This window comes from Lysobacter sp. CCNWLW3 (assembly GCF_036697405.1).
In the GTDB taxonomy this organism is placed as follows: Bacteria; Pseudomonadota; Gammaproteobacteria; order Xanthomonadales; family Xanthomonadaceae; genus Lysobacter.
The window spans coordinates 57,062-146,886 of sequence record NZ_JBAHWA010000009.1; the positions used below are offsets into that span (position 1 = coordinate 57,062).

The window sequence follows — 89,825 nt, forward strand, 5'->3', positions numbered from 1 at the left end:
CGCTTGAGCGCGCCGCGCTCGGCCATGCGCCGATCGATCGCGTCCAGGCCCAGGTCCGAGACGGTCTTGAGCGTACAGAACACCAGCAGCGCGGCGGTGCCTTGGCCGCCGGCGCCGAACAGAATGGTCAGGTGCATCGGCAGCACGCGCAGGTAGGGCGTGAACATCAGCGCGCCCAGGTTGGGCCGACCGCGCAGGTCGGCGGCGTGCTGGACTTGGTAGGTCTTGCGCTGCGACAGCGCGAAGGAAACCCCGCAGGCGACCAGCACCAGCCAGTCGAAGGCGCCGGCCACCCGATGCTGGGCGAACAGGAACACCAGATAGCCCAGATGGAAGAAGCCGTAGTGGAGGACGAAGAAGCGCGCGGTCGAACGCTTGCCGGCCTCGTCTTCCGGCACGCGCTGACCGCCGGAAGTGAAGCCCTCGGTGCTGAATTCGCGCAGCGACAGCATGCGCTCGCGCGCGTAGTAGCCGACGATCACGCTCTGGATCCAATACGCCCACAGCAACCAGCCCACGCTCCAGCCTAGCGCCAAGGCCGCCACCAGGGTCGCGGCATTGGACAGCAGCAGGTTGCGTGCAGAAGGCTGCATGCGGCCGGCTCAGGACGCGCTCAGGGCAGGCTCGCCAGCCACTCGTCGTCGGAGCCTTCGTTGACGCCCTCGAACAGGATGGTGCTGAGATAGCGTTCGCCGGTATCGGGCAGCATGGCCAGGATCACCGAGCCCGGCGCCGCGCCCTGCGCGACTTCCAGCGCGGCGGCCGCGGTGGCGCCGGCGGAGATGCCGACGAACACGCCTTCCTCGGCCGCGAGCCGGCGCGCGGTGTCGCGTGCGAGCAGATCGTCGACCGGCAGGATCGCGTCGGCGGCCTGCGGGTTGAGCACTTCGGGGATGAAGTCCGGGGTCCAGCCTTGGATCTTGTGCGGCTGCCATTCCTTGCCGCTGAGCAGGGACGCGCCGGCCGGTTCGGACACGGTCACGCGCACCTCGGACCGCGCCAGTTTCAGCATCTCGCCGACGCCGGTCAGGGTGCCGCCGGTGCCCCAGCCGGTGACGAAGTGATCGAGGCGGCGGCCGGCGAAGTCCTGCAGGATTTCGGCCGCGGTGGTCTGGCGGTGATACGCCGGATTGGCCGGGTTCTGGAACTGGCGGGCCAGGAACCAGCCGTGCCGCTTGGCCAGTTCCTCGGCGCGCCGGACCATGCCGCTGCCGCGCTCGGCGGCCGGGGTCAGGATCACCTTGGCGCCGTAGGCGCGCATCAGCTTGCGGCGCTCGACCGAGAAGGTTTCCGACATCGTCGCCACGAATTTGTAACCGCGCGCCGCGCACACCATCGCCAGCGCCACGCCGGTGTTGCCCGAGGTCGCCTCGACCACGGTGTCGCCGGGCTTGAGCAGGCCGCGCGCCTCGGCGTCGAGGATGATCGCGATCGCCAGGCGGTCCTTGACCGAGCCGCCGGGATTGAAGGACTCGACCTTGGCGTACAGGGTCACGTGCGGCGGGGCGATGCGATGCAGGCGCACGATCGGGGTGCGGCCGATCGTGTCGAGGATGCTGTCGTGGATCATGGCGGGCTCCTGGGCGGGGGAACGGGAGGGGGAGGCGGGGCGAACGGGGCGGGCGCCGGCCCGCGGCGCGGTCGCGGGGCGACCCGCCACATTCGGCAAACCTTACACGCGCTGGGCGGCGCAGGCCGGCCAAGCGGGCCTGGCGACGTCAACCAATGGCCCACGCGAACGTTAACGCAGGGCCGCTAGAATCGCCCGGCTGGGCTGCGCGCGCCCCGTCGCGGATGCGCGCCCAGCCCCCTCAGTACCCCGTTCAGAGAACCGCATGCGCCTTGCCCCCGGATTCCGTGCAGCTTGCACCCGCGCCAGCTGCGCGCTCGTCGTCATCGCCGCGGTGGCGGCCTGCAGCAAGGACGAGCAAGCCAAGCAAGGAGGCGGCGGCGACCGGCCGACGCCGGTGACCATCCAGGCCGCCGCGTTGCGGCCCTGGAACGACACCGTGCAGGCGCTGGGCAACGTCAAGGCGCGTGAATCGGTGACCGTGACCGCCAAGGTCAGCGAGACCGTGCAGCGCGTGCATTTCGACAGCGGCGACGTGGTCGCCGCGGGCGCGCCGCTGATCACCCTGACCGGGCAAGCGCAGCAGGCCGCGCTGGAGCAGGCCCAGGCCACCGCCAAGGAAGCCGACAGTCTGTACCAGCGCCAGACCGAACTGGCCGCGCAGCAGTTGATCGCGCGCTCGGCGCTGGACACCCAGCGCGCGACCCGCGACGCGGCGCGTGCGCGCGTGGCGCAGATGGCCGCCGACCTCGACAACCGCGTCATTCGCGCGCCCTTCGGCGGCGTGCTCGGCATCCGCCAGGTCAGCCCCGGGTCCCTGGTCACGCCCGGCACGCCGATCGCGACGCTGGACGACACCGCCCGCGTCTACGTCGATTTCCCGGTGCCGGAAACCCTGCTCGCCGACATCGCGGCCGGTCAGCGCGTCAGCGGCACCAGCGCCGCCTATCCCGGCCGCGTCTTCGACGGCCAGGTCAGCACGGTCGACGCGCGCGTCGACCCGACCACGCGCGCGATCACCGTGCGCGGCGACTTCGCCAACGCCGATCGCGTGCTGCGCCCGGGCATGCTGGTCCAGATCACGCTCGAGCGCCCGCGACGCGAGGCCCTGCTGATTCCGGAGATCGCGGTGGTCCAGGTCGGCAACGACTCCTTCGTCTACCGGGTCAAGCCCGACGGCACGGTCGAACGCGCCGACGTCAAGATCGGCACCCGCCGCGAAGGCCTGGCCGAGATCGTCGAAGGCCTCAAGGCCGGCGAGCGCGTCGTGGTCGACGGCACCGGCAAGCTGCGCCCGGGCGCCAAGGTGGTCGAGGGCGGCGCAAAGCCGGCGCCGGCGGCGGCGAAGGGCGCCGGCAATGGTTGAGCGCCTGCGCATGCCGTACACCGCCAGCGCGCCGCGGAGCTGAGCGACGATGAATATTTCCGATCTCTCGATCCGCCGTCCGGTGTTCGCCACCGTGATGAGCCTGCTGTTGATCACCCTGGGCGTGATGGCGTTCTCGCGCCTGACCCTGCGCGAACTGCCGGCGATCGATCCGCCCATCGTCTCGGTCGACGTCACCTATCCCGGCGCCTCGGCGGCGGTGGTCGAAACCCGCATCACCCAGGTGCTGGAAGACGCGCTGGCCGGCATCGAGGGCATCGAGACCATCGAGTCGCGCAGCGTCAACGGCCGCGCCTCGATCAGCATCGAGTTCACTCTGCAGCGCGAGATCGAGGCCGCCGCCAACGACGTGCGCGACGCGGTCAGCCGGGTCAGCAACCGCCTGCCCGAGGAGGCCGATCCGCCGCAGATCGAGAAGGTCGAGAGCGACGCCGACCCGATCCTGTGGCTCAACATGAGCTCCAAGCAGATGGACACGCTGCAGCTGTCCGACTACGCGGAGCGCTACGTGGTCGACCGCCTGTCCTCGGTCGACGGCGTGGCCCAGGTCCGCATCGGCGGCCAGCAGCGCTACGCGATGCGGATCTGGCTGGACCGCGATGCCCTGGCCGCGCGCGACATCACCGTCAACGAGGTCGAGGCCGCGCTGCGCGCCGAGAACGTCGAACTGCCGGCGGGCCGGATCGAATCCGAAAGCCGCGACTTCACCCTGCGGGTGGCGCGCAGCTACCAAAAGCCCGAGGACTTCGCCCAGATTCCGTTGCGCAAGGGCGCCGACGGCTACGTGGTGCGCCTGGGCGACGTGGCCAAGATCCAGCTCGATTCGGCCGAGCGCCGCGCCTACTACCGCAGCAACGGCGAGCCCAACATCGGCCTGGGCATCGTCAAGACCTCGACCGCCAACAGCCTCGACGTGGCGCTGGCGGTGCGCAAGGCCGCCGACACCATCCGGCCCTCGCTGCCGCAGGGCACCGACATCTTCGTCGCCTTCGACACCACGGTGTTCATCGAATCGGCGGTGGAGCGCGTCTACCACACCCTGGCCGAAGCGATCGTGCTGGTGCTGATCGTGATCTGGCTGTTCCTGGGCAGCTTCCGCGCCGCCCTGATTCCGGCGGTGACGGTGCCGGTGTGCCTGATCGCCGCCTTCATTCCGCTGTACCTGTTCGGCTTCTCGATCAACCTGCTGACCCTGCTGGCGCTGGTGCTGTGCATCGGCCTGGTGGTCGACGACGCGATCGTGGTGCTGGAGAACATCCAGCGCCGCGCCGACCTGGGCGAACCCAAGCTGGTCGCGGCCGCGCGCGGCACCAAGCAGGTCGCGTTCGCGGTGATCGCGACCACCGCGGTGCTGGTGGCGGTGTTTCTGCCGGTGGGCTTCATGGAAGGCAATACCGGCCGCTTGTTCCGCGAACTGTCGGTGGCCCTGGCCGGCGCGGTCGCGATCTCGGCCTTCGTGGCGCTGACCCTGACGCCGATGATGTCGTCCAAGCTGGTGCGTCCGCACAGCGAAGAGAAATCCAACCCGATCAACCGCTGGGTCAACGCGCGCCTGGACGGCGTCAGCCGCCGCTACCGGCGCTGGCTCGACCGCAGCGTCGAGCGGCCGTGGTTGTTCGGCATCTTGATGCTGGCCGCGATCGCGCTCAGCTACGGCCTGTTCCGCTACGTGCCCTCGGAACTGGCGCCGCCGGAAGACCGCGGTTCGTTCCAGATATCCATCCTCGGCCCGGAAGGCGCCGGCTTCGACTACACGGTCAAGCAGGTCCAGCAGGTCGAGAAGATCGTCGCCGCGCATGTCGGCCCGGACAAGACCATCCAGCGCTACAACCCGCGCGTGCCCGGCGGTTTCGGCGCCAGCGAGGAAATGCACACCGGCCGCATCGCGGTGTTCCTGCAGGATTGGGACAAGCGCGACGTCAGCACCGCCGACGTCGCCGACAGCCTGCGCGCCGAACTCGGCCAGCTCACCGGCGTGCGCGCGCTGCCGCAGGTCAGCGGCGGCCTGGTGCGCACGCGCGGCCAGCCGATCCAGATCGTGCTCGGCGGCCCCGAGTACGCCGAGCTCGCGCAATGGCGCGACAAGCTGCTCGCGCGCATGGAGCGCAATCCGGGCTTCTTCTCCGCCGACTCGGACTACAAGGAAACCCGGCCGCAGATGCGGGTCGAGATCGATCGCCAGCGCGCCGCCGACCTGGGCGTCAGCGTGACCGACATCGGCCATGCCCTGGAGACCATGATGGGCTCGCGCCGGGTCACCACCTTCGTCCAGAACGGCGAGGAGTACGACGTGGTGGTGCAGTCCGACCGCGCCCTGCGCGCCTCGCCGGCCGACCTGGCCGCGATCCAGGTGCGCGCGCGCGGCGGTGGCCTGGTGCCGCTGTCCAACCTGGTCACCCTGCAGGAACTGGCCGAACCCGGCAGCCTCAACCGCTTCAATCGCCTGCGCTCGATCACGATCAGCGCCGGCCTGGCGCCGGGCTACCGCATGGGCGATGCGATCACCTGGCTCAACCAGGCCGTGCGCGAGGAACTGCCGGAGCAGGCCCAGATCGACTGGAAGGGCGAATCGCGCGAGTACCAGGCCGCGGGCGGCGCGGTGCTGCTGACCTTCGCCCTGGCCCTGCTGGTGGTGTACCTGGTGCTGGCCGCGCAGTTCGAGAGCTTCATCCACCCGTTCGTGATCATGCTGACCGTGCCGTTGGGCGTGCTCGGCGCGCTGATCGGCCTGGCGCTCACCGGCGGCACGCTGAATCTGTTCAGTCAGATCGGCATCGTCATGCTGGTCGGCCTGGCGGCCAAGAACGGCATCCTGATCGTCGAGTTCGCCAACCAGCTGCGCGACGAGGGCCGCGCCATCCACGAGGCGATCGTGGAGTCGGCGGCGGTGCGCCTGCGTCCGATCCTGATGACCTCGATCGCCACCGTGGTCGGCGCGCTGCCGCTGGTCCTGGCCGGCGGCCCGGGCTCGGCCAGCCGCGCGACCATCGGCATCGTGGTGATCTTCGGCGTGTCGTTCTCGACCCTGCTGTCGCTGTTCATCGTGCCCGCGTTCTACGTGCTGCTGGCCAAGTACACCAAGTCGCCGGAAGCGGTGGCGCACGAGCTGGAGAAGCTGGAACGCGAGACCCCGCAGGCCGGTGGCCACGCCTGAAGCCGGCGCGGGCAGGCGCGGCGGAGGCCGCTCCTGCCGCGGCCGGCGCGCATTTCGATTTGCGCCGGAGCGCGGGCGTATTAGGCTAGCCGCATGAACCGCGCCTCCCACCATCCTGGCCCGCCGCCGTCGGGCCAGGGCTACGTCCTGCGTCCGTGGCGCGGCGACGACCTCGACAGCCTGCTCGCGCACGCCGACGACGCGCAGGTCGCGCGCGGCGTCAGCGACCGGTTTCCGCACCCGTACACGCGCGCCGACGGCGAGCGTTTCCTGGCCGGCGAGGTGGTGAGCTTCGCCGACCCGGTCTATGCGATCGAAGTCGACGGCCGGGCCTGCGGCGGGATCGGCGTGCGGCCGGGACAGGGCGAACGCGGCCATGGCGCCGAACTGGGCTACTGGCTGGGCCGCGCGCACTGGAACGGCGGACTGATGACGCGCGTGGTCGGCGCGTTCGCGCCCTGGGTGATGGACGAGCTGCGTCTGCACCGCCTGTTCGCGACGGTGCTGGACAGCAATCCGGCCTCGGCGCGGGTGTTGCTGAAGAACGGTTTCATCGAAGAAGGCGCGCAACGCTGCGCCGTGGTCAAGTACGGCGAACTGCACGATCTGCGCGTGTTCGCCAAGGTGAGAAGGAGTCTGCAAGATGCGCCGTGATCCTCCCCGTGGTCCGCGCCCGCCCGGCGGCGGCGATCCCTGGCGACGCGAAGGCGCCGGCGGCGAACGCAAGCCCGGGCGCGGGCGTTCCGACGAGCGCGCCACGCCGGAGCGCGCGCCGCGCGAACCGGGCGGCGCCGGGCCCTGGGCCGGCCGCGGCGGCGGCGAACGCGGCCGCAGCGACGAGCGCGGCCCGCGCCAGGACGATCGCAACCGCGGCGGCGAGCCCGCGCGCGGGCGCGACACGCCCTGGCGCGAGCGCGCGCCGCAGGCGCCGCGCGGCGGCGAGCGCAGCGGTGCCGTGCATCCGCGCGGCGAACATCCGCGCAGCGAGCATGCGCGGCCCTCGCGTCCGCCGCGCGACGATGCCCAGGGCTATCGGATCGGCGAACGCCTGGACGAAGCGCAGCTGCAGGAGGAGGCCGCGCCGCGGCGCGCGCGCGACCTGGAGCTGCGTCTGTACGGCCTCAACGCGGTGCGCGCGGCCTTCGCGCGCCGGCCGCAGGCGCTGCGCAAGCTGTATCTGAGCGAGGCGCGCATTCCGGCCCTGCAGCCCTTGCTGGCCTGGTGCGTGGCCCAGCGCGTCGGCTACCGCGTCGTCGAGGAGGGAGATCTGGACAAGCTCGCCGCCAGCAGCCACCACGAAGGCGTGGTCGCCGACCTGCTGCGCGAGGACAACGTTTCGGTGTCGACCTGGCTGCGCGATCTGCCGGCCGGCCCGCAGGCCGCGCTGTGGCTGGACGGCGTCGGCAATCCGCACAACCTGGGCGCGATCCTGCGCGCGGCCGCGCACTTCGGCGTGTCGGCGGTGCTGCTGCCCAAGCATTCCGGTCTGGCCCTGTCCGGCGCGGCCGCACGCGTGGCCGAGGGCGGCGCCGAGGCCGTGCCGATGGTGCGCCTGGGTCGCGGCGACAACGCCATCGCGCAGCTGCACGGTGCCGGTTTCGTGCTGGCCGCGACCCTGGTCAAGGGCGGCGCGAACCTGTTCGCGACCGCGCTGCCCGAGCGCGTGGTCTACGTGATCGGCGCCGAGGGCGAGGGCATGGACCGCGAACTGGCCGCGGCCTGCGATCTGCGCCTGTCGATTCCCGGCAGCGGCGCGGTCGAAAGCCTCAACGTGGCTGCGGCGACGGCGGTGTTCCTGGCGGCTTGGGCTTCGCGGCCGGGCGCTTAAAAGCAAATCCCCCCTAACCCCCCTTTTCCAAAGGGGGGAATGCTTGCGCGGCGGTTTGGCTTGCTCGGGATGGTTGGAGCCGCCAGGCATTTGTTTGCCCCCTTTGAAAAGGGGCGAACGACGTCCGCGCAGCGGGCGTGGGGATTCGCTCTTGCCCGCGCAGCGCTGAGATCGCCGCGCATTTTGCTTGCCCCCTTTGGAAAGGGGGCGAACGTCCGCGCAGCGGGCGTGGGGGATTCGCTCTTGCCCGCGCAGCGCTGAGATCGCCGGGCATTTTGCTTGCCCCCTTTGGAAAAGGGGGCGAACGCCCGCGCAGCGGACGTGGGGATTTGCTCTTGCCCTTGCTTGGCCAGCGGCCAACCGGCGCCGCATCGAAAGCGGCCGGCCAGCCGCAGCCGCGCGGCTCAGCTCAAGCGCCGGATCGTATCCAGCACGCTGGCGTAAGCGTCGGCCTTGTCGGGGTCGGCGATCATCGCGCGTAGGCAACTCGCGGTCGCGGCCAGCTTCACCACGTCCAGCGCATCGTGATGGGAGTTCTTGCTCATGTCGTCCAGCGCGGCCTGCATGGCCTGGGCCGCGCAGCGCGCCGCGTAGGAGAAGTCGCCGGCGCTGTCGAGCACGCTGTGCAGGTTCAGTTTCACCGCGTCCACGATCTGCGAACTGACGCCGCTCGCGGCCGCATTCTTGAGACCGGCCGCGCTTTGTTCGGCCGTGGCCTGCAGTTGTTCCGGGCCGGCCGCCGCCATCGTGTCGATGCTGTAGATCTGGATCGCGCCTTGGGCGGCCGCCGATTGCAGCAGGATGTTCATCTGCTGCTGCTGCATGACCGCGTTCTCGAACAGGATGCCGGTCGAATGGGCGAAGCTTTGGTAGATCGATCCCATCGCGATCGCCGGCGCTTCGCCGATGACTTTGACATTGCTCTGGGTAACGGAGTCGGTGATCTGGTCGTTGACGGTGGTCGGGAAGGACATGGCGGCGTTCCTGGTCGGTGAGTGGGCGTTCCTTGCGCGGCCCAGTCTACGGCGGGGCAACGTCGCCGGGGGACGGCCGTGAACCGATGCGACGAATGGAGCGGAGGCGGGCGACGAACGGTCGCGGCCCGCTCAGTCGGCCAGGGCGCGCTGCGGCGAGTAGCCGGTCAGGTGCAGGGTCCGGTCTTCGATGCCGTCGACGAAACGGCCGTGCTCGGCGCCGGTGCGCTGCTTGATCGCGGCCCATTCGGGATCGGCCATGAAAGCGTCCCAGGCGCGCTTCATCGCGGCCGCGTCCGGCCATTGCAGCAGGTAGACGAATTCGTCGTGGCCTTCGCTCTGCGACTGCCAGGTCGCGATCACGTCGAAACCGTGGCGGTCCATGATGCGCAGGGCGTGGTCGCGGAAGCGTTCGTGGAAGGCGGTTTCGTTGCCTTCGTGGACGCGGTAAATGCGCAGCTGATGCAGCGGCGCGGGCGCGGCGGCAGGCTCGACTTCGGCCCGGGCCGCATGCAGCGGCGCGAGGCCGGCCAGCAGCAGGGCGAAAGCGAGGAGGCAGCGGTACGGCGATCGGGCGACGTGCATGGCGACCTCGGCAAGAGGGCGCCGGCTGCGGCCGGCACCCCGTGGTTGGACTTGCGCGTTGCGGCTTACTCGTTGGGAACCGCGGCGGCCTTGGGCTGGCTGCCGAAATCGCCGTCGGCGGACGCGGCCAGGTAGGCGAACACCGCATAGGCCGCGACGTTCTGCGCCAACGCCTTCGGGTCGATCTTGTCGAAGGTGTCGTCGGGGGTGTGGTGCAGGTCGAAGTAGTCGCTGCCGTCCTGGGCCAGTCGCGCCCAGGCCATGCCGCGTTCGGCGATCGGGCCGATGTCCGGGCCCGGGCCGCCTGTGCCCGGCGCGTACTCGATGCCCAGCGGCGCCAGCGCTTCGGCGATCTGCTTGTCGGCGGCCTGCGCATGCGCGGGCGCCGAGCTGGAGTAGGCATAGATGCGGCCGGCGCCGAAGTCGCTCTCGGCGCCGATCTGGTGCTTGGCCACGGCGTCGGCGTGCGCGGCCGCGTAGGCCTTGCCGCCGTACAGGCCCTGCTCCTCGTTGGCGTAGGCGATCACGCGGATGCTGCGCGCGGGGCGCTGCTTCATCTGGCCGATCAGCTTGCCGGCGGCCATGGTCAGGCCGACGCCGGCGCCGTCGTCGATCGCGCCGGTGCCCAGGTCCCAGGAATCCAGATGCCCGCCGATCACCACGACCTCGTCGGGCTTCTTGCTGCCGCGGATTTCGCCGATGACGTTGTGCGAGGTCGCCTGGCCGTTCCAGCCGCAGTCCAGGGCCACGCGGACCTTGACCGGGCCCTGGGCGACCAGGCGCGCGAGCTGGTCGGCGTCGGGCGCGGCCAGCGCGGCCGAGGGAATCGGGGTCAGGCCTTCGTCGAAGCGGGTGATGCCGGTGTGCGGGGCGCGGTGCGAGTCGGTGCCGGCCGAGCGCATCAGCATCGCCGCCGCGCCGGCGCGGATCGCCGCCGAGGGCGCCCGGCTGCGCACGCGCGAGCCCGGGCCGTAGCCGGCGCCGTCGCGTGCGCGCTGCATGCGGTAGTCGACGAAGGCGATCTTGCCGGCCAGCGAGCCGGCCGGCGCCGCTTCCAGCGCGGCCAGGTCGGCGAAGCGCACCACCTCGGCTTCGACCGTGCCGCCCGGGCTGCCGCCCAGCGCGGTCAGGGTCAGCGGCTGACGGTGCGCGCCCAGCACTTCGGCGTGTTCGCTGCGGCGCTCCCACTTCGGAAAGCTCACCGGCTCCAGCCAGACTTTGTCGAAGCCCAGTTCGCGAAACTTGGCCTGCGCCCAGGCGACCGCGCGCGCATCGGCCTCGCTGCCGGCCAGGCGCGGCCCGACCTCGGTGGTCAGCGATTCGGTGATCCGATAACCCAGGTCGCTGGCCAGCGCGGTTTCGCGCAGTTGCGCGGCGTTGGCGATCGCGGCCTCGGGAATGCGGGTCTCGCGCTCGGCGGCGCGCAAGGGACCGGCCAGCGACGAAACGGACAGGACGACGGCCATGGCCGCCCACAACGGTGCACGCATTCCCAACTCCCCGGCTGCAAAAGACGAAGCGAGGAGCTTAGCAACCCGCGGCGCGCGGCTTGCATGCCTCAAGTCACGCCGGACTTGAGCGTTATTTGTCGCTGGCTATCGCCGCGCTTGAGGCTGGCGCGAAAGTTTGCCGAAGCGGCGCTTTCGCTTCGGCGCCGACCGCGCTTCCTGCCGTGGTCATGGCGCGTCGGGGTAGGAGCGGCGCAAGCCGCGACCACGCATCGGCCGCAGATTACGTAATCGCGGCCCATGCCGCTCCCACATGAAGCGACGCGGCTCCTTGTGGGAGCGGCGCAAGCCGCGGTTGCGCAGTGGCCGGAGCTTCGATCGCGGCTTATGACCGTAGGAAATCCCTGTGGGACGCCGCTGCTACCCCAAAGCAGAGCCGGACAGCGCAACGGCCGCACTGGGCGGCCGTTGCGGGTGCGGCATGCGCTGGCGTGCGCTTACTTCTTCAGCGAATCGCGGATCTCGCGCAGCAGCAGCACGTCTTCCGGCGTGGCCGGGGCTTCGGCCGGCTTGCGCACCTTGTTGTAGGCCTTGAGCAGCAGGAAGATCACCAGCGCGATCAGCAGGAAATCGATCGCGGTCTGCAGGAACAGGCCGTACTTGATCGCGACTTCCGCCGCGACTTCCTTGCCCGCCGCGTCCAGCTGTGAGGGCTTGAGCACGTACTTCCAGTCGCTGACGCTGACGCCGCCGCTGAAGAAGCCGATCGTGGGCATCACGATGCCGTCGACCAAGGCGGTGACGATCTTGCCGAACGCGGCGCCTATCACCACGCCGACCGCGAGGTCGACGACGTTGCCGCGCGAAACAAATTCCTTGAACTCGCTGATCATGCCCATGGCGGGTCTCCCTGGATTGAACGGCACGGGGGTGCCTTGCGGCGACTATACCGTCGCGGGCGCGATCTGGCCGTGCAGTTCGGCCACGCCTTCGAGCACGGCGTGGTAGCGATCGCCTGGCTGCAGCGCGGCCACGCCGGCCGGCGTGCCCATGAACACCAGGTCGCCCGCGCGCAATGCGTACAGGCGCGAAAGCTCGTGCAGGATTTCGGGCACGTTCCAGACCAGGTCGTCCAGCGAACCGCGCTGGCGCAACTGGCCGTTGACCTCGAGGCTGAGCGCGCGCGCGCCGAGTTCGCCGGCCTCGGCCACCGGCACGATCGCGCTGATCGGCGCGGAATGATCGAAGGCCTTGCCGGTGTCCCAGGGCAGGCCCTTGGCCTTGGCCGCGGTCTGCAGGTCGCGGCGGGTCAGGTCCAGGCCGACCGCATAACCGAAGATCAGCGGCGCGGCGTCGGCCGGGTCGAGTTCGCCGGCGGGCGCGTCGCGGCCCAGCGCCACCACCAGTTCGACCTCGTGGTGCAGGTCCTGGGTGCCGCGCGGGTAGGGCACGGCCTCGTCGATGACGATCGCGTCGGCGGGCTTGAGGAAGAACACCGGACGGCCGCGGTCGGCGGCCGAGGTGGGGACGGCGGCGCCCATTTCGCGCGCGTGTTCGGCGAAATTGCGACCGACGCAGTAGATGCGGCGGACCGGGAACTGTCCGCCGCCGCGGACCGGAATACGGGGCTGCGGCGGTGCCGCGATCACATCGGTCATTGCGGGCCTTACAGGGGTCGGGTGGTATCGCCGCGTTCGATGCGCGTGGCATCGACGACGCGGTATTCGCCTTCGACGATGCGCGGATCGCGCGCCGCCATCGGCTTGCCGCGGCGCTTCCACAGTTTGTAGACGATGCCGGCGGCGATCATGGCCGTGCCGATCACCACGCTGAACATGACCAGCAGCGCCAGCAGGCCCAGGCCGACCACGCCGACGGCGAAGCGCAACAGCCGGTGGCGCGGCTTGCGCGGCTCGAAGGCGTTGCGCATGCGCTGCTGGAATTGGTGGTGGTCGAAGCGGAAGCTGTGGGCGAACATTTCTTGCGTCGTGACACAATGCGGCAACAAGGCCGGACAGGCGAGTATCGGACCAGCGATGGACGAGGGTGTGAGAACTTCGTTAAACCATGCCGAAGCCGGCGCCTCGGCGGCGCAGCCCTTGATTTCATTGGAGCGCATCGCCGTCGGCGGCTTCGCCGAGGCCGAGGCCAGCATCGACGGCGACGCCGAATCCCTGCTGCTGTACCGCGACGAGGCCGGCGTGCGCGCCTGGCTGAACATCTGCCCGCATGCCGGCCGCCGCCTGGACTGGGCGCCCGGCCAGTTCCTCAAGAGCAAGGACGGCCTGCTGGTATGCGCCGCGCACGGCGCCAGCTTCGAGCTTGGCGGCGGCGAGTGCGTGGCCGGCCCCTGCCGCGGCGAAGCGCTGCGCGCGATCGCGGTGGCGGTACGCGACGGGGCGGTCTGGTTGGCTTAGGGGGCGGGTAAGAGCAAATCCCCCCTAGCCCCCCTTTTTCAAAGGGGGGAACCGATTCGCGGCGAAACTGAAAGTGCGTTCGAGCAGCGGCTCTTTATTCCCCCTTTGAAAAAGGGGGCTAGGGGGATTTGCTTTTGCTTTGCCCGCGCAGCCGCTCACTTGCCCCAAAACAGCAAATTCACCATCAGCACGGTGATCAGCGTATAGACCAGCGACAGCGGCGCGCCGATCTTCCACAGCTCCTTGCCGGTGTAGCCGGCCGGGCCGGTGATCATCGAGATCACCGGGTTCGACGCGGTCATGAAATTGTTCGAGGCCGACAGCGCCACGATCAGCGCGAACGCGGTCGGGTTGCCGCCCGCGGCCAGGGCCAGGTTCACCGCCAGCGGCACCACCACGATGGTCGCGCCGACGTGGCTGATCACCAGCGAGAACAGGGTGGTGAGCAGGCCGATCAGCAGCTCCAGCAGCCACACCGGCGTGCCGGTGGGCAAGCGCTCGATGGTATGGCCGGCGATCCAGGCCGCCGCGCCGCTGGAGTCCATGGCCCAGCCCAGGGGGATCAGGCAGGCCATCAGGAACACGGTCTTCCAGTTGATCGCCGCGTAGGCCTCGTCGATGTTGATCACGCCGGCGATCAGCATGCCGGCCACGCCGGTCATCAGCGCGATCGACACCGGCAGCCGCGACGACAGCGCCAGCAGCATGGCCACCGCGAAGATGGTCAGCGCCAGCTTGAGCTTGTGCGGCCGCTGCTCGCCCTTGGGGTAATCGGTGACCACCACCAGGTCCTTGCTGGCGGCGACGTCGGCCAGATCGGTCCAGATGCTGTGCAGCACCAGCATGTCGCCGGCGCGCAGCGGCACGTTGCGCACGTTCTCGCGCAGCACCTGCTTGTCGCGGTTGACCGCGAGCAGGCTCAGGCCGGCCTGCTTGCGCAGGTGCAGGTCGCCGGCGGTCTTGCCGATATAGCCGGAGGTGGCCGGGATCACCGCCTCGGAGATGCCGGCGCGGCTGGGGTTGAACAGGTCGCCGAAGGTGCGCAGGCGCGAGGACAGGCGCAGGAAATGGTTCTGGGCGAAGTCGCTGACGTGCTGTTTGGATCCCATCGCGCCGAGCACGCTGCCGACCCAGATGCGGGTGTCGGCCGGCGGCGACAGTCGCGACTCGTTGTCGCTCTTGAGCGCCAGCAGCAGCGGCGCGCCGCGCAGCGCCTCGGCCTCGCCCAGCGACATGCCCACCAGCGGGCTGTCGGCGGTGACGGTGAGTTCGTAGACGTCGCCCTCGATGCCGTAGGCCTTGGCGAAGTAGCTCTGGGTGCGCGCCGGGGTCGCGCCCTTGTCGCTGTCGTCCTTGAGCAGCTTGTCGCCGAAGAAGTGGAAGTAGGCCAGCGAGGCGGCCAGCAGGGCCAGGCCGATCGGCAGCGGCGCGAACATCTTCAGCGGTTCGATCGTGGCCGCGCCCGAGGGCAGGTTGCTGTTGGCATTGAGCAGCAGGTCGTTGAGCAGGATCAGCGGCGAGTTGCCGACCATGGTCAGGGCGCCGCCCATCACGATCGCCGCCGCGATCGGCAGCAGCAGGCGCGGCAGCGACAGGCCGGTGCGCGAGGACAGGCGCGAGGCGACCGGCATGTACAGCGCCATCACCGACGGGTTCTGCATGAACGAGGAGTTGAGGCCGGCGACCGCGGTGGTCAGCAGCAGCAGGCGCTGCTCGACGCCGTGCGCGCGCCGCAGCAGCCAGCCGGCCAGGCGGTTGAGCGCGCCGGTGCGGTCCAGGCCGGCGCCCAGGATCATGGTGGCGATGATGCTGATCACCGCGTTGCCGGAGAAACCGTTGAACAGCTCGTCGGGTTCGACCAGGCCGGACAGGCCCAGCAGCACCAGCACCACCAGCGCGACCACGTCGGCGCGGATGCGCTCGAACAGGAACATCGCCATCGTGAAGCCCACCAGCCCGAGTACGAGCTTCATGTCGGTGGTGAGCGTCAGCGCGGTATCCATCAGGGCCGGGAATCGGGAATCGGGAATCGGGAATCGCTGAAACAGGCAGTACCCATGGCCGGCGATTCGGGTCCGGTCGGATGCTGCGGATGTTTGACTGTCGCTTCCACCCCAGTCTCCACCCTATTCCCGATTCCCTGTTCCCGATTCCCGGCTCTTGTCGTAGAGCAGATCCCAGACGCCGTGGCCGAGTTTCTGGCCGCGGGTCTCGAAATGCGTTTGCGGGCGCCAATCCGGACGGGGCACCGCGCCGCGCGCGCCGGCGCGGTTGGTCAGGCCCTGGGTCGCGTCCAGAACGTCCCACATCTGTTCGGCATAGTCCTGCCAATCGGTGGCGAGGTGCAAGCGGCCGTCGCCGGCGAGCTTGCGCACCAGCAACTGCGCGAACTCCGGCTGGACCAGGCGGCGCTTGTTGTGGCGCTTCTTGTGCCAGGGGTCCGGGAAGTAGATCCGGATCTCGTCCAGCGAGCCGTCGGCGACCTCGTTGTTGAGCACTTCGACCGCGTCGTGGTGGTACAGGCGCACGTGGTCGCTGGCGTCCTCGGCCAGCGCGTTCAACAGACGGCCGACGCCGGGGGCGTGGACCTCGATGCCGATCAGGTCGCGGTCGCGGTCGTGCCGGGCCGCGTAGCGCAGCGCCTCGCCGTTGCCGAAACCGATTTCCATCACGCGCTTGGCGCTGCGCCCGAAGATCGCGTCGTAGTCGCGCGGCGCGCCTTGGTAGTCGATGCCGAAACGCGGCCACAGCTCGTCGAAGGCGCGCTGCTGGGCCGGGGTGAAGCGGCCCTGACGCAGCACGAAGCTGCGCACCTGGCGCCGGCCTTGCTCGACCGTGAACGGCTTGGGCGGGGTCTTGGCGCCGTCGCTGGAGAACGGATCGGTCATCTCAGCCGATCAGCCCGTCGACCGGCGAGGAAGCGCTGGCGTAGCGCTTGCGCGGGATGCGGCCGGCCTTGAACGCGGCGCGTCCGGCTTCGACCGCCAGCTTCATCGCATGCGCCATCAGGATCGGCTCGCGGGCGCCGGCGATGGCGGTGTTCATCAGCACGCCGTCGCAGCCCAGCTCCATCGCGATGGCCGCGTCCGAGGCGGTGCCTACGCCGGCGTCGACGATGATCGGCACCTTGGCGTTCTCGACGATCTCCAGCAGGTTGTACTTGTTCTGCACGCCCAGGCCGGAGCCGATCGGCGCGGCCAGCGGCATCACCGCGACGCAGCCGATCTCCTCCAGGCGCTTGGCCAGGATCGGGTCGTCGGAGGTGTAGACCATCACGTCGAAACCGTCGCGCACCAGTATCTCGGCCGCGGCCAGGGTCTGGACCACGTCGGGGAACAGGGTGCGCTGGTCGCCCAGCACCTCCAGCTTGACCAGCTTGTGGCCGTCGAGCAGCTCGCGCGCCAGCCGGCAGGTGCGCACCGCGTCGTCGACGTTGTAGCAGCCGGCGGTGTTGGGCAGCAGGGTGTAGCGGTCCGGCGGCAGCACGTCCAGCAGGTTGGGCTCGCCCGGGTTCTGGCCGATGTTGGTGCGGCGGATCGCGACGGTGACGATCTGCGCGGCGGCGGCCTCGGTGGCCAGGCGGGTTTCGGTCAGGTCTTTGAACTTGCCGGTGCCGGTCAGCAGCCGGGAACGGTAGGACTTGCCGGCGATGACCAGCGGGTCTGCAGCGGTGGGGGTCGTCATGTGCGGAATTATGAACGATAGCCCGGGGCGCAGGGGGATGGAGAGGACGCTGCGTCAGCGGTTTTTCAGGCCCGGAGCTGGCGCTGAGGCGTGTTGTGGGGCCGGGGCTGGCTGCGATCCAGCGATCCGACGGGCGAGGCGCGCCGTCCGGCTTTCTGTGGGGGCGGCGTGAGCCGCGACGGGGCGCAGTCGCCGCGGCCTGTGGGAGCGGCGTGAGCCGCGATGAGAGTGGGCGGCCGGCGGGGCTGGGTTGGCGGTGTCGCTGGTTGCGGAGGAGGGCTGCTTCCGACGTCGCGTCGGGGGTAGTGCGTTGCCGTCCTTGGCGCTAGTGGCCGGGCTTCGGATGGTCCGGCCCGGCTGTCGGTAAGCGGTGCCCTTTGGCCATGCGCGGCTTTGGGGTAGGAGCGGCGTGAGCCGCGAAGGGAGTGAGCGGCCGGTGGGGTTGGGTTGATGGCGTCGCTTGTGGCGGAGGAGGGCTGCTTCCGACGTCGCGTCGGGGGTGGTGCGTTGCCGTCCTTGGCGCTAGTGGCCGGGCTTCGGATGGTCCGGCCCGGCCATCCTTGGCCGGGCGTTCGCCCAAACTGCGCGGCATGCCGCGCAGAGCGCGTTTGGGCTCACCCACCCCCCAACGCATGCACGATTTCGACTTTGTCCCCCGCGCCCAGCGCATGCGCGGCATGCGCGCCGCGCGGGACGATTTCGCCGTTGACCTCGACCGCGACCCGGCGCTCGCCCAGGCCCTCGTCCAACAGGAGTTGCGCGACCGTGGTCGCGGCCGCGATCGCGCGCGGTTCGCCATTGAGAGTGATGTCCATGCCGGCCATTGTCCCGCGCCGCCGGGCGCGCGGCCAGCACGGGTCGGAAGCTGTGCCCAAGTGTGGCCGTCGGCTGAGGGTTTTTGCCGCACTGCGCCTTGTATGTCGCAGCGCCGCATGGTTCGATGCCGAGCCATCCGCGGGCGTACTGTCGCAGCGCGGCATTCGTCAAGACCCCAAACTCATCGATCTCGCAGGGAATCCCATGATCAAACCCGTTCGCACCGTGCTCGCCGCCGCCCTGGCGCTGGCGACCGCGCCGGCCTTCGCCCAGACCTATTCGCAGACGGTCTTCTTCGGCGACAGCCTGACCGACTCCGGCCATTTCCGCCCCGCGCTGGTCCAGGCGGTGGGTCCGAACGGCGCCCTGCTCGGTCGCTTCACCACCAACCCGGGCCTGGTCTGGTCGGAGTACCTGGCCGACTACTACGGCACCAACGCGGTCAGCGCCAATCAGGGCGGTACCAACTACGCCGTCGGCGGCGCGCGCACCGGCACCAACACCAGCGGCGCGCTGGGCCCGATTCCGTCGCTGACCACCCAGGCCACCAACTACCTCGCCGCCAACGGCGGCCGCGCCGACTCGCGCGCGCTGTACACCGTCTGGGGCGGCGCCAACGACCTGTTCGCGGTCGCCGGCGGCGCTCCGGCCAGCACCATCGGCACCGCCGTTGCCTCGCAGATCGGCGTGGTCGGCGCGCTCACCAACGCCGGCGCCAAGTACATCCTAGTGCCGACCATCCCCGATCTGGGCCTGACCCCGCAGTTCCGCGCCGGCGGCGCCGCCAACCAGGCCGCGGGCACCCAGCTGTCGAGCACCTACAACAACGCCCTGTTCGGCGGCCTGGCCACGGCCGGCTACCGGGTGATCCCGCTGGACACCTTCAACCTGCTGCGCGAGATCACCGCCAACCCGGCGCCGTACGGCATCACCAACGTCACCGGCACCGCCTGCAACCCGCAGATCACCGCCTCCTCGCTGACCTGCAGCCCGCTCAACTACGCCAACCCGAACGCGCCGGACACCTACGCCTTCGCCGACGGCGTGCACCCGTCCTCGCGCGCGCACAAGATCCTCGGCGACTACGCCGTGTCGATCCTGGAAGCGCCGCGTCAGATCGCGCTGCTGCCGAACTCCGAAGCCATGGTCGGCCGCTCGCGCGCCGATCGCGTCGCCAACCATCTGGGCAGCAAGCCCGAGGGCGACGGCATGCGCTGGTGGGCCGACGCGCGCGGCGACTTCCAGCGCTACGGCAAGGGCGACACCTACGACGGCAGCGGCCCCGGCCTCAGCGGCGGCGTCGACTGGACCCGCGGCGACTGGGTGTTCGGCGCCTTCGCCGGCTACAGCAAGCAGAGCCTGGACTTCGGCCGCAACGCCGGCGAGTTCGACCAGAGCGACGCCACCCTGGGCGGCTTCGCGGCCTGGTACGGCGCCAACGCCTGGGTCAACGGCCAGCTGAGCTGGACCAAGGTCGACTACGACATCGACCGCCGCGTCGTGCTGGGCCCGACCAGCCGCGTGCACAGCGGTTCCACCGACGGCAAGAACCTGACCGCCGCGATCAGCGCCGGCTGGGAATTCGGCGAAGGCGCGCTGCGCCACGGCCCGGTGATCGGCGTGGTCGCCCAGCGCATCGACGTCGACGGCTTCAGCGAAAGCGATCCGGCCCTGGCCACCTCGCTGGCCTACAGCGATCAGAACTACGACTCGCTGATCGGCAGCGCCGGCTGGCAGGTGAGCTACGCGATCAACGATCACCTCAAGCCCTATGCGCGCCTGACCTACGACCACGAGTTCGAGGACGCCGACAAGGAAGTGTTCGCGCGCCTGCAGTCGATGCCGAGCACCGCGCCGTACGCGGTCCCCGGCCACGACTTCGACCAGAGCTACGGCAGCCTGCTGATCGGCGCGCGCACCCAGCTGTTCGGGCTGGACGCCAACCTCGGCACCAGCGTCACCGTGGGCCAGGCCGGCGGCAACCACGCCACCGTGTTCGCGACCATCGGCGCCGGCTTCTAAGCGCCGCGACCGCGCGGGCCCGCCCGGGTCCGCGCGGTTTGCCAACCCGCGGGGCCGCGCATAGACTTCGCCGCATGCGGGTGTAGTTCAATGGTAGAACTGCAGCTTCCCAAGCTGCTAGCGTGGGTTCGATTCCCATCACCCGCTCGACTTCATTTGCCCTGCAAATCACTGAATTGCAAGGGTTTTCGTTGCAGTGTCCATACCTGCAGCCGCGCAGTTCTCCCCATGCCGAGACCTGGTCCCGGAGCGAATATCCACCGTTTCCACTGAGCTAGCGCGCCGAGGCGCGCAGGCGGGCGGCATAGGACTGGGTTTGCGCAGATTGACTGACGCGGTTCAAGCCGGCTCGGTAAGAAGGCGTCGGACTGGAGGCGGATCAGAGAACCGCCAATGGAGTTGACCGCTGGGTCCCGGGATCGGCGATATCAAGGAATATAGGACGGTTCGCAGCGCTGCGAACGAGCCGGGTTCTACAAGGAGATGGACATGAGTGCTGGTTGGCGCAGCAGTCGCCGCTTCGGAGTTCTGCCCGCCCTGACGGCGGTGCTGGTCGCCGGCTGCGTAGCTCAGGCGGAGGTCGTTCGTACCGATCAGGCGACGCATGCGGCGCCGGGGCAAGGACAAGGCATCGTGCCGGATGCGCTCCGGGGCGTCTGGTATGCCGACGATGCGGAGGGACAGGCGGCGTGTCGGACTTATCTCAGCATCGATGCTGCCACGGTGGAGCGGACGGGTTCGGATCCGCTAGTGGGCGCAGTGGTCGTAACCCGGCAGATGGTTCACCGCTATTCGGAATACGGAGAAGGGAATTTCTTCCGCATAGGCCGGGCTCGCAAAGACCCTGGCGGCGCATGGGTGCTAAGCGGGCAGATGTTCATAGATGTCTTTCCAGGCAACGACGCGGAGGGGATCGATCATGTGGAGCGTTTCGAGCTGACGCAGAACGGGCGGTCTTTCTCGTCGTCCGACGCGGCCGGCCGATCGTTCTTCAAATGCGGAGAGGTGAGAAGCGATTTGTACTCGGCGCAGTGACGCCTTCCGAGGGAGCGCCAAGACAACAAGGACGAAGTCATGCCTGAAACGCCAAGGATGTATATCGTCAAGCAACTGGTTTCCGATCACCGCGGCATTCGGAACGCGGAAGCGGAAACGCTCGAAGACCTGGTGACGCACCATCCGCACGGCAATCGCAATATCCGGATGCAGGAAGGGCAGGTCGTCCAGGCGGAGGACATGCTTCCCGGTTATGGCGGTGGCAATCGGTCCTATGCGTTCATCGGCGGCGAGTTTCAGGAAGTCATCGATGCGCAGTCGGATCGTTATCGCAATCTGGGGCCCGATCAGGTTCTGATTTCCAAGGATTTCATCCTCGAGGACCCGCAGCCGGCCGTCGGGCGATCGGCGCGGGCCGTCGACGTACCGTCTCCGCTCGGTGGCTACGTTAACGCGGTCAATCGAAATGCCGGCTTCGTCGAGATCATGGATCGGCAGGAAGGCGAGGTTATCGCACGGGTCCGGCACATGTCCGACGTGACGGTCGAGCCCGGAGACACGGTGGTCTATGGGCAGTCCTTGGGCACGCAAAACAATTCCGGCTTGAACCTTCCGGCGGGGCGATCCATCCATGTGCACCTCGATATGGATACCCGGTATTACCAGCAGTATCAGAACTACGTACGCGACTTGTCGGAGGGGCGCCTGCCCGTACAGGCGGAATTTCGAAGCGACGTCGTGGCCAGGCCGATTGAGGACGATGGAATCGCGCGCCTGGGGGAAACCAGCGAGCGCGTCCGCGATGTGCAAATGGCCTTGGCAGCGGATGCCTATCGAGCCGTCGGAGGGGAGCCGATCGAAGCCGATGGTGTGTATCGCCCCAGCCTCCAAGGGGCGGTCATCGCATTCCAGCAGGACCATGGTTTGCTCCAAACCGGTGACATCGATCTGGCGACCTGGCAGCAGGCGACCCATATCAATCGGCGTGCGCAAGGCGCCAGACCCGAAGCCGCACTGATCGGGGAGGGGGTGCTTGGGGTGATGCCGGCCGGGCCGGGCGAGCCGTTTGCTCCCGGAGATCCCCGATACGGTCTGCGCCCGCCGTCCGACCCCTCGCGCTCGGGAAGGGCTCCGCAGTGGGAGGAGCATGCAGGGCACATGCGAGAACACGGTGCAGATGGGCCGGCTCCCCTACTGCGGCAGCCAGGCCTCCCGTTCTTGCCTGGCGAAGATCATCGGCCGCAACCAGGGGAGGGCGACGGTCCGGACCAGCGGCCGGGCATGCAGGGCCCGCCTGTCCCGCACGGCATCCTCATGCTCGACGACCCCATCCATCGGAACCACGACATGTTCGTCGCCGCCTTGCAGGCGGTGAGCGAACGGGATGCCCAGATGGGGCGGCAGCCCGACGAACTCAGCCGGCAGTTGGCCGGCGGCCTGGTGGAGAAAGCGCGCGAGCGTGGCCTGGAGACGATCGGCGCAATTCGGTTTACCGTGGACGGGACCAAGGTCGGGATGACGGACACTGACGACTTGTCGGCCCCATGGGCGAAGAAGGCGGTGGGAGATGTAGGCCTGTTGACGGGGCAGAGCCTGGCACAAAGCAGCGAGAACGTGGCCGCCATCAATCAACGCCAGACGCAGGAAACGGACCTCAAGCCAGTGGCTCAGACACAAGCGCCGCCGCGGCCGGAAGACCCGGCGCAGAAGGCGCCCAGAGTGGTTTGAGCGTGGCGGGCATCGGTTGATGCTGACGTTCGGTGTGCGCTAAGGTGGCGGCCCTTCGAAGATCGACCATGAAGCCACGGACCGCAGTCCCCGCAATGCATTAATGACTGAACGAAATGGCGGCGGATGGATATCCAGCCGCGCTCCAAACGCGGCCCGGAGCCCATCGGTTCCGATGCCAGCACTAACGGCGGCGCCCCCGGACGGCGGCCGCTTTTTTTCTTGAGGGCGACCTCGACGCAGCGGAGACGCGATGGCAGCCCGTATCGTGCTCGGTTGGCGGGAATGGGTGGCGATGCCCGGGCTGGGCGTGGCCGCCCTGCGCGCGAAGATCGACAGCGGCGCGCGCAGCTCGGCGTTGCACGTGGACGCGCAATGGCGCTTCAGCGAAGGCGGCGCGCCCTGGGTCGGCTTTCGCCTCAGCCCCGGCGCGGTCGGGGCGGGGGCGGTGGAATGCCTGGTCCCCATTCACGACGAACGCGTCGTCACCGACTCCGGCGGCCACCGCGGTTCGCGCGTGTTCGTGCGCACCGGCCTGCGTCTGGCCGGGGTCGAACGCGAAATTGAAATAAACCTCGCGGATCGTCGCGGCATGCGTTTCCCCATGCTGCTCGGCCGTACCGCGATGGCGCGGGTGTTCACGGTCGACCCGGCCCGCTCGTTCCTGCACGGCAAGGCGGCGCCGAATCCGGCCGCCACTCATTCGGACTATCCCCCATGAAGCTCGCGATCCTGTCGCGCAACACCAAGCTCTACTCGACCCGGCGCCTGGTCGAGGCCGCGCGCCAGCACGGCCACAGCGTGCGCGTGCTCGATCCGCTGCGCTGCTACATGCGCATCGACTCGGATGGCTTCGAGATGCACTACAAGGGCCGCGAGATCGCCGGCTATCACGCCGTGATCCCGCGCGTGGGCGCCTCGATCACGCGCTACGGCTCGGCGGTGCTGCGCCAGTTCGAGCTGATGGGCACCTACAGCCCGAATTCCTCCGACGCGATCCTGCGCGCGCGCGACAAGCTGCGCAGCCACCAGCTGCTGGCCGCCGAGCACATCGGCCTGCCGGCGACGGTGTTCGGCGACAATCCCGACGACACCGCCGACCTGCTGTCGATGCTCGGGCCGCCGCCGCACGTGATCAAGCTCAACGAGGGCACCCAGGGCGCCGGGGTGATGCTGACCGAGAAGTTGTCGGCCTCGCGCGGCGTGATCGAGGCGCTGCGCGGCCTGTACGCCAACTTCCTGGTGCAGGAGTTCATCGCCGAGGCCAAGGGCGCCGACCTGCGCTGCTTCGTGGTCGGCGGCAAGGTGGTGGCGACGATGAAGCGGCAGGCGCCCAAGGGCGACTTCCGCTCCAACCTGCACCGCGGCGGCACCGCCAAGGGCGTCAAGGCCAGCGCGGCCGAGCAGGACGTGGCGATCCGCGCCGCGCGCGTGCTCGGCCTGGGCGTGGCCGGCGTCGATCTGATCCGCTCCGATCGCGGCCCGCTGGTGCTGGAGGTCAACGCCTCGCCGGGCCTGGAGGGCATCGAGGAGGCCAGCGGGGTGGACGTGGCCGGCGAGGTCATCGCCTACGTCGCCAGCCGCCTGAAGCGGCGTTCGGCCCGACGGGCGGCAACCAAGAAATAGTGACGGGTTGCCCATTTTTGTGTTTTGCCGCGATCTGCCGCGAACGACCGGTAACCGTCTGATTCGTCGGCCATCGGCCCCTGCCGGACGTCCTGGGCTTTGCCAGCCGCGCCCGCATGGACCTGAACGAATAGCCATTTCCAGTTGTGTTTAATAAAAATTTAATATTCGTTTTAACAGCTGTTTAATCGATTTCCGCGTAGCGTGTCCGGACCGCAGCACTGCCGCTCTTCCAAGTCAGCGATCTGGTCGAAGCAGGTTACGGTAATCGGGGCAATACCCTTTTGGCCCAGGCGCGGTGGCCCCGCGCTTGGGCCTTTGTTTGCCGGTGCGGCCCGTCATGAGCGAGTGAGAAGCGCACAGCGCGGGCTCTGGCAGAATCGTGAGCCTCGCCGCCTCGTCTCATGTTCGGCTGGCGCAGGTCGCCGCCGCTGAGTTCAGGAACCTTGCCGCGGCCGCCGGGTCGAAGGCTCAAACAGGAAGGTCCAATGCGCATCCTCGTAATCGAAGACAACCAGGACATCGCCGCCAATCTCGGCGATTTTCTCGAAGACCGCGGCCACACCGTGGATTTCGCCGCCGACGGCATCACCGGACTGCACCTGGCGGTGGTGCACGACTTCGACGCGATCGTGCTCGATCTGAATCTGCCCGGCCTGGACGGCCTGGAGGTCTGCCGCAAGCTGCGCAACGAAGCGCGCAAGCAGACTCCGGTGCTGATGCTGACCGCGCGCGACAGCCTCGACAACAAGCTCGCCGGCTTCGACTCCGGCGCCGACGACTACCTGATCAAGCCCTTCGCCCTGCAGGAAGTCGAGGTGCGCCTGAACGCGCTCTCGCGCCGCGGTCGCGGCGTGCAGACGCGGGTGCTCAACGCCGCCGATCTGGAATACAACCTGGACACGCTGGAAGTGCGCCGCCAGGGCAAGCTGCTGCAGCTCAACCCGACCGCGCTGAAGATCCTGCAGGCGCTGATGGAGGCCTCGCCGGCGGTGGTCACGCGCCAGGAACTGGAAACCCGGGTCTGGGGCGAGGAACTGCCGGATTCCGACAGCCTGCGCGTGCACATCCACGGCCTGCGCGCGGTGGTCGACAAGCCCTTCGACACGCCGCTGATCCAGACCCGCCACGGCATCGGCTACCGCATCGCGGCGCCCGAGAACGGTTGATCGCGTGGCGACAGGGGAATCGCCCGCGCCGGAGCGGCGCAAGAAACGGGTTCGTTATCGGCGGCGCTTGCGCAGCCGCATCATCCTGTCCTTCGTTCTGCTCGGCTTCGGGCTGACCGCGCTGTTCGCGTTCGCGACCAACTGGACCCGCACCCGGGTCGAGAACGCGCTGGTCGAAGACGTGATGAACCGCAACATCACCCAGTTCGCCCTGCAGTTCGAGAAGGACCCGAAGAACCCGGAGTTCGCGGTCGACCAGATCCGCGCCTTCGTCTACACCCCGGACAAGTTCGATTCGGTGCGGGTCAACCGGCCGGAGTGGTTCGAGCTCAAGGACGGCATCCACGGCCTGCGCGGCCAGGACGAGAACGGCGAGTCCTTCGCCTACAAGCTCGCGGTGCGCAAGACGCCCAACGCCTGGTTCTTCCTCGCCTACGACATGAGCTCGACCACGCGCGGCGAGCAGCAATTCAACCGCGCCATCTACGGCTCGGTGCTGGTGTTCACTCTGCTGTCGCTGCTGGTCGGCTGGTGGGCGGCCTCGCGCGTGATGAGCCCGGTGTCGGAACTGGCGCGGCGCTTGCGCCTGTCCGGCCGCGCCTCGCAGCCCGAAGGCCTGGCCACGCACTTCCCCGACGACGAGGTCGGCGAGCTCGCCAAGGCCTTGGACGACTACGCCGAGCGACTCACCGACGTGGTCCAGCGCGACCGCGAGTTCAACGCCGACGTCAGCCACGAGCTGCGCACGCCGTTGGCGGTGATCAAGGGCGCGGTCGAGCTGCTGCTCACGCGTTCGGACCTGGACGAGAAGACCCGCATCCGCCTGGCCCGCATCCAGCGCGCCGAACAACAGTGCACCGACCTGATCAGCGCGCTGCTGCTACTGTCGCGCAACGAACGCGGCCACGGCGCCACCGACATCGCGCGCCTGTCCGAACAACTGCTGGACGCGCACCGCGCCCAGCTCGCCGGCAAGCCGCTGGACCTGCGCGTGGAAGGCGAGCGCGGCCTGGTCGTGGACGCGCCGGAAGCGGCGGTCGCGGTGGCCCTGGGCAATTTGATCGGCAACGCGGTCAAGTACACCACCCAGGGCGAGGTGATCGTGCGCCTGCATCCGCGCTGGGTGGAAGTGATCGATTCCGGCCCCGGCCTCAGCGCCGAGGACGCGGCCAAGCTGTTCGAGCGCGGTTACCGCGGCACCCACGCCGGCCATTCGCAGGGCGGCGGCATCGGCCTGTCGATCGTGCGCCGGCTGTGCGAACTCTACGGCTGGGACGTGCGGGTCAAGCCGGGCGAGGAGAAGGGCGTGGTGGCGACGCTGAGCTTCGGCGGTTCCACCGCGTTGCTCGGCTGAAACGCCGCGCGCCGTCCTCGCTCAGAACGGCAGCAGCCCTTCGGTGAGCACGCTCAGCGGCACGCCGCCGGCGGCTTGAGTATCCAGTGCGCCGAAACCGCCGCGATGCAGGATGACGTCGCGTAGGTAGTCGAGGAAGTAAGCCTCGCGCGCTTCGTACAACAGCACGAAGTCGAAGCCGTCCTGCGGCAGGGCCACCGCGTAGGACGCGCCGCCGCTGACGTTGTCCTTGTGGTAATCGTCCGGCGACAGCGCCAGGTGGAACAAGCCGTCGTCCTCGCGTTCGGCCTCGTCCGATGCTTCCAGCAGCGCCTCGGCCGGGTAGATCAGCAGAGGGTCGAGCATGTCGGGGAAAGCGGGGTGCGTGCCGGTGAGCGCGATTCCGCCCATCGCTTGCCAGAAGCATTCCAGCGTGACCGGCAACGCGCCGATCCGCGCCTTCAACATGGCCGGCGCTACGGCATCGGCGTCGAGCAAGGGGGCCGAGACGCCGCCGTCGTCGTCCGGGTCGCAATACACCGAATAGGCATAGCCGTGCGCCGTCAGCCGCTGGACTAGCAGCCTGCAGTTGTGCGCCACCCGCGCCATCGCCAGTTCGGCGACCGCGCGCATCTGCATGCGCGCGTCGCCCTCGCGCGGGTCCAGCCGCGTCAGCTCCGCCGTCACCTGACGGTGCTCCCCGTTGCGGTAGCGCTCGCGGTAATCCATCGCCGCCGTGGTCTGGGGATGAGGCTCAGTCGACGCGTTCGAGCCAGCCGTACTTGTCCGGCGTCTTGCCGCTGAACAGGCCGAAGAACAGTTCCTGCATGCGCTGGGTCACCGGACCGGGCTTGCCGCTGCCGACCTGGCGGCCGTCGACCGAACGGATCGGAGTGATCTCGGCGGCGGTGCCGCACATGAACAGCTCGTCGCACAGGTACAGGTATTCGCGCGGCAGATCGCGCTCGACCACGGTGTAACCGGCGTCGCGGGCCAGGGTGATGATGGTGTTGCGGGTGATGCCGTTGAGCAGCGCGGCGCTCACCGGGGTGGTGTGCAGGGCGCCGTCGAAGACCAGGAACAGGTTCTCGCCCGCGCCTTCTGACAACAGGCCGGTCGAGGCCAGGGCGATGCCCTCGCCGAAGCCCAGGCGGCGCGCTTCGCGCGCGACCAGCTGGCCGGACAGATAGTTGCCGCCGGCCTTGGCGCCGGCCGGGATGGTGTTCGGGGCGAAACGTTGCCAGCTCGACACGCAGGCGTCGATGCCCTGTTCGAGCACGCTGGCGCCCAGGTACTGACCCATCTTCCAGGTCGCCACCGCCATGTCGGTCGGGGTGTCGGCGGACAGGCCGAAACCGCCGAGGCCGCGATAGGCGACCGGACGCAGGTAGTCGGTGGTGTAGTCGTTGGCCTTGAGCACGTCGCGGCAGGCCTGGTTGACCTGGTCCAGCGTGTACGGCATCGGCATGTCGTAGATCTTGGCCGAGGCGAACAGGCGCGTGTTGTGCTCGCTCAGGCGGAAGATCATCGGGCCGTTGGGCGTGTCGTAACTGCGGATGCCTTCGAACACCGACGAGCCGTAGTGCAGCGCATGCGACATCACGTGGGTGGTGGCTTCGGCCCAGCGCTTGATCGCGCCGTTGTGCCAGATCCATTCGGGGTATTGCATCGCCGGCTTCCGTGGGGGGGAGAAACCGCTATTGTGCCCTGTCGGCGCGGTCGGGCCCATCCGCACGCACCGGTACGCTCAGGGCGTGCCCGCGCTCAGCCCTTGATCCACCAGCAGCCGAAGTGCCGGATCAGCCCGAATACGGTGTGCGAGGGCGTGCTGCCGTTGGCCAGGGTCTGCTCGACCCGCAGCGCCACCGGCAGGCGGCGGGCCTGGGGCACGTACTCGGGTTCGGGCGCCGGCACGAGTTCGGAGCCGGGCTCGACGTCGGCGGCGGGGTCGACATCGACCAGGCCCAGGTTCTGCATCGGCGGCGGGGCGAGCGGGGGCGCCGCCGCGGTCGGCATGATCGGCACGATGTCGACCAAAGGCCGCCGGGCGATGGTTTCCAGGCGTTCCAGCACCGAATAGCCGGTGCTGCCGGACATGCCGGTCCAATGGTAGACCCCTGCCAGGCGGTTGCCGTCGTGGGCGTCGATCGCGCTGGTCATCTGGAACACCAGGTCCTGCACGCTGCGCGCGCAGCCGCCGCGATAGCCGCCCTTGGCCGCGGCCGCGCCGGCCGGCGCGCGCGGCAGGCTGTCGGCGCTGCCGATGTCCTCGCAGCGGCGGTCGGTGTACACCGCCGCGCCGTCGGCTCCGACGCAACGCCGGATCTGCGCCTGGCTTTCGCGCGGCCACAGCAGGGCCGCGAGCGACAGCAGGACTAGGGCGCAGACACGGACGTACCAGGGCATCGCCGCAGCGTAGCGCCGGCGCGCAGGCGACGACAGTGCGGCGGTCGCAGTCCGTTCACGCTGCAGGCGGCTGCGGGTCGAACGCCGGCCGGCTGCATGCGACCTCGCCGCGTCCGGCCGGGGCTCAGCTCAAGCGCGACAGCACGCTCAGGGTCGGCTTGGACAGATTGAGCGTGTAGAAGTGCAGGCCCGGCGCGCCGCCGTCGATGAGGCGCTGGCACAGCTGCGCGACCACGTCGGCGCCGAACTCGCGCAGGCTGTCGACATCATCGCCGTAGGCGAGCATGCGCTGCTGGATCCAGCGCGGAATTTCCGCGCCGCACAGATCGGAGAAGCGGCGCAGCTGGCTGAAGTTGGCGATCGGCATGATGCCCGGCACGATCGGCACCTCGATGCCGGCCGCGCGCACGTCGTCGACGAAGCGGAAGTAGGCGTCGGCGTTGTAGAAGTATTGGGTGATCGCGCCGTTGGCGCCGGCGCGGACCTTGCGCTTGAAGTTCTCCAGATCGCTGTGCGCGTCGCGCGCCTGCGGATGCATCTCCGGATAGGCGGCGACTTCGATATGGAAGTGGTCGCCGGTCTCGGCGCGGATGAACTCGACCAGCTCGTTGGCGTAGCGCAGGTCGCCGGCGCTGGCCATGCCCGAGGGCAGGTCGCCGCGCAGCGTGACCAGGCGGCGGCAGCCGATCTGGCGGTACTGGCTGAGCAACTGGCGGATCTCGTCGCGGGTGCCGCCCACGCAGGACAAATGCGGCGCCGCGTCCAGCCCATGGCCCTCGCGCAGGCGGCGCACGGTGTCCGGGGTGTAGCTCAGGGTCGAGCCGCCGGCGCCGAAGGTGCAGGACACGTAGTGCGGCTTGCGCGCCTTGAGCTTGGTCGCGGTCTTGTCCAGCTGCGCGCGCTGCTCGTCGGTCTTGGGCGGATAGAACTCGAAACTGATCGGCAGCATGGGCGGGGCGGGCGAGGGAGTGGCGTCCATGGTATCTCTTCATCGCGATGAAATAAAACAATGTATGCCCGGGGCCTTGATCGCCGCCCCGGCCGGCCCAAACCTCGCTCTAGACTCCATAGCGCGCATACGGTGAACACGCATGTCCGAACAGGTGCTCGACAACCCGATCTGGGAATCCCTGGCCAGCCGGCACCGCGCCTTGGCGCTGCGTGCCGGTGCGGCCGCGCGCTATCCGGCCCAGGTGGCGCCGTTCCTGGGCGTGCCCGAGGCGGGCGCCAGCGTCGAGGACGCGCTGCAAGCGCTGGTGCCGGCCGGCGACACGGCGCTGGTGCTGGGGCGCGCGCCGGCGGTGTCCGCGCGCTGGGAGCTGCAGCACCTGGCCGAGCTGGCGCAGATGATCTGCGACCGGCCGCTGGCACCGGTGGACGGCCCGGAGATCGTGGCGCTGGACGAAAACCGGCGCGAGGACGTGCTGGCGCTGACCGCGCTGGTGTACCCGCACTACTTCCGTCCGCGCACGCCCGAGCTGGGGCGTTACTTCGGCATTTACGAGGACGGCCGGCTCGCGGCGATGATAGGCGAGCGCATGGGCATGGACGCCTACACCGAGATCAGCGCGGTGTGCACGCATCCGGACTTCAACGGCCGCGGCTACGCGCGCCGCCTGCTGGTGTTCCTGTCCAACGACAACCACGCGCGCGGGCTCACCCCGTTCCTGCACGTGAGCCAGGAGAATCCGCGCGCGGTCGGCCTGTACCAGCGCAACGGCTATCGGCTGCGGCGCGAGATTCCGTTCTGGTCGTTGCGGCGCGCGTAGGGGTAGGTGCCGCGCGCGTTCGTGACATGGCGACGATGCGGTGCGCCTTCGGCTTACCGCATCCTACGAAGGCGCGGCTGTGAGGTAGGAGCGGCATGAGCCGCGACCGCGCCCCCGCGGCTGCTTGCGTGGTCGCGGCTTGCGCCGCTCCCACAGGGGGCAGCGCGTAGCCTGCGACGCTGTCCCATAGCGCTTGCAAAAGAAAACGGGCGCCGCAGCGCCCGTTTCCGTCTTGCATCGCAACGGCCTGGCGGCCGGCGCCGATCAGTAGCGGTAGTGATCCGGCTTGTACGGACCGTCGGCCGACACGCCCAGGTAGGCGGCCTGCTCGTCGGTCAGGCGGGTCAGCTTCACGCCGATCTTTTCCAGGTGCAGACGCGCGACTTCCTCGTCCAGCTTCTTCGGCAGGATGTAGACCTTGGCCTCGTACTTGTCCTTGTTCGCCCACAGGTCGATCTGGGCCAGGGTCTGGTTGGAGAACGAGTTCGACATCACGAAGCTCGGGTGGCCGGTGGCGCAGCCCAGGTTGACCAGGCGGCCTTCGGCCAGCAGGAAGATCGAGTTGCCGTTGGCGAAGGTGTACTTGTCGACCTGCGGCTTGATGTTGAGCTTGGTCGCGCCCGAGGCGTTCAGCGCATCGACCTGGATCTCGTTGTCGAAGTGGCCGATGTTGCAGACGATGGCCTGATCCTTCATCTGCGACATGTGCGCCAGGGTCAGCACGTCCTTGTTGCCGGTGGTGGTGACGTAGATGTCGCCGCGGCCGAGGGTGCTCTCGACGGTGTTGACCTCGAAGCCTTCCATCGCCGCCTGCAGGGCGTTGATCGGGTCGATCTCGGTGACCACGACGCGGGCGCCGTAGGCGCGCAGCGAGTGGGCCGAGCCCTTGCCGACGTCGCCGTAGCCGCACACCACCGCGACCTTGCCGGCCAGCATCACGTCCATCGCGCGCTTGAGGCCGTCGGCCAGCGACTCGCGGCAGCCGTACAGGTTGTCGAACTTGGACTTGGTGACCGAGTCGTTGACGTTGATCGCCGGGACCAGCAGGGTGCCGGCTTCGGCCAGCTGGTACAGGCGGTGGACGCCGGTGGTGGTCTCTTCGGAGACGCCCTTCCAGTCCTTGACCACGGTGTGCCAGAAGCCCGGACGCTCCTTGGCGACGCGCTTGAGCAGGTTCTTGATGATCTGCTCTTCGTGCGAGGAGGCCGGCTCATCGACCCACTTGGAGCCGTTCTCGAGCTCATAGCCCTTGTGGATCAGCAGGGTCACGTCGCCGCCGTCGTCGACGACCAGCTCCGGGCCCTTGCCGCCCGGGAAGGTCAGCGCGTCGAGCGTGCAATCCCAATACTCTTCCAGGGTTTCGCCCTTCCAGGCGAACACCGGGGTGCCGGTGGCCGCGATCGCGGCGGCGGCGTGGTCCTGGGTCGAGAATATGTTGCACGAGGCCCAGCGCACGTCGGCGCCGAGGTCCTTCAGGGTCTCGATCAGGACCGCGGTCTGGATGGTCATGTGCAGCGAACCGGTCACGCGCACGCCCTTGAGCGACTGCGCGGCGGCGTACTTCTTGCGGATCGACATCAGGCCCGGCATTTCGTGCTCGGCGATATCGAGTTCCTTGCGGCCCCAGTCGGCCAGCGAGATGTCGGCGACCTTGTAATCGCCGTCGGTGGAAAAGGTCTTGGCTACTGCGTTCATGGATGAGCTCCGATTTTTGGGGTCTGCCGTCGCGGCCGGCATGGTGCCGGAATGCGCGGTGGACCGCGGACATCGGGCGCCGTTACGTTTGGAATCCGCCAAGCCTGGCCGCGCTCTTGCGTCGCGGTCGCAGCGCCCCTCGGCGAACCGGCAGAATTGTACCGGTAGTCGCCGCCGGAAGCCGCTATTCTCGACCCGGGGAGGGCCCTGGGCCCGTCCCCGTTCATCGACGCTGCAGCCGCCGGCAGGGGATCCAGGCCGGGGCCGCCGTCTCCGCCATCACCATGCAAGCGGATCGCCCATGAAGAAGCCCTTACGGCCTCGTTGTGTTTCCCTGGCCCTGATCGCCAGCCTCCTGTTCGCACCGGCCGGCGCCGCGCTCGCGGCCGCATCGGCCAAGCCCGCCGCCGGCGCCGACAGCGCTTACCGGCTGCCGCCGCCGGCGCTGCAGGCCCTGGTGGATGCGCCGCGCCCGCCGCAACTGCTGCTGAGCCCGCGCCGCGACCTCGCGGCGATGATGCAGGTGCCCAATCTGCCCGGCATCGACGTGGTCGCGCAGCCCGAGCTCAAGCTCGCCGGCCTGCGCATCAATCCGCGCAGCTACGCCCAAAGCCGGTTCAGCTTCGGCACCGGCCTGTGGCTGCTCGATCTGGCCAGCCGCAAGGACGTGCCCTTGCAGGGCCTGCCGCAGCCGCTGGCCGTGGCCAGCCTGAGCTGGTCGCCGGACCAGAGCCAGCTCGCCTTCAACCATGTCGACGCCAATAGCGGCGCCAACGAGTTGTGGGTGGTCGACGTCGCCACGCGCAGCGCGCGCCGGCTGCTGGGCCAACCGCTCAACACCGTCAGCGGACGCGGCTACAGCTGGATGCCGGACAGCCGGCGCTTGCTGGTGTCGCTGCAGCCCGAGAACCAGGGCGCGCCGCCGGCCTCCGACGGCATCCCCACCGGTCCGGCCACCCAGCAGACCCAGGGCGGCGGCGCGGTGCGCCAGCTGCGCACCTTCCAGGACCTGCTCAGGAACGAGAGCGATGCGCGCCTGTTCGCGCATTACCTGCGCTCGCAGCCGGCCCTGGTCGACCTGCGCGGCCAGGTCGCCAAGGTCGGCCTGCCCGATCTCTACCAATCGCTGGTGCCGTCGCCCGACGGCCAGCTGCTGCTGGCCCAGCGCGTCGAGCGGCCGTTCTCCTACGTGGTGCCCTCGTTCTATTTCCCGCGCCGCATCGAAGTGCTGGCGCTGGACGGCAAGCTGGTCCACGAAGTCGCCAAGCTGCCGCTGGTCGAAGGCCTGCCCACCGGCAACGACGCCGTGCCCACTGGCGTGCGCTACATCGACTGGCGCGCCGACGCCCCGGCCACCCTGGTCTGGGCCGAGGCCCAGGACGGCGGCGATCCGGCCAAGCAGGTCGCGATCCGCGACGCCGTGCTGATGCAGGCCGCGCCGTTCGAGAAACCGCCGGTGACCCTGGCCCAGCTGGGCACGCGCGTGTCCGATATCGAATGGGGCCGCGGCGACCTTGCGCTGATCAGCGAGTCGTGGTGGAAGACGCGCCAGACCAAGACCTGGCGGGTGGCGCCCGACGACGTCGGCCGCGAGCCGCAGCTGGTGTTCGAGGGTTCCCACGAGGACCGCTACAACGATCCCGGCACCGCCGTCACCGAGGCCGACGCGGCCGGCAAGCCGCGCCTGCTGATCGACGGCGACAGCGTGTTCCTGATCGGCGACGGCGCCTCGGCCGAGGGCGACCGTCCGTTCGTGGACAAGCTCGACCTCGCCGACGGCAAGAAGACCCGTTTGTTCCATTCGCAGGCGCCGTACTACGAGTATCCGCGCGCGCTGCTGGACAACACCGGCACGCGCGCGATCACCACCCGCGAGTCGCCGACCGAGCCGGCCAACTACTACCTGCGCGATCTCGCCCAGGCCGAGGCCGCGCCGACCGCGCTGACCCGCTTTCCGCATCCGACGCCGCAGCTCAAGGACGTCAAGAAGGAGCAGATCCGCTACAAGCGCGCCGACGGCGTCGAACTCACCGGCACCCTGTACCTGCCGCCGAAGTACGAGCCCAAGCGCGACGGCCCGCTGCCGCTGCTGATGTGGGCCTATCCGCAGGAGTTCAAATCCGCCAGCGCGGCCAGCCAGGTCACCGATTCGCCGTACCGCTTCAACGCGATCAGCTATTGGGGCCCGCAGGCCTTCCTGGCGATGGGCTATGCGGTGCTCGACGATCCTTCGATGCCGATCGTGGGCGAGGGCGACAAGGAGCCCAACGACACCTATCTGGACCAGCTCACCGCCAGCGCCCAGGCCGCGGTGGACGAGGTGGTGCGGCGCGGCGTCGCCGATCGCGAACGCATCGCGATCGGCGGGCATTCCTACGGCGCCTTCATGACCGCCAACCTGCTCGCGCACACGCGTCTGTTCAAGGCCGGCATCGCGCGCAGCGGCGCCTACAACCGCACCCTGACGCCGTTCGGTTTCCAGGCCGAGGAGCGCAACTACTGGCAGGCCCAGAGCACCTACGAGACCATGTCGCCGTTCAACTTCGCCGACAAGATCAAGGCCCCGATCCTGCTGATCCACGGCGAACAGGACAACAACTCCGGCACCTTCCCGATCCAGAGCGAACGCATGTACGCCGCGATCAAGGGCCTGGGCGGCAACGCCCGCCTGGTGATGCTGCCCAACGAAGCGCACGGCTACCGCGCGCGCGAGTCGATCCTGCACATGCTGGCCGAATCCAACGACTGGCTGGAGCGTTACGTCAAGAACGGCCAGGCGGATGCCAAGGCGGCCGACGCCAGCGGTAAGGGCGGTAAGGCGAAGACCGGGAAGTAAGCTTTGATCATGAAAGGGAGAGGGGCGCTACGGCGCCCCTTTCTTTTTTGACGCGCGGCGGAGCAGCCCGATGACGGCCAGGTCCCTCCCAACCCGTCATTCTCGCGAAGGCGGGAATCCAGAGCGAGGCTAATGCCGCATGGGCTGGTTACGAATGCCGCCGAACATGGATTCCCGCCTTCGCGGGAATGACGAGCACGGTTCGCGGGAGCGACCCAAAAGAACGGAAGCGGCGTGCAAAGAGCAGCGGCGACGTGCGAAGTGCGCCGCTCGCGAGATCCGACGGAGCGCTGCGGCGCCCCGATTTTCGGCCTAGGTCGGCGGCGTGAGAGTGTGGATCGGTATCCGCCGCCGTGCCGGTTTGGCCAGCGCGTACTCCTGCGTCGACAACGACTCGCCCCAGAACGCTTCGACGCTGGGCCCGTTGCGGGTGCGGCCGCCGGCGAAGAAGAACTCGAACAGCTCGCGCAGCCATACGCGCCGGCCCATGCGCACGTACCAGCGCATGCCCTTGAGCACTTCGCGATCCGGATGCAGCAGGCTGCGGTAGAGCGCGCGCGGCCGCAGCTGCACGATCGCCTCGATCGCCTTCACCCACAGCAACACCCGCCACGGCGGCACCCGGCTGGTCGCGAGCACCTGGTGTTTGTAGTCCCATTTGCGCGCGTCGGTCTGGATCACGCGCCGGTCGGCGACGCTGTCGTAGTAGGGCGTCCAGCGGTGCGGCGTCACGTACAGCAACTGGATCTGGTCGGGGTCGTAGCGCAGCAGATGGCGCAACGAGTTCCAGTAGTCGCGATCGCGCTCCTCGTCGAAGCCGACCACGTAGGTCGCCATCGAAATGATGCCGTGCGCGCGCAGCAGGCGGATCGCCTCGCGGTCCTCGCTGGCGCTGGCGCCCTTGCGGATCCTGCTCAGGGTGGCCTCGGAATAGCTCTCGATGCCGAGCAGGAAGCGGATCACGCCGGCGCGTTTGTACAGGTGCAGTATGTCGGCGTCGCGCACGATGTCGCCGGCACGGGTCGAGCCGACCAGGGTCAGGTCGACGTTCTCGGCGATCAGCGCCTCCAGGAACGCCTTCCAGGCCTTGCGCGAGCCGGTCGGCAACTCGTCGGCGAAGTTGATCAGGCGCACGCCGTGTTCGCGATGCAGGCGCGCGAGTTCCTTGGCGAACTTCACCGGGTCGCGATGACGCCAGCGCGACCAGAAGCCGCGCTGCCCGCAATAGCTGCACAGGTAGGGGCAGCCGCGCGAGAACTGCACCACCACCGCCTTCATGCCGCCCCAGTAGGAATAGCGGTCGTGGTCGATCAGCTCCCAGCCGACCCGACACTGGTCCAGGTCCAGGATCATTTCGGCCTGACCGGTCTCGACGATGCGGCCGTCCGGGCGGCGGTAGGCCAGGCCGGGCACGCCGGCCAGGTCCTCGCCGCGCGCCAGCGCCTGCGCCAGCAGCGTGGCGGTGCGCTCGCCTTCGCCGCGCACCACCACGTCCAGCGCCGGCTCGTTTTCCAGCACGTCGCGCCAGTGGTAGGTCGGGTAGACGCCGCCGTAGACGATGCGCAGCTGCGGGCGTTCGCGCTTCAGGCGCGCGGCGATGCGGGCGATGGTCGGGTGCGCCGAGGTCGAGCCGGAATGGCCGACCATCAGCAGGTCGGGCGCACGGGCGAGCACGCGCCTTACGATTTCGTCGATCGACAACGGACCGAATTCGGCGTCCAGCAGTTCGACCGCGAACCCCGCGTCGATCAGCGGCCCGCCGATGCCGAGCAGGCCCAGCGGCGGCAGCTGTTCGCGCGGGATGCGGCTGCCGATCGCGGTGTGCGGCGGATTCAGCAGCAGGATGCGGAAGTCGCAAGGGTTCATGCCGGCCGCTCCTGGCGGGAATCAGCGACGGCGGCGGGAGAGGGCGCGCAGCGCGGCCCGGGCCAGGCCGACCGCGCCGACCACCGCGCCGCTCGCGATCAGCGCGAACCCGATCGGTATCAGCGCGAACGGCTCGTGCAGCAGGCCGTTGCCGTCGATGCTGGCGCCGATCAGGCGGAACGCGATCAGGCACAGGCTGCCCAGGAACAGCAGCGACACGGCGATTTGCGAGGCGAGGGACGGGCTGGACACGGCGATGCTCCTGAGCGGCGATGGCGTCAGGCTGGGCCGTGCGGGTGCGCGCAGGATGAGGCGTCTGTGAAGCGAAGGTGCGGCTGCCGGCCGGACGGCCCCAGCGCTCCGCCGCTCTTCCTTCCCTTTTGAAAAAGGGGGGAGGGGGATTGGCTTCCCACCCCCGCAAACGAAAACGGAGCGCCGAGGCGCTCCGTTCCGGGCGATGCGCGGGCGCGCAGCGCTTACTTCTTCAAGCCGGCGTCCTTGCGCAGATCGTCGGCCTTGTCGGTCTTTTCCCACGAGAACGCGGTCGCGGTGTGCTTCTTGCCGGCGGCGTCGACGTAGCTGACTTCCTTGGGCTTGCGGCCGAAGTGGCCGTAGGCCGCGGTCAGCTGATAGACCGGGTGGATCAGGTCCAGCATCTTGACGATGCCGTACGGGCGCAGGTCGAAGTGCTTGCGGATCAGCTTCTCGATCTTGTCGTCGCTGATCTTGCCGGTGCCGAAGGTGGTGACCGAGATCGAGGTCGGCTCGGCCACGCCGATCGCGTAGGACACCTGCACTTCGCACTTGTCGGCCAGGCCGGCGGCGACGATGTTCTTGGCGACGTAGCGCGCGGCGTACGCGGCCGAACGATCGACCTTGGACGGATCCTTGCCCGAGAACGCGCCGCCGCCGTGACGGGCCATGCCGCCGTAGCTGTCGACGATGATCTTGCGGCCGGTCAGGCCGCAGTCGCCGACCGGGCCGCCGATCACGAAGATGCCGGTCGGGTTGATGTGGACCTTGCTCTTGGGCAGCTTTTCCAGCCAGGCCTTGGGCAGCACCGGCTTGAGGATGTGCTCGTACACGCCCTCGACCAGGTCCTTCTGCTTGATGCCCGGATCGTGCTGGGTCGACAGGACCACGGCGTCGAGGCCGGCGACCTGGTGCTTGTCGTCGTAGCGCAGGGTGACCTGCGACTTGGCGTCCGGACGCAGCCACGGCAGCTTGGAGTTCTTCTGCTTGCGGACCTTGGCCTGCTGCTCGACCAGACGGTGCGAGTAGTAGATCGGCGCCGGCATGAATTCCGGGGCTTCGTTGCAGGCGTAGCCGAACATCAGGCCCTGGTCGCCCGCGCCCTGTTCTTCCGGCTTCTTGCGATCCACGCCGGCGGCGATGTCCGGCGACTGCTTGCCGAGCATGTTGATGATCGCGCAGGTGTGGCCGTCGAAGCCGACGTTGGAATTGTTGTAGCCGATGTCGTTGATCACCTTGCGCGCCAGCGACTCGATGTCGACCCAGGCCGAGGTGGTGACTTCGCCGGCGACGATCGCCGCGCCGGTCTTGACCATGGTCTCGCAGGCCACGCGCGCGCGCTTGTCCTGGGCCAGGATCGCGTCCAGCACCGCATCGGAAATCTGGTCGGCGATCTTGTCCGGATGGCCTTCGGACACGGACTCGGAAGTGAACAGGTAGCTGGACATCGGGCGAATATCCTTCGATTCGGATAAAAAGATGGCCGCCTATGATACAGGCTCGGCCGGTTCGGCGCATTGTGCCCATTTCCGGCGTTGCCGGGTCGTTAAGCGGCTGTCACACGGCTGAAGCGCCAGCGCCATCGGACTGTCTCCGGGCCGGCTCAGGCTGCGCGGCATACCGCCGCCACCGCGACGCCAGCACATGCTGCAACTCGAACGCCGCCTGCAAGAACGCTTCCCGCAGTGGTTCCGGGGCCGCCGCGAGCGGCTGGCCCGGCCGCTGCTGCGCACCATCGGCCGCTGGTCGAAATTCGACGCGGTCGACGGTTTCCTGGCCGAGAACGGCCACCTGCGCGGCTTCGCCTTCGTCAGCGCCGGCCTGGAGTTCCTGCAGGCCCGCTACACCGCCGACCCCGCCGAGAAGCAGCGCATCCCGGCCAGCGGACGCTTGCTGGTGGTCGCCAACCATCCCTCCGGTGCGATCGACGCCCTGGCCCTGCTGGACCTGGTCGGCAGCGTGCGCCGCGACGTGCGCATCGTCGCCAACGACCTGCTGCAGGCCCTGGACGGACTGGACGGGCTGATCCTGCCGGTCAAGATCCTCGGCGGCCGGCCCAGCGCCGAGAGCCTGCAGGCGATCGAGGCGGCGCTGGAGGCCGAGCAGTGCGTGATCGTGTTCCCGGCCGGCGAAGTCGCGCGGCTGGGCCTGCGCGGCGTCACCGACGGGCGCTGGCGCCGCGGCTTCCTGCGTTTCGCGCGCAGGACCGGCGCGCCGGTGCTGCCGGTGCGGATCGAGGCGCGCAATTCGGCGCTGTTCTACGGGGCCTCGGCCCTGTTCAAGCCGGCCGGCACCGCCCTGCTGGCGCGCGAGATGTTCGCGCGCGGCTCGCGCCGGATCGCCCTGCGCATCGGCCGCCCGCTGACCCTGCCGGCCGACGCCGACCCCAACCGCCTGCTGCGCGAAGTGCGGCGTGAGCTGCACGCGATCGGCACCGCGCGCGAACGCCCGGCGCCCGAGGGCCCCGAGCCGCTGATCGACGCGGTCGATCCGCTGGCCCTGCAGATCGAGGTCGCGGCCCTGACTTCGCTGGGCCAGACCTTCGACGGCAAGCAGATCCGGGTCGGCCGACTGCAGGCCGGCTCCAGGCTGCTGCGCGAGATCGGGCGCCTGCGCGAACTGACCTTCCGCGCGGTCGGCGAGGGCACCGGGCGGCGTCTGGACGTGGACCTGTACGACAGCTGGTACGAACACATCGTGCTGTGGGACGCGGCGGCGATGAAGATCGCCGGCGCCTACCGCATCGCGCGCGGCGCCCAGGTGCTGGCCGAGCGCGGCCTGGCCGGGCTCTACACCGCCTCGCTGTTCCGCTACGCCGACGACACCGTGCCGCGCCTGGCCCAGGGCATGGAACTGGGGCGCAGCTTCGTCGCGCCCGATTACTGGGGCAGCCGCAGCATCGATTATCTGTGGCAGGGCATCGGCGCCTATCTCGCCCGCCATCGCAAGGTGCGCTATCTGTACGGCCCGGTCTCGATCAGCGCCGCGCTGCCGCCGGCGGCGCGCGAGCAGATCGTCGCCTACTACGCGCGCTACTACGGCGCCGACGAGGGCGAGGCGGTGTCCCGGCAGCCCTTCGCGTATCGCGCGGCGCCGCCGCAGTTCGACGAACTCGACGCCGGCACCGCGTTCCGGGTGCTGCGCGGCAATCTGGACGCGCTGGGCGCGACCCTGCCCATGCTCTACAAGCAGTACACCGAATTGTGCGAGCCGGGCGGGGCGCGGTTCCTCGCCTTCGGCGTGGACCCGGCCTTCAGCGACGCGGTCGACGGCTTGATCGAAGTCGACCTGGAGCGCGTGCGGCCGAAGAAGCGCGAGCGCTATCTGAGCGTGGTCGATCCGGCGGCCGAAGCGGCCGCGACGCGCCACGACGATGCTTCCGTCGCCAGCGAGAGCCGCGTATGAGCCCGTCGATCACGCAACTGCCGCCACGCCGCCGCGCCGTGTTCCTGTCGGATGTGCACCTGGGGGCCAAGCATTGCCATGCCGCCGAACTGGCGGAGTTCCTGGGCAACCTGCGTTGCGACCGCCTGTACCTGGTCGGCGACATCGTCGATCTGTGGTGGATGGCGCAGCGGCGCATGAGTTGGGGCGCGGCCCAATACCGGGTGATCGAGGCCCTGCACGCGCTGCGCCGCGCCGGTACCGAGCTGATCTACGTGCCCGGCAATCACGACCGCCCGATCCGGCGCTTCTGCGGCCTGGCCCTGCCGCGCATGTCGGTCCGCCGCCGCAGCATCCATGTCACCGCCGACGGCCGTCGCCTGCTGGTCACCCATGGCGACGACTACGACGGCGTCACCCACTTCGGCGGCCTGCAGGAGCAGTTCGGCGACTGGCTGTACTACCGCATCCTCACCGGCAACCAGATGCTCAACCGGGTGCGGCGCCGCTTCGGCCTGCGCTACTGGTCGCTGTCGGAATTCCTCAAGCGCCAGAGCGGCGCCGCCGAACGCTACATCGCGCGCTTCGTCCAGGCCGGCATGGACGACGCGCGCCGGCGTGGGCTGGACGGGGTGATCTGCGGGCATATCCATCGCCCGGGGCTGTTCGAACGCGACGGCTGCGTCTACGCCAACGACGGCGACTGGGTCGAAAGCCTGACCGCGCTGGCCGAGGATCCGGATGGCACCCTGCGGCTGCTGTCGCACCACGGCGATACCCTGGCGATGCTGCCGGCGCGAGCGCCGCGGATGCCGGACGCGCAGTTGCCGCACGCGGCCTGAAGGGCGCTGTTTCGCCTCCCCCTTCGAAGAAATGGGGGCGGGGGCGGATTTGCTCCGCGCGTGGATTCCGCACCCGCATCCACACTCGAACATGTTGCGCGCAGTCGCGACGAACCGATCGGTGTGAACCCGGCCTCGCGCATCCGCCAACCGCCCGCCTGCAATCAGGGGAGGGCGGCAAGCGGTGGCGGATGCGTCGCGGCTACTTGGCGGCGACGTCGCGGTCCTGAAGGCCGCTGAGCGCGACCTGGCGCCCGCCGACCTGGATGGTCTGACCGGCCATCAAGCGCTGGTAGCGCTCGCTGCCGAGCGCACGCTTGAACTGAGCGAGCGAACGGTCGTAGCTGCGGGTGTATTCGGCGAACGCGGTGCGGTTGCCGAGAATCATCTGGACCCTGCGTTCGCTCAGGCCGGTTTCCTGGGACAGCGTGCCTACCACTTCATTGGCGTAGACCGGTGCGGCGGCGGCCATCGCGACGACGAACAGTGCGGTTCTTGCGTTCATGACGTTCTCCGGTCGGGCCTCCTGGCCCTGTGGCTGCGACGTCGCCGCAGGCCGGTGTGGGGGACTCCGGCACTGACATGATTGGCCTGCGCGCGCACATGCACGAGTGCCGGAACACCCCGTGACTGATGTCATGTGCGCGACGAAACCGACGAACGGCAGCAACGCTCCGGTGCGTCGCGGCATCGGAATACGGATACGCAGAACCTGCATGCCGCGGAGCGTGCGCGCATCGTTGCGAACATGTGCCGTCGTTGCGGTTTGCGTCGGCGACGGGTGTGCGCTATCCGCGTCGCGGCCGGCGGAGCCTCTACGATGCCCGCGGTTTCAGGCCGCGGCCGACAATTCCGGCGTCACTCCGGCGATCAACGCATCGAAGTAGTCGCGGGTCAGGCGCAGCTGCGCGTCCGCGCTTTCGGCGCGATTGACCACCGCGCGGAACGCGGCGTTCTCGGGCCGGTCCTTGGCGTACCAGCCCAGGTGCTTGCGCGCGATGCGCACGCCCGAGAGTTCGCCGTAGAAGGCGTGCAGGTGTTCGAGATGGCCGAGCAGCCAGTCGCGGATCTCGCGTAGCGAGGGTTCCGGCAACAGTTCGCCATGCGCGAGGTAGTGGGCGATCTCGCGGAAGATCCACGGCCGCCCCTGCGCGGCGCGGCCGACCATCACCGCGTCGCAGCCGGTGCGCGCCAGCACCGCCGCGGCCTTCTGCGGCGAATCGATATCGCCGTTGGCCAGCACCGGAATGCGCAGCGCGGCTTTGACCGCGGCGATGGTGTCGTACTCGGCCGTGCCGGTGTACTGCTGGTCGCGGGTGCGGCCGTGCACCGCCAGGGCCTGGATGCCGGCCGCCTCGGCGATGCGCGCGATGTTCAGGGCGTTGCGCTGGTCGTGGTCCCAGCCGGTGCGGATCTTGAGCGTGACCGGCACGTCCACCGCCCGCACCACCGCGTCCAGGATGCGCGCGACCAGGGCCTCGTCGCGCATCAGCGCCGAGCCGGCCCAGGCGTTGCAGACCTTCTTGGCCGGACAGCCCATGTTGATGTCGACGATCTGGGCGCCGTGGTCGACGTTATGGCGCGCGGCCTCGGCCATGACCTCGGGCACCGTGCCGGCGATCTGCACGCTGATCGGCGCCGGCTCGCCGCTGTGGTCCATGCGGTGGCGCGACTTGGCGGTGCTCCAGAAGCGCGCGTCGCTGGTGGTCATTTCCGACACGCACAGCCCGGCGCCCAGGCGCTTGCACAGCACCCGGAACGGCTTGTCGGTGACGCCGGCCATCGGCGCCAGCACCACGCGGGGATCGATGTCGTGGGGGCCGATACGCATGCGGCTATTGTATCAAGACGGGGATTTCGGACCGTTTTGGCGCCGGCGATCCGCTCAGGATCGGCTCAAGGCGCGGAGGCGTAGGCGCTGTCGGTCAGCGAGCTCAAGAAGGCCAGCAACTGCCTGCGCTCGGCGACGGTGAGGGAGATCGGGCGACCGTGCTTGAGGCTGCGGTAGTAGATCTCCTGATCGACCGCCGCCTCCAGCGTCGCGACCGAGCCGTCGTGCATGTAGGGAGCGGTGACGGCGACGTTACGCAGCGACGGCGTGCGGAACGCGGCCAGGTCTCTGGGTTTGCGCGTGACTGCGAAGCGGCCGAGGCCGGCGATGTCGGCGCGGGTCAGCACGGCGTCGCCCAGCGCCTGTCCCGGCGGAGGCAGATCGTCGACGAGCTGAGCCACGCGTCCGGCGATCGCCGAGTCGCTGACTCCGAGGTGATGGAAGTCGTCGTCAGAGAAGTTCGCCCGCACGCCATCGACGCGGTGACACTGACTGCATTGGGCTTTGCCGCGGAACAGCGCGAGCCCGGCTTGCTGGTCCGCGCTGAGCGCATCGGCTTCGCCGGCGGCGTGGCGGTCGAAGGCGCTGTCGGCGCCTGGCAGCGAACGTAGGTAGGCGGCCAGGGCGATGCCGACCTGATCGATGCCAGCGCGACCGTTGCTGTCGGGAAACGCCGCCTGCAACTGAGCGGGGTAGTCGGCTTGCCAGATCATGCGTTCGATCACGGTGTCGCCGCGATTCAGGCCCATCTCGACCGGATTGACGAATGGCTGCAGCACCGCGGCTTCGAGCGAACTCTCACGGCCGTCCCAAAAAAAATGGCGCTTGGTCGCATTTTCGAGCAGGGAAGGCGCGTTGCGCGTACCGGACTTGCCGTGCACGCCGAGCGACACGACGCGTCCGTCTGCGAATGCCAACCTCGGGTTGTGACAGCTCGCGCAACTCACTTTGCCGTTGTCGCTCAGGCGCGCGTCGAGGAACACACGTTTTCCCAGGGCGACACGCGCCGCGTTCGTCGCGTCGCGCGCGGCCTGCGAGTCGCCGCGCGGCGCGCAGGCCACCGCCAGCAAAGCCAGGCAGGCGGCAACCACGAGTTGCGATGCGCCGAATCGGTTCATGGAATCAGTCTGGCACGCTTGACGTTGTCATGGATCATCGATCTAAATGATGCGGTAGGACGTGCCGCGGTCGACGCGGCGAGTGCGATGCACATGGAGCGGCGGGAACGCCGTGCTCTTGGGAGAGAGCGTATGGACAAGCTTGGTCGCGGGATCGAGCCTCGCGTGCTTGGAAGCAGCTTCGCGAATCGCATCTCCCGATGCCGCGATAATTTGCGCCTGCGCTCACGCTACCTCATGGCGGCCATCGCACTGTGCGCGGCGTTCACCGGCTCCTGGGCGTTCGCGGCCAAGTACGTTTACGACGGCAGCGGCCGCCTGGTGGTGGTCACCAACGATGCCGGCCAGAGCGCGCGCTACGTCTACGACAAGATCGGCAATCTGCTGCGCATCGAGCGCCTGACCGCCGATCAAGTGGCGGTGTTCGCGTTCGCGCCGGCGCGCGGCGGCGTCGGCTTGCCGATCACGATCCAGGGCCAGGGTTTCAGCGCGACACCGGCGCTGAACACGGTCAGTTTCAACGGCGCCGCGGCGACGGTGACCTCGGCCAGCGCGACCGAGCTGGTGGCGCTGGTGCCGATCGGCGCGACCACGGGTCCGCTGACGGTGACCGTGGGCGCGCAGACCGCGACCGGCCCGGCGGATTTCGTGGTCGACGAGAACGCGTTGCCGCCGAGCATCAACAGCGTCAGCCCGCTGGTTGCGAGCGTGGGCACCGCGATCACGGTCAACGGCGAGCGCCTGCACCCGATGCCGGACCGGACCCGGGTACTGCTCAACGGCCGGCTCGCGATGCCTGGCGCGATCGCCAACCAGCAGCTCAGCTTCCCGGTGCCGGTCGGTACCGGCAGCGGCCGCGTGACCGTGCTAACGCCTTACGGCCGGGCGCTCAGCGACGACATCGTGCTGGTCTCGCCCAACGGCATCAATCCCGCCGACATCGTCGCCTCCGGTCGCTTGCTGGTCGACGGCCCCGCGCAGGCCTTGTCGGCGTCGGCGGCCAACCAGCAGGTCGGCTTGCTGATCGACGGCGAGACCGGGCTGATGAGCAGCCTGCAGTTCGCTGGTCTGAGTGGCACGGTCGCCTACACGCTTTACGGCCCGAACAATGCGGTCGTGCTCAGCGGCAGCGTCGGCGCCACCACGCCCAGCGTGCACCTGCCGCGCCTGAACGCCGCGACCTATCTGCTGCTGATGAAGCCCAGCGCCGTGCCAGCGAGCTGGAACGTCGCGCTGGAGAAGAACAAATTGCTGCGGACAGTGGACGGGCCGCTGAGCGTGCCGACGACGACGGCCTACCAGAGCAAGCGCCTGATCTTCACCGCCGCCGCCGGTCAGAACCTCGGCCTGGGCATCAGCGACTATGTGGTGGGCGGCACCGCCAGCGCCTACAGCACCGCGTACGTGTACCGCCCCGACGGCAGCCAGCTCGCCTACGAAACCTGCTACCAGAGCAACAATGGCTGCGAGATCGATCTGGCCAACCTCGCCGGCGGCACCTACAGCATCACCCTGACCGCGCCCGCCAGCGGCAACGCGACCATGGGCTTCAAGGCGACCTTGTCGCCGGAAATCACCACGACCCTGCAGCCGGACACCAGCTACGCGCTGGACCTGGCGCGCCGCGGTCAGGATGGCCGCCTGACGTTCGCCGGCAGCATCGGGCAGACCCTCGCGCTGCGCATCGCCGGTCAAACCACGTTGCCGGCCAACCAGCCGGTCTACTACACCGTGCGCAAGCCCGACGGCAGCGTGCTGCAAGGTGCGGCGATCACCGGCAACGGCACCTTCAATCTTGCCAACCTGCCGGTCGCCGGCAACTACACGGTCTTCGTCGATCCCTACTACGGCGCCACCGCGACAGCGCAGCTGAGCCTGCTGAGCGGCGTGACCGGCGCGCCGCCGCTGGGCGGCGAACCCAGCGCGCACGCGACCGCGGCGGCCGGGCAGAACGCCTACCTCAGCTTCAGCGCCAGCGCCGGCCAGAACCTCGGCCTGGGCATCAGCGATCTCGTGGTCAACGGCACCACCAGCGGCTACAGCTCGATCTACGTGTACCGCCAGGACGGCAGCCAGCTCACCTCCGAGACCTGCTACCAGAGCAATGGCGGCTGCGAACTCGATCTGCTCAATCTGGCCGCCGGCAACTACAGCGTGACGCTGACCGCGCCTGCCAGCGGCAACGGCACCATGAGCTTCAAGGCCACGCTGTCGGCCGAGGCGACCGCGACGCTGCCCCTGGACGGCGCCTACGCGCTGGAGCTGCCACGCCGCGGTCAGAACGGCCGTTACAGCTTCGCCGGCAACGCCGGTCAGACCCTGGCGCTGCGTATCGCCGGCCAGGTGACGGTGCCGGCGACGCGCGATGTCTACTACACCATCAGCAAGCCCGATGGCACGCTGCTGCAAGGTGCGGCGATCAACGCCAACGGCACCTTCAATCTCGCTAGGCTTCCGGTCAGCGGCACCTACAGCGTCTTCGTCGACCCGTACTACGGCGCCACCGCGACCGCGCAGCTGAACCTGCTGACCGGCGTGACCAGTGCCGCGACCACAGGCGGCGACGCGGTGTCCCTGGCGACCGTGGCGGCCGGTCAGAACGCTTATCTGAGCTTCACCGCCAGCGCCGGCCAGAACCTCGGCATGGGCATCAGCGACCTCGTGGTCAACGGCACCACCAGCGGCTACAGCTCGATCTACGTGTACCGCCCCGACGGCAGCCAGCTGCTCAGCGAAACCTGCTACCAGAGCAACGGCGGCTGCGAACTCGATCTGAACAACCTCGGCGCCGGCACCTACAGCGTCACCCTGACTGCGCCCACCAGCGGCAACGGCAGCATGAGCTTCAAGGCGACGCTGTCGCCGGAAGCCACCGCGCTGCTGCAGCCGGATGCGGCCTACGAAATGAGCCTGGCGCGGCGCGGCCAGAACGGCCGCTACAGCTTCGCCGCCAACGCCGGCCAGACCCTGGCGCTGCGCATCGCCAGCCAGGTCACGGTGCCGGCGGCGCGCGACGTCTACTACACCATCAATAAGCCGGACGGCAGCTTGCTGCAGGGCGCGGCGGTCAACGCCGCGGGTACCTTCAACTTCGCCAACCTGCCCGCGACCGGAATCTACACCGTCTTCGTCGACCCCTACTACGGCGCCACCGCGGCCGCGCAGTTGACCCTGCTGTCGGGCGTGACCGGCGCGCCGCCGGTGGGCGGCGACGCCAGCGCGTTCGCGACTGCGGCCGCCGGCCAGCAGGCCTACTTCACTTTCAGCGCGAGCGCCGGCCAGAACCTCGGTCTGGGCATCAGCGACTATGTCGTGGCCGGCACTACCAGCGGCTACAGCACGGTCTACGTGTATCGCCCAGACGGCAGCCAGTTGCAGACCGAGACCTGCTACCAGAGCAACGGCGGCTGCGAGTTGGATCTGACTAATCTGACGGCGGGCCAGTACAGCGCCACCGTGTCCGCGCCCAGCAGCGGCAACGGCACCATGAGTTTCAAGGCGACGTTGTCGCCGGAAGCGACGGCATCGCTGCAAGCCGATGTGGCCTACGCGCTGGATCTGCCGCGCCGCGGCCAGAACGCGCGCCTGAGTTTCGCCGCCAACGCCGGCCAGACCGTCGCCCTGCGTATCGCCGGCCAGACCACCACGCCGGCGAGTCGCGACCTGTATTACACCGTCAGCAAGCCCGACGGCAGCCTGCTGCAGGGAGCGGCGGTCAACGCCAACGGCAGCTTCAACCTCGCCAACCTGCCGGTCACCGGGACCTACAGCATCTTTGTCGATCCCTATTACGGTGCGACCGCGACCGCGCAACTGACCCTGGCCTCGGGTTCGACCGGCACCACGCCGGTGGACGGCGACCCCAGCGCGTTCGCGACCACTGCGGCCGGTCAGCATGCCTACCTCAGTTTCAACGCCAGCGCGGGCCAGAACCTGGGCCTGGGCATCAGCGACTACGTGGTCGGCGGCACCGCCAGCGGCTACAGCACGGTCTACATCTACCGCCCCGACGGCAGCCAACTGCTCAGCGATACCTGCTACCAGGGCAACGGCGGTTGCGAGTTCGACCTGATCAACCTGGCGCCCGGCAACTACAGCGTGACGGTGATGTCGCCGAACGGCGGCAACGGCCTGATGAGCTTCAAGGCCACGCTGTCGGCCGAAGCGACCGCTACGTTGCAGCCCGACGTCGCCTACGCGCTAGACCTGCCGCGTCGCGGCCAGAACGGCCGACTCAGCTTCGCCGCCAGCGCCGGACAGACCCTGGCGCTGCGCATCGCCGGCCAGGTCACGACGCCGGCGAGCCGCGACGTCTACTACACCGTCAGCAAGCCCGACGGCAGCCTGCTGCAAGGCTCGGCGGTCAACGCCAACGGCACCTACAACTTCGCCAACCTGCCGGTCAGCGGTACCTACAGCGTCTTCATCGATCCGTACTACGGTGCGACCGCGAGCGCGCAGCTGACCCTGGCCGGTGGCATCACCGGTAGCGGCACCGTCGGCGGAGCCACCGACGCCTACGTGACCGCGATCGCCGGCCAGCACGCCTACTTCAGCTTCACCGCCAGCGAGGGCCAGAATCTCGGCCTGGGCATCAGCGACTATGTGGTCAACGGCACCACCAGCGGCTACAGCACGGTCTACGTATACCGCCAGGACGGCAGCCAGCTGACCTACGAAACCTGTTACCAGAGCAACGGCGGCTGCGAACTCGATCTGCCCAGGCTCGGCGCCGGCAGCTACAACGTGGTGGTGCAGGCCCCGGCCGGCGGCAACGGCACCATGAGCTTCAAGACCACACTGTCGCCGGATGTGGTCGCGACGCTGACGGCCGGCACCGCGCAGGCGCTGGATCTGTCGCGCCGCGGTCAGAACGCGCGCCTGAGCTTCAATGCGACGGCCGGGCAGACGGTGAGCCTGCAGGTGGCGAGCCAGGCCACCGTGCCCGCGGGCCGCCAGGTCTACTACACCGTCAGCAAGCCCGATGGCACCGTGCTGCAAAGTAGCGCAGTCGGCGCCAGCGGTACGCTCAATCTGGCTAACCTCGCGGCCAGCGGCACCTACGCGGTGTTCGTCGATCCCTATTACGGCGCGTCCGCGTCGGCGCTGGTGACCCAGCAGGGCGGGAGCGGCGATCCGACGCCGCCGGGACCGAGCGACCCGATCCAGGACGTGGACAGCGCGGCGACGACCTACGCGACCCAGACCGCGGGCCAGAAGATCGCCTTCGACTTCAACGCGAGCACTGGCCAGAACCTGGGCCTGGGCATCGGTCAGCTGACGGTGACCGGCGGCAGCTACGCCACGATCTATGTCTACCGTCCCGACGGCAGTCAGCTCACGGTCGATACCTGCTATGCGAGCAACGGCGGCTGCGACCTCAATTTCTCCAATCTGCCCGGCGGCCGCTATCGCGTGCAGTTGGTGCCCAACGCCGGCACCATGAGCCTGCAGGCGGCGGTCAGCAGCGATCTGACCGCGACGCTGCAGCCCGACACCGCCTATGGCCTGAACCTGGCCCAGTACGGCCGCAACGCGCGCCTGAGCTTTGCCGGCAGCGCCGGCCAGAGCGTGGCGCTGCGCATGGCGGGTACGGTCACCACGCCGGTCAATCGCGACGTGGCCTACATCGTGTACAAGCCCGACGGTACCAGCCTGGCCTCGGGCAACGTGCGCGACGCGGCGACCTTGAACCTGAACCTGCCGACGACCGGCAACTACCGGCTGTGGCTGGATCCGCTCAACGGCGAGAAGGCGAGCGGGCAGGTGACGATGCTGACGGGCGTGACCGGCGTGCCGGTCGTGGGCGGCGATCCCAGCGCTCACGCGACCGTGGCGGCCGGACAGAACGCCACGCTCAGCTTCAGCGCCAGCGCCGGCCAGAACCTCGGCCTGGGCATCAGTGACTACGTGGTCAACGGCACCACCAGCGGCTACAGCACGGTCTACGTCTACCGACCCGACGGCAGCCAGCTGACCTACGAAACCTGCTATCAGAGCTACGGCGGCTGCGAACTAGACCTGAACAACCTGGCCGCCGGCACCTACACCGCAGTGGTGCAGGCGCCGACCGGCGGCAACGGCAGCATGAGCTTCAAGGCGCTGCTGTCGGCCGAAGCCACGACCACGCTGCAGCCGGGCACGGCCTATGCATTGGACCTGTCGCGTCGCGGTCAGAACGCACGTCTGAGCTTCGCGGGTAGCGCTGGTCAGACCTTGGCGCTGCGCATCTCTGGCCAGACCACGGTGCCGGCGGCTCGCGACGTCTACTACACCATCAGCAAGCCCGACGGTAGCCTGTTGCAGGGCGCGGCGGTCAACGCCAACGGCATCTTCAATCTGCACAACCTGCCGGCCAGCGGTAACTACACCGTGTTCGTCGATCCGTACTACGGCGCCACCGCGTCGGCGCAGCTGACCCTGGTGAACGGCGCCACCGGCGTGCAGGCGCTGGACGGCAGTTCGAGCAACTACGCGACCCAGGTCGTCGGTCAGCAAGCCTCGTTCACCTTCAACGCCGGCAGCGGCCAGAACGTGGGCATAGGCATCGACCAGCTCAGCTTCGTCGGCGGTACCTCGGCCACGGTCTATGCCTACCGTCCGGACGGCAGCCAGGCTACGTACGAGACCTGCTACGCGAGCAACGGCGGTTGCGACCTGAATCTGTCCAACCTGGTCGGCGGTACCTACAAGATCGTGGTTGTGCCGGACAACGGCACGATGAGCTTCCGTGCGACGGCATCGACCGACTTGAGCGCGACGCTGCAGCCCGACACCGCCTATGCGATGAGCCTGACCTACCCCGGACGCAACGCGCGCCTGTCGTTCGCCGGCAGCGCCGGCCAGACCGTCGCGCTGCGGATCGTCGGCCAGACCACCGTGCCGGCCAATCGCGATCTCTACTACAGCATCTACAAGCCGGACGGCACGCTGCTGCAGACGGTCACGGTGCGCACCGCGCTGACCATGAACCTGACGCTTCCGGCCAGCGGCGATTACTTCGTCTGGGTCGATCCGTACTACGGCGAAACCGCGAACGCGAGCGTGACCCTGGTTTCGGGCGTGACCGGTCTGCAGCAGATCGACGGCGCGGCGGCCAGCTACGCCACCCAGACCGTCGCGCAGCAGGTGGTGTTCGGATTCGATGCCGACGCCGGCCAAAACGTCGGTCTGGGCCTGTCGCAGTTCGTCATCGCCGGCGGCAGCAACGCCACCGTCTACGTCTACCGTCCCGACGGCAGCCAGCTCGGCTACGACACCTGCTATCCGACCTACGGCGGCTGCGATCTGAACCTGACTAACCTGTCGGGCGGCCGTCATCGCGTGGTGGTGGTGCCCGATGCCGGCACGGTCGGTTTCCAGGCCGCGCTGTCGACCGATCTGGTCGCGACCCTGCAGCCCGACACCGCCTACGCCCTGGACCTGTCGCGCAGCGGCCGCAACGCGCGCCTGAGCTTCGCCGGCAGCGCCGGTCAGACGCTGGCCTTGCGGATCGCCGACCAGACCACGGTCCCAGCCAGTCGCGACGTGCTCTATGCGGTCTACAAGCCCGACGGCACCTTGCTGCAGTCGGCCAACGTGCGCGGCGCGGCGACCTTAAATCTGAACCTGCCTGCGAGCGGCGACTACTTCGTCTGGATCGATCCGACGTACGGCGAAACCGCGCTGGCGACCGTGAGCCTCAGCCCGGGCACGATTAACCTGCTGGAAACCGACGGTGGCTCGATTGCCTATGCGACTCAGACGATCGGCCAGAACCTAGCATTCGATTTCGTCGCCAGCAGCGGGCAGAACCTGGGCCTGGGCCTGAGCGGCTTGAGCATGAGCGGCGCCACCAGCGCCAGCGTCTACGTCTACCGGCCCGACGGCAGCACCTTGCTCTCCGAGAGCTGCTCGGTCAGCACCGGCGGCTGCGATCTCAACCTGGCCAACCTGACGGGCGGAAAGCACCGCGTGGTAGTGGCGCCAGCCCAGGCCACGATCGCGTTCCAGGCCACCTTGAGCAGCGACCTGACCGGAACATTGCAGCCCAACACCGCTTACGCCCTGGACCTGGCGCGCTACGGACGCAACGCGCGTCTGACGTTCGCCGGCAACGCCGGGCAGCCGCTGTCGCTGAAGGTGACCGGCCAGACGACCTCGCCGGCCAGTCGCGACGTGTACTACCAGGTCTACAAGCCCGACGGCACGGTGCTGCAGTCGAACTGGATACGCGACACCTTGACGGTAAATCTCAACCTGCCCGCCGGTGGCGATTACCTGGTCTGGATCGACCCGGGAAACGGTGAAACCACGACCGCGCAACTGACGCTGGTCGTGGCGCCGTAGCGGCAGGCACCCACGGATCGGGATCGAGCAAGCAGCAACAGGGCAACGAGGACTAGCGATGGCACGCATCGGACAAGGACTGCACAAGAGCTGGCGCTGGGGCGTACTCACGCTGGCGTTGGCGAGCATGGTCGGCGGTGCCTCGCTGGGCATCGGCGAGGCCGGCGCGGCCTTGGAGCCGTTGCCGGTGACGCTGTCGCAGCGCTTGTCGGCGGAAGCCACGCAGGCGCGCGCGCAACTGCCCGACGGTCGCTGGCTGAGCCTGAGCCGCGACGGCGGCAGCCTCAGCCTGAGTCGCAGCGAGCCTGCCGGTGATCGCATCCTGCGCAGTTGGAAACTGAGTTCGCCGCGTCGTCTCGCCAGCCTGAGCCTGTTGCCCAGCGGTCGCGTGCTGATCTGGGGCGGTGTCGATGGCAACGGGCGTGTCCACGCCACCGGTTTGTGGTTCGATCCGGCGCCGCAGACCTTGAGCGCGGCCGACCGCGTCGACCTGCTGCCGCGCGCCGCGCATACCGCCACCGTGCTCAGCGATGGTCGCCTGTTGGTCGCGGGCGGCTGGTCCACCGGCAGCGAAGGCATCGCCCAAGCCGAGCTGTGGGACGAGCGCGTGCGCGGCAGCACGCGCGTGGGCAGCGAACTGACCCCGCCGCGACTGGGCCACAGCGCCAGTCTGCAGGCCGATGGCGGCGTGCGCCTGAGCGGCGGTATCGATGCCCGCGCCCGCGGTTTCGCTAGCGACGTGCGCTACGACGCCACCACTTCGCGTTTCACCGCGGTCGCCGCGCCGGTCGTGGCCGCCACCGCCGATCGCGCCGCACCGCGTTTGGCCGGATCGCTGCCGCGCGCCGGCGCGCGCGATGTCGATCCCGACTCGCGTCTGAGCCTGCGTTTCGATCGCGCCCTGCGCGTGAGCGGGCTCAATACCAGCAGCGCGACCCTGTTCGGCCCCGGCGGTCCCACCGCGATCGACGTGGTGCCGGTGGAGCAGGGGCGTTTGTTGTTCGTCACGCCCAAGCAACCGCTGTTCCCAGATGCAGACTACACCCTGATGCTGGAAGGCGCGTACTCGGCCGAGGGTAAACCGTTGCCGCTGGTGGCGGTGGATTTCCATACCGCCGCGCTGACCCGTGCGGGCGATCCCAACGCCGCCGACCACGACGACGGCGCGCTGCATCTGACCACCGGCACCGACGCGTCGGATGCCTGCGCGTCCGGTCCGCGCGGCCTGCCGTGCCGGCGCAGCGACAGCCTGCGCGACGGAGTCTGGACACCGGGCCAGAACAACACCGACAGCCGCTGGCGCGTCTACGGCGAGGGCTTGGACACGGCGCCGAACAAGGACATGGCGCGGATCGCGGCGCTGTACCAGGTCAGCGCGCTGCGCGGCCGTGTGCTGCGCGTCGATCAGACCCCGGTCGCGGACGTGGAAGTCAGCGTCGGCGACCGCAGCGCGCGCACCAACGCCGACGGCTGGTTCCTGCTGTTCGACGCGCCGGCCGGCAGGCAGGAGCTGTACGTCGACGGCACCACCGCCAATCGCGACGGCGTCGAGTACGGCCAGTTCGTGGTCGGCGTGGACGTCGCCAAGGGCCGTCTTACCGAATTGCCCTACCTGATGCACCTGCCGCGCATCAGCGCGCGCGACAAGGTCAAGATTCCCTCGCCGCTCACGCGCGACGTGGTGCTCAGCCACCCGGACATGCCGGGGCTGGAAGTCACCATCCCGGCCGGCGCGGTGATCCGCGACCGTAAGGGCCGCCTGGTCACCGAACTGGCGCTGGTGCCGACGCCGGTCAACCGCGCGCCGTTCCCGGTCGCCGACAACTACCCGATGTACTTCACGGTCGAACCGGGCGGCGCGGTGATCCAAGGCCTGACACCGGAAGCTGCGAAGGGTGTGCGCGTCGCGTACCCGAACTACGACGGCCATAAGCCGGGCACCCAGTCCGATTTCTGGATCTACGATCCCAGCGAGGGCTGGCGCATTTACGGACACGGCCGCGTAGGCCAGGACGGCCGTCAGTTCGTGCCGGAGCAGGGCGTGGCCCTGCAACAGACCATGGGCGGCAGCTACACCGTGCCCAGCGACGATCCGCCGCCGGAGCCGGATCAGCCCAATTGCAACGAAGGCTGCGGCTCCTCGGGCTCGGGAGGTGGCGCGGTCGCGGGCGACCCGATCGATCTGGCCACCGGTTCGTTCCTGCACAGCGCCAGCGACATCACGATCACCGACTCGATCTCGATCGGCCTGGCCCGCAGCTACCGCCAGCACGACGCACGCAAGCGCGCCTTCGGTATCGGCACCGCGTCCAACTACGACTACTCCCTGCACGCGCCGGCCGGCTACAACGAAATGTGGATGGTGCTGCCGAACGGTTCGTTCGTGCGCTTCGACCGCATCTCCGGATCCGGCGGTACCGGCGAATGGCGCCAGAACGGTTCGTCGACCGCGTTCGGCGCTGCTGTGCTGAACCATGCCAACGACACGACTTGGGGCCACGGCTACTGGATGCGCCTGCGCAACGGCTCGCGCATGTTCTTTGGTTCCGGTTTCTACAACGGCGGCCGCTCGCCCTTGCGCGGCATCGAGGATCGCGCCGGCAACCGCATCGACCTGTCGTTCGAGGCCGGCTTGCTGAAGAAGATCACCTCGCCTAGTGGTCGCACCATCACCCTGACCTACGACAGCGGCAACCGCATCGCCACGGCCAAGGACCATACCGGGCGCACCTGGTCCTACCAGTACACCGACGGCATGCTCAGCCGCGTCACCTATCCAGACAACACTTTCGAGGCCTATACATACGACTTGATGTTCGGCGCCGTCGGCACGCCCAGTTCCGGGCAGGTGATCGCACACAACTTCAAGTCGCTGACCAATCGGCGCGGGTATCGCGAGGTACTCAACACCTACACCAACATCGCCAGCGGCCAGCCGGACGTTCTGGGCAAGGTCACCAAGCAGACCCTGGCCGACGGCAACGAGATCTCGATCGATTACCTGCACGACGATGGCACCAACACCGGCGTGCTGGTCACCCAGCCCGATGGCCGCAAGCGTCGGCTGGTGTTCGGACCGGGTCGCTATCCGGTCAGCGACACGGTCGGCTACGGTACCGCGCAGGCGCAGACCGTGCGGTTCGAGCGCGCGGCGGGATCGGAGAAGATCAGCGCGCGCGTCGACGCCCAGGGGCGCCGCACCGAGTTCCAGTACAACGCGCTTGGCCTGACCACGCAGGTGAAGTATCTGGCGGGCACGCCCGACGCAAAGACGGTCAATATCACCTACACCGCCGACGGCGATCTGGCCAGCGTCACCGATCCGTTCAACCGAACCACCACGCTGAACTACGTCGATCGTTGCCTGAATCGCGTCACCGACCCGCTCAATCGCGTCATCCAGATCAGCTGCAACGGCAACGGTCAGCCCTTGAGCGTGACCGATCCGGCGGGCAACACCACGTACTACCACTACGACGGCTTCGAGCTGACCGCGGTGGTGGATCCGTTGGGTCGCGCTACCGGCTTCGCTTACGACGCGCTCGGGCGGCTGGTGGTCGTGCGCGGCCAGGATGGCAAGATCCTGCGCCGCGAGTACGACGTCAGCGGACGCATCAAGAAGATCGTCGACGCCGATGGCAACGCCACCGACATGGCGTACGACAACAACGGCAACCTCGCCGCTGTGCTGTTGCCGCACGGAAATGGCGTGACCTACGGCTACGACAATCGCGACCGCATGACCGAGCGGCGCGATGCTCTCAACCAGGCCGAGGCCTGGTCCTACGACGCCATCGGCCGCGTGTCCGCCTACACCGATCGCAAGCAGCAGACCACGTCGTTCGTCTACGACGCGCTCGGCCGCCCATCCACCACGACCTACGCCGATGGCAGCACCCAGACGGCTACCTACGATGCCGCCGACCGTCTACTGCAGCTGGAGGACAGCGTTTCCGGAACCCTGAGCTGGCAGTACGACGTTTACGATCGCGTGCTGCAGGCCGCCAGTCCCGAAGGCACGGTCACCTACGAGTACGACGGTCTCGGTCGCCGCACCGGCATGACCGCCGGCAGCCAGGCCAAGGTCGAATATCAGTACAACGCCGCCGACCAGCTCACCCGTATCCTGCAGGGCAGCGAAGTGGTGGATATTCAGTACGACGCGCTCGGCCGGCGTTCGCAGCTGACCCTGCCCAACGGCGTGAAGGCCGGCTATGCCTACGACGCGGCGAGTCAGGTGACCGGCATCGCCTACCTCAAGCCGAATGGAAGCCCGCTCGGTGATCTGGGTTACGCCTACAACCAGGTCGGACAGCGAGTCGCTCAGACCGGCAGCCTGTCCGGCAACTTGTTGCCCGCGGCGAGCACCGGCAACGTCTTCGACGACAACAACCGCCAAACCCAGTACCACGGCGCGGCGCTCAGCTACGACGCCAACGGCAACCTGATCGACGACGGCCAGCGTACCTACGAATGGGACGCGCGCGATCAGCTGGCGGCAATTCGACAGGGCACGCAGTTGGTCGCCAGCTTCACGTACGACGCCCTCGGCCGTCGCAAGATCAAGGTCGAAGGCGGGCAGGGCACGGCCTATCTGTACGACGGCGCAGATCCGGTGCAGGAGACTCGCGGCACCGCGATCACCGGCATCCTGACCGGCGCGGATATCGACGAACGCTTTTCGCGTACCGACGGCAACGGCCGCGCCTACTTCCTGACCGACGCCATTGGTAGCACGCGCGGTTTGAGCGACGCCGCAGGCGAGCTGGTGCAGCGCTACGACTACACGCCGTACGGCCAAACCCAGGCCAGCCTCGGCAGTTCCAACAATCCTTACCAGTACACCGGTCGCGAGTTGGACGAGAGCGGCCTGTACCACTACCGGGCCCGCTACTACCACCCGGGCATGGGGCGGTTCATCAGCGAGGATCCGCTCGGCTTCGGCGGCGGGGACGTCAATCTCTACGCCTATGTCGCTGGCGATCCGGTGTCCTATAACGACCCGACCGGCAAGTTCATCAACTTCCTGATCGGTGCCGGTATCGGCTTCGGCGTCGATGTGGCCTTGCAGCTGATACAAAACGGCGGCAACTGGGACTGCATCAACTGGGGTCAAGCGGGCATCTCCGCCGCTCTCGGCGCGGTCGGCGGCGGTCTGGCGTCGCGTGGATTGGTCAATTTCACCAAGGGCCTGTCGAACGCGACCAAGGGGCAGATCGGCGAGACCTTGTCGCTGGCCAACAACTGGGCAAAGGGCAGTCGCTTGATCGAGACACAGACGCGAAGCATCCCCGGGTACCGAACGGTGGTCGACAGCACCTGGAGATCGATACGCGGCACCACCTACTACGTCGAGTCCAAGTTCGGTACCTCCGGACTGACCAAGGCCCAGCGCGCGGCCGCCAACGGCATGGGCGACCTCTACCACGTGGAGCGATGGGGTTACGGCTTCGTCGGCAACGCCGGCGCGGTCGGTGGCGGCGCGGCGGGCGGAGCGGCCGGCAATGCGCTACCCGGCGGCGGGGGCGGGTGTGGCTGCCAGTAGCGGTTCGGCCAGGAATGGATTGCTGGCGGCGCTCGAGCGCCGCCTGGTACCGGAACTGGCGCGGCGCGGATTCGAATCCGTGCCGCTGGACGCGGAGGATCGGCGTGCGGGCGAGATCCGTAAGGCGTTTCCGTTCGGCCGCTGTCGCCGACGCGGTCAGCAGGGCTACGACCAGGTCGAGATCCAGATCGACAAGCGCAGTGGCGATGCGTTTCGATTGAACTTCGCCGCAGTGCCCGCCGCGGGCATTCCGCACCCGGCCGGACATGTCCGCGCGGAGGATGCGTGGATCCACTACCTGGAGCGGTACTGCACGCTCTACCGGCATCCGCTGTTCCGGACCTGGTTTTCCCCGCGCGGATGGTGGGGGTTCGGAGCAGGCTCGGATATCGCCGCACCGGTCGACGAAGCGATCGCCCTGTTGCCGGAGATCGACGCGTTTTTCGCCGAGGGCAAGATCGGCCCGCACGTGCGATGCGTCTAGAAAATTCCAAGTTTCGTGCGTAACGTCTGCGAGTCCGCGTTGGGATGGCGTCAATGCCGGCCTCGGGCGCGGATGGACGCAGATCCGGTCAATGCTTATTGAATGGAGGCAAGACTCTCGTGAAGTTCAGCAAATCCCTCGCTCTAGCCTTGACCGCCGCCGTCTTGGCTACGGCCTGCACTTCGTCCGACAAGGCGGGCGGTTCCGACGCGACTGCCGCCGCGGCCGTCGCGAGCTTCCAGGCCCTGGACATCGGCAAGGCGGTCGCCGCCGACCAGTCGGTGCAACCGCTGACCCTGTTCACGCCCGACGACAAGCTGGTCGCGTCGATCAAGACCCAAGGCGCGGCCAAGGACCAGGCGATCGCGATCAAGCTGATCGCGATGGCCAACGGTCAGAGCGTCAGCGAAGCCAATCGCAGCGTCAGCCCCACCGGCGCAGCCACGACCAACCTGGAATTCCCCAAGAACGCGCCCTGGCCGCTGGGCCGTTACGTGGTCGAGGCGACGTTCAACGGCAAGCCCGCGGGGCGCCAGGAGATCGAGGTGCGTAGCGACGTGCCCGCGCCTCCGCAGCCTGCACCGGCCGAACAAAAGCCCTGATCCCGGCGCCGGTGAATCGGCCGGCCAGGTGACGAACGGCGCCCGGCCTGATGCGGGCGCTTTGATCCACAAAAGCACTAGGCGATTCGTAGGCGATTCGCCTGACGGCGTCGCGCTCGCGAGCCGCCGGTCGTCCGTCGTAGCGTTTGCGATCGCCCGGCCGGCGCTGGCCGGCCGGGCGCGAAACTCAGTCGGTCTGATCGTCGACCGTGGCGCCCGGTGCGTTCAGGGTCACCGAGGCGATGCCGTTCTCGCGGCCGCTTTCGTCGGCGTACATCTGGCTGGTGCCGATCACTTGGCCGTTGGTGGCGGTGAGGTTGAAATAGAGCTTGGCGTTGCTGGCGGTCTTGCGGTCGTAGCGCTTGGGATCCTGGCTGTTCTTGCGGACCGACTCGATGCCGGCGGTGCACGACGCCTTGGCCGAATAGCCCTCGCTGACCAGGATCGGTTCGCCGTTGCCGGCCTTGAGCACGAACTGGAATTCGCCGTTGGAGCGTTTGCTGATCTCGAACTTGCCGGCCATCGTGTTTCCTCCTTGGAAGGGCATAGGACCCTAGTCAAGCACACTAGACCAGGCTTTGTTACCGGTCCATCGGGAGGCAGGCGCCCAGATCGGCTCAGTGGCGGGCGCTGCGGCGGCGCCAGAACAGGAAGCCGGTGACCAGCAGGAAGCCCGGGACCAGGCCGGTGAAGGCCACCAGCGCTTGCCAGGTCCGGCCGCCGACGAAGCCGCCGTGCAGCGGATACAGGGCTTCGCTGAGGCGCGCGCCGCGGTCCTGGGCGGTGGCGTCGTGCACGCCGAGCACTTGGATGCGGTAGGGATCCAGCCAGACCACGCTGCGGCCGACCGGATGCCATTCGCCGGCCGCGCGCATGCGGATCGAGACCAGGCCGCTGTCGCCCTTGGGCAGGCCGATGCGGCGCAACTCGGCGCCGGCCAGGCGGCCGTCGGCCGCACGCAGCACCGCCGGCCAATCGATCGCGCGTTCGCTGGCGGCGAGTTCGGGCGGCTTGCGCGCATCGGCGCCGTCGCCGAATACGGTGCGCAAGGCCGTGCGGGTGGGGCCGTCGTAGACCATGCCGACGCCGCTCAGCACCGCCAGCAGGGTCAAAGGCAGCCACAGCACGCCGGCGCCGCGGTGCCAGCTGAACCAGCGCCGGGTCGGCGGGCCGCGGTACCAGCGCAGGCTCGCGCGCAGCGCGGACAGGCGCGGCCACCACAGGTAGAGGCCGGTGAGCAGCAGGAACAGGGCGATCAGGCCGACCGCGCCCAGCACCTGTTCGCCGGCTTTGCCCGTCAGCAGATGGGTGTGCCAGTCGCGCAGCCACAGCACCCAGTCGTTGCCCTTGTTGCGCACCAGCAGCAGTTCGCCGCTGGCGCCGTCGAAGTAGCGGCGCTCGCCGTCGGGGAAGTAGCCCTGCCAGACCGGCAGCTGCGCGCCGGGCAGGTCCAGCGAGCTCATGCCGCGCGGCTGCCAATCGGCGACGATGCGCGCCAGCGCGCCCTCGCGCTGCGCGGCCGTGGGCAGGGGCGCGGACGCCAGCTGCGGCTGCGACCAGGCCAGCAGTTCGCGCTGGAACGCGAGCACCGTGCCCGACAGCGCCACCAGCGCGAACACCAGGCCCACGCTCAGGCCCAGCCACAGGTGCAGCCATTTCAGCGCCGCGCGAACGCGGCGCTTGATCGGATGAGGGGCCTGGCGTGACGTCATGCTGGGCTCGTGCGGGCGGGCGTCGGCTTAGAACCGGTGCGACCAGCTCGCGCTGAACACGCGACCGCGACCGGCGACATAGGTGTCGGCGCGCGGCGTGCTCTGCGAGTAGTAGGTGACGTACTGCTCGTCGAACAGGTTCTCGATGCCCAGGCTCAGGCTGCCCACCGGCAGGGCGAAGCGCGCCTGCAGGTCGACGGTGGTATAGCCGTCCGCGCTGGCGACCTGGGCGCCGCGCAGGTCGAAGTCGCGGTCCAGCGAGCGGCTGCCCTGCAGGCGGGTCGAGATCGTCGGCGTCCAGGTCTGGTCCCAGAACGCGGTCACGCGGTCGGGGCTGATGTTGATGCCGGGCAGGTCGCTGTCGACGCGGTCGTCGCCGTTGCTGTCGTAGCGGCCCTTGGCGCCGGCGTAGCCCAGGCCGATGCGGCCGGCCTCGGAGAACTGGAACGCGATGTTGCCTTCGATGCCGCGGATTTCGGTGCGCTCGCGCACCACGTTATAGCTCTGGGTGGCGGTGTCGAAGGCCAGGCGCGAACCCAGGTCGGAGTCCGACCAGTACGCGGCCAGATGCGCCAGCCAGCGGCCGTTGTCGAAGTCCAGGCCGATTTCGCGGTTGTCCGACACCACCGGCGACAGGTCGACCAGGGTGTCGACGCGCTGGTTCGGCGCGGTGATGCCGCGCAGCACGCGGCCGATGTCGGCGACGGTGTAGCCCTCGGCATAGGAGGCGTAGAACTTCAGCGACTGCGTGGCCTCGAACACCACGCCGAAGTTCGGCAGGGTCTGACTGGTCTTGGGCGTGCCGCCCTCGACGAAGCGGCTGCCGCCGGCGTTGGCGGGAATGGTGGTGAAGTCGTCGACCTTGAGCTTGCCGCGCTCGTGGCGAAGGCCGCCGGTCAGCATGATCCTGTCGCTGATCCACCACTCGGCCTGCACGAACGGCGACCAGGATTCGTACTGGGTTTCCGGTACCCAGTTCATGCGCGCCACCACCAGTTCCTGATAGGTCTTGTCGCGCGCCCAGTCCAGGCCCAGGGTGACCCGCAGGCGCTGGTCGAACAGGTTGTCGCGCGACCAGCTGAACTTGCCGCCGAGCTTCTCTGACACGTTCTGCGACTGGTCCCACCAGTGGAGGTCGCGGCCGTCGCGCCAGAAGTCGCCCCAGTCGGAGGCGCCGTACAGGCCGTTGAAATCCACCCAGTACAGCTGGGCCTGGAAGTAGCCGCCGGCCAGCGCCTTGTCGCTGTAGTCCAGCGTCAGCGAGGTCGAACGGTTGCGCGCGCCGTCGCCCTCGCGGCTGCCGTGCGCCGAGGTCGCGAGTTGGCCGGTGGCGAGGTTGCCGTTGACGGTGATGTAGTCGTTGTTGCCTTGCAGTTCGTAGCGGCTGGCGGTCAACTGCAGGCGGCGCTCGTCGTCGAGCTGCCAGCCGGCCTTGGCGAACAGGTTGTGGCTGCGCGCGTCCATCAGGTCGCCCTGGATGTCGTTGACCGCGATCGCATCGCCGTTGCCGTCGTAGTACAGGCCTTCGCTGGAATAGGACAGGCCGCCGACGAAATCGAAGGCGCCGTTGCGGGTGCCGAACAGATAGGACGCGCGGTAACCGGTGCCGTCGCTCTGGCCGGGCAGGGCGGTGCTGGCGCCGATGCCGACGTCCTGGAAGGTCTCGCCGTCCTGGCGCGGCGCGCGCTTGGTGATGATGTTGATGATGCCGCCCGAGGCGCCCAGGCCCTGCAGGGCGTTGGCGCCGTGGATGACCTCGATGCGCTCGATCATGGCCGGATCGACGGTGTGGCCGTCGCGTCCGCCCTCGCGCAGCGGCGTGGACTGCGGCACGCCGTCGACCAGGTACAGCGGCTTGCGCCCGCGCAGGGTCTCGCCGCCGTTGGTGAGCTTCTGGCGCGAGGGCGAGAACGAAGGGATCAGGTTGGCCAGCACCTGCGAAATGTCCTGGGTGACGGCGAGCTGCTGGCGCAGCTGCTCCTGGTCGATCACGGTGATCGTGTTGGGCAGCGCGGCTTCCGAGTTCGGCATGCGGCTGGTGCTGGCCGAGACGGTGACTCGGTCGAGATCGGTGGCTTCGTCGGCGGCATGGACGACGGGCGCGGCGAGGACGGCCAGCAGGGCGCTGGCGAGCAGGTGGCGAGGAGGCATTACCGGATCCGGGAACTGCAGGGGATCGCCATGATAATGCGAGTTATTCTCATTTGACAGCCATGGATGGTACCCATTGGCAGCCTGGAGTTGGCTCCGGGACGCATGGGAGCCTGCGCCGGCCCTAAGAGGCGCGGTCCGCCGGGCGCAGACGGGCCCGAAAGGCGGCGACGGCGGGCTCGAACCCGCCGCGGCCGCGAGCGGGAACGAGCGGGGCGCTCAGGCGCCGAAGCGCGCGCGCAGTTCGCTGTCGCGCGGCATGGCCGCGGCGGCGCCGGAGCGTTCGGTGGACAGCCCGGCGTAGCGGGTGGCGTAGGCGACGTGGCTGGCGAAGGCGGCGTCGGGCGCGCGCGCCAGTGCGGCGGCCAGGGCGCCGTTGAAGGCGTCGCCGGCGCCGGTGGTGTCGACCGCGCGCACCGGCGCGGCCGCGACCCGGTAGTAGGCGCGCTCGTCGCCGTGCAGGCGGCCGTCGGCATGCGAGACGAAGCAGCCGGCCGCGCCCAGGGTCACCACCACGCTGCCGTGCGGCAGCAGGCGCCGGCAATCGGCGTGCAGTTCGTCGTCGGCCAGCGTGGCCAGGCGTTCGGGATCGACCACCGCGCCGGTGTGGCGCTTGAGCTGGGCGCTGAACTCGGTTTCGTTGGGCGTAACCACGTCGGCCAGCTTCCACAGCTCCGGCGTCGCCACGGCGTCGGCCGGGGCCGGATTGAGCAGGGCCAGCGCGCCGGCGCCGCGCGCGTGCGCGAACGCCGCCGCGACCGAGGCCGGCGGCGATTCCAACTGGCCCAGCACCACCCGCGCCTGGGCGATGGCCTCGCGCTGCAGATCGACGAAGGCGGCCGACAGCTCGGCGTTGGCGCCCGGGCCGATCACGATGGAATTGCGGCCGTCGCGGTCGACGTAGATGCCGGCGGTGCCGGTGGGCGCGTCGCTGCGCAGCTCGCGCAGGTCGATGCCGTCGGCGGCGGCCAGCGCGCGCGCGAGCTGGCCGCCGGCGTCCTCGCCCAGCGCGCAGACGAAGCTGGTGCTGGCGCCGGCGCGCGCCGAAGCGGTGGCCTGGTTGAAGCCCTTGCCGCCGGGACCGGTGTGGTACTGCCCGGCCAGGGTCTCGCCCGGCCGCGGCAGCGCCGCGACCGACCAGACGTGATCGACGTTGAAGGAACCGACGACGACGACCTTGCTCATGGCTCAGGACGAGAAGTGGGTGAGCACGCCGGCGATGGTCGCCGTCATGAAGGTCGCGATCGAACCGCCGAGCACCGCGCGCAGGCCGAAGCGGGCCAGGTCGGCGCGACGCTCGGGGGCCAGGCCGCCGATGCCGCCGATCTGGATCGCGATCGAGCTGAAGTTGGCGAAGCCGCACAGGGCGTAGGTCGCGATCAGGCGGCCTTCGTCGGTGAGCGCCACGCCGGCGGTCTTGCCGTTGACGATGTCGGCCAGCTGCAGATAGGCGACGAACTCGTTGATGACGACCTTCTGGCCGATCAGCGAACCGACCGTGGTCGCGTCCTGCCACGGCACGCCGATCACCCAGGCCAGCGGCGCCAACAAGTTGCCCAGCAGCGACTGCAGCGACAGTTCCGGGCGCGTGCCGAACAGCGAGAACCAGCCGTCCTGCAGGCTCGGCGCCAACCAGTAGGTGAACTGGCTGTGGGCGCTGTCGTAACCGCTGGGAATCATCAGGTGCGAAGCCCAGACCCCGCCGATCATGCCGTTGACCAGGGCGATCAGGGCGATGAAGGCCAGCAGCATCGCGCCGATGTTCAGCGCCAGGCGCAGGCCGTCGCCGGCGCCGGCCGCGGCGGCGTCGATGATGTTGCTGGAGGTCTTCTCGACTTCCATCTTCACCGTGCCGCGGGTCAGCGGCTCGCCGACCTCGGGGATCAGGATCTTGGCGACCACCAGGGTCGCCGGCGCGGCCATGATCGAGGCCGCGAGCAGATGCTTGGCGTAGAAGGCCTGCTGCTCCGGATCGCCGCCGCCGAGCATGCCCACATAGGCCGCGAGCACGCCGCCGGCGATATGCGCCATGCCGCCGATCATCATGGTGATCAGCTCGGACTCGGTCATTTTCGGGATGTAGGGGCGCACCGTCAGCGGCGCCTCGGTCTGGCCGATGAACACGCTGGCGCAGACGCTGGTGGTCTCGGCGCCGGACACGCGCATGACCTTGGTGATCGCCCAGGCCATGCCGCGCACGATGCCCTGCATCACGCCCAAGTGGTACAGCACGCCCATCAGGGCGGCGAAGAAGATGATGGTCGGCAGCACCTGGAAGGCGAAGATGAAGCCGTAGGTGTTGATGTCCATCAGGCCGCCGAAGATGAACTTCGAGCCCTCGCCGACGAAACTCAACACCGTCACGAAGCCATGGCCGATCCCGTCGAACACGTCCTTGCCGCCCGGCACCAGCAGCACCAGGGACGCGAACGCGATCTGCAGCGACACCCCGGTCGCCACCAGCTTCCAGTCGACCCGGCGCTTGTTGTTGGAGAACAGCCATGCGATGCCGACCAGCACCGCCAAACCAAACAGGCCGAATAACACCCGGACGATCGAATCCACTCAGTTCTCCCCGTGCCGTCCGGGGCCCCGGCGGCGAAATTATCGTTATCGGACCACGCCGGGCGCGGCCGCCGGCCATTTTTGCGGCCGGAGGCGCAGCCTAGTCCACGGGTCCGCGTCGCGGCAAGCCGCGGGGCCGGTTCAGGTATCGCGCACGACCACGCGGTTGCGGCCTTGCTGCTTGGCCTGCTGCAGGCGGCGGTCGGCGCGGCGCAGCAGGCGCGACAGGTCCGAGCCTTCCTGCGGGTAGCCGGCCAGGCCGGCGCTGAAGGTCAGGCGCAGCGGTTCGGCGCCGCGGCCGGGCTCGAACGGACGCTCGGCCAGGACCTGACGGATCGCATCGACCTGCTCCCAGGCCGTGCCCAGGGGCTTGCGCAGCAGCAGTACGAATTCCTCGCCGCCCAAGCGGACCAGCCATTCGGTCGAGCCGGTCTGCTCGCGCAGCACCGAGACCACGTGGCGCAGGGCGCGATCGCCGGCGTGATGGCCGTTGTCGTCGTTGATGCGCTTGAAATGGTCCAGGTCGATCAGGGCCAGGGTCAGGCTGCCGCCGTCGTGGCGCACCGCGTCGAACAGGCGCTGGATGCGGTGCACCAGCCAGGTCCGGTTGGGCAGGCGGGTCAGGCCGTCGGTGCCGGACATCTCGATCAGGCGTTGCATGCGGTACACGACCATGGCCGTGATCAGGGTCACCATCATCAGCAACACCACGCGCTGGCCCTGTCCGCCGGTGGTGACCGCGCCGTAGTCGCTGGAGATCAGCTGCTCGGGCGAGGACGCCAGCGCGAACACCGCCAGCACCAGCGCGCTGTACTGCACGATCGCCATCGCGCCCGCGAACAGGGTCACGCGGCCGTCGCTGCGCAGCGCGGTGAGCACGATGGACAGCACATAGCCGCACCACACGATCAGGCTGTTGAGGCCGGCCGGCAGGTGCTGCAGGGCCAGCGCGGTCAGCACCAGGGTGGTGGCGGTGACGTCGAAGCCGGCGGTCGCGAACGGCAGCCAGCGGTAGCGCCGCGGCCGCCGCGCCAGCACCAGCCACAACTGCGCGAACACGTTGACGAAGATCGCCCCGCCCAGGCCGATCAGGGTTTCCTGGATGGTGCCGCCGCCGATCGCGTTGAGCGGCGGCAGCAGCAACAGCATCGCCGCGAGCACCGCGCGCAGGCGCGCGACCATCAGCTCGCCGCCGGCGCCGATCTCGAGCATGATCTCGTCGGGCCGCGACAACAGCGATACCGCGATGTCGCGCAGGCGTTCGCCCGTGGCGTGCATGGTGTCTCCCCGTTGAGCCCGCCGAGCATAGCGCGCGTGCGGCGGCGAGGGCAGGGCGGCGGCCGCCGCCGTGCGGCCGGATCCAGGTCGGGTTGGGCCGGGTCGGATTGGGCCGGCTCAGATCCCGCGCACCGCCACCCACAGCGCCAGCGCCGCGAACACCACCGCGGCCACCAGGCGCGCGGCCTTCAGCGGCAGGCGGTCGGCGAAGCGGCTGCCCAGCAGCACCACCGGCACGTTGGCCAGCAGCATGCCGATCGTGGTGCCGGCCACCACTTCCCACAACGGCGAATAGCGCGCCGCCAGCAGCACGGTCGCGACCTGGGTCTTGTCGCCGATCTCGGCCACGAAGAAGGCGATGGTGGTGGCGACAAAGGCGCCGCGCGCCGGCAGGCGCTCGCCTTCGCCGTCGAGCTTGTCCGGCTTCAGCGTCCACAGCGCCACCGCCAGGAAGCTGCCGGCCACGATCCAGCGCAGCACCGAGGGCTGCAGCCATTGCGCGACCAGGGCGCCGAGCCAGGCGGCCAGGGCGTGATTGAGCAGGGTCGCGACCAGGATGCCGGCGACGATGGGCCAGGGCCGGCGGAAGCGCGCGGCCAGCAGCAGGGCCAGCAACTGGGTCTTGTCGCCGATTTCGGCGAGCGCGACCGTGCCGGTCGAGAGGGCGGCCGTAGCCAGCGGGAAAGCGTCCATCGGAACTCCGGGGCCGGGCTTCGCGCGGAGGCGAAGGCAAACGCTGCACGGCCCGACCCGGCTCTCGCCTGAGTAATCGCGCAACGCCTGCCTTCGGTCTTGCCCGTGGTCGCTGGCGCGGACATGCGGTCGCGCGCTGGCTGCCGCTCCTGCGCCATGGCCGGTGGGCCAAGTGTGTTGACGCAGGTCTCCGCGTGCCGGATCGGCGGCGGAGGGGCTACTCCCCGGAGGAGGAAGTGCGCGCATTGTAGCCGCGCCGGCGCGCCGGCGCACGCCCGTACGGCCCCCGCGTTGCGGCGGCGTTGCCTGCGAACCGTTCCCGTTCTCGCCGCTGACCCACGCCGAACGGGCGGCCGGGTAGCATGCCGGCTGTCGAACGTCATCGGAGCACGTCATGCAATACCGCCGCCTGGGTTCTTCCGGCCTGCAGCTGTCGGCGCTGTCCTTCGGCGCCTGGGTCACCTTCGGCACCCAGATCGGTCGCGGCGCCGCGCGCGAGCTGATCGCCACCGCCTGGGACCACGGCGTCAATTTCTTCGACAACGCCGAGGGCTACGCCAACGGCGAGGCCGAGCGGGTGATGGGCGACGTGATCGCCGACCTGCGCCTGCCGCGCGACGGCTACTGCGTGTCGAGCAAAGTGATGTTCGGCTCGGCCGCCGATCCGCTGCCGACCCAGAAGGGCCTGTCGCGCAAGCACGTCACCGAGGCCTGTCATGGCGCCCTGCGGCGCCTGCGCGTCGATCATCTGGACCTGTACTACTGCCACCGCCCGGATCCGGAGGTGCCGATCGAGGAAACCGTGTGGGCGATGGACGCGCTGATCCGCCAGGGCAAGGTGCTGTACTGGGGCACCTCGGAATGGTCGGCCGCGCAGATCCGCGAAGCGCACAAGGTCGCGCGCAACCATCATCTGCACGCGCCGACCATGGAACAGCCGCAATACAACCTGTTCCATCGCGAGCGCGTGGAGCTGGAGTACGCCTCGCTCTATGCCGAGCTCGGCCTGGGCACCACGATCTGGTCGCCGCTGGCCTCGGGCCTGCTGACCGGCAAGTACAACGACGGCGTGCCCGCCGATTCGCGGCTGAACCACGAGGACTACCGTTGGCTGCAGCGCAGCGTGCTCAGTCCCGAGCAGCGCCGGATCGAGCGCGCGCGCGCCTACACCGCGGTCGCGCGCGATCTGGGCGCCGAGCCGGCGCCGCTGGCGATCGCCTGGTGCCTGCGCAATCCGCACGTGTCCAGCGTGATCCTCGGCGCGACCCGGCCCGAGCAGTTGCAGCAGAACCTGCAGGCGCTGGAGCTGGTCGACCGCTATTCCGAGCCGGATTGGGACCGGGTCGAGAAAGCCACCGCCTGAGCCGGCACCGGCCGGAGAGGGCGCCCCGGCGGGCGCCCATCCGCTCGCGCTCCGACGGGCGGTGCAAACAGGTGTTGACTAGCAAATGAGAATCATTATCATCAAACTCGAATCCCGATCGAGTCGCCTGCCATGTCCCTGCGCCAGCCGGTGTTGCAGCTCAAACCTCGTACTGATCGCTCCCTCCCCCCGGTGGTCGCCGCCGCCGTCGTCGCCCCCGCGGCGACCGCGGCCAACGCCTTGCTGGTCGAAAGCGGCGCGTTGCTGCGCGGCGCGCGCGAAGTCCTGATCCGCCACGGCGGCGAGGTCTATCGCCTGCGTCATACCCGCAACGACAAGCTGATCCTCACCAAGTAAGCGCCGTCGCCCGCAACACCGTTACGGCATGGCCGCGCCGCGTTCCCAAGGACGGGAGGCGGTGCGGCGATGCCATGGCGGTCGCGGCGCGATCGCGCGCCGAACCGTTCGGGATTCCGCGCCGGGGACGGCGCCTCCCTACCTTCCTCCAGGTCGCCAGCTCCGCCGTACCGCGGCATGCCAGCCAGCCTCGAATCCACTACTCGAGTCCGACTCCATGCATCGCGTCCACCGCACCGCCGGCCTGCGCCGGTCCGTCCGCACTCCCTTCGTCCCCAGCACGCTCGCGCTGGCCCTGATGCTGGCCCTGCCGGGCACCGCGCCGGCCGCCTCCGCCGAGTCCGGTGCCGAATCGCCCGACGGTTCCGGCGCCGGCGCGCGCGAACTCGAGCGCATCGTCGTCACCGCCACCCGCACCGAGCGCGAATTGCAGGACGTGCCGGCGGTGGTCACCGCGATCGAGCGCGAGCGCATGGACGAGGAGATCGTGCGCGACCTCAAGGACCTGTTCCGCTACGAGCCCGGCATCAGCGTGAGCAACGCGGTCGGCCGCTTCGGCATCGGCGACATCCGCATCCGCGGCCTCGGCGGCAACCGCGTGCGGGTGGAAACCGACGGCATCTCGGTATCCGACAGCTTCAACATCGGCAGCTTCTCCAACGCCAACCGCAACTTCGTCGATCTCGACACGCTCAAGCGCGTGGAGGTGGTGCGCGGCCCGAGCAGCGCCCTGTACGGTTCCGACGCGCTGGGCGGCGTGGTGTCGTTCGTGACCAAGGACCCGTCCGACTATCTGCTGGACGGCAAGGACAGCTACTTCGGCTTCAAGCTCGGCTACCAGGGCGAGAACCGCGGCCTGTTCGGCGGCGCCACCGCGGCCTTCGGCGGCGAGCGCTGGTCGGGCCTGGTCGCGGTCGGCCACCGCCAGGGCAAGGAAACCGAAAGCATGGGCACGCGCCGCAGCGACGACGCGACCCGCACCGCCGCCAATCCGCAGGACAGCGACGGCCGCAGCCTGCTGGCCAAGCTGGTGTTCGCGCCCAGCCAGAATCAGCGCTTCAAGCTGACCGTGGAAGGCAACGAGGACCAGACCGACACCGACGTGCTGAGCGCGCGCGGCAACGCCCTGACCGCGCCGGGCGCGCCGACGGTGCGCACGCTGTCGCTGCTGGGCGACGACCATCAGACCCGTGCGCGGGTGTCGTTCGCGCACGAGATCGATGCGCTCGGCGCCGCCTTCGCCGACTCGCTGCAGTGGCAGATCTACCGCCAGGACAGCGAGACCACGCAGCGTACCGTCGAGGAGCGCGTGACCATCGTCGGCGGCCGCCCGACCAGCCCGACCCGGCGCGAGCGCGAGTTCAATTTCGATCAGCGCACGCTCGGCGCCGAGGCCACCTTGCACAAGGATTTCGCCACCGGCTCGGTCGCGCATACGCTGACCTACGGCTTGGAGTACAGCCGTACCGACACCCGCCAGAAGCGCGACGGCCAGGCCACCAACCTGACCACCGGCGCGGTCACCAAGACGATCTCGCCGGACGTGTTCCCGGTGCGCGATTTCCCGGTCAGCCAAACCACGGTCGCGGCCTTGTTCGTGCAGGACGAGATCCGTTTCGCCGACGGCGCGTTCCGCCTGGTGCCGGCGCTGCGCGTGGACCGTTACGAGCTCAAGCCCGAACTGGATCCGATCTTCGTCGGCGACAACCCGGGCGTGGCGGTGAGCCGGCTGAAGGAAACCGCGGTGTCGCCGAAGCTGGGTGCGGTCTGGCATTTCGCCCAGGACTGGTCGCTGTTCGGCGGCTACCAGCACGGCTTCCGCGCGCCTCCCTACAACGACGTCAACCTGGGCTTCACCAACCTGCAGTTCGGCTACACCGCCATCCCCAATCCCGATCTCAAGCCCGAGACCAGCGACGGCGTCGAGCTGGGCCTGCGCTATTCGGGCGAGGCGGTCTACGTCGAGGCTTCGGCCTACTACAACCGCTACGAGGACTTCATCGAATCGCAGCGCTACATCGGCGACAACGCCCAGGGCCTGATGGTGTTCCAGTCGCAGAACGTGGCCGAGGCCGAGATCCGCGGCCTCGAGCTGCGCGGCGGCGTCGATTTCGGCGCGCTGTCGCCGGCGCTGGCGGGCTGGTCGCTGCGGGGCGCGGCGGCCTGGTCCAAGGGCGAGGATCGCAGCACCGGCGCCGCGCTGTCGTCGATCGACCCGCTGCGCGGCTCGCTGGGCCTGGCCTACGACCGCGACGCCTGGGGCGTCGAGCTTGCGGGACGCTTCGCGCGCCGCAAGAGCGATCTGCCGCAGACCGGCCTGTTCGCGGCGCCGGGCTACGGCGTGCTCGACCTGCTCGCCCATTTCAGCTTCGCGCCGGGCGCCAAGGTCAACTTTGGCGTGTTCAACCTGGGCGACAAGAAATACTGGGACGGCGGCGATCTGCCCAGCAGCCTGGCCTCGACCAGCGCCACCATCGACCGCTACAGCGCCTCGGGCCGCAACCTGGGCCTGAGCCTGGCGGTGAACTGGTAAGCGCATGCGCGCGCTGCGATCGCCATCGGCGGCGGACGCGGGCACGGATGCGGGCGCATTGCCCGCACCCGAGCGCCTGGCCGCGGTCGCGACCGTGCTGTGCCTGTATCCGCGCCGTCATCGCGACGCCCTGACCGGCTGGCTGACCAGCGCGAGCGCGCAACGCTGCGTCGCCGAGGCCGCGCAGGCCGAACCCGAATCGATCCTGTTCCGCGACGCGCAGGGACGCGCGTGCTGGCGCATGTATCTGTTGCCCGACAGCGATTTCCTGGCCTGGGACCTCGCCATCGGCGGCTTGCCGCAGCACCGCGACGAGCCCGCTGGCGGTCGTTTGATCCGCGCCTGCCGCGCGCTGTGGCATCGGCTGGGCGGCGGTTGGAACGCGCAGGTGCTGCGCCTGCAACTCGCGCAGGACGACGCCGGTCGCCGCATCCTGGTCGCCGACAGCGCCACGCCCTCGACCCTGGGCCTGCAACGCGCGCGCCGCATCGCCGCAACCGAGGGCGCGCTGCTGCGTAGCGAGCCGGATACCTGCTGCTGCATGGCGCGCCGCGCCGCGGAGGCGCCGGATTCGCAGCCGATCGCCTCGCACTGAATCGATCCACCGCAGCGAATCCGCTGCAACGAATCCACTACCAACCCGTTTCATCAAACAGAGAACCGCCACCATGAATCTCCGACCGCTAGCCGCCTGCCTGACGCTCTCCTGCGCGGCGATGCCAGCCTTCGCCGCCGCGCCCGCGGCGGCCGACACCGCCCGCGACCGCGCCTCGATCCTGGCCATGCAGGGCGAATACATCGTCGATTTCGCCTTCGACGAAACCGTGCTGCTGCAGCCCGGCTACGAGCGCGCGCCGGCCATGCGCAGCGGCGGCAACGAGACCGTGATCGTGGTCGAGGACAGCCCGACCAGAATCGTCTTGCAGCACATCCTGGTCGACGAAAAGAGCGGTCACGTCACCAAGCACTGGCGCCAGGACTGGACCTTCGAGGCGCCGACGCGTTTCGAGTTCAGCGCCGACCAGACCTGGCAAGTGCGCGCGATCCCGGCCGAGCTCAACCGCGGCGCCTGGACCCAGTGCGTGTTCGAGGTCAGCGACGCGCCGCGCTACTGCGGCACCGGCCGCTGGGAATACCGCAACGGCGTGGCCACCTGGACCAGCGACCTGAGCTGGCGTCCGCTGCCGCGCCGCGAATACACCAAGCGCAGCGACTACAACGCGGTCTCGGCGATCAACCGCCACACGCTCACGCCGGGCGGCTGGACCCACGAGCAGTTCAACACCAAGGTGCTGCGCAAGCCCGACGGCAGCCAGGTCGAGCTGGCGCGCGAGTTCGGCTTCAACGATTACCAGAAGACCAAAGACGTCGACTTCAAGCCGGCCTACAACTATTGGTACGCGACCCGCGGCTACTGGGCCATGGTGCGCCAGCGCTGGGACGCGTTCCTGGGCAAGGCGCCGGGCGTGCGCCTGAAGACCAAGGTCGACGGCATGGCGATGATCATTCCGCTGTTCGAGCAGGCCGACGGCCTGCAGCAGGGCAAGGCGGTGACCGACACCGAGATCGACGCGGTGTTCGCCAAGTGGGTCGAAGCGGCGCCGCAGGAAAAGCGCTGAGCCGGGGCGGACGGCACGGCCGTCGCGCCGTCGCGAAGCATCGGGTCGGCGCGGACTGCGCCGACTCCCATCGCGCCGCCGCTGGCGGCCGCGCGTGTTCCCGGCAGACGATCGCAACCCGCGCCGCCGCTCTCCGACGACATGAACCCTGGCCGGCTGCGCTGCGACGCCGGCCGGGCGGTCGCGCTCAGACCAGGACCGGCGTCGGCGGCGGCGCGGGCGGCGCGGGCGGTGCCGGCGGCGCAGGCGGTGCCGGCGTCGACGGAGCGGATGGCGGGGCCGGCGGCTTGGGCGCGCGCGGTGCCGTCGGAGGTGCAGGCGGCGCTATCGCGTGCGGCGGCGCGGGAGGCGTCGGAGCTGCGGGCGGCGCCGGCGGCGTCGGCAGCAGCAGACGCATGCTCTTGGGCACCTTGACCCGCGCGCTGGCCTGCTTGCGATCGCGCAGGTAGTCGACCGCGACTTCGCTGCCTTCGGGGCGGCCGCGCAGCGCCTCCATGGTCTCGCGCGGCGTGCTTACCGGCTTGCCGTCGATGCTGCGGATCACGTCTCCGGGTTCCAGCCCGGCCAGGTCGGCGCCGGCGCTGAGCACCAGCACGCCGCGGTCGGCGCCGAAGTAACGGCCCAGCCCGCGATCCACCGTGGCCAGGTTCAGGCCGTTCCAGCGGAAGGCTTCGACCAGCGCCGGGGTCGGGCAGTCGTCGCCCTTGCAGGCGAAGATCGGGCCGCCGCGCGCGATATCGGCGCGCACGCGTCCCTTGATCGCGGGCAGCTGCTGCATGTCGAAGGCATAAGACTTGGCGTCTTCGGGGTCGAAGGCGAATCGGCCCATGACGACGTTGCCGCGGGGCGTGACGATGCCGCCCTCGTCGCTGTCGAATACCAGCACCTGCTCGCCGAGCTGCGGCTTGATCTTGACGGTGTTCTTGCGGCCCTCGCGTTCGTAGCCGATCGCGACCGGCACATCCACGTCCAGCGCGTCCAGTGCGGAACGGGTCGCGGCCAGGCGGGTTTCGCCGTCGGCGCCGCGCGGGGCGTCGCCGTTGACGCTGACGATGCGGTCGCCGCTGCGCAGACCGGCCTTGGCCGCGGCGCTGTCGGGGGTGACCGCGACGATGCGCGCGCCGACCTGCGGATCGGCGTTGAGCACCACCCCCAGCAAGGGGCGCTGTTCGGTCTGCCGGATCACGATCTGGCGCCGCGCGTCGATCGCGGCCAGGCGCGCCAGGCCGGCCTCGTCGCGGGCCAGGACGGCGGCATCGCGCGCCAGGCCGGCTTCGCCTCGCGCGCTTTCGGCGCGCGCGCGCGCCAGTTCGGCGACGCGGCGCTGGGCCTGGCGCAGCTCGTCCAGGGCCGCCTTCATTTCGGCTTCGGTCTTGGCATCGGAGGGGGCGTCGTTGCGGCTGGCCGCGGCGCGCGTGCGCACGGCGGCGTCCTGGGCGACCGCCACCGAGGCGACGGTCGCGGCGATCGCGAACGCGAGCGCGGTGATGCGAAGGCGGGATGTCATACGGACCTCTGTGGTGATGTGGACGAGCAAGAAACTCTTTAGGGCATGCGGATCAGTCGACGCGCACCAGCGCGCCGTCGTAGCGCTCGCCGTGGGCGGCGAGCCAGCGTTGGGTGCCCTCGACCCCGGCCAGGTCGCGCAGCGCCTGCACGCGCTGTTCCCACAGCGCGGCGCGTTGCGCGGTCGGCAGGCCGTCCTGGCGCAGGGCGGCGTCGATCACGCCGATCCGGCTGTCGAGATCGGCGCTCATCAGGGCCGCGCCGGCGCTGCCGACGCGTTCGTCGCGGGCCAGCGCGACCAGGGCTTCCAGCTGCGCCGATTCGCTCTGCCACTGCGCGATCGCGGCGGTATCGGCGGCGTCCGCGGCTTCGACGGCGGCCAGCGCGGTGGCCGCGTCGGCGTTCGCGGCTTCGAGCGTCGGCGCCGGCGCGCGGCGCTGCGGGCGACGCACTTCCGGGCGCGGCTTGGGCTCGGCGTTGGCGATCTTGTCGGTCGGCGCCTGGTGGGTCGCGATGGCACGCGTGGGCGCGGGGACGTCCTGCGTGGCGGCGGGCGTGCGGATGTCGGCGATGCTGGGCGTCGCTGCCGGTGCCGGGTCGGGGTTGGGATTGGGATTGGGCGCCGGAGCGGTCGGCACATGAGCGGTCGCGCCGCGGCCCGGCTCGGTCGTGTCGCTGTCGCGCAGCAGGGCGACCGGCACCAGCGCCATCACCGCCAGCGCCGCGGCGGCCGCGGTCCAGACCGGCCAGCGCCGGCGCCGCGGCGAACGGGACGCGCCAAGCGCGCTGGTGCCGCCGCGCGCGTCCAGCGCCGCGGACAGGCGCGACCAGCCGTCCGCGGGCGGCGTTTCGGCCGGCAGCGCGGCGAACGCGGTCGACCAATCCTGCGGCGCGGACGGGCCGTGACGGGAACTGGCGTCAGGCATGGGAGGCCTCCGTGGTGGGTTCCAGCAGTTCGCGCAGGCGGCGTCCGCCGCGCGCGAGCTGGGATTTGGAGAAACTGGGCGTGCGCTGCATCAGCGCTGCGATTTCGTCGTGGGTATAGCCTTCGGCGTGGTACAGCCACAGCACGCTGCGGGTCGCGGCCGGCAACTGCGCCAGGGCGCGCCCCAGCGCCGCGGCGTCGGCGGCGGCCGGGGGCGGCGATGCGTGCTCGTCGGCGTAGCGGTCGTCCTCCAGCACCAGGGCATGTTCGTGGCGGCGCTGGCTGCGCAGGCGCATCAGGGCTTCGTTGATCGCGATCTGGCGCAACCAGCCCCAGAACGGGCTGTCGCCGCCGCCGCCCTGGCCGCGGAAGTCGCCGATCCGGCCCAGCACCTTGAGCATGGTGTCCTGCAGCACTTCCGAAGCCTCCTCGCGATCGCCGCCGCTGCCACCCAGGATCCGCAGCGCCAAGGCGTAGACCGGGCGCTCGAACCAGCGGTAGATCTGCTCGAACGCGGCCCGCTCCCCGGCGCGCGCACGGGCGAGCAGGGCATCGGGCACATCGATCGCGAAGCTGGACGTGGCTGGCATGGATCGGGCTGTCATTACCGGACTGGATGCGGCCGGGCGGCAAACCGTCGCAGTCGCCGGCTGACGCCTATACTCCGCCTATCTACAAGGAGGGGACACCATGGGACCGATTCTGGCCGTCGTGCTGCTGGTAGCCGGCGTGATCATCCTGTTCAAGACCGTGCGGATGGTGCCGCAGGGTTACGAATGGACGGTGGAGCGTTTCGGCAAGTACACCCACACCATGACTCCGGGGCTGCATTTCCTGATCCCGGTGGTCTACGGCGTCGGCCGCAAGATCAACATGATGGAGCAAGTGCTGGACGTGCCCTCGCAGGACGTCATCACCAAGGACAACGCGGTGGTGAAGGTCGACGGCGTGGTCTATTTCCAGGTCCTTGACGCGGCCAAGGCCGCCTACGAGGTCGCCCAGCTCGAGGTCGCCACTCTTAACCTGGTGATGACCAACATCCGTACCTCGATCGGTTCGATGGACCTGGACGAATCGCTGTCGCGCCGCGACGAGATCAACGCCAAGGTGCTGGTCGCGGTCGATCAGGCCACCCATCCCTGGGGCCTGAAGGTCAACCGCATCGAGCTCAAGGACATCCAGCCGCCGCGCGACCTGGTCGACTCGATGGCCCGGCAGATGAAGGCCGAGCGCGAGAAGCGCGCCAACATCCTGGAAGCCGAGGGCCACCGTCAGTCCGAGATCCTGCGCGCCGAGGGCGACAAGCAGGCCGCGATCCTGGAAGCCGAGGGCAAGCGCGAGGCCGCCTACCGCGAGGCCGAGGCGCGCGAGCGCCTGGCCGAGGCCGAGGCCAAGGCGACCGAGATGGTGTCCAACGCGATCGCCCAGGGCAATGTGCAGGCGATCAATTACTTCGTGGCGCAGAAGTACATCGAGGCCTTCAAGTCGCTGGCCGAGGCGCCGAACGCGAAGTTCGTGATGATGCCGATGGAGTCGGCCGGCGTGATCGGCTCGCTGGGCGGCATCGCCGAGCTGGCCAAGGAAGCGCTGGACCGTCAGGGCGGGCGCGCCGCCGTGCCGCCGGTGCCGTCGCGCACGGGGGGCTGAGCGATGCGTCTGGACTGGCAGATCGTGACCTGGGCCGCGATGGCCCTGTTGCTGTTCGCGGCCGAAGCGCTGGCGCCGGGAGCGTTCATGCTCTGGCTGGGCTTCGCGGCGGCCGCGGTGTTCGTGGGCGTGCTGCTGTTCCCCGGCATGCCGGTGCTGGCGCAGGTCGCGGCCTTCGTGGTGTTGAGCTTCCTGTCGATCCAGATGTACCGCACCTGGTTCCGCGGCCGCGAGCGCGGCAGCGACCAGCCGGCCCTGAACCGCCGCGCCGAGCAACTGATCGGGCGCGTGGTCGCGCTGGATCGCGGCATCGTCCAAGGCCGCGGCCGGGTGCAGATCGCCGATGCGTACTGGGAAGTGATCGGTCCCGAGCTACCGGCCGGCGCCAGCGTGCGCGTGGTCGCCAGCGAGGGCATGAGCCTGCGGGTCGAGGCGGTCGAGTAGGGCGGGTCCGCGAGCGTGCGCGGAAGGGGTTGCGATGAAGCGGCATGAAGCCCAATGGATCGGCGTCGGTCTGGCCGCGCTTGCGGCCTGGGCCTGGGCCTGGGCTTGCCCGGCCTGGGCCGGGCCGCCGCTGCCCGCGCCGGCAGCGGCGCCCGCGGCGGCGGCGCCGGGCTGGATCGGCCGCGTGGTGCCGCCGTATCCGGACGGACTGAAGTCCAATACCGGCAGCTGCGTGGGCTCGGGCAGCGCGCCCGAGCAGATCTGCGCACGTTCGATCGGCACCCTGGACGATGCCGAGGACCGTTCGCTGAAGTTCTACGCCGGCGAATTCGCCGGCCGCGAAGGCAACGAGGCGCGTTGGAAGATCACCGACGTGGTGCCCTATCCCAAGCTCAAGCGCGGCGAGTACGTCTCGGTCGCGACCTGCCAGCGCGACGGCGTCGACGATCCGGGCCTGATCGCGATCGTCGACACCGCGGTGCCCGACGCGGCCGCGCAGGAGATGTTGGAGGCGCGGCGCTGGGCGATACGCCTGGACCGCGACACCGGCAGGTTCGTCGAAGTGCCGCCGGCCAGCGTGCGCTGCTACAACGAAGGCTTCGGCGCCGAGTAGGGCGCGGCGATTGCCAAGCTTCCTGTGGGAGCGGCGTAAGCCGCGATCGAGTCCAGGCTACGACGACAGCCACAACGCGCATCGCGACCCGCGGTCGTATGGCCGCCGCCACGCAGGCCATCCATGCGCCGGCGTACCGTAGCCCAGGGCGCATCGCGACGGTTCTCCATGGGATAATCCAGGGCTCCCCTCCGTCCAGGCCCCGCCGCTCATGACCCAGAAGACCATCCTCAACGACGCCCACCGCGCACTCGGCGCCAAGATGGTCGACTTCGGCGGCTGGGACATGCCGATCAGCTACGGCTCGCAGATCGAGGAGCACCACCAGGTCCGCCGCGACGCCGGCATGTTCGACGTCAGCCACATGACCGTGGTCGACCTGCGCGGCGCGCGCACCCGCGACTTCCTGCGCCACCTGGTCGCCAACTCGGTCGACAAGCTGCACAAGTCCGGCAAGGCGCTCTACACCTGCATGCTCAACCCGCAGGGCGGAGTGATCGACGACCTGATCGTCTACTTCCTGGCCGAGGACTTCTTCCGCCTGGTGGTCAACGCCGCCACCCGCGAGAAGGACCTGGCCTGGATCGGCGAGCAGGCGCGCGCCTTCGAGGTGCAGGTCAGCGAGCGTCCCGACTACGCGATGATCGCGGTGCAGGGCCCGAACGCGCGCGACAAGGTGCTGGGCCTGCTGCGCGAGGAGGACCGCGCGCGCATCGGCAAGCTCGGCAAGTTCGTCGCCGGCGAGGCCCAGACTGCCGACGGCAGCGCGCTGTTCGTCGCCCGCACCGGCTACACCGGCGAAGACGGTTTCGAGGTGGTGGTGCCGGAAACCGGCGCGGTCGCGCTGTGGAACGCGCTGCTGGCCGCGGGCGTGAAGCCGGCCGGTCTGGGCGCGCGCGACACCCTGCGCCTGGAGGCGGGCATGAATCTCTACGGCCAGGACATGGACGACGAGGTCTCGCCCTACGAGGCCGCGCTGGCCTGGACGGTCGCCCTGGACGAGGGCCGCGACTTCATCGGCCGCGCCGCGCTTGAACAGCAGAAGGCCGCCGGCGCGCCGCGTCAGATGATCGGCCTGGTGATGGACGAGAAGGGCGTGCTGCGTCACGGCCAGAAGGTGCTGACCGCCAACGGCGACGGCGAAATCCTCTCGGGCACCTTCTCGCCGACGCTGAACAAGTCGATCGCGTTCGCGCGCGTGCCGGCCGGCGAGCCCGGCCAGGTGCGCGTCGACATCCGCGGCAAGGAAGTGCCGGTGCGCGTGGTCAAATTCCCGTTCGTGCGCGACGACCAGCCCCAGGACGGCGTGCTGGGCTGAGCCGCGATCATGGCCGCGCGCGTCGACTACTACTTCAGCCTGATCTCGCCTTACGCCTATCTCGGCCACGCCGCGTTCCTGGATGCGGCGCGCGAGACCGGCGCCGAGGTGGTCTATCGGCCGCTGCGGATCTTCGACCTGTTCCAGGCCAACGGCGGCCTGCCGCTGGGGCAGCGCGCGCCAGCGCGCCAGCGCTATCGCCTGGTCGAACTGCAGCGCTGGCGCGAACGGCGCGGCCTGCCGCTGAACCTGGCGCCCAAGCATTTCCCGCTCGACCCCGGCCTGGCCGACCGCTGCGCGATCGCGCTGGTCGCGGCCGGCGCCGACCCGGCCGCCTACATGGACGCCGCGTTCCGCGCGCTGTGGGCGCTCGACGCCGACATCGCCGACCCGGCGCTGCTCGCGGAACTGCTAGCCCGTCACGGTTTCGACGCGGCCGCGGTGCTTGCCGCCGCCGACAGCGCCGATACGGTCGCCGCTTACCAGCGCAATACCGACGACGCGATCGCCGCCGACCTGCCCGGTCTGCCCGGCTACGTGCTCAACGGCGAGCCGTTCTGGGGTCAGGACCGTGTCGACGATCTGCGCCAGGCCCTGCTCAGCGGCCGCGCCCCATTCCGGGTAGCGTAAGGACCGCCGTGTCCGCGCGCACCCTCTCGCATGTTGCGTCCGCGCCGCTAAACTAGGCGCAATTCCCCAGCCGCCCCCGCAGAGTTCGAGGCCAGCCATGAGTGAAATCCCCGGCGATCTGAAGTTCATGAAATCCCACGAGTGGGCCCGCGTCGAAGGCGACGGCAAGGTCACGGTCGGCATCTCCGACCATGCCCAAGGCCTGCTCGGCGACCTGGTCTACGTCGAGCTGCCGAACATCGGCGACCGCGTCGAGGCCGGCACGGCCTGCGCCGTGGTCGAGTCGGTGAAGGCCGCCTCCGACGTCTACGCGCCGATCAGCGGCACCGTGACCGCGGTCAACACCGCCCTGGCCGACAAGCCGGAAACGATCAACGAAGACGCCTACGGCGAGGGCTGGATCTTCACGGTCGAGGTCGAGGAGCCGGATCAGCTCAACGAACTGTTGGCGCCGGACGACTACGCCGAACTGCTCGAAGACGACGATCACTGAAGACCGGCGTCGCCGGACCCGCACGGTCCGCGACCTCGGTACGGCCGGACCGCGCAGCGCGGCTCCGGCCCAAGCAACGGCCGCCCAGTGCGGCCGTTCGCGTTTTTGGGGCAGCGCGAACGCGCGCATCTGGGCGGCATGGCCGGCGCCGCGCTGAAGCGGCAAGGGCCGTCCCGCGCGAAGCGTGCCCCGCGCCGTTCTCGCGCGGGCGCCGCACGCGACCGGCTCGCCCGATCGAAGCCCGCGCCGACGCAGGTACCGCCGGGCGCGTCTCGTGCGTCGGATCGGAAGCGAGGCCGCAGTCGCGGTGCCGGCGGATGCTCGCGCACTCGGCGGGGCGGCGGCGCGCGGCCGCGTCGGGGGTGTCTGCAGATGCCGCCGGCGCGGTGCGGCCGCGACGCCGACCGACCCACGCCGATGCGGGCGACGACCCGCGCATCGGTCGCGCCGAGCCGCTTCACCCGCTCCTCACGCGCTCAACGCGCTCCGGTCGCTCCGGCGGCCGCGCGCCCGCGCGTCGCCATCGATGCCGGTTCGAGCTTCCGTAGCGGCGACGCCGAGCGGCCGCGTCCGGCGAACGGCGGACGACGAGGACGCGCACGGCGCCGCGGCGCGCCCTTCGCGTATCGGCCAAGGCGGCGGCGCAAGCCGCCGTCGCCTCCGCGCCGCGATCCGGCGCCTGGTGGAAAACCCCTTGTTTTCTGCGTTCGCGCGCATGCGTCGAGCATTCCGCCTCGGGGCGCGGTCGGTGCGCGCGGCGGTGCGCGGCGCGGCGATGGGCGCTGCGCGAGAGTCGATCGCGACCATCCACGGCAAGCGCGCGCGACAGTGCCGACGCCGCCGTTCGCGACGCGTCGGCGGTCGCCGGCGGCGTCCGCGGCGGCGGAAAAAGTTCGCGCACTTTTGCGCAAATCGGCTTGTGCGGCGCGAAACGCGGCGCCTCTCGGAGGCGCCGCCGACGGGCGCGAACGGGCGCTCGGGACGCGCTGGTGCGCGCTTCGTCGCGATGCGCGCAGCGCGATGCATGCGCGCGCGAAAAAAATTTCGATGCGCTGAAAGCCGCGCCAAATATAGCTTTCAGCGTGTTCGATAATTTTCGACGCGATGCGCGACGCGCGATTGTCGCGCGTTCGCGGCGTCGCCGGCGACGATTTCCGGCGGGGGCGGGGGAAGCCGGGCCGGAAAAAAAATTGCCGGAGTTGTTGACAGTGCGAAAAAGCGTGATTAGGTTTCGCCCAGCAGACGTTTCCTGCGGAAGAGAGTGAGTACAACGAACGCGACAACGCGCAGCAAAAAACGAACCTCCGCCCGGACAGTCAAAACGGTGGACGCAGGATTCGTTTCCCTCGCGAAAACGCAATCGTTCTCCTCGGCCCCGTCGGCGTCGCACCCCATACGACCCGGTTCGCCCTGTGCGGATCGGGTTTTTGTTTGGCCGCGGTATGCGGCCGGACGCGTCCTCGCCCCCGGCGGACGCGTCGGAAGAATCCGTACCGGCGCGCTCGCGCGTCGGCGGCTGCTCGCGGGTCCGACTCCCGCGGCTCTGGTTCAACTGGGCTTCAAACCGGCAATACCCCTGATCAATCGCTGATCAACCACTGACGAGGAGCCATCACATGGCCATGAAGAAAGCTGCGAAGAAGAAACCCGCCGCCAAGAAGGCTGCGAAGAAGGTCGCCAAGAAGCCGGCCGCCAAGAAGGCTGCGAAGAAGGTAGCCAAGAAGGCCGCCAAGAAGGTCGCCAAGAAGCCGGCCAAGAAGGTCGCCAAGAAGGCCGCCAAGAAGGTCGCCAAGAAGCCGGCTAAGAAGGCCGCCAAGAAGGCTGCCAAGAAGGTCGCCAAGAAGCCGGCTAAGAAGGCCGCCAAGAAGGCGACCAAGAAGGCCGCTAAGAAGGTAGCCAAGAAGCCCGCTAAGAAGGCTGCCAAGAAGGCTGCTAAGAAGGCTGCCAAGAAGCCTGCCAAGAAGGCGAAGAAGGCCTCGAAGAAGTCGGCTCGCAAGCCGGCCGCGACGGCCCTGCCGGCGACCCCGGCTCCGCTGATCTAATAAAGCCCCGATAGCCGTAATCCCGCTCTCTCCCCGCAGCCCAGGCGGGGGGAGAGTTTTTTATTTGGGGCTCCGGAAATCCGCGGGGTCCGGCATCGCCAGCCGTCGGCGTGGCGCGGCAGGTCCGAGCGACCGGGTGTGGCATTGTCGCCCGCGCCCCATCCGCGTGTGGGAACCGGTCCATCCGAATGCCGCAGGGTGCGGTGAGCCGAAGGCGAACCGCGCCATCGCGCAGGTCCGGCCGCCCGCGCCGATGCGGTTGCACCACATCCGACGAGCGGCGCGGTGACGTGACCTCGTCGCCGCGACCCGTGTATGTCCGGCTCCGGCCCGTCTACCCGGCAAGCCGTGTCTTCCGCGCCCGCCGTAGCTCGCCGTAGGGTGTGGTGAGCCGAAGGCGAACCGCACCATCGCGCAGGTCCGGCCGCCCGCGCAGATGCGGTTGCACCACATCCGACGAGTGGCGCGGTGACGTGACCCTCATCGCCGCGACCCGTGTATGTCCGGCTCGCGGCCCGCCTACCCGGCAAGCCGTGTCTTCCGCGCGCGCCGTAGGGTGTGGTGAGCCGAAGGCGAACCGCACCGTCGCGCCGCACCGTCGGCCCGTGCCGATGCGGTTGCCACCGCATCCTACGAGTGGCGCGGTGACATGACCCTCATCGCCGCGACTCGTGTATGTCCGGCTCGCGGCCCGTCTACCCGGCAAGCCGTGTCTTCTGCGCGCGCCGTAGGGTGTGGTGAGCCGAAGGCGAACCGCACCGTCGCGCCGCACCGCTGGCCCGCGTCGATACGGCCACGCCGGTCCCGATTCCGAGCCGGAGTTCAGGTACAGGAAAGAGGTGGCCCGCATCGATACGGTCGCCGCCGTCTGCTGCGAATCGGCGTGCTCCGTGCCGTCATGCGGCCTGTGTGCGGCCAACGCGAACGCGCACCGGGCTGCGGGAGTCGCTGCGTCATCCAGCCACGCGCGTACGCACGCGCGCGGCCGCCCACCGCGCATGCGCACGGCGGGGCACGACGGGAGAGGGCGTGGCGCGCCGCTTAGCGCGGCGCGGCGGTCGCGGTGGAGGCTTCGCTGCCCGGCGGATCGGCCGGCGTGCGGCCGCGGTTGCCGGCGTCGACGTAGAGGGTCGGGTCGTCGAAGTCGACGTCGAGCCAGCGCTCCGGCGGCAAGCCGATGGCGCGGTCGAGGATGGTCGGGAGCAGGCCGGAGGGCAGGGCGCTCTCGCTGTTCCAGAGCACGGCGATGCCGAGGTCGCGCTCGGGCAGCAGCGCGACCAGGCCGCGATAGCCCTGCACCGCGCCGCCATGGAACACCAGCTGATGGCCGGCGTAGTCGTATACGCGCCAACCCAGGGCGTAACCGGCCGAGCTCACGCGCGAACGGCGCCAGGCCGAGCCGCGGGTTTCGCCGGGGGTGTCGACCAGCGGCTGATGCAAGGTCGCCAACAACGGGGCCGGCAGCACGTCGGGGCGATGCCCGGTCTGCGCGAGCAGCCACTGCGCCATGTCGCTGGCGCTGGCGTTGACGCCGGCGGCGGGCGGCAGCTGGTAGTAGGTCGGCTTGGGCGTGACCGAGGTCCAGCCGCCGCGCGCACGCACGTGCGGGCGCGCCCAGCGCGCGCTGGCGGTGATGCCTTCCAGGCCCAGGCTGGCGTCGTTCATGCCCAGCGGCTTGAACAGACGGCGCTGCACTTCCTGGCTGTAGAAATCGCCGGTGGCGGCGAACACCACGTCGCCGATCAGGCTGAAGGCGATGTTCTGATAGCCGTAGCAGGTGCCGGGTTGGCAGGACATCGGCGCGTACGCGAGCTTCTGCGTCAGCGTGCGGTAGTCGGTGTAGTTCTCGAGATCGCGGTCGTAGGTGTTGTGGGTCAGACCGACGCGATGGCTGAGCAGGTCGGCCACGGTGATCTGCTGCGCCGCATAGGGATCGACCAGCTGGAAGCCGGGCATGTAGTCGACCAGCTTGCTGTCCCAGCGCAGGGTGCCGTCGTTGACCAGCACGCCGGCCATGGTCGCGGCCACGCCCTTGGACAGGGACGCAAGACGGAACACGGTATGGGCATCGACCGGTTCGGCCGCGCGCACGTCGGTGATGCCATAGCCGCGCGCGCTGAGGATGCGGCCGTTGTGCACGATCGCCATGGCCAGGCCGGGCACGCGTTGATTGGCGACCAGCTGCTGGGCCATGCCTTCGAACTGCTGCACGTCGAAGCCGGAAGCCAGCGGCATGATGTTGCCGCGACGGGTCGCATAGCTCGACACCGGTTGCGGGAGGCCATGCGCCGGTTCGGCGCTGGCGGTGCGCGCGTTGGACGTCGGCGGGTTCCAACGCAGCGAGGTTTGCGCGGCCGAACCCAGGGTCAGCGTGAGCAGCCCGGCGAGGCTAGCCACGCGCCAGAAGGTGCGCCGCAACCGCGGGTTCGGCTCGTCTTTCATCGGTCGCAGCGCCTGCGTATGCTGGGTTGCGACCGATAATAGCGCCGATCTAAGGGGATTGGGGAACAACCATGTTCAGCATTCTGATTTTGTTGGCTTTAGTGGCGATCGTCGCAGTTTGGGTCGTAGGCATCTACAACGCCCTGGTGACGTCCCGAAACGCCTATAAGAATGCCTTCGCCCAGATCGACGTTCAGCTGCAGCGGCGCTTCGACCTGATCCCGAATCTGGTCGAGACGGTAAAGGGCTATCTGAGCCATGAACGGGAGACCCTGGAAGCGGTGATCGCCGCCCGTGGCGCGGCGGTATCGGGCCTGGCCGCGGCCAAGGCCAACCCCGGCGACCCGGCGGCGATGGAGCGGCTGGCGGCGAGCCAGGGCCAGCTGAATGGGGCGCTCGGCCGTTTGCTCGCGGTCTCGGAGGCCTATCCGGACCTCAAAGCCAACCAGAACATGATGCAGCTCACCGAAGAGCTGACCAGTACCGAGAACAAGGTCGCGTTCGCGCGCCAGGCCTACAACGACTCGGTCATGGCCTACAACAATCGGCGCGAGATCTTCCCGTCCAGCGTGATCGCCGGCATGTTCAACTTCGCCGCCGCGGCGCTGCTGGAGATTCCGGCCGAGCGCGCCGAGATGCGCGAAGCGCCGAAGGTGCAGTTCTAAACGGCCGGGATTCGGGATTGGGGATTCGGGATTCGCCAAGCCGGCGACCTGCTTTCGCGAATCCCGAATCCCCAATCTCGAATCCCGGGTTTCCTGCATGAACTTCTTCGAACACCAGGCCCAGGCCCGGCGCAGCTCGACTTGGCTGGTGCTGCTGTTCGCCCTGGCCGTGCTGGGCATCGTGCTGGCGGTGGATCTGGCGGTGCTGGTGTTCGCCGGCGCGCATCCCGTCCTGCTGGCCCTGGCCACGCTGGGCACGATCGGCGTGATCGGCTTGGGCTCGCTCTATCGCATCTCCAGCCTGCGCGGCGGCGGCGAATCGGTCGCCCTGCAGATGGGCGGCGTGCCGGTGCCGGAAGACACCCGGGACCTCGGTCTGCGCCGCCTGCGCAACGTGGTCGAAGAAATCGCGATCGCGTCAGGCGTGCCGGTACCCAAGCTCTACGTGCTCGAACACGAGGCCGCGATCAACGCCTTCGCGGCCGGCTACTCGCCCTCCGACGCGGTGGTCGCGGTGACCCGCGGCGCGCTCGACCGGCTCAATCGCGACGAGCTGCAGGGCGTGATCGCGCACGAGTTCAGCCACATCCTCAATGGCGACATGCGCCTGAACATCCGCCTGATCGGGGCGCTGTTCGGGATCCTGATGCTGGCCATCATCGGCCGCAAGATCCTCGAAGGCGGGCGCGGCGGCGGGCGCGGCAGCAAGGGCATCGGCGCGATCCTGGTGGCGGCGCTGGTGGCGATGCTGGTCGGCTACGTCGGCCAGTTCTTCGGCCGCATGATCAAGGCCAGCGTCAGTCGCAGCCGCGAGCGCCTGGCCGACGCTTCGGCGGTGCAGTTCACCCGCCAGACCTCGGGCCTGGCCGGCGCGCTGAAGAAGATCGGCGGCCTGCACGAGGGCGCCAAGCTCAACGACCGCGCCGACGCCGAGGAGCTCAGCCACATGCTGTTCGGCGACGGCGTGGGATTCAGCGGCTGGTTCGCGACCCATCCGCCGCTGCTGGAACGGATCCGCGCGCTGGAGCCCTCGTTCCGCGCCGACCAATTGGAAGGCCTGACGCGGCGCTGGGCGATCGAGCCGCCGCATGGCCTGGACGAAGACCGTGCGATGGGCCTGACCGGCACGGCCCAGCCACCGCCGCTGCCGGGCCTCGACAGCCGGCACGCGCTGACCCCGCCCATGGTCTCGGCCCAGGTCGCGCACCCCGGCGCCGACGATTACCGCCGCGCCGACAGCATCGTCGCGACCTTGCCCGACGCGGTGCGCGCACTGGCGATGCAGCGCGACACGGTGGTGCCCTTGCTGTTGGCGCTGCTGCTGGACGAGGACGCCCAGATCGCCGCGCGCCAGCACTACGAGATCGCCGCGCGCATGGGGCCGGAGCTGGCCGACGAGGTGCGCCGCCTGCGCGCGCAGGCGTTGGCCGATCTGCATCCGATGCTGCGCCTGCCGCTGGCCTCGCTGGCTTTCCCGGTGCTGCGCCTGCGCCCGCGTCCGCAACTGGACGCCTTCATGGACGCGGTGCAGGCGGCGGTCAACGCCGACGGCCGGGTCTCGCTGTTCGAGTACTGCCTGGCGCGCCTACTTACGGTGCAGGTGACCGAGTCGCTGGACCCGTCGCGCCACGCGCGTTTCGGCCGACGCAAGCCGCAAGCGGTGGCGGCGGAACTGGCGACGCTGCTGGCCGTGGTCGCGCAGAGCGGGCATGCCAATGCGGCGTCCGCGCAGCGCGCCTACCTGGCCGGCCTGCAGCGCGTGCTGCCGCAGGAGCACCGGCCCTACGCGCCGCCCGCCGACGGCGTGCTGGCGCTGGACCGGGTGTGGGAGGCTTTGGATGCGCTTGATCCGCTGGCCAAGCAATTGCTGGTGGAGGCGGTGACCGCGGCGATCAGCCACGACAACCGAGTCGCGGTGGTGGAAGCGGAGCTGCTGCGCACGATCTGCGCGGTGCTGCATTGCCCGTTGCCGCCTATGCTGGCGAAGGCGTAGCGACCGCGTGCCGCGGTCGCTCTTCCGGCGGGACGCGCGGCGCTAGCCGCGGCCGCGAACTCCGTTCACGTCGTCGGTTTGGACCGGCTCTCTGTGGGAGCGGCGTCCCACGGGGATTTCCTTCGGTCATAAGCCGCGACTGCGAACTCCGGCCACGTCGTTGGTTTCGGATGGAGCCGGCTTTCTGTGGGGGCGGCGTGAGCCGCGATCGCGAACCTCGGCCACGGCGTTGGCAGGGGTTTGTTCGCCTTTGGCTCCCTCCTTTATCAAAAGGTGAAGCCGTGCGTTTACTTACGAACCGCAGGTTCGTGCGCGGCTGAACGCCAGCAGGCCATGCCTGCTGGCCGGGCGAGTTGGGAAGGATTTGCTCTTGCTTGTGCTTCGTCTGGGTTGGCACGAAGGTCAACGGCTTCCGCCCGCTGCGCCTGCGGGTCACTTTCTCTTCCCCGGGACCTTTGTAGGAGCGGCGTAAGCCGCGACTGCGAACTCCGGACACGTCGTCGGTTTCGGATGGAGCCGGCTTTCTGTGGGAGCGGCGTGAGCCGCGATCGCGAACCTCGGCCACGGCGCTGGCAGGGGTTTGTTCGCCTTTGGCTCCCTCCTTTGGAGAGGGTGAAGCCGTGCGTTTACGAATCGCAGGTTCGTGCGCGGCTGAACGCCAGCAGGCTATGCTTGCTGGCCGGGCGAGTTGGGGAGGATTTGCTCTTGCTTGCGCTTCGTCTGGGTTGGCACGAAGGTCAACGGCTTCCGCCCGCTGCGCGTGCGGGTCACTTTCTCTTGCCCGGGACCTTTGTAGGAGCGGCGCAAGCCGCGACCGCGAACTCCGGCCACGTCGTTGGTTTCGGATGGAGCCGGCTTTCTGTGGGAGCGGCGTGAGCCGCGATCGCGAACCTCGGCCACGGCGTTGGCAGGGGTTTGTTCGCCTTTGGGTCCCTCCTTTGGAGAGGGTGAAGCCGTGCGTTTACGAATCGCAGGTTCGTGCGCGGCTGAACGCCCGTGGGCTATGCCTGCGGGCTAGGTAGGTTGGGGAGGATTTGCTGTTGCCCTTGCTTTGCGTGGTTGATACGAAGGTCAACGGCTTCCGCCCGCTGCGCGTGCGGGTCACTTTCTCTTGCTGGCCCAAGAGAAAGTAACCAAAGAG

General features: G+C 69.2%; 66 protein-coding genes, 1 tRNA gene, 2 pseudogenes and 1 riboswitch (1 of these 70 cut by a window edge). Of the genes and pseudogenes, 35 read left to right on the forward strand and 34 right to left on the reverse strand.

Annotation, left to right across the window (positions count from 1 at the left end):
• Nucleotides 1-593, reverse strand: partial view of a DUF6498-containing protein gene (locus tag V1318_RS14900; protein WP_332940495.1) — the 5' portion only. It extends 43 nt beyond the left edge of the window; 593 of the gene's 636 nt are visible here — the first part of the coding sequence; its start codon is at nucleotides 591-593; its stop codon lies off the left edge, out of view.
• Between the two features lie 20 nt (nucleotides 594-613).
• Entirely contained in the window at nucleotides 614-1,570 is a 957-nt protein-coding gene (gene cysK / locus V1318_RS14905; RefSeq protein ID WP_332940496.1) for a cysteine synthase A, read from the reverse strand.
• Nucleotides 1,571-1,835: 265 nt separating this feature from the next.
• Between cysK and V1318_RS14910 the strand changes: the two genes are divergently transcribed.
• The 4 genes from V1318_RS14910 to V1318_RS14925 all read left to right on the forward strand — a co-directional run bounded on the left by V1318_RS14910 (nucleotide 1,836) and on the right by V1318_RS14925 (nucleotide 7,939).
• On the forward strand, nucleotides 1,836-2,936 hold the full coding sequence (locus tag V1318_RS14910; protein WP_332940497.1) for an efflux RND transporter periplasmic adaptor subunit: 1,101 nt from the start codon (nucleotides 1,836-1,838) through the stop codon (nucleotides 2,934-2,936).
• Between the two features lie 49 nt (nucleotides 2,937-2,985).
• Nucleotides 2,986-6,111, forward strand: coding sequence for an efflux RND transporter permease subunit (locus V1318_RS14915; RefSeq protein WP_332940498.1), 3,126 nt, complete (start codon nucleotides 2,986-2,988; stop codon nucleotides 6,109-6,111).
• A 93-nt stretch (nucleotides 6,112-6,204) separates the two neighbouring features.
• Nucleotides 6,205-6,765, forward strand: coding sequence for a GNAT family N-acetyltransferase (locus tag V1318_RS14920; RefSeq protein ID WP_332940499.1), 561 nt, complete (start codon nucleotides 6,205-6,207; stop codon nucleotides 6,763-6,765).
• 394 nt (nucleotides 6,766-7,159) lie between these two features.
• Nucleotides 7,160-7,939: a TrmH family RNA methyltransferase gene (locus V1318_RS14925; RefSeq protein ID WP_332940559.1), complete on the forward strand. Its 780-nt coding sequence runs from the start codon at nucleotides 7,160-7,162 to the stop codon at nucleotides 7,937-7,939.
• A gap of 740 nt (nucleotides 7,940-8,679) precedes the next feature.
• On the opposite strand, the pseudogene V1318_RS14930 reads toward V1318_RS14925, so the two are convergent.
• The 6 genes and pseudogenes from V1318_RS14930 to V1318_RS14955 all read right to left on the reverse strand — a co-directional run.
• Nucleotides 8,680-8,913, reverse strand: a pseudogene (locus V1318_RS14930) (RebB family R body protein); the annotation flags it as partial.
• 132 nt (nucleotides 8,914-9,045) lie between these two features.
• Nucleotides 9,046-9,498 carry an NIPSNAP family protein gene (locus V1318_RS14935; protein ID WP_332940500.1) on the reverse strand — a complete coding sequence of 151 codons (453 nt, stop codon included), beginning with the start codon at nucleotides 9,496-9,498 and terminating at the stop codon, nucleotides 9,046-9,048.
• 65 nt (nucleotides 9,499-9,563) lie between these two features.
• Nucleotides 9,564-10,964, reverse strand: coding sequence for a M28 family peptidase (locus tag V1318_RS14940; RefSeq protein ID WP_332940560.1), 1,401 nt, complete (start codon nucleotides 10,962-10,964; stop codon nucleotides 9,564-9,566).
• A gap of 479 nt (nucleotides 10,965-11,443) precedes the next feature.
• The gene (gene mscL, locus V1318_RS14945; protein WP_332940501.1) at nucleotides 11,444-11,845 is read right to left on the reverse strand and encodes a large-conductance mechanosensitive channel protein MscL; all 402 of its coding nucleotides are present in this window, start codon (nucleotides 11,843-11,845) and stop codon (nucleotides 11,444-11,446) included.
• A 45-nt stretch (nucleotides 11,846-11,890) separates the two neighbouring features.
• Nucleotides 11,891-12,604, reverse strand: a complete 714-nt coding sequence (locus V1318_RS14950) for a fumarylacetoacetate hydrolase family protein (protein ID WP_332940502.1) — start codon at nucleotides 12,602-12,604, stop codon at nucleotides 11,891-11,893.
• An 8-nt stretch (nucleotides 12,605-12,612) separates the two neighbouring features.
• The gene (locus V1318_RS14955; RefSeq protein ID WP_332940503.1) at nucleotides 12,613-12,924 is read right to left on the reverse strand and encodes a hypothetical protein; all 312 of its coding nucleotides are present in this window, start codon (nucleotides 12,922-12,924) and stop codon (nucleotides 12,613-12,615) included.
• A gap of 121 nt (nucleotides 12,925-13,045) precedes the next feature.
• On the opposite strand from V1318_RS14955, the gene V1318_RS14960 reads away from it, so the two are divergent.
• A complete protein-coding gene (locus V1318_RS14960; RefSeq protein ID WP_332940561.1) occupies nucleotides 13,046-13,363 on the forward strand; it encodes a Rieske 2Fe-2S domain-containing protein in 318 nt (105 codons plus the stop codon).
• Nucleotides 13,364-13,518: 155 nt separating this feature from the next.
• On the opposite strand, the gene V1318_RS14965 is transcribed toward V1318_RS14960, so the two are convergent.
• From V1318_RS14965 to thiS, 4 genes are all read right to left on the reverse strand, one after another.
• Complete coding sequence (locus V1318_RS14965) at nucleotides 13,519-15,366, reverse strand: SLC13 family permease (protein WP_332940504.1); 1,848 nt, start codon at nucleotides 15,364-15,366, stop codon at nucleotides 13,519-13,521.
• A 123-nt stretch (nucleotides 15,367-15,489) separates the two neighbouring features.
• On the reverse strand, nucleotides 15,490-16,251 hold the full coding sequence (gene trmB / locus V1318_RS14970) for a tRNA (guanosine(46)-N7)-methyltransferase TrmB (RefSeq protein ID WP_332940505.1): 762 nt from the start codon (nucleotides 16,249-16,251) through the stop codon (nucleotides 15,490-15,492).
• A gap of 1 nt (nucleotide 16,252) precedes the next feature.
• Nucleotides 16,253-17,047: a thiazole synthase gene (locus V1318_RS14975; protein WP_332940506.1), complete on the reverse strand. Its 795-nt coding sequence runs from the start codon at nucleotides 17,045-17,047 to the stop codon at nucleotides 16,253-16,255.
• A 614-nt stretch (nucleotides 17,048-17,661) separates the two neighbouring features.
• Nucleotides 17,662-17,862 (reverse strand): sulfur carrier protein ThiS, encoded by a 201-nt coding sequence (gene thiS, locus V1318_RS14980; RefSeq protein WP_055903698.1) that lies wholly within the window; start codon nucleotides 17,860-17,862, stop codon nucleotides 17,662-17,664.
• Nucleotides 17,863-18,067: 205 nt separating this feature from the next.
• On the opposite strand from thiS, the gene V1318_RS14985 reads away from it, so the two are divergent.
• The 8 genes from V1318_RS14985 (at nucleotide 18,068) to V1318_RS15020 (ending at nucleotide 26,758) form a co-directional block, all read left to right on the forward strand.
• Nucleotides 18,068-19,885: an autotransporter domain-containing protein gene (locus V1318_RS14985; RefSeq protein WP_332940507.1), complete on the forward strand. Its 1,818-nt coding sequence runs from the start codon at nucleotides 18,068-18,070 to the stop codon at nucleotides 19,883-19,885.
• Nucleotides 19,886-19,961: 76 nt separating this feature from the next.
• A tRNA-Gly gene (locus tag V1318_RS14990) sits at nucleotides 19,962-20,032 on the forward strand.
• Nucleotides 20,033-20,374: 342 nt separating this feature from the next.
• Complete coding sequence (locus V1318_RS14995) at nucleotides 20,375-20,920, forward strand: hypothetical protein (protein ID WP_332940508.1); 546 nt, start codon at nucleotides 20,375-20,377, stop codon at nucleotides 20,918-20,920.
• 57 nt (nucleotides 20,921-20,977) lie between these two features.
• Nucleotides 20,978-22,609: a peptidoglycan-binding protein gene (locus V1318_RS15000; RefSeq protein ID WP_332940509.1), complete on the forward strand. Its 1,632-nt coding sequence runs from the start codon at nucleotides 20,978-20,980 to the stop codon at nucleotides 22,607-22,609.
• Between the two features lie 295 nt (nucleotides 22,610-22,904).
• The gene (locus V1318_RS15005; RefSeq protein ID WP_332940510.1) at nucleotides 22,905-23,330 is read left to right on the forward strand and encodes a RimK/LysX family protein; all 426 of its coding nucleotides are present in this window, start codon (nucleotides 22,905-22,907) and stop codon (nucleotides 23,328-23,330) included.
• Nucleotides 23,327-24,235 (forward strand): 30S ribosomal protein S6--L-glutamate ligase, encoded by a 909-nt coding sequence (gene rimK / locus V1318_RS15010; protein WP_332940512.1) that lies wholly within the window; start codon nucleotides 23,327-23,329, stop codon nucleotides 24,233-24,235. The genes V1318_RS15005 and rimK overlap by 4 nt, the downstream gene beginning before the upstream one ends.
• Nucleotides 24,236-24,723: 488 nt before the next feature.
• Nucleotides 24,724-25,404, forward strand: a complete 681-nt coding sequence (locus V1318_RS15015) for a response regulator transcription factor (RefSeq protein WP_056179494.1) — start codon at nucleotides 24,724-24,726, stop codon at nucleotides 25,402-25,404.
• Nucleotides 25,405-25,408: 4 nt separating this feature from the next.
• A complete protein-coding gene (locus V1318_RS15020) occupies nucleotides 25,409-26,758 on the forward strand; it encodes a HAMP domain-containing sensor histidine kinase (protein WP_332940513.1) in 1,350 nt (449 codons plus the stop codon).
• Between the two features lie 21 nt (nucleotides 26,759-26,779).
• Here the strand turns inward: V1318_RS15020 and V1318_RS15025 are convergent, their stop codons facing one another.
• The 4 genes from V1318_RS15025 to metF form a co-directional block, all read right to left on the reverse strand.
• Nucleotides 26,780-27,466, reverse strand: a complete 687-nt coding sequence (locus V1318_RS15025) for a hypothetical protein (RefSeq protein ID WP_332940514.1) — start codon at nucleotides 27,464-27,466, stop codon at nucleotides 26,780-26,782.
• Nucleotides 27,467-27,491: 25 nt separating this feature from the next.
• Nucleotides 27,492-28,406, reverse strand: coding sequence for a branched-chain amino acid transaminase (locus tag V1318_RS15030; RefSeq protein WP_332940516.1), 915 nt, complete (start codon nucleotides 28,404-28,406; stop codon nucleotides 27,492-27,494).
• A 95-nt stretch (nucleotides 28,407-28,501) separates the two neighbouring features.
• Entirely contained in the window at nucleotides 28,502-29,143 is a 642-nt protein-coding gene (locus V1318_RS15035; RefSeq protein WP_332940517.1) for a hypothetical protein, read from the reverse strand.
• 124 nt (nucleotides 29,144-29,267) lie between these two features.
• On the reverse strand, nucleotides 29,268-30,092 hold the full coding sequence (gene metF / locus V1318_RS15040; RefSeq protein WP_332940562.1) for a methylenetetrahydrofolate reductase [NAD(P)H]: 825 nt from the start codon (nucleotides 30,090-30,092) through the stop codon (nucleotides 29,268-29,270).
• A gap of 142 nt (nucleotides 30,093-30,234) precedes the next feature.
• Between metF and V1318_RS15045 the strand changes: the two genes are divergently transcribed.
• Nucleotides 30,235-30,912, forward strand: coding sequence for a GNAT family N-acetyltransferase (locus V1318_RS15045; RefSeq protein WP_332940518.1), 678 nt, complete (start codon nucleotides 30,235-30,237; stop codon nucleotides 30,910-30,912).
• A gap of 264 nt (nucleotides 30,913-31,176) precedes the next feature.
• Here the strand turns inward: V1318_RS15045 and ahcY are convergent, their stop codons facing one another.
• Nucleotides 31,177-32,607, reverse strand: a complete 1,431-nt coding sequence (gene ahcY / locus V1318_RS15050) for an adenosylhomocysteinase (RefSeq protein ID WP_332940519.1) — start codon at nucleotides 32,605-32,607, stop codon at nucleotides 31,177-31,179.
• 67 nt (nucleotides 32,608-32,674) lie between these two features.
• A riboswitch (S-adenosyl-L-homocysteine riboswitch) is annotated at nucleotides 32,675-32,754 on the reverse strand.
• Between the two features lie 154 nt (nucleotides 32,755-32,908).
• On the opposite strand from ahcY, the gene V1318_RS15055 reads away from it, so the two are divergent.
• On the forward strand, nucleotides 32,909-35,443 hold the full coding sequence (locus V1318_RS15055; RefSeq protein WP_332940520.1) for a prolyl oligopeptidase family serine peptidase: 2,535 nt from the start codon (nucleotides 32,909-32,911) through the stop codon (nucleotides 35,441-35,443).
• A 312-nt stretch (nucleotides 35,444-35,755) separates the two neighbouring features.
• On the opposite strand, the gene bchE is transcribed toward V1318_RS15055, so the two are convergent.
• The 3 genes from bchE to metK form a co-directional block, all read right to left on the reverse strand.
• Nucleotides 35,756-37,309 carry a magnesium-protoporphyrin IX monomethyl ester anaerobic oxidative cyclase gene (gene bchE / locus V1318_RS15060; protein ID WP_332940521.1) on the reverse strand — a complete coding sequence of 518 codons (1,554 nt, stop codon included), beginning with the start codon at nucleotides 37,307-37,309 and terminating at the stop codon, nucleotides 35,756-35,758.
• Nucleotides 37,310-37,330: 21 nt separating this feature from the next.
• Nucleotides 37,331-37,561, reverse strand: a complete 231-nt coding sequence (locus V1318_RS15065; RefSeq protein WP_332940522.1) for a DUF3955 domain-containing protein — start codon at nucleotides 37,559-37,561, stop codon at nucleotides 37,331-37,333.
• 224 nt (nucleotides 37,562-37,785) lie between these two features.
• Complete coding sequence (gene metK / locus V1318_RS15070; RefSeq protein ID WP_332940523.1) at nucleotides 37,786-39,009, reverse strand: methionine adenosyltransferase; 1,224 nt, start codon at nucleotides 39,007-39,009, stop codon at nucleotides 37,786-37,788.
• 196 nt (nucleotides 39,010-39,205) lie between these two features.
• Between metK and V1318_RS15075 the strand changes: the two genes are divergently transcribed.
• Both V1318_RS15075 and V1318_RS15080 read left to right on the forward strand, forming a co-directional pair.
• Entirely contained in the window at nucleotides 39,206-40,966 is a 1,761-nt protein-coding gene (locus V1318_RS15075) for a GNAT family N-acyltransferase (RefSeq protein ID WP_332940525.1), read from the forward strand.
• Complete coding sequence (locus V1318_RS15080; protein ID WP_332940527.1) at nucleotides 40,963-41,787, forward strand: UDP-2,3-diacylglucosamine diphosphatase; 825 nt, start codon at nucleotides 40,963-40,965, stop codon at nucleotides 41,785-41,787. Before V1318_RS15075 ends, V1318_RS15080 begins: the two co-directional genes overlap by 4 nt.
• Nucleotides 41,788-41,989: 202 nt before the next feature.
• Here the strand turns inward: V1318_RS15080 and V1318_RS15085 are convergent, their stop codons facing one another.
• From V1318_RS15085 to V1318_RS15095, 3 genes are all read right to left on the reverse strand, one after another.
• Nucleotides 41,990-42,292: a hypothetical protein gene (locus tag V1318_RS15085; protein WP_332940528.1), complete on the reverse strand. Its 303-nt coding sequence runs from the start codon at nucleotides 42,290-42,292 to the stop codon at nucleotides 41,990-41,992.
• Nucleotides 42,293-42,619: 327 nt separating this feature from the next.
• The gene (gene dusB / locus V1318_RS15090; protein ID WP_332940529.1) at nucleotides 42,620-43,618 is read right to left on the reverse strand and encodes a tRNA dihydrouridine synthase DusB; all 999 of its coding nucleotides are present in this window, start codon (nucleotides 43,616-43,618) and stop codon (nucleotides 42,620-42,622) included.
• 65 nt (nucleotides 43,619-43,683) lie between these two features.
• On the reverse strand, nucleotides 43,684-44,736 hold the full coding sequence (locus V1318_RS15095) for a cytochrome c peroxidase (protein ID WP_332940530.1): 1,053 nt from the start codon (nucleotides 44,734-44,736) through the stop codon (nucleotides 43,684-43,686).
• A 237-nt stretch (nucleotides 44,737-44,973) separates the two neighbouring features.
• On the opposite strand from V1318_RS15095, the gene V1318_RS15100 reads away from it, so the two are divergent.
• The 4 genes from V1318_RS15100 to V1318_RS15115 all read left to right on the forward strand — a co-directional run bounded on the left by V1318_RS15100 (nucleotide 44,974) and on the right by V1318_RS15115 (nucleotide 59,695).
• A complete protein-coding gene (locus V1318_RS15100) occupies nucleotides 44,974-53,064 on the forward strand; it encodes an IPT/TIG domain-containing protein (RefSeq protein ID WP_332940531.1) in 8,091 nt (2,696 codons plus the stop codon).
• A gap of 58 nt (nucleotides 53,065-53,122) precedes the next feature.
• The gene (locus V1318_RS15105; RefSeq protein WP_332940532.1) at nucleotides 53,123-58,609 is read left to right on the forward strand and encodes an RHS repeat-associated core domain-containing protein; all 5,487 of its coding nucleotides are present in this window, start codon (nucleotides 53,123-53,125) and stop codon (nucleotides 58,607-58,609) included.
• Nucleotides 58,610-58,628: 19 nt separating this feature from the next.
• On the forward strand, nucleotides 58,629-59,093 hold the full coding sequence (locus V1318_RS15110) for a hypothetical protein (protein WP_332940533.1): 465 nt from the start codon (nucleotides 58,629-58,631) through the stop codon (nucleotides 59,091-59,093).
• Between the two features lie 149 nt (nucleotides 59,094-59,242).
• Complete coding sequence (locus V1318_RS15115; RefSeq protein WP_332940534.1) at nucleotides 59,243-59,695, forward strand: hypothetical protein; 453 nt, start codon at nucleotides 59,243-59,245, stop codon at nucleotides 59,693-59,695.
• 187 nt (nucleotides 59,696-59,882) lie between these two features.
• On the opposite strand, the gene V1318_RS15120 is transcribed toward V1318_RS15115, so the two are convergent.
• From V1318_RS15120 to V1318_RS15150, 7 genes are all read right to left on the reverse strand, one after another.
• A complete protein-coding gene (locus tag V1318_RS15120) occupies nucleotides 59,883-60,218 on the reverse strand; it encodes a YegP family protein (protein WP_332940536.1) in 336 nt (111 codons plus the stop codon).
• A gap of 94 nt (nucleotides 60,219-60,312) precedes the next feature.
• Nucleotides 60,313-61,407: a PepSY-associated TM helix domain-containing protein gene (locus V1318_RS15125; RefSeq protein ID WP_332940537.1), complete on the reverse strand. Its 1,095-nt coding sequence runs from the start codon at nucleotides 61,405-61,407 to the stop codon at nucleotides 60,313-60,315.
• Nucleotides 61,408-61,434: 27 nt separating this feature from the next.
• Complete coding sequence (locus V1318_RS15130) at nucleotides 61,435-63,558, reverse strand: TonB-dependent receptor (RefSeq protein ID WP_332940538.1); 2,124 nt, start codon at nucleotides 63,556-63,558, stop codon at nucleotides 61,435-61,437.
• 219 nt (nucleotides 63,559-63,777) lie between these two features.
• Complete coding sequence (locus V1318_RS15135) at nucleotides 63,778-64,743, reverse strand: ribokinase (protein WP_332940539.1); 966 nt, start codon at nucleotides 64,741-64,743, stop codon at nucleotides 63,778-63,780.
• Between the two features lie 3 nt (nucleotides 64,744-64,746).
• Complete coding sequence (locus V1318_RS15140; RefSeq protein WP_332940540.1) at nucleotides 64,747-66,123, reverse strand: nucleoside transporter C-terminal domain-containing protein; 1,377 nt, start codon at nucleotides 66,121-66,123, stop codon at nucleotides 64,747-64,749.
• A gap of 141 nt (nucleotides 66,124-66,264) precedes the next feature.
• The gene (locus V1318_RS15145; RefSeq protein WP_332940541.1) at nucleotides 66,265-67,401 is read right to left on the reverse strand and encodes a GGDEF domain-containing protein; all 1,137 of its coding nucleotides are present in this window, start codon (nucleotides 67,399-67,401) and stop codon (nucleotides 66,265-66,267) included.
• A 117-nt stretch (nucleotides 67,402-67,518) separates the two neighbouring features.
• Nucleotides 67,519-68,094 (reverse strand): TMEM165/GDT1 family protein, encoded by a 576-nt coding sequence (locus V1318_RS15150; protein ID WP_332940542.1) that lies wholly within the window; start codon nucleotides 68,092-68,094, stop codon nucleotides 67,519-67,521.
• A gap of 394 nt (nucleotides 68,095-68,488) precedes the next feature.
• Between V1318_RS15150 and V1318_RS15155 the strand changes: the two genes are divergently transcribed.
• The 5 genes and pseudogenes from V1318_RS15155 to V1318_RS15175 all read left to right on the forward strand — a co-directional run bounded on the left by V1318_RS15155 (nucleotide 68,489) and on the right by V1318_RS15175 (nucleotide 73,966).
• The gene (locus tag V1318_RS15155; RefSeq protein ID WP_332940543.1) at nucleotides 68,489-69,457 is read left to right on the forward strand and encodes an aldo/keto reductase; all 969 of its coding nucleotides are present in this window, start codon (nucleotides 68,489-68,491) and stop codon (nucleotides 69,455-69,457) included.
• A 252-nt stretch (nucleotides 69,458-69,709) separates the two neighbouring features.
• Nucleotides 69,710-69,814, forward strand: a pseudogene (locus tag V1318_RS15160) (hemin uptake protein HemP); the annotation flags it as partial.
• Between the two features lie 298 nt (nucleotides 69,815-70,112).
• Complete coding sequence (locus V1318_RS15165) at nucleotides 70,113-72,347, forward strand: TonB-dependent hemoglobin/transferrin/lactoferrin family receptor (protein WP_332940564.1); 2,235 nt, start codon at nucleotides 70,113-70,115, stop codon at nucleotides 72,345-72,347.
• 4 nt (nucleotides 72,348-72,351) lie between these two features.
• Nucleotides 72,352-72,942, forward strand: coding sequence for a Hemin transport protein (locus V1318_RS15170; RefSeq protein ID WP_332940544.1), 591 nt, complete (start codon nucleotides 72,352-72,354; stop codon nucleotides 72,940-72,942).
• A gap of 121 nt (nucleotides 72,943-73,063) precedes the next feature.
• Complete coding sequence (locus tag V1318_RS15175; RefSeq protein ID WP_332940566.1) at nucleotides 73,064-73,966, forward strand: DUF6607 family protein; 903 nt, start codon at nucleotides 73,064-73,066, stop codon at nucleotides 73,964-73,966.
• A 187-nt stretch (nucleotides 73,967-74,153) separates the two neighbouring features.
• Here the strand turns inward: V1318_RS15175 and V1318_RS15180 are convergent, their stop codons facing one another.
• Genes V1318_RS15180 through V1318_RS15190 form a run of 3 tightly spaced genes read right to left on the reverse strand, consistent with a single transcriptional unit; the run spans nucleotide 74,154 to nucleotide 76,987 of the window.
• Nucleotides 74,154-75,473 carry a PDZ domain-containing protein gene (locus V1318_RS15180; protein ID WP_332940545.1) on the reverse strand — a complete coding sequence of 440 codons (1,320 nt, stop codon included), beginning with the start codon at nucleotides 75,471-75,473 and terminating at the stop codon, nucleotides 74,154-74,156.
• Between the two features lie 52 nt (nucleotides 75,474-75,525).
• Complete coding sequence (locus V1318_RS15185; RefSeq protein ID WP_332940546.1) at nucleotides 75,526-76,398, reverse strand: hypothetical protein; 873 nt, start codon at nucleotides 76,396-76,398, stop codon at nucleotides 75,526-75,528.
• Nucleotides 76,391-76,987, reverse strand: coding sequence for a sigma-70 family RNA polymerase sigma factor (locus V1318_RS15190; protein ID WP_332940547.1), 597 nt, complete (start codon nucleotides 76,985-76,987; stop codon nucleotides 76,391-76,393). Before V1318_RS15190 ends, V1318_RS15185 begins: the two co-directional genes overlap by 8 nt.
• A 100-nt stretch (nucleotides 76,988-77,087) precedes the next feature.
• Between V1318_RS15190 and V1318_RS15195 the strand changes: the two genes are divergently transcribed.
• The 7 genes from V1318_RS15195 to V1318_RS15225 all read left to right on the forward strand — a co-directional run bounded on the left by V1318_RS15195 (nucleotide 77,088) and on the right by V1318_RS15225 (nucleotide 83,584).
• Entirely contained in the window at nucleotides 77,088-78,044 is a 957-nt protein-coding gene (locus V1318_RS15195; RefSeq protein ID WP_332940548.1) for an SPFH domain-containing protein, read from the forward strand.
• A gap of 9 nt (nucleotides 78,045-78,053) precedes the next feature.
• Complete coding sequence (locus tag V1318_RS15200; RefSeq protein WP_332940567.1) at nucleotides 78,054-78,488, forward strand: NfeD family protein; 435 nt, start codon at nucleotides 78,054-78,056, stop codon at nucleotides 78,486-78,488.
• 34 nt (nucleotides 78,489-78,522) lie between these two features.
• Nucleotides 78,523-79,101, forward strand: coding sequence for a hypothetical protein (locus V1318_RS15205; RefSeq protein ID WP_332940549.1), 579 nt, complete (start codon nucleotides 78,523-78,525; stop codon nucleotides 79,099-79,101).
• Between the two features lie 211 nt (nucleotides 79,102-79,312).
• Nucleotides 79,313-80,419 (forward strand): glycine cleavage system aminomethyltransferase GcvT, encoded by a 1,107-nt coding sequence (gene gcvT, locus V1318_RS15210; protein WP_332940550.1) that lies wholly within the window; start codon nucleotides 79,313-79,315, stop codon nucleotides 80,417-80,419.
• Between the two features lie 9 nt (nucleotides 80,420-80,428).
• Nucleotides 80,429-81,049 (forward strand): 2-hydroxychromene-2-carboxylate isomerase, encoded by a 621-nt coding sequence (locus V1318_RS15215; RefSeq protein WP_332940551.1) that lies wholly within the window; start codon nucleotides 80,429-80,431, stop codon nucleotides 81,047-81,049.
• A 97-nt stretch (nucleotides 81,050-81,146) separates the two neighbouring features.
• Nucleotides 81,147-81,542 carry a glycine cleavage system protein GcvH gene (gcvH, locus tag V1318_RS15220; RefSeq protein WP_091632172.1) on the forward strand — a complete coding sequence of 132 codons (396 nt, stop codon included), beginning with the start codon at nucleotides 81,147-81,149 and terminating at the stop codon, nucleotides 81,540-81,542.
• Between the two features lie 1,616 nt (nucleotides 81,543-83,158).
• A complete protein-coding gene (locus V1318_RS15225) occupies nucleotides 83,159-83,584 on the forward strand; it encodes a hypothetical protein (RefSeq protein WP_232910433.1) in 426 nt (141 codons plus the stop codon).
• 1,041 nt (nucleotides 83,585-84,625) lie between these two features.
• Here V1318_RS15225 and V1318_RS15230 read toward each other — a convergent pair.
• Nucleotides 84,626-86,026: a serine hydrolase domain-containing protein gene (locus tag V1318_RS15230; RefSeq protein ID WP_332940552.1), complete on the reverse strand. Its 1,401-nt coding sequence runs from the start codon at nucleotides 86,024-86,026 to the stop codon at nucleotides 84,626-84,628.
• Between the two features lie 71 nt (nucleotides 86,027-86,097).
• On the opposite strand from V1318_RS15230, the gene V1318_RS15235 reads away from it, so the two are divergent.
• Together V1318_RS15235 and V1318_RS15240 are read left to right on the forward strand one after the other, a co-directional pair.
• A complete protein-coding gene (locus V1318_RS15235; RefSeq protein ID WP_332940553.1) occupies nucleotides 86,098-86,691 on the forward strand; it encodes a LemA family protein in 594 nt (197 codons plus the stop codon).
• A 97-nt stretch (nucleotides 86,692-86,788) separates the two neighbouring features.
• The gene (locus V1318_RS15240) at nucleotides 86,789-88,684 is read left to right on the forward strand and encodes a M48 family metallopeptidase (RefSeq protein WP_332940554.1); all 1,896 of its coding nucleotides are present in this window, start codon (nucleotides 86,789-86,791) and stop codon (nucleotides 88,682-88,684) included.
• Nucleotides 88,685-89,825: the final 1,141 nt, after the last annotated feature.

Coding starts and splice junctions, on each gene's coding strand:
- cysK (WP_332940496.1), bottom strand. CDS start 1,570: ATGATCCACGACAGCATCCTCGACACGATCGGCCGCACCCCGATCGTG.
- V1318_RS14910 (WP_332940497.1), top strand. CDS start 1,836: ATGCGCCTTGCCCCCGGATTCCGTGCAGCTTGCACCCGCGCCAGCTGC.
- V1318_RS14915 (WP_332940498.1), top strand. CDS start 2,986: ATGAATATTTCCGATCTCTCGATCCGCCGTCCGGTGTTCGCCACCGTG.
- V1318_RS14920 (WP_332940499.1), top strand. CDS start 6,205: ATGAACCGCGCCTCCCACCATCCTGGCCCGCCGCCGTCGGGCCAGGGC.
- V1318_RS14935 (WP_332940500.1), bottom strand. CDS start 9,498: ATGCACGTCGCCCGATCGCCGTACCGCTGCCTCCTCGCTTTCGCCCTG.
- V1318_RS14940 (WP_332940560.1), bottom strand. CDS start 10,964: ATGGCCGTCGTCCTGTCCGTTTCGTCGCTGGCCGGTCCCTTGCGCGCC.
- mscL (WP_332940501.1), bottom strand. CDS start 11,845: ATGGGCATGATCAGCGAGTTCAAGGAATTTGTTTCGCGCGGCAACGTC.
- V1318_RS14950 (WP_332940502.1), bottom strand. CDS start 12,604: ATGACCGATGTGATCGCGGCACCGCCGCAGCCCCGTATTCCGGTCCGC.
- V1318_RS14955 (WP_332940503.1), bottom strand. CDS start 12,924: ATGTTCGCCCACAGCTTCCGCTTCGACCACCACCAATTCCAGCAGCGC.
- V1318_RS14965 (WP_332940504.1), bottom strand. CDS start 15,366: ATGGATACCGCGCTGACGCTCACCACCGACATGAAGCTCGTACTCGGG.
- trmB (WP_332940505.1), bottom strand. CDS start 16,251: ATGACCGATCCGTTCTCCAGCGACGGCGCCAAGACCCCGCCCAAGCCG.
- V1318_RS14975 (WP_332940506.1), bottom strand. CDS start 17,047: ATGACGACCCCCACCGCTGCAGACCCGCTGGTCATCGCCGGCAAGTCC.
- thiS (WP_055903698.1), bottom strand. CDS start 17,862: ATGGACATCACTCTCAATGGCGAACCGCGCGCGATCGCGGCCGCGACC.
- V1318_RS14985 (WP_332940507.1), top strand. CDS start 18,068: ATGATCAAACCCGTTCGCACCGTGCTCGCCGCCGCCCTGGCGCTGGCG.
- V1318_RS14995 (WP_332940508.1), top strand. CDS start 20,375: ATGAGTGCTGGTTGGCGCAGCAGTCGCCGCTTCGGAGTTCTGCCCGCC.
- V1318_RS15000 (WP_332940509.1), top strand. CDS start 20,978: ATGTATATCGTCAAGCAACTGGTTTCCGATCACCGCGGCATTCGGAAC.
- V1318_RS15005 (WP_332940510.1), top strand. CDS start 22,905: ATGCCCGGGCTGGGCGTGGCCGCCCTGCGCGCGAAGATCGACAGCGGC.
- rimK (WP_332940512.1), top strand. CDS start 23,327: ATGAAGCTCGCGATCCTGTCGCGCAACACCAAGCTCTACTCGACCCGG.
- V1318_RS15015 (WP_056179494.1), top strand. CDS start 24,724: ATGCGCATCCTCGTAATCGAAGACAACCAGGACATCGCCGCCAATCTC.
- V1318_RS15025 (WP_332940514.1), bottom strand. CDS start 27,466: ATGGATTACCGCGAGCGCTACCGCAACGGGGAGCACCGTCAGGTGACG.
- V1318_RS15030 (WP_332940516.1), bottom strand. CDS start 28,406: ATGCAATACCCCGAATGGATCTGGCACAACGGCGCGATCAAGCGCTGG.
- V1318_RS15035 (WP_332940517.1), bottom strand. CDS start 29,143: ATGCCCTGGTACGTCCGTGTCTGCGCCCTAGTCCTGCTGTCGCTCGCG.
- metF (WP_332940562.1), bottom strand. CDS start 30,092: ATGCTGCCGATCAGTTTCGAGTTCTATCCGCCCAAGACCGACGAGCAG.
- V1318_RS15045 (WP_332940518.1), top strand. CDS start 30,235: ATGTCCGAACAGGTGCTCGACAACCCGATCTGGGAATCCCTGGCCAGC.
- ahcY (WP_332940519.1), bottom strand. CDS start 32,607: ATGAACGCAGTAGCCAAGACCTTTTCCACCGACGGCGATTACAAGGTC.
- V1318_RS15055 (WP_332940520.1), top strand. CDS start 32,909: ATGAAGAAGCCCTTACGGCCTCGTTGTGTTTCCCTGGCCCTGATCGCC.
- bchE (WP_332940521.1), bottom strand. CDS start 37,309: ATGAACCCTTGCGACTTCCGCATCCTGCTGCTGAATCCGCCGCACACC.
- metK (WP_332940523.1), bottom strand. CDS start 39,009: ATGTCCAGCTACCTGTTCACTTCCGAGTCCGTGTCCGAAGGCCATCCG.
- V1318_RS15075 (WP_332940525.1), top strand. CDS start 39,206: ATGCTGCAACTCGAACGCCGCCTGCAAGAACGCTTCCCGCAGTGGTTC.
- V1318_RS15080 (WP_332940527.1), top strand. CDS start 40,963: ATGAGCCCGTCGATCACGCAACTGCCGCCACGCCGCCGCGCCGTGTTC.
- V1318_RS15085 (WP_332940528.1), bottom strand. CDS start 42,292: ATGAACGCAAGAACCGCACTGTTCGTCGTCGCGATGGCCGCCGCCGCA.
- dusB (WP_332940529.1), bottom strand. CDS start 43,618: ATGCGTATCGGCCCCCACGACATCGATCCCCGCGTGGTGCTGGCGCCG.
- V1318_RS15095 (WP_332940530.1), bottom strand. CDS start 44,736: ATGAACCGATTCGGCGCATCGCAACTCGTGGTTGCCGCCTGCCTGGCT.
- V1318_RS15100 (WP_332940531.1), top strand. CDS start 44,974: ATGGCGGCCATCGCACTGTGCGCGGCGTTCACCGGCTCCTGGGCGTTC.
- V1318_RS15105 (WP_332940532.1), top strand. CDS start 53,123: ATGGCACGCATCGGACAAGGACTGCACAAGAGCTGGCGCTGGGGCGTA.
- V1318_RS15120 (WP_332940536.1), bottom strand. CDS start 60,218: ATGGCCGGCAAGTTCGAGATCAGCAAACGCTCCAACGGCGAATTCCAG.
- V1318_RS15125 (WP_332940537.1), bottom strand. CDS start 61,407: ATGACGTCACGCCAGGCCCCTCATCCGATCAAGCGCCGCGTTCGCGCG.
- V1318_RS15130 (WP_332940538.1), bottom strand. CDS start 63,558: ATGCCTCCTCGCCACCTGCTCGCCAGCGCCCTGCTGGCCGTCCTCGCC.
- V1318_RS15135 (WP_332940539.1), bottom strand. CDS start 64,743: ATGAGCAAGGTCGTCGTCGTCGGTTCCTTCAACGTCGATCACGTCTGG.
- V1318_RS15145 (WP_332940541.1), bottom strand. CDS start 67,401: ATGCACGCCACGGGCGAACGCCTGCGCGACATCGCGGTATCGCTGTTG.
- V1318_RS15150 (WP_332940542.1), bottom strand. CDS start 68,094: ATGGACGCTTTCCCGCTGGCTACGGCCGCCCTCTCGACCGGCACGGTC.
- V1318_RS15155 (WP_332940543.1), top strand. CDS start 68,489: ATGCAATACCGCCGCCTGGGTTCTTCCGGCCTGCAGCTGTCGGCGCTG.
- V1318_RS15165 (WP_332940564.1), top strand. CDS start 70,113: ATGCTGGCCCTGCCGGGCACCGCGCCGGCCGCCTCCGCCGAGTCCGGT.
- V1318_RS15170 (WP_332940544.1), top strand. CDS start 72,352: ATGCGCGCGCTGCGATCGCCATCGGCGGCGGACGCGGGCACGGATGCG.
- V1318_RS15175 (WP_332940566.1), top strand. CDS start 73,064: ATGCCAGCCTTCGCCGCCGCGCCCGCGGCGGCCGACACCGCCCGCGAC.
- V1318_RS15180 (WP_332940545.1), bottom strand. CDS start 75,473: ATGACATCCCGCCTTCGCATCACCGCGCTCGCGTTCGCGATCGCCGCG.
- V1318_RS15185 (WP_332940546.1), bottom strand. CDS start 76,398: ATGCCTGACGCCAGTTCCCGTCACGGCCCGTCCGCGCCGCAGGATTGG.
- V1318_RS15190 (WP_332940547.1), bottom strand. CDS start 76,987: ATGCCAGCCACGTCCAGCTTCGCGATCGATGTGCCCGATGCCCTGCTC.
- V1318_RS15195 (WP_332940548.1), top strand. CDS start 77,088: ATGGGACCGATTCTGGCCGTCGTGCTGCTGGTAGCCGGCGTGATCATC.
- V1318_RS15205 (WP_332940549.1), top strand. CDS start 78,523: ATGAAGCGGCATGAAGCCCAATGGATCGGCGTCGGTCTGGCCGCGCTT.
- gcvT (WP_332940550.1), top strand. CDS start 79,313: ATGACCCAGAAGACCATCCTCAACGACGCCCACCGCGCACTCGGCGCC.
- V1318_RS15215 (WP_332940551.1), top strand. CDS start 80,429: ATGGCCGCGCGCGTCGACTACTACTTCAGCCTGATCTCGCCTTACGCC.
- gcvH (WP_091632172.1), top strand. CDS start 81,147: ATGAGTGAAATCCCCGGCGATCTGAAGTTCATGAAATCCCACGAGTGG.
- V1318_RS15225 (WP_232910433.1), top strand. CDS start 83,159: ATGGCCATGAAGAAAGCTGCGAAGAAGAAACCCGCCGCCAAGAAGGCT.
- V1318_RS15230 (WP_332940552.1), bottom strand. CDS start 86,026: ATGAAAGACGAGCCGAACCCGCGGTTGCGGCGCACCTTCTGGCGCGTG.
- V1318_RS15235 (WP_332940553.1), top strand. CDS start 86,098: ATGTTCAGCATTCTGATTTTGTTGGCTTTAGTGGCGATCGTCGCAGTT.
- V1318_RS15240 (WP_332940554.1), top strand. CDS start 86,789: ATGAACTTCTTCGAACACCAGGCCCAGGCCCGGCGCAGCTCGACTTGG.